Annotated in this window: 102 protein-coding genes and 1 riboswitch (1 of these 103 running past the window's edge); of the genes, 45 read left to right on the forward strand and 57 right to left on the reverse strand. The window is 47.9% G+C overall.

All coding sequences use genetic code 11. The annotated features are described in order from the left end of the window. Window positions 1-307 precede the first annotated feature (307 nt). The 3 genes from NO559_RS13260 (at window position 308) to NO559_RS13270 (ending at window position 5,566) form a co-directional block, all read left to right on the forward strand. Complete coding sequence (locus tag NO559_RS13260) at window positions 308-1,792, forward strand: capsule assembly Wzi family protein (protein ID WP_258332343.1); 1,485 nt, start codon at window positions 308-310, stop codon at window positions 1,790-1,792. A gap of 114 nt (window positions 1,793-1,906) precedes the next feature. After that, window positions 1,907-4,387 carry an SLBB domain-containing protein gene (locus NO559_RS13265; RefSeq protein WP_258332344.1) on the forward strand — a complete coding sequence of 827 codons (2,481 nt, stop codon included), beginning with the start codon at window positions 1,907-1,909 and terminating at the stop codon, window positions 4,385-4,387. A 192-nt stretch (window positions 4,388-4,579) separates the two neighbouring features. Then, window positions 4,580-5,566 (forward strand): Wzz/FepE/Etk N-terminal domain-containing protein, encoded by a 987-nt coding sequence (locus NO559_RS13270; protein ID WP_258332345.1) that lies wholly within the window; start codon window positions 4,580-4,582, stop codon window positions 5,564-5,566. 177 nt (window positions 5,567-5,743) lie between these two features. On the opposite strand, the gene NO559_RS13275 is transcribed toward NO559_RS13270, so the two are convergent. The 10 genes from NO559_RS13275 to NO559_RS13320 form a co-directional block, all read right to left on the reverse strand. Next, the gene (locus tag NO559_RS13275) at window positions 5,744-7,150 is read right to left on the reverse strand and encodes a mannose-1-phosphate guanylyltransferase/mannose-6-phosphate isomerase (protein ID WP_258332346.1); all 1,407 of its coding nucleotides are present in this window, start codon (window positions 7,148-7,150) and stop codon (window positions 5,744-5,746) included. 120 nt (window positions 7,151-7,270) lie between these two features. Next, window positions 7,271-8,998: an SLC13 family permease gene (locus NO559_RS13280; protein WP_258332347.1), complete on the reverse strand. Its 1,728-nt coding sequence runs from the start codon at window positions 8,996-8,998 to the stop codon at window positions 7,271-7,273. A gap of 50 nt (window positions 8,999-9,048) precedes the next feature. Continuing rightward, on the reverse strand, window positions 9,049-10,473 hold the full coding sequence (cysN, locus tag NO559_RS13285; protein WP_258332348.1) for a sulfate adenylyltransferase subunit CysN: 1,425 nt from the start codon (window positions 10,471-10,473) through the stop codon (window positions 9,049-9,051). A gap of 23 nt (window positions 10,474-10,496) precedes the next feature. Then, a complete protein-coding gene (locus NO559_RS13290) occupies window positions 10,497-10,847 on the reverse strand; it encodes a four helix bundle protein (protein WP_258332349.1) in 351 nt (116 codons plus the stop codon). An 81-nt stretch (window positions 10,848-10,928) separates the two neighbouring features. Further along, window positions 10,929-11,840 carry a sulfate adenylyltransferase subunit CysD gene (gene cysD, locus NO559_RS13295; RefSeq protein ID WP_258332350.1) on the reverse strand — a complete coding sequence of 304 codons (912 nt, stop codon included), beginning with the start codon at window positions 11,838-11,840 and terminating at the stop codon, window positions 10,929-10,931. 249 nt (window positions 11,841-12,089) lie between these two features. Further along, the gene (locus tag NO559_RS13300; RefSeq protein ID WP_258332351.1) at window positions 12,090-13,394 is read right to left on the reverse strand and encodes a UDP-glucose/GDP-mannose dehydrogenase family protein; all 1,305 of its coding nucleotides are present in this window, start codon (window positions 13,392-13,394) and stop codon (window positions 12,090-12,092) included. Between the two features lie 130 nt (window positions 13,395-13,524). Then, window positions 13,525-15,312 carry a GGDEF domain-containing protein gene (locus tag NO559_RS13305; protein ID WP_258332352.1) on the reverse strand — a complete coding sequence of 596 codons (1,788 nt, stop codon included), beginning with the start codon at window positions 15,310-15,312 and terminating at the stop codon, window positions 13,525-13,527. Between the two features lie 100 nt (window positions 15,313-15,412). Next, complete coding sequence (locus NO559_RS13310; protein WP_258332353.1) at window positions 15,413-16,066, reverse strand: thiol:disulfide interchange protein DsbA/DsbL; 654 nt, start codon at window positions 16,064-16,066, stop codon at window positions 15,413-15,415. Window positions 16,067-16,274: 208 nt separating this feature from the next. After that, window positions 16,275-16,937, reverse strand: coding sequence for a cytochrome c (locus NO559_RS13315; protein ID WP_258332354.1), 663 nt, complete (start codon window positions 16,935-16,937; stop codon window positions 16,275-16,277). A gap of 62 nt (window positions 16,938-16,999) precedes the next feature. After that, window positions 17,000-17,299, reverse strand: coding sequence for a cytochrome c5 family protein (locus NO559_RS13320; protein ID WP_258332355.1), 300 nt, complete (start codon window positions 17,297-17,299; stop codon window positions 17,000-17,002). A gap of 199 nt (window positions 17,300-17,498) precedes the next feature. Between NO559_RS13320 and yihA the strand changes: the two genes are divergently transcribed. Beyond that, window positions 17,499-18,179 carry a ribosome biogenesis GTP-binding protein YihA/YsxC gene (gene yihA, locus NO559_RS13325; RefSeq protein ID WP_258332356.1) on the forward strand — a complete coding sequence of 227 codons (681 nt, stop codon included), beginning with the start codon at window positions 17,499-17,501 and terminating at the stop codon, window positions 18,177-18,179. 536 nt (window positions 18,180-18,715) lie between these two features. Here the strand turns inward: yihA and rpmG are convergent. From rpmG to radC, 3 genes are all read right to left on the reverse strand, one after another. Further along, window positions 18,716-18,886 carry a 50S ribosomal protein L33 gene (gene rpmG, locus NO559_RS13330; protein ID WP_019528512.1) on the reverse strand — a complete coding sequence of 57 codons (171 nt, stop codon included), beginning with the start codon at window positions 18,884-18,886 and terminating at the stop codon, window positions 18,716-18,718. 11 nt (window positions 18,887-18,897) lie between these two features. Next, the gene (gene rpmB, locus NO559_RS13335) at window positions 18,898-19,134 is read right to left on the reverse strand and encodes a 50S ribosomal protein L28 (RefSeq protein ID WP_258332357.1); all 237 of its coding nucleotides are present in this window, start codon (window positions 19,132-19,134) and stop codon (window positions 18,898-18,900) included. Window positions 19,135-19,367: 233 nt separating this feature from the next. Then, a complete protein-coding gene (radC, locus tag NO559_RS13340; RefSeq protein WP_258332358.1) occupies window positions 19,368-20,042 on the reverse strand; it encodes a DNA repair protein RadC in 675 nt (224 codons plus the stop codon). 116 nt (window positions 20,043-20,158) lie between these two features. On the opposite strand from radC, the gene coaBC reads away from it, so the two are divergent. The 4 genes from coaBC (at window position 20,159) to slmA (ending at window position 25,702) form a co-directional block, all read left to right on the forward strand. After that, window positions 20,159-21,370 (forward strand): bifunctional phosphopantothenoylcysteine decarboxylase/phosphopantothenate--cysteine ligase CoaBC, encoded by a 1,212-nt coding sequence (gene coaBC / locus NO559_RS13345; protein ID WP_258332359.1) that lies wholly within the window; start codon window positions 20,159-20,161, stop codon window positions 21,368-21,370. Window positions 21,371-21,488: 118 nt separating this feature from the next. Further along, window positions 21,489-23,969 (forward strand): phosphomannomutase/phosphoglucomutase, encoded by a 2,481-nt coding sequence (locus tag NO559_RS17010; protein WP_309149079.1) that lies wholly within the window; start codon window positions 21,489-21,491, stop codon window positions 23,967-23,969. A gap of 93 nt (window positions 23,970-24,062) precedes the next feature. Continuing rightward, complete coding sequence (gene argB / locus NO559_RS13355; RefSeq protein ID WP_258332360.1) at window positions 24,063-24,962, forward strand: acetylglutamate kinase; 900 nt, start codon at window positions 24,063-24,065, stop codon at window positions 24,960-24,962. 137 nt (window positions 24,963-25,099) lie between these two features. Next, window positions 25,100-25,702: a nucleoid occlusion factor SlmA gene (gene slmA / locus NO559_RS13360; RefSeq protein WP_258332361.1), complete on the forward strand. Its 603-nt coding sequence runs from the start codon at window positions 25,100-25,102 to the stop codon at window positions 25,700-25,702. 102 nt (window positions 25,703-25,804) lie between these two features. Here the strand turns inward: slmA and NO559_RS13365 are convergent, their stop codons facing one another. Further along, entirely contained in the window at window positions 25,805-26,479 is a 675-nt protein-coding gene (locus NO559_RS13365) for a hypothetical protein (protein ID WP_258332362.1), read from the reverse strand. A gap of 36 nt (window positions 26,480-26,515) precedes the next feature. Beyond that, window positions 26,516-27,154: an orotate phosphoribosyltransferase gene (pyrE, locus tag NO559_RS13370; RefSeq protein ID WP_258332484.1), complete on the reverse strand. Its 639-nt coding sequence runs from the start codon at window positions 27,152-27,154 to the stop codon at window positions 26,516-26,518. A gap of 302 nt (window positions 27,155-27,456) precedes the next feature. On the opposite strand from pyrE, the gene NO559_RS13375 reads away from it, so the two are divergent. Next, window positions 27,457-28,227, forward strand: coding sequence for an exodeoxyribonuclease III (locus tag NO559_RS13375; RefSeq protein WP_258332363.1), 771 nt, complete (start codon window positions 27,457-27,459; stop codon window positions 28,225-28,227). Window positions 28,228-28,355: 128 nt separating this feature from the next. Here NO559_RS13375 and rph read toward each other — a convergent pair whose 3' ends face one another. Then, window positions 28,356-29,072: a ribonuclease PH gene (rph, locus tag NO559_RS13380; RefSeq protein ID WP_258332364.1), complete on the reverse strand. Its 717-nt coding sequence runs from the start codon at window positions 29,070-29,072 to the stop codon at window positions 28,356-28,358. A gap of 142 nt (window positions 29,073-29,214) precedes the next feature. On the opposite strand from rph, the gene NO559_RS13385 reads away from it, so the two are divergent. Further along, complete coding sequence (locus NO559_RS13385) at window positions 29,215-30,084, forward strand: YicC/YloC family endoribonuclease (RefSeq protein WP_258332365.1); 870 nt, start codon at window positions 29,215-29,217, stop codon at window positions 30,082-30,084. 224 nt (window positions 30,085-30,308) lie between these two features. Here the strand turns inward: NO559_RS13385 and NO559_RS13390 are convergent, their stop codons facing one another. The 4 genes from NO559_RS13390 to NO559_RS13405 form a co-directional block, all read right to left on the reverse strand. Next, window positions 30,309-32,876: a restriction endonuclease-like protein gene (locus tag NO559_RS13390; protein WP_258332366.1), complete on the reverse strand. Its 2,568-nt coding sequence runs from the start codon at window positions 32,874-32,876 to the stop codon at window positions 30,309-30,311. A 75-nt stretch (window positions 32,877-32,951) separates the two neighbouring features. Beyond that, window positions 32,952-34,985 carry an McrB family protein gene (locus NO559_RS13395; RefSeq protein WP_258332367.1) on the reverse strand — a complete coding sequence of 678 codons (2,034 nt, stop codon included), beginning with the start codon at window positions 34,983-34,985 and terminating at the stop codon, window positions 32,952-32,954. Then, window positions 34,982-36,199, reverse strand: a complete 1,218-nt coding sequence (locus NO559_RS13400) for a DNA cytosine methyltransferase (RefSeq protein ID WP_258332368.1) — start codon at window positions 36,197-36,199, stop codon at window positions 34,982-34,984. Before NO559_RS13400 ends, NO559_RS13395 begins: the two co-directional genes overlap by 4 nt. Continuing rightward, window positions 36,189-36,521 (reverse strand): helix-turn-helix domain-containing protein, encoded by a 333-nt coding sequence (locus tag NO559_RS13405; protein ID WP_258332369.1) that lies wholly within the window; start codon window positions 36,519-36,521, stop codon window positions 36,189-36,191. The genes NO559_RS13400 and NO559_RS13405 overlap by 11 nt, the downstream gene beginning before the upstream one ends. A gap of 555 nt (window positions 36,522-37,076) precedes the next feature. On the opposite strand from NO559_RS13405, the gene fic reads away from it, so the two are divergent. From fic to spoT, 4 genes are all read left to right on the forward strand, one after another. Further along, window positions 37,077-38,189 carry a protein adenylyltransferase Fic gene (fic, locus tag NO559_RS13410; protein ID WP_258332370.1) on the forward strand — a complete coding sequence of 371 codons (1,113 nt, stop codon included), beginning with the start codon at window positions 37,077-37,079 and terminating at the stop codon, window positions 38,187-38,189. Between the two features lie 212 nt (window positions 38,190-38,401). Then, complete coding sequence (gmk, locus tag NO559_RS13415; RefSeq protein ID WP_258332371.1) at window positions 38,402-39,016, forward strand: guanylate kinase; 615 nt, start codon at window positions 38,402-38,404, stop codon at window positions 39,014-39,016. Window positions 39,017-39,183: 167 nt separating this feature from the next. Further along, window positions 39,184-39,453, forward strand: a complete 270-nt coding sequence (rpoZ, locus tag NO559_RS13420) for a DNA-directed RNA polymerase subunit omega (protein ID WP_258332372.1) — start codon at window positions 39,184-39,186, stop codon at window positions 39,451-39,453. A 63-nt stretch (window positions 39,454-39,516) separates the two neighbouring features. Then, window positions 39,517-41,631, forward strand: a complete 2,115-nt coding sequence (spoT, locus tag NO559_RS13425; protein WP_309149080.1) for a bifunctional GTP diphosphokinase/guanosine-3',5'-bis pyrophosphate 3'-pyrophosphohydrolase — start codon at window positions 39,517-39,519, stop codon at window positions 41,629-41,631. 64 nt (window positions 41,632-41,695) lie between these two features. On the opposite strand, the gene NO559_RS13430 is transcribed toward spoT, so the two are convergent. The 4 genes from NO559_RS13430 to NO559_RS13445 are packed head-to-tail and all read right to left on the reverse strand — an operon-like array spanning window position 41,696 to window position 44,107. Then, entirely contained in the window at window positions 41,696-42,058 is a 363-nt protein-coding gene (locus NO559_RS13430) for a VOC family protein (RefSeq protein ID WP_258332374.1), read from the reverse strand. A 20-nt stretch (window positions 42,059-42,078) separates the two neighbouring features. Further along, window positions 42,079-42,414 (reverse strand): hypothetical protein, encoded by a 336-nt coding sequence (locus tag NO559_RS13435; RefSeq protein ID WP_258332375.1) that lies wholly within the window; start codon window positions 42,412-42,414, stop codon window positions 42,079-42,081. Further along, entirely contained in the window at window positions 42,411-43,214 is an 804-nt protein-coding gene (locus NO559_RS13440; protein WP_258332376.1) for a transporter substrate-binding domain-containing protein, read from the reverse strand. Before NO559_RS13440 ends, NO559_RS13435 begins: the two co-directional genes overlap by 4 nt. Before the next feature lie 47 nt (window positions 43,215-43,261). Continuing rightward, on the reverse strand, window positions 43,262-44,107 hold the full coding sequence (locus NO559_RS13445; RefSeq protein ID WP_258332377.1) for an NAD-dependent epimerase/dehydratase family protein: 846 nt from the start codon (window positions 44,105-44,107) through the stop codon (window positions 43,262-43,264). Between the two features lie 134 nt (window positions 44,108-44,241). Between NO559_RS13445 and NO559_RS13450 the strand changes: the two genes are divergently transcribed. From NO559_RS13450 to NO559_RS13460, 3 genes are all read left to right on the forward strand, one after another. After that, window positions 44,242-45,150 (forward strand): hydrogen peroxide-inducible genes activator, encoded by a 909-nt coding sequence (locus tag NO559_RS13450; protein WP_258332378.1) that lies wholly within the window; start codon window positions 44,242-44,244, stop codon window positions 45,148-45,150. Between the two features lie 8 nt (window positions 45,151-45,158). Continuing rightward, a complete protein-coding gene (gene recG, locus NO559_RS13455) occupies window positions 45,159-47,237 on the forward strand; it encodes an ATP-dependent DNA helicase RecG (protein ID WP_258332485.1) in 2,079 nt (692 codons plus the stop codon). Between the two features lie 168 nt (window positions 47,238-47,405). Then, the gene (locus tag NO559_RS13460) at window positions 47,406-48,773 is read left to right on the forward strand and encodes an HDOD domain-containing protein (RefSeq protein WP_258332379.1); all 1,368 of its coding nucleotides are present in this window, start codon (window positions 47,406-47,408) and stop codon (window positions 48,771-48,773) included. A gap of 117 nt (window positions 48,774-48,890) precedes the next feature. Here NO559_RS13460 and NO559_RS13465 read toward each other — a convergent pair whose 3' ends face one another. After that, on the reverse strand, window positions 48,891-49,199 hold the full coding sequence (locus NO559_RS13465) for a YkgJ family cysteine cluster protein (protein ID WP_258332380.1): 309 nt from the start codon (window positions 49,197-49,199) through the stop codon (window positions 48,891-48,893). Between the two features lie 457 nt (window positions 49,200-49,656). On the opposite strand from NO559_RS13465, the gene NO559_RS13470 reads away from it, so the two are divergent. Next, window positions 49,657-51,024: an NAD(P)-binding domain-containing protein gene (locus NO559_RS13470; protein ID WP_258332381.1), complete on the forward strand. Its 1,368-nt coding sequence runs from the start codon at window positions 49,657-49,659 to the stop codon at window positions 51,022-51,024. A gap of 295 nt (window positions 51,025-51,319) precedes the next feature. Here the strand turns inward: NO559_RS13470 and NO559_RS13475 are convergent, their stop codons facing one another. From NO559_RS13475 to NO559_RS13485, 3 genes are all read right to left on the reverse strand, one after another. Continuing rightward, window positions 51,320-51,613 (reverse strand): DUF3817 domain-containing protein, encoded by a 294-nt coding sequence (locus tag NO559_RS13475; protein ID WP_258332382.1) that lies wholly within the window; start codon window positions 51,611-51,613, stop codon window positions 51,320-51,322. Window positions 51,614-51,918: 305 nt separating this feature from the next. Beyond that, entirely contained in the window at window positions 51,919-52,476 is a 558-nt protein-coding gene (locus NO559_RS13480) for a LysE family translocator (protein WP_258332383.1), read from the reverse strand. Between the two features lie 296 nt (window positions 52,477-52,772). Beyond that, window positions 52,773-53,255, reverse strand: coding sequence for a 6,7-dimethyl-8-ribityllumazine synthase (locus tag NO559_RS13485; protein WP_258332384.1), 483 nt, complete (start codon window positions 53,253-53,255; stop codon window positions 52,773-52,775). An 88-nt stretch (window positions 53,256-53,343) separates the two neighbouring features. Then, window positions 53,344-53,495: riboswitch (FMN riboswitch) on the reverse strand. A gap of 263 nt (window positions 53,496-53,758) precedes the next feature. Here NO559_RS13485 and NO559_RS13490 point away from each other — a divergent pair. Both NO559_RS13490 and NO559_RS13495 read left to right on the forward strand, forming a co-directional pair. Further along, entirely contained in the window at window positions 53,759-54,004 is a 246-nt protein-coding gene (locus NO559_RS13490) for a type II toxin-antitoxin system CcdA family antitoxin (protein WP_258332385.1), read from the forward strand. Continuing rightward, window positions 54,004-54,321, forward strand: a complete 318-nt coding sequence (locus tag NO559_RS13495) for a CcdB family protein (protein ID WP_258332386.1) — start codon at window positions 54,004-54,006, stop codon at window positions 54,319-54,321. The genes NO559_RS13490 and NO559_RS13495 overlap by 1 nt, the downstream gene beginning before the upstream one ends. A 198-nt stretch (window positions 54,322-54,519) precedes the next feature. Here NO559_RS13495 and NO559_RS13500 read toward each other — a convergent pair whose 3' ends face one another. The 7 genes from NO559_RS13500 to polA all read right to left on the reverse strand — a co-directional run bounded on the left by NO559_RS13500 (window position 54,520) and on the right by polA (window position 61,138). Next, the gene (locus NO559_RS13500; RefSeq protein WP_258332387.1) at window positions 54,520-54,846 is read right to left on the reverse strand and encodes a hypothetical protein; all 327 of its coding nucleotides are present in this window, start codon (window positions 54,844-54,846) and stop codon (window positions 54,520-54,522) included. A gap of 99 nt (window positions 54,847-54,945) precedes the next feature. Next, window positions 54,946-56,019 carry a PIN domain-containing protein gene (locus tag NO559_RS13505; protein WP_258332388.1) on the reverse strand — a complete coding sequence of 358 codons (1,074 nt, stop codon included), beginning with the start codon at window positions 56,017-56,019 and terminating at the stop codon, window positions 54,946-54,948. A gap of 97 nt (window positions 56,020-56,116) precedes the next feature. Beyond that, a complete protein-coding gene (locus NO559_RS13510) occupies window positions 56,117-56,428 on the reverse strand; it encodes a hypothetical protein (protein WP_258332389.1) in 312 nt (103 codons plus the stop codon). 73 nt (window positions 56,429-56,501) lie between these two features. Beyond that, the gene (locus tag NO559_RS13515; RefSeq protein WP_258332390.1) at window positions 56,502-56,837 is read right to left on the reverse strand and encodes a hypothetical protein; all 336 of its coding nucleotides are present in this window, start codon (window positions 56,835-56,837) and stop codon (window positions 56,502-56,504) included. Window positions 56,838-56,889: 52 nt separating this feature from the next. Further along, window positions 56,890-57,339, reverse strand: a complete 450-nt coding sequence (locus NO559_RS13520) for a hypothetical protein (RefSeq protein WP_258332391.1) — start codon at window positions 57,337-57,339, stop codon at window positions 56,890-56,892. After that, window positions 57,336-58,013 carry a hypothetical protein gene (locus NO559_RS13525; protein ID WP_258332392.1) on the reverse strand — a complete coding sequence of 226 codons (678 nt, stop codon included), beginning with the start codon at window positions 58,011-58,013 and terminating at the stop codon, window positions 57,336-57,338. Before NO559_RS13525 ends, NO559_RS13520 begins: the two co-directional genes overlap by 4 nt. A gap of 383 nt (window positions 58,014-58,396) precedes the next feature. Then, window positions 58,397-61,138: a DNA polymerase I gene (gene polA / locus NO559_RS13530; protein WP_258332393.1), complete on the reverse strand. Its 2,742-nt coding sequence runs from the start codon at window positions 61,136-61,138 to the stop codon at window positions 58,397-58,399. A gap of 150 nt (window positions 61,139-61,288) precedes the next feature. Here polA and NO559_RS13535 point away from each other — a divergent pair, with 150 nt between their 5' ends. Further along, window positions 61,289-62,275, forward strand: coding sequence for a homoserine kinase (locus NO559_RS13535; RefSeq protein WP_258332394.1), 987 nt, complete (start codon window positions 61,289-61,291; stop codon window positions 62,273-62,275). Window positions 62,276-62,696: 421 nt separating this feature from the next. Here NO559_RS13535 and NO559_RS13540 read toward each other — a convergent pair whose 3' ends face one another. Next, on the reverse strand, window positions 62,697-63,176 hold the full coding sequence (locus NO559_RS13540; RefSeq protein WP_258332395.1) for an Lrp/AsnC ligand binding domain-containing protein: 480 nt from the start codon (window positions 63,174-63,176) through the stop codon (window positions 62,697-62,699). 203 nt (window positions 63,177-63,379) lie between these two features. Here NO559_RS13540 and putA point away from each other — a divergent pair, with 203 nt between their 5' ends. Further along, window positions 63,380-67,204, forward strand: coding sequence for a bifunctional proline dehydrogenase/L-glutamate gamma-semialdehyde dehydrogenase PutA (gene putA, locus NO559_RS13545; RefSeq protein WP_258332396.1), 3,825 nt, complete (start codon window positions 63,380-63,382; stop codon window positions 67,202-67,204). Window positions 67,205-67,276: 72 nt separating this feature from the next. After that, the gene (locus NO559_RS13550) at window positions 67,277-67,465 is read left to right on the forward strand and encodes a hypothetical protein (RefSeq protein WP_258332397.1); all 189 of its coding nucleotides are present in this window, start codon (window positions 67,277-67,279) and stop codon (window positions 67,463-67,465) included. Here the strand turns inward: NO559_RS13550 and pepQ are convergent. The 3 genes from pepQ to NO559_RS13565 form a co-directional block, all read right to left on the reverse strand. Next, on the reverse strand, window positions 67,462-68,790 hold the full coding sequence (pepQ, locus tag NO559_RS13555; RefSeq protein WP_258332399.1) for a Xaa-Pro dipeptidase: 1,329 nt from the start codon (window positions 68,788-68,790) through the stop codon (window positions 67,462-67,464). The genes NO559_RS13550 and pepQ overlap by 4 nt on opposite strands. Window positions 68,791-69,092: 302 nt before the next feature. After that, entirely contained in the window at window positions 69,093-69,554 is a 462-nt protein-coding gene (locus NO559_RS13560) for a PEP-CTERM sorting domain-containing protein (protein WP_258332400.1), read from the reverse strand. A gap of 204 nt (window positions 69,555-69,758) precedes the next feature. Further along, window positions 69,759-70,703, reverse strand: a complete 945-nt coding sequence (locus NO559_RS13565; protein WP_258332401.1) for a zinc ABC transporter substrate-binding protein — start codon at window positions 70,701-70,703, stop codon at window positions 69,759-69,761. Window positions 70,704-70,842: 139 nt separating this feature from the next. On the opposite strand from NO559_RS13565, the gene NO559_RS13570 reads away from it, so the two are divergent. The 8 genes from NO559_RS13570 (at window position 70,843) to NO559_RS13605 (ending at window position 78,735) form a co-directional block, all read left to right on the forward strand. Further along, window positions 70,843-71,370, forward strand: a complete 528-nt coding sequence (locus NO559_RS13570; protein WP_258332402.1) for a Fur family transcriptional regulator — start codon at window positions 70,843-70,845, stop codon at window positions 71,368-71,370. Next, window positions 71,367-72,233: a zinc ABC transporter ATP-binding protein ZnuC gene (gene znuC, locus NO559_RS13575; protein WP_258332403.1), complete on the forward strand. Its 867-nt coding sequence runs from the start codon at window positions 71,367-71,369 to the stop codon at window positions 72,231-72,233. The genes NO559_RS13570 and znuC overlap by 4 nt, the downstream gene beginning before the upstream one ends. After that, window positions 72,226-73,026 (forward strand): metal ABC transporter permease, encoded by an 801-nt coding sequence (locus tag NO559_RS13580; RefSeq protein WP_258332404.1) that lies wholly within the window; start codon window positions 72,226-72,228, stop codon window positions 73,024-73,026. The genes znuC and NO559_RS13580 overlap by 8 nt, the downstream gene beginning before the upstream one ends. Before the next feature lie 759 nt (window positions 73,027-73,785). After that, window positions 73,786-74,685 carry a kinase gene (locus tag NO559_RS13585; RefSeq protein ID WP_258332405.1) on the forward strand — a complete coding sequence of 300 codons (900 nt, stop codon included), beginning with the start codon at window positions 73,786-73,788 and terminating at the stop codon, window positions 74,683-74,685. A 299-nt stretch (window positions 74,686-74,984) separates the two neighbouring features. Next, on the forward strand, window positions 74,985-75,800 hold the full coding sequence (locus tag NO559_RS13590; protein WP_258332406.1) for a hypothetical protein: 816 nt from the start codon (window positions 74,985-74,987) through the stop codon (window positions 75,798-75,800). 1,008 nt (window positions 75,801-76,808) lie between these two features. Next, a complete protein-coding gene (locus NO559_RS13595; protein ID WP_258332407.1) occupies window positions 76,809-77,507 on the forward strand; it encodes an OmpW family protein in 699 nt (232 codons plus the stop codon). A 145-nt stretch (window positions 77,508-77,652) separates the two neighbouring features. Then, the gene (locus NO559_RS13600) at window positions 77,653-78,123 is read left to right on the forward strand and encodes a cytochrome c (RefSeq protein ID WP_258332408.1); all 471 of its coding nucleotides are present in this window, start codon (window positions 77,653-77,655) and stop codon (window positions 78,121-78,123) included. Window positions 78,124-78,129: 6 nt separating this feature from the next. After that, the gene (locus tag NO559_RS13605) at window positions 78,130-78,735 is read left to right on the forward strand and encodes a cytochrome b/b6 domain-containing protein (protein WP_258332409.1); all 606 of its coding nucleotides are present in this window, start codon (window positions 78,130-78,132) and stop codon (window positions 78,733-78,735) included. A gap of 446 nt (window positions 78,736-79,181) precedes the next feature. On the opposite strand, the gene NO559_RS13610 is transcribed toward NO559_RS13605, so the two are convergent. From NO559_RS13610 to NO559_RS13630, 5 genes are read right to left on the reverse strand one after another with little or no spacing between them, the layout of a single operon-like run. Continuing rightward, on the reverse strand, window positions 79,182-80,513 hold the full coding sequence (locus tag NO559_RS13610) for a HAMP domain-containing sensor histidine kinase (protein WP_258332411.1): 1,332 nt from the start codon (window positions 80,511-80,513) through the stop codon (window positions 79,182-79,184). Continuing rightward, window positions 80,510-81,196, reverse strand: coding sequence for a response regulator transcription factor (locus tag NO559_RS13615; protein ID WP_258332412.1), 687 nt, complete (start codon window positions 81,194-81,196; stop codon window positions 80,510-80,512). Before NO559_RS13615 ends, NO559_RS13610 begins: the two co-directional genes overlap by 4 nt. A gap of 30 nt (window positions 81,197-81,226) precedes the next feature. Next, window positions 81,227-82,726 (reverse strand): efflux transporter outer membrane subunit, encoded by a 1,500-nt coding sequence (locus tag NO559_RS13620; RefSeq protein WP_258332413.1) that lies wholly within the window; start codon window positions 82,724-82,726, stop codon window positions 81,227-81,229. Further along, window positions 82,719-85,892 (reverse strand): efflux RND transporter permease subunit, encoded by a 3,174-nt coding sequence (locus NO559_RS13625; protein ID WP_258332414.1) that lies wholly within the window; start codon window positions 85,890-85,892, stop codon window positions 82,719-82,721. Before NO559_RS13625 ends, NO559_RS13620 begins: the two co-directional genes overlap by 8 nt. A gap of 2 nt (window positions 85,893-85,894) precedes the next feature. Beyond that, on the reverse strand, window positions 85,895-87,109 hold the full coding sequence (locus tag NO559_RS13630; RefSeq protein WP_258332415.1) for an efflux RND transporter periplasmic adaptor subunit: 1,215 nt from the start codon (window positions 87,107-87,109) through the stop codon (window positions 85,895-85,897). A 958-nt stretch (window positions 87,110-88,067) separates the two neighbouring features. Here NO559_RS13630 and NO559_RS13635 point away from each other — a divergent pair. The 6 genes from NO559_RS13635 (at window position 88,068) to NO559_RS13660 (ending at window position 93,859) form a co-directional block, all read left to right on the forward strand. Next, a complete protein-coding gene (locus tag NO559_RS13635; RefSeq protein WP_258332416.1) occupies window positions 88,068-88,496 on the forward strand; it encodes a hypothetical protein in 429 nt (142 codons plus the stop codon). Between the two features lie 47 nt (window positions 88,497-88,543). Further along, complete coding sequence (locus NO559_RS13640; protein ID WP_258332417.1) at window positions 88,544-89,536, forward strand: DUF3644 domain-containing protein; 993 nt, start codon at window positions 88,544-88,546, stop codon at window positions 89,534-89,536. A gap of 134 nt (window positions 89,537-89,670) precedes the next feature. Continuing rightward, a complete protein-coding gene (locus tag NO559_RS13645; RefSeq protein WP_258332418.1) occupies window positions 89,671-90,615 on the forward strand; it encodes a toll/interleukin-1 receptor domain-containing protein in 945 nt (314 codons plus the stop codon). 162 nt (window positions 90,616-90,777) lie between these two features. Then, window positions 90,778-91,386: a hypothetical protein gene (locus NO559_RS13650; protein WP_258332419.1), complete on the forward strand. Its 609-nt coding sequence runs from the start codon at window positions 90,778-90,780 to the stop codon at window positions 91,384-91,386. Window positions 91,387-91,655: 269 nt separating this feature from the next. Next, entirely contained in the window at window positions 91,656-92,924 is a 1,269-nt protein-coding gene (locus NO559_RS13655) for a serine protease (protein WP_258332420.1), read from the forward strand. Beyond that, window positions 92,912-93,859, forward strand: a complete 948-nt coding sequence (locus NO559_RS13660) for an FHA domain-containing protein (protein ID WP_258332421.1) — start codon at window positions 92,912-92,914, stop codon at window positions 93,857-93,859. The genes NO559_RS13655 and NO559_RS13660 overlap by 13 nt, the downstream gene beginning before the upstream one ends. A gap of 230 nt (window positions 93,860-94,089) precedes the next feature. Here the strand turns inward: NO559_RS13660 and NO559_RS13665 are convergent, their stop codons facing one another. The 6 genes from NO559_RS13665 to NO559_RS13690 all read right to left on the reverse strand — a co-directional run bounded on the left by NO559_RS13665 (window position 94,090) and on the right by NO559_RS13690 (window position 100,918). Then, window positions 94,090-95,343 (reverse strand): Y-family DNA polymerase, encoded by a 1,254-nt coding sequence (locus NO559_RS13665; protein ID WP_258332422.1) that lies wholly within the window; start codon window positions 95,341-95,343, stop codon window positions 94,090-94,092. Further along, window positions 95,327-95,725: a LexA family transcriptional regulator gene (locus tag NO559_RS13670; protein WP_258332423.1), complete on the reverse strand. Its 399-nt coding sequence runs from the start codon at window positions 95,723-95,725 to the stop codon at window positions 95,327-95,329. Before NO559_RS13670 ends, NO559_RS13665 begins: the two co-directional genes overlap by 17 nt. Window positions 95,726-96,249: 524 nt before the next feature. Continuing rightward, window positions 96,250-96,789, reverse strand: coding sequence for an NADPH-dependent FMN reductase (locus tag NO559_RS13675; protein WP_258332424.1), 540 nt, complete (start codon window positions 96,787-96,789; stop codon window positions 96,250-96,252). Window positions 96,790-96,877: 88 nt separating this feature from the next. Beyond that, a complete protein-coding gene (locus NO559_RS13680; RefSeq protein WP_258332425.1) occupies window positions 96,878-97,534 on the reverse strand; it encodes a carbonic anhydrase in 657 nt (218 codons plus the stop codon). A 96-nt stretch (window positions 97,535-97,630) separates the two neighbouring features. Further along, entirely contained in the window at window positions 97,631-99,436 is a 1,806-nt protein-coding gene (oadA, locus tag NO559_RS13685) for a sodium-extruding oxaloacetate decarboxylase subunit alpha (RefSeq protein ID WP_258332426.1), read from the reverse strand. 66 nt (window positions 99,437-99,502) lie between these two features. Next, on the reverse strand, window positions 99,503-100,918 hold the full coding sequence (locus NO559_RS13690) for an acetyl-CoA carboxylase biotin carboxylase subunit (RefSeq protein ID WP_258332427.1): 1,416 nt from the start codon (window positions 100,916-100,918) through the stop codon (window positions 99,503-99,505). 157 nt (window positions 100,919-101,075) lie between these two features. On the opposite strand from NO559_RS13690, the gene NO559_RS13695 reads away from it, so the two are divergent. Further along, complete coding sequence (locus tag NO559_RS13695; RefSeq protein ID WP_258332428.1) at window positions 101,076-102,014, forward strand: LysR family transcriptional regulator; 939 nt, start codon at window positions 101,076-101,078, stop codon at window positions 102,012-102,014. A gap of 77 nt (window positions 102,015-102,091) precedes the next feature. On the opposite strand, the gene NO559_RS13700 is transcribed toward NO559_RS13695, so the two are convergent. Further along, window positions 102,092-102,679: a PEP-CTERM sorting domain-containing protein gene (locus NO559_RS13700; protein ID WP_258332429.1), complete on the reverse strand. Its 588-nt coding sequence runs from the start codon at window positions 102,677-102,679 to the stop codon at window positions 102,092-102,094. A 304-nt stretch (window positions 102,680-102,983) separates the two neighbouring features. On the opposite strand from NO559_RS13700, the gene NO559_RS13705 reads away from it, so the two are divergent. The 3 genes from NO559_RS13705 (at window position 102,984) to NO559_RS13715 (ending at window position 105,480) form a co-directional block, all read left to right on the forward strand. Continuing rightward, on the forward strand, window positions 102,984-103,970 hold the full coding sequence (locus NO559_RS13705) for an amidoligase family protein (RefSeq protein WP_258332430.1): 987 nt from the start codon (window positions 102,984-102,986) through the stop codon (window positions 103,968-103,970). Beyond that, the gene (locus NO559_RS13710) at window positions 103,943-104,608 is read left to right on the forward strand and encodes a gamma-glutamyl-gamma-aminobutyrate hydrolase family protein (RefSeq protein ID WP_258332431.1); all 666 of its coding nucleotides are present in this window, start codon (window positions 103,943-103,945) and stop codon (window positions 104,606-104,608) included. The genes NO559_RS13705 and NO559_RS13710 overlap by 28 nt, the downstream gene beginning before the upstream one ends. Window positions 104,609-104,763: 155 nt before the next feature. Next, the gene (locus tag NO559_RS13715; protein WP_258332432.1) at window positions 104,764-105,480 is read left to right on the forward strand and encodes a pseudouridine synthase; all 717 of its coding nucleotides are present in this window, start codon (window positions 104,764-104,766) and stop codon (window positions 105,478-105,480) included. A gap of 134 nt (window positions 105,481-105,614) precedes the next feature. Here the strand turns inward: NO559_RS13715 and NO559_RS13720 are convergent, their stop codons facing one another. Further along, window positions 105,615-106,640 carry a zinc-binding alcohol dehydrogenase family protein gene (locus NO559_RS13720; RefSeq protein WP_258332433.1) on the reverse strand — a complete coding sequence of 342 codons (1,026 nt, stop codon included), beginning with the start codon at window positions 106,638-106,640 and terminating at the stop codon, window positions 105,615-105,617. Window positions 106,641-106,767: 127 nt separating this feature from the next. Between NO559_RS13720 and NO559_RS13725 the strand changes: the two genes are divergently transcribed. From NO559_RS13725 to NO559_RS13740, 4 genes are all read left to right on the forward strand, one after another. Beyond that, window positions 106,768-107,682 (forward strand): LysR family transcriptional regulator, encoded by a 915-nt coding sequence (locus NO559_RS13725; RefSeq protein ID WP_258332434.1) that lies wholly within the window; start codon window positions 106,768-106,770, stop codon window positions 107,680-107,682. Window positions 107,683-107,715: 33 nt separating this feature from the next. Further along, entirely contained in the window at window positions 107,716-107,970 is a 255-nt protein-coding gene (locus tag NO559_RS13730; protein ID WP_258332435.1) for a DUF2164 domain-containing protein, read from the forward strand. Window positions 107,971-108,062: 92 nt separating this feature from the next. Then, window positions 108,063-110,396 (forward strand): DUF748 domain-containing protein, encoded by a 2,334-nt coding sequence (locus tag NO559_RS13735; protein ID WP_258332436.1) that lies wholly within the window; start codon window positions 108,063-108,065, stop codon window positions 110,394-110,396. 149 nt (window positions 110,397-110,545) lie between these two features. Beyond that, the gene (locus tag NO559_RS13740; RefSeq protein WP_258332437.1) at window positions 110,546-111,598 is read left to right on the forward strand and encodes a ketoacyl-ACP synthase III; all 1,053 of its coding nucleotides are present in this window, start codon (window positions 110,546-110,548) and stop codon (window positions 111,596-111,598) included. Between the two features lie 68 nt (window positions 111,599-111,666). On the opposite strand, the gene NO559_RS13745 is transcribed toward NO559_RS13740, so the two are convergent. From NO559_RS13745 to NO559_RS13765, 5 genes are all read right to left on the reverse strand, one after another. Beyond that, a complete protein-coding gene (locus NO559_RS13745) occupies window positions 111,667-112,335 on the reverse strand; it encodes an SCO family protein (protein WP_258332438.1) in 669 nt (222 codons plus the stop codon). After that, window positions 112,335-113,282 (reverse strand): heme o synthase, encoded by a 948-nt coding sequence (gene cyoE, locus NO559_RS13750; RefSeq protein ID WP_375542742.1) that lies wholly within the window; start codon window positions 113,280-113,282, stop codon window positions 112,335-112,337. The genes NO559_RS13745 and cyoE overlap by 1 nt, the downstream gene beginning before the upstream one ends. A 9-nt stretch (window positions 113,283-113,291) precedes the next feature. Then, a complete protein-coding gene (locus tag NO559_RS13755) occupies window positions 113,292-114,320 on the reverse strand; it encodes a heme A synthase (protein WP_258332440.1) in 1,029 nt (342 codons plus the stop codon). Window positions 114,321-114,394: 74 nt separating this feature from the next. Continuing rightward, window positions 114,395-115,030, reverse strand: a complete 636-nt coding sequence (locus NO559_RS13760) for a hypothetical protein (RefSeq protein ID WP_258332441.1) — start codon at window positions 115,028-115,030, stop codon at window positions 114,395-114,397. A 31-nt stretch (window positions 115,031-115,061) separates the two neighbouring features. Next, window positions 115,062-115,343: the final stretch of an SURF1 family protein gene (locus NO559_RS13765; protein ID WP_258332442.1), read on the reverse strand. The gene runs 489 nt beyond the window's last position; the window shows 282 of its 771 coding nt (coding positions 490-771); its start codon lies off the right edge, out of view — the gene reads right to left on this strand; it ends in the stop codon at window positions 115,062-115,064.

Consider the following 115,343-nt stretch of genomic DNA (forward strand, 5'->3'; position numbering starts at 1 on the left):
AGGCAAGAGGCAAGAGGCAAGAGGCAAGAGGCAAGAGGCAAGAGGCAAGAGGCAAGAGGCAAGAGGCAAGAGGCAAGAGGCAAGAGGCAAGAGGCAAGAGGCAAGAGGCAAGAGGCAAGAGGCAAGAAATTTTTGAACTTGGGCTGCCCCCAAGTCAAGTCCTTTAATCCTTTTCTTAAAACTTACCGCTTGTAGCTTGCAGCTCAGCCCTACAGGCTGACAATCCCCAAGGAAATATGTAACAATCCGCGCCTAGGATGTTAGGGCCCGCCTGACAAACAATAATAAATAGGTAGTACGCGCTTACATGCTAAAACGCTTTGCAACTTTTTCGTGCTGGCTATTGGCTAGCAGCCTGATCACTGGGCAGGCTATTGCTGGCCCATGGATAGATGCAGGTGATGCCCGCCTGCGCCATCATATACAAGTGCTCGCCGACCAAGGCATTATCACCGCACCTATCACCACCTGGCCGCTGATGTGGGCCAGTATCAGTAGTGACATTAGCAAAGCCCGGGCTCAGCAATTAGACGAGCAAACCTTTTGGTCGCTGAAGTACGTGAAGTTTGCCTACCAGCAGCAAACCCGTAGCCTTAATATTAACGCCAGCGCCACCCTGCGCAGCGACGTCAACCCATTAACCACCTTTGCTAACAATCAGCGCGAAAGCGACAGCACTAACGCGCAAATTGATTGGCTGGGCGACCGCTTTGCCGCACGCATAAACGCTAGCTACAGTAGCGACCCGCTGGATGGCGATGAGTTAAGGGCCGACGGCTCTTATTTAGCAGTAACACTGGGCAACTGGGCACTATCGGCAGGCAGCATAGATCGCTGGTGGGGGCCGGGCTGGCAAAACAGTTTAATACTCTCGCACAATGCCCGCCCCGTACCGGGCCTAGCCCTGCAACGCAGCAGCGCCAGCGCTTTTGAAACCCCTTGGCTATCATGGCTGGGGCCTTGGCAGCTAGTCGCCTTTGGCGGCCAGTTAGAATCCGAGCGCCATGTGCCCGATGCCAAATTAGTGGGCGCCCGCTTTAGCTTTAAGCCCAGCGCGCACTGGGAGATAGGCTTAAGCCGTACGGCCCAATGGGGCGGTGAAGGTAGGCCGCAGGATTGGGATACTTTTAAAAATTTAGTGCTGGGTAAGGATAATGGTGGCAGCGATGGCATAGACGCCGATAAGTCTAATGAACCAGGCAATCAGCTAGGCGGCATAGATATACGCTACAACTTTAGCTGGAGCCAATATAACAACGCAGCTTACATACAATTTGTAGGCGAAGATGAGGCCGGCGGCATGCCTTCACGCGGCATGCTACAAGCAGGGTTGGAAACCAGCTTTCTAATGTGGGATACACAACATCGCCTGGTGCTGGAAGCCATGGAAACCACCCTGAATTCACACAGCGACCCTATTTACAACAGCGCTTACGAACATAGCATCTATCAAACGGGATACCGTTATAAGCAACGTCCGTTAGCTGCCGCTACTGATAACGATACACGTGCCCTAGCGCTCAGTGGCCAACACTACTTTAGCAATGGCCACCAATTACAGTGGACAGCCGCGTATATGGATATCAATCAAGATAATGTAACCAGAGGATTTCCCGGCGGCAGCGTATTCGGCACCGGCGCAGACACCACCTATCTCACCGCCAGCTACGCCCTGCCACTGAGCAAGCATTGGCTGGCTGAAGTAGGGGTAAACTTCAGCACAGAGACACTGGTATATAACAATGAAGTATTAGATGACGGTGGCTACCTGGCATTACGATTTAAATATTAGACCAGCTGCTACTCTCTAGTTAACAGCCGCTAGAGACTAGGAACTAGCGACTATCTTTATCTATTACTCTATGATTAAAAACATATTCCATCACCACACTAAAATAATGACACTATGAACCTACATTTTTCAGCGCTAATCAAAACCATCACCCTTGCGGCGGCGCTAGTTACTGCCACCTTGACTGCCACAGCCACCATGGCTGTTACCCCCAGTGCGGCCCAAATTCAACAATTTAAAAACTTGCCACCCGCACAGCAGCAGGCACTGGCCAAGCAATATGGCATCAACCTTAGTGACTTAGGCATTAGTAATACCCTGCCGCAACCTAGCTTTGAACAAAGCTACAACGCCAACTTACAAGCCAGCACTGGCCCAGAAATACCTGAGGCAAATAGCCCTGCTCACGCCAGCACCACCTTAGACCAAGCCTTGCTCAACGAACCAGCACTACAACCTTTCGGCTACGACCTGTTTGATAACAACCCCTTAGGCTTGGCACCCGCCGCAGATATCCCCATCCCCGACAACTATGTGATGGGCCCCGGCGATAATTTAGTGGTACAACTGTACGGCAAAGAAAACGGCAGCTATGCCCTCACGATCAACCGTGAAGGTGATATTCAATTTCCAGAAATAGGCCCCATCTCTATCGCGGGGTTAAGCTTTACCGAGGCTAAAAAATTATTACAGCAAACGGTAGAGCAGCAAATGATAGGGGTGCGCATCTCTACCACCATGGGTAGCTTGCGCTCTATACGCGTATTTATTTTAGGCGACGCCCGCAACCCCGGCTCTTATACGGTAAGCTCATTAGCCACCATGACTAACGCGCTACTGCTCAGTGGCGGCGTTGAAACCATAGGCAGCCTGCGCAATATACAACTTAAGCGCCAAGGCAAAATCGTTACCACCTTAGACCTTTACGACTTACTGTTGCACGGCGATACCTCTAAAGATGCCCGCCTACTACCTGGTGATGTTATTTTTATCCCGCCGGTGGGTAAAACCGTAGGCGTAGAAGGCGAGGTGCGCCGCCCCGCTCTTTATGAACTAAAAAACGAAACCACCGCGCAACAAGCCATACAACTAGCTGGTGGTTTTTTACCCACCGCCTACCCACAGGCCTCACGTATAGAGCGCATAAACCAATTGGGCAGCCGCACCATATTGGACGTTAACCTTGAGCAAAGCCAAGGCCTACAAACCCGCCTACGCGACGCCGATGTGCTACAGGTATTTTCAGTACTAGAAACGGTAGAAGATGTGGTGATGGTGGAAGGCCATATCAAACGCCCTGGCGGCTTCGCCTTTAAAACAGGCCAACGCTTTACCGATATTGTGCGCAGCGTTCACGACTTATTACCCAACCCCGATTTAAACGCTGCCCTAATTATTCGCGAACAGCAACCCACCCGCCAAATCACCACCTTGCTGTTCAGCCCAGCTAAAGCCTTTGCCCAGCCCACCAGTGATGCCAACCCCAAGTTACAAGCCCGCGACAAACTAGTATTTTTTAACTACCAGGATAACAGAACAGAATTATTAGCCGACACCGTTAAACAACTCAACCTACAAGCCAACAACCTGCAACGCCGCCAAGTCACTACCATTAACGGCAGTGTACGCTTCCCCGGTATCTACCCCCTCACTGTAGGCATGAACGCTCAAGACTTAATTACCTTAGCTGGCGGTTTAAGCGACAGGGCCTATAGCATAGAAGCGGAAATCACGCGCTACCAATTTAGCGACAGCCAACAACAAAGCATTATGCACCTCACGGTAGACCTGACCCAACCGGCCGCCACAGCTTTAATTGCCGAAGATTATTTACGCATTAAGCACATGCCTAATTGGGTGGGCACCGAAACCGTTACCATAGAGGGCGAAGTCGCCTTCCCCGGCACCTATACCATTCAACGGGGTGAAACCCTGTCACAGGTTATAAAACGAGCTGGTGGCTTAAATGAATACGCCTTTGTTAATGCCGCTGTCTTTACCCGCGAGCAATTACGCATTAATGAAGCCTCTCGCTTAAAAGAATTAGAAGCCAAGTTAGAGGCCGACATAGCCAACAGTAATATAGAAGCACAAAACTCTAATGAAAAAACAGCACTTGAAGATGCTGAACAATTGTTAGACAAATTGCAAAACAGCAAAGCCACCGGCCGCATGGTAATCGACCTGGCACAGATTATGGCCCAGCCCGACATTAGCGACGTAATTCTAAAAAACGGCGACAAACTCACCGTGCCCCGCTATAGGCAAGCCGTAACCGTAATAGGCGAAGTACAATTTGCCACCTCACACATATACGCTAAAGACCTAAACGTAGAAGACTATATAGCCAGTAGCGGCAACACCACACAAAAAGCTGATGAAGACAGAATCTACATCGTAAAAGCCAACGGCAGCGTGTTTTTGCCCAGTAGCTCCAGCTGGTTTAGCCATAACAAAAATAATGGGGTAGAGCCTGGTGATACCATAGTTGTACCTTACGATTCCGATAGAATGAAGCCGCTGCCTTTCTGGAGCACCGTGTCACAAATCTTCTATCAGATTGCCTTAGGTGCAGCAGCGGTTAATAGTTTTTAAGCTCACCTTGTGAGCAGCTGTAAGCTGTAAGCTGTAAGCTGTAAGCTGTAAGCTGTAAGCTGTAAAAACACTGTCATCCCGGACTTGATCCGGGATCCAGCAAAAACAACGCATGTACTAAATAGCTACAAGCCCAAGCATGACTAACTTAAAGCTTAATATCTAGAGCTGCGGCAAAGCCGCTTTAAAATTATGACAACAAAAGAAAACAACAGACCGCCATCTTCACCTCAAAACTTGCAACCTATCTATTTAATGCAGCCAGATAATCACAGCTATGATGATGAAATAGATCTGCGCGAATTGTGGGTGGCTGTCTGGCAGGGAAAAATGACCATTATTGCTATTACCTGCATATTCGCAGTTGCTTCTGTCATTTTTGCAATTATGCAACCGAATCTATATAAATCAGAAGCCTTGTTAGCTCCAGCGGCAGAATCACAAGGCCAAGGTCTATCTGCTTTAGCGGGGCAATTTGGAAGTTTGGCCAGCCTAGCCGGCATTAATTTAAAAAACGGAAGCAGCGATCAAACTGCAATTGCCTTGGAAATATTAAAATCACGCACCTTTATTAAAGAGTTTATTCAGAAACATGAGATATTACCCACGCTCATGGCGACTAAAGGCTGGAACCAGAAAAACGACCAACTAATTTTCGATAACAAGATTTACAACTCACAGACTAAAACATGGCTCAGAGAGGTAACGCCACCTAAACAAGCTAAACCCTCTGATTTCGAAGCCTATAACGCCTTTTCTAAAATACTCCACGTTTCGCAAGATAAAACTAGCGGCTTAGTAACCATAGGTATTTTGTTTTACTCACCCAGCACGGCCAAACAATGGGTAGACTGGCTAATTGAAGATTTAAATAGCTATATGCGCAGGCAAGACTATAACGAAGCCACACTCACCTTAGCCTACCTCAATGAACAGCTTAAAAGCACGGCTATTGCAGGCATGCAAAATATTTTTTACCAACTGATCGAAGAACAAACAAAAACCATTATGCTATCAAAGGTACGTCAAGACTACATATTGAAAACTATAGACCAAGCTATCAGCCCTGAAGAAAAAGCAAAGCCTAAGCGAGCTCTAATATGTGTATTAGGCACATTATTAGGTGGCATGCTCTCCATTACGATAGTTTTGACTCGTCACTTTTGCCGTAAGCATTAACGGCCCGGCTTTATCGAAATAACAATCCTAGCTTTTTACCCTTGAAAACCATATTGCATTAAAAGATCACGATAAAAGCAGCTAACTATTCAGTACTCTTATAAGGCTAAAACACATTAACTGAAACCAGTCCTTTCCTTAGAAGTAAAGATTGTAGCACTTAGAGTTTATTGTTTATTAACTCCTTCCATAATTATCTTCCAAACGCACAATATCGTCCTCACCCAAATAGGAACCTGATTGCACCTCAATTAACTCTAAAGGTACTTTGCCAGGATTTTCTAACGCATGCACTTCGCCAATGGCTATATAGGTAGACTCGTTTTCAGCCACTAAAAATGTTTTATCACCTTTGGTGACCTTTGCCGTGCCCGATACTACCACCCAGTGCTCTGCGCGGTGATGGTGCATTTGCACGCTAAGTTTGGCGCCTGGGTTGACGGTAATACGTTTGACTTGATGGCGGTGCCCTGCATCGACGGAGTCATACATACCCCAAGGCCTATACACCTGCCTGTGGATTGTTGCTTCGCTACGCTTTTGCGCTTTAAGCTTGCTTACTATGTTTTTTACATCTTGTACTTTATCTTTGGCTGCCACTAACAGGGCATCTTTAGTGTCAACAATTACGATATTATCTAAGCCTATAGTGGTAACTAAGCGCTCACCACCTTGTATTAGGCAATTGTGACTTTCTTCAAGAATGGCATCGCCTTTTACCACATTATCGTTACTGTCTTTTTCACCGACTTCCCATAGAGCCGACCAAGCGCCTATATCATTCCAGCCCGCATCTAAGGGCAGCACTACCGCTTCTGTGGTTTTTTCCATTACCGCATAGTCTATAGAATCTTCTGGGCAGGCTAAAAAAGCCTGACTATCTATGCGAATAAAATCTAAATCTTTGGCGGTGTTTTTTAATGAGGCAGTACAAGCTTGTGCGATATCAGGCCGATGTTGATTAAGCTCTTGTAAATAACGGCTGGCTTTAAACAAAAACATACCGCTATTCCAATAGTAGTTACCGCTATCGACATATTGTTCAGCTGTGGCTTGGTCGGGTTTTTCTACAAAGCTATCAACGCTAAAACAATTTTCAGTTTCGACACCGCGTTTAATATATCCGTAGCCGGTATGGGCACTGTTTGGAACTATGCCAAAGGTTACCATTTTGCCTTGCTCGGCTAGTGGTATGGCTTTTTGGATAGCACTAATAAATGCCGATTCATTCTCAATAATATGATCAGCGGCTAGCACCAATAATAAAGGATCGCTATCCACGTGTTGCTGCTGTGACACTTCTGCCGCCAAGGCAATTGCTGGTGCGGTGTTGCGCCCCTCGGGCTCTAATATGATAGGCCCCAACTCATTGATAGCCCGTAGCTGCTCTGCCACTATAAAACGATGCTCTTCATTACAGATCGTAACAGGCGCTGTTGTTTCTATAGCCGACAAACGCTTAATCGTTGCCTGCAACATGCTGTGCTCGCCATACAAGTTCAAAAACTGCTTAGGATGTAAGGCACGAGATAGAGGCCATAACCGTGTACCCGACCCCCCAGCCATCACTACTGGGATAAGCATGTGATTTTTCTCCTAAAAATTAAGCTACAAAGATTATTACCTTCTTCCTTATACAGGATCAGCAATTTTCTTGTCGCTTACAGCTTTAAGCTTGCAGCTGAAGCGCGTGTAATGGCCTTCTCAAAACGGATACACCAACGGCGTTACCCACAGCACCATAGCGCCGTACACTAATGACACTGGCAAGCCAAACTTCACAAACTCAGCCAATTTATAGTTACCCGCATTAAATACCATTAGGTTAGTTTGATAGCCGTAGGGGCTAACAAAGCTAGCGCTGGCGCCAAAGGCGACGATCATAATAAAGGGCACGGGGCTAACGCCCAAACCTATAGCCACACTATAGGCTATGGGGAAGCTTAATGCCGCGGCGGCATTATTGGTAATAAGTTCGGTTAATAAAACCGTAAACAAATAGATGGCAATAAACGCCCAATACACATGCACATCTAGCAGCAAGACGTGCACTGAGCTGGCCACCAAGGCTGAAACGCCGGTGTTATCCAAAGCTTTGGCTATGGTTAAGGCGCTTATCACTATTAACAGTAAATCTAATGGCAGGCGGCGCTGTATTTCATTAATGCTAAAGGAGTTACTGACCACTACCGCCGCCAAATAAAACAGCAAGGTTTTGATTAAGCTGACATCAGTAACAATAGATATTGCAAGTGCAGCAATAAAACCCCAAATTACTAAGCGCTCGCGCCAGCCGCTAATAAAGTTTTTAGGCGAGATACCACTGAGTATAAAAAAGTTTTTACTAATGTTGGGGCGTGATGCAAAGTCACGACCAGCAGCCATGACTAAAAAGTCGCCGGCTTGTATGCGTATATTGCCCAGCTTGCCCGATAGGCTTTGTCCTTCACGCCGTATCGCCACTACCGCCGCATCAAAGCGCGCCCTAAAGCCAGCTTCTTTTAAGGTTTGCCCTGTAATAGCGGATTCTTCTTTAACAATGGCTTCGGTGAGATTTTCACCCAGTAAACCATCTTCTTCGGCAAATAAACTCAAGCCATCAAATTGCTTTAGGCGCAGCACACTGCTGACATCACCTGAAAAAATTAGCTTATCGCCGCCCTGCAACACAAAATCTGGCGTCACCGCGCTGACGACTTTGTGGCCGCGTATTACTTCAACCAAAAATAAGCTGTCTAAATTTCTTAGGCCGTTGGCCTCTATGCTTTTACCAATTAATTGCGAGTTTGCTTCTATCTCTGCTTCTAAAAAATAGCTGTGTACTTTTTGTTGCTCCATTTTTGTATTAGGCAGAGTGCTTAGCGTAAGCATAATCACGGCCATACAAGGCAGCAGTACCGACAAACCGATTAAACTGAAATCAAAAAAGTTAAAGCCCACACCGGTTTGATCTATTAATAAACTATTAACAATAAGGTTTGTGGATGTACCGACTAACGTTAAGGTGCCGCCCATAATAGCGGCGTAAGATAGCGGTAACAGTATGCGCGAGGGGTTAATGAGTTTATTACTTCGTACCGGCCCCAATAATGCCGCAATTACAGCGGTGTTATTGACTAATGCGGAGGAAAAAATCGTAGCAAAAAACGTACGTATATAGGATTTAGTGACCGAGCCATTGATCAACTTGGCGGTTAACTTATGCATTGCGCTGGTGCGCTCTAAAGCAAAGGCACTGATAATCAGCAACAGCAAGGTAACTAAACCTGGATTTACAGCATTGGCGAGTAAATCACCCACACTGACAAAAGACAGCGCCAAGCATATCAGGCAGGCAGCACCAAACACACGCTGCGGCGCCTTTTGAAATTTAATAAGACCCGCGATGGTGCCCGCAAAAAGCAGCACCATCACCCATTGTTGCCATTCCATAGTATTTTTATTATCTGCGTTTAGTTAATGGCCATAAAATAGTGGCCACACTATTTTAATAATTGGCTAAGGTCTTTGGCATCCCAATGTGGAAAGTGCTTTCTGACTAAGGCGTTAAGCTCTAGCTCAAAGGCAGAGTAGTTCGTTTCGCCCTGTGCCTCACCGGCTTGCTCTAACACCTGCTCAACCATACCCGCACCTACCGTGATATTGCTTAAACGATCAATAACGATAAAAGCACCGGTTGCACGATTTTGAGCGTATTTATCCACTGCCACCGCTTGCGATAATTGCACATCAACCATGGCAATATCATTCAGCTCTAAGCTTTCTGCAGCATCATGTGCTTGGGTGTTTACATCAATTTTGTAATTAACATTATCAATGACACCTGTGGTCACCTTACTGGCAAATTTGAATAAATACTCTTTGCCCGGTGACATAGCCTTTTCTGACATCCACACCAAATGCGTTTTTAAGCAGTTACTAGTCTGTAGCTCGTCGTCGGCTTTAACGATGACATCACCGCGGCTAATATCAATTTCGTCTTCTAAAGTAAGAGTAACGGCCTGGCCTATAAAGGCCTCATCCAGTGAGCCATCATAAGTCACTATATCTTTAACTTTGCTGGTTTTACCTGAGGGCAGTGCTTTTATGGCTTCGCCCTTTTTAACTACGCCTGAAGCTATAGTGCCGCAAAAACCACGAAAATCTAGATGCGGGCGATTGACGTACTGCACAGGAAAACGGAAGTCGGTGAGGTTTAGATCTTCAGCGATGGCAACAGTATCTAAAATTTCCATCAAGGTTTGGCCGGTATACCAGGGCGAGCGCTCGCTGCGATCAACGACGTTGTCGCCATCCAGTGCTGACATGGGTACAAACTGTATGTCTTGCTCGTTTAAATCTTTAGCAAACTCTATATAGTCGGCTTTAATTTTCTCAAAGGTTTCTTCTGAGAAATCCAGCAAATCCATTTTGTTAACCGCAACGACTATGTGCTTAATGCCCAATAATGAGGCTATATAACTGTGGCGGCGTGTTTGTGTTTGTACGCCGTAGCGGGCATCAATCAAAATAATAGCCAAGTCACAGGTAGAGGCACCGGTTACCATGTTGCGGGTATACTGCTCATGCCCTGGGGTATCGGCAATAATAAATTTGCGCTTATCGGTAGAAAAATAACGGTAGGCTACATCTATAGTAATACCTTGCTCGCGCTCGGCTTGTAAGCCATCTACCAATAACGCTAAGTCGACTTTTTCGCCCGTGGTGCCATGCTTTTGAGTGTCGCTGGTAATGGCCGCCATTTGATCTTCATAGATCATTTTAGAATCGTGCAACAAGCGACCTATTAAAGTGCTTTTACCATCATCCACGCTGCCGCAGGTTAAAAAGCGCAGCATTTCTTTGTTTTCATGTTGCTTAAGGTAAGCGTTGATGTCTTGTTCTATTAAATCTGATTGGTGGGACATAGTCAGTCTCTAGTTTTCAGTTCCTAGTCGCTAGCCATAGCTAGCTTATTCATTAAGCCGCCTAACATTGCAGCTATCTCAATTATTTCTACACGCCATCTGTCGCTATTATCAGCATCGATTAGCCCTATATTTTTACCAATCAATACCTGTGTAGATAGCTCAGCCGCCGAGCCTTTAGCAATACCTAAAAAGTGTATGGTCTCTTTATCTGAGCGCCGCTCTACCCCTTCCGCAATATTGCTAGGGATGGATAAACCCGAGCGAGTAATTTGATCTTTAAATCCATAGTCTTTGCAGCTGGCAAAATATCTATAGATCTCAACACTCAGCCCAACACTCCTTTGCCATACCAGCAGCCTTTCATGCTTCACTAGCGCACTCCCTGCGTAGTTCATTTGTTTTTGCTAGTCTCTAGCGACTAAAAACTAGCGACTTATTTCCAAATCTTCGATTTAGAAATACCCCTCCTGCTTTTTCTTTTCCATAGAGCCCGAGCTGTCGCTGTCGATTACGCGACCTTGGCGCTCTGAGGTTTTGGTGAGCAGCATTTCTTGGATGATGTCGGTCATGGTGGTGGCCTCTGACTCTACTGCACCGGTTAGGGGGTAGCAGCCCAGGGTTCTAAAACGCACCATTTTTTCTTCTATGACTTCGCCCTCTTCTATGGGCATGCGCTCATCGTCCACCATAATTAACACGCCATCGCGCTCTACAACCGGGCGTTTGGCGGCAAAGTACAAGGGTACAATGGGGATGTTTTCTAGGTGTATATACTGCCATATATCTAATTCGGTCCAGTTAGACAGTGGGAATACACGTATGCTCTCGCCTTTGTCGACCTTGCCGTTGTAAATATCCCACAGCTCTGGACGCTGGCTTTTGGGGTCCCAGCGGTGGTTTTTGTCGCGGAAGGAGTAAACGCGCTCTTTGGCACGGGACTTTTCTTCATCGCGGCGCGCGCCACCAAAGGCGGCATCAAAGCCGTATTTGTCCAGCGCTTGCTTTAAGCCCTGGGTTTTCATGATGTCGGTATGCTTGGCACTACCGTGGGTAAAAGGGCCTACCCCCATATCCACACCTTCTTGGTTGATATGTACCAGCAAGTCCCAGCCTAGGTCTTTAATGCGCTGGTCGCGAAACTCAATCATTTCTTTGAATTTCCAGGTGGTATCAACGTGCATTAGGGGGAAGGGCGGCTTGCCGGGGTGGAAGGCTTTCATCGCCAGGTGCATCATAACGGCCGAATCTTTACCCACCGAGTAGAGCATGACAGGGTTATCGAATTCCGCAGCCACCTCACGAATAATGTGTATGCTCTCCGCTTCTAGTTGCTTCAAGTGGGTTAAATTATATTTACTGCTCATCACGAACCTTTCTGTTGAGCGCAAAAATGCGCATTCACTTCCGAAAAGGGCAGTATTATAAGGGGGTTAGCCACAGCTTACTAGTTGAAATAGAGCCAAGCTATGATCGCTTGTTTATAAGCTTATGCTCTATTAGCGCACAGCCTTTAGCAGCTTCGGCCAGTAGACCGGCAGCAACAATAGCTACTGGCCTACTACTAAGTAGGGCTTAGTTGTTGGACTGCCTAGTTCACTACCTCAGGGCGGCCGCTATCGGCCTACCCCGCAATACTCAAACCCGGCTGCACGCATAGCGGCAGGCTCATAGACATTACGTAAGTCCACAAACACCTTACCCGCCATTAGCTCTTTGATTTTATTGGCGCTAAGGCCTCGGTATTCATTCCACTCGGTCATCAAGACTACCGCATCCGCGCCCGCTATGGCCGCATACGCGCTGTCGAAATACTGCACACTGGCGGGCAGCATATGCTTGGCTTCCGCCATACCCTGCGGGTCGTGAGCCTGTATCTTGGCGCCCTTATCGCACAGTGGCGGCAAAATGGACAAGGCTGGCGCATCGCGCATATCGTCGGTTTCGGGCTTAAAGGTAAGCCCCAGCACGGCTATGGTTTTGCCCGATTCAGACCCACCCAGCGCACTGCGTATTTTTTTCACCATCTGCGCTTTTTGCGAGGCATTAACCTCTACCACCGACTCTACAATACGGCTGGCCACGCCATGCTCTTGGGCGATGCGCACCAAAGCCAAGGTATCTTTAGGGAAGCAGGAGCCACCGTAGCCCGGCCCCGCGTGTAAAAACTTCTTACCTATGCGGCCATCCAAGCCCATACCCTTGGCGATGGCATGCACATCGGCACCCACTGCTTCGCAGAGCTGGGACATTTCATTGATAAAGCTGATTTTGGTAGCCAAAAAAGCGTTGGAGGCGTATTTAATCAGCTCCGCGCTCTCCAGGTTAGTCACCAATATGGGGGCCTCAATTAGGTTTAAGGGGCGGTATAGATCTCGCAGCAGCGCTTCGGCGCGCTCGCTCTCCACCCCCAGCACTACGCGATCAGGGCGCATAAAGTCACTAATAGCCGCGCCTTCGCGTAAAAATTCAGGGTTTGAAGCCACATCAAAATCGGCCTGCGGGTTGGCCTCGCGTACTATGCGCTCTACCTGTCTGGCGGTCCCCACTGGCACCGTCGATTTATCAACGATAACGGTATAGCCCTGTAAGTTTTTGGCTATATCCTCGGCGGCAGCGTAAACATAGGCCAGGTCAGCATGGCCGTCACCGCGGCGGGTGGGGGTACCCACAGCAATAAATACCAGGTCAGCCTCGCTAACCGCACCAGCCAAATCAGTGGTAAACGCTAAGCGGCCTGCAGCCACATTGCGCGCCACCAAGTCTTCCAAGCCTGGCTCGTAAATGGGTATGCCACCGGCCTTTAGCCTATCGATCTTAGCTTGGTCTAAATCCACACAGGTAACATTGGCACCAAACTCAGCAAAGCAAGACCCAGAAACCAAACCGACATAGCCGGCGCCTATCATGACTACCTTCATTATTTATCCTTATTCAATGCGCAATGCTACTGCCCTAACCGGGCAAAAAAGTGGAGAAAGTTTACAGCAGGATTTCCATACTGAACAGCCTAACCCTTTAGCACAGCCAGGCCTTTGCGGGCATTATGATTTATGAGGCCACAATAACGCGGTTTCTGCCCTCGTGCTTAGCTTGGTACAGTGCTTTATCGGCACGGGCAAAGGCTGCATCGGGTTTATCCTCGCCACTAAACTCGGTAACACCAAAGGACAGGGTAATGGTTACTGGCTGCTCTTTAAAATGGAAGGGGCACTGCGCTATGGCCTCGCGCAAATGGTCTATCACCTGATATGCCGCCTGTTGATCCGTTTCGGGCATGAGCACCACAAACTCTTCGCCGCCAAAACGTGCGATAAAATCGCTTTTTCTTAAACGGCTGGCGATACTGCGGGCAACGATGCGCAGTACTTTATCGCCCGCCTGATGGCCATAGCTATCATTAATCGATTTAAAATGGTCTATGTCGCAAACCACTAAACTCAGCGGCCGCTGATAGCGCCGCCAGCGCTCATACTCCTGCTCTAGGTGCTGGTTATAAGCTTCGCGGTTGGGCAGCTGAGTAAGCACATCACGTAAAGCACGCTGGCGCTGCTCTTCAATTTGCTGCTCCGCCTGTTGTGACTGCTGCTCCATATTTTTAACCTGCTCAACTAAAGCGTTGAGCTGGGCAGATAGATTTTGCTCTCGCGTTTGCTCACTGCCTTGATGCTTGCTCATTACTGACAGCACTTGATCTAAACGGTCGCTAACCTCTAATTTTAATTGCTCCAGGTCATCGGCATTGGCCACACTATCTTGCATAGCTGCCACTTGCTCACGCATAGAGGCTTGCAATAATTGCTGCGCCTGCTGGCTATCACCCTGTGACTGCTGCGAGCTATTAATAATCTCATAGGCCGAGGCCAATCTGTCATTAAGTTGCTTTAAAAAGTTTTCAAAAGCCTGCTGATCGCGATCAAAGGCAGACACTATCACTATGCTAACTTGCTCCAGCACCGCGACTAGCTCATACCAATTTAAGCCCTGCTCGATTTGCTGCACAGCTTTTTCATAATTAGCCAGGGCCATGGCTGGCGGTTCAATTTGCTGCAATAGCTCGCTTAAAATCTCACAAACGGCCGCGTTAATTTTTGCAAAGCCTGGCTCTAACGATTGGCTTTTATCCACGCCAACGCGGGGTAAATCCGGCACTACTTCTTCGGCCGCCGAGTTTGACAAGGATAATGCTTGCGCTGCGTCTGGCTTTTGTTCTGGTTCTGGCTCTACAGCTAACCCTAGGGCCTGCTCGGTTTGCTCAGTTTGATTAAGCTCGGCCTGCACTGCGTTAGTGCTATTTGCTTTGTCACCACCCCCTGTTAGCCGCTGCCATAGTGACAGCCTAGGGGTTGTGCTCGCACTGGCCTGCAACACCTGTTGCTGTAGCTCGCCAAACTCTTTTAATAGTAGAGGGTAAAAGGGGATTTCTACACTGCGTTTTTTTGCCACTTTTTGAAAAGCTTTTAAGGCTTTTTTATTATCGCTATCGGGCCTTAGCTGCTGCAATTGTGCAATCAAATGATTAAAAGCCAGGGCAACTTGCTGGCCCCTGTCTGTCTTAATGGCATCCATGCGTTTAACTTGGCCACCTAAAGCTTCGACCACCGTTTTTAGTTCCTTGGCAGATATCGTTTTGCCTTTTAATAAGCCGCGCATACCGACTAGCTGCTTATCCAGATTTTTATCCATGCCTTCGGCAATCATGCTAATACGCAGCGCAGCCTGATTGAGCAAAGTCAGCAAGGTTTTAAATTGCTTATCTTGGCGCTCTTGCTGGTCCAGGCTATCTAGGTATTTGTCTTTCCAGCTTTTGCCGGCATTATTATTTTGTTGGCTAGACACGAATAGCGACTCTATTGCAAAAAATTACTGGCAAGTATAGCCCAGATAAAAAAAGCCGAGATAAATCTCGGCTTTAGTCAGTATTGTTAGCTATTAGCGCTTAGCTCGCTGCAGCCATGGCTGCCCGCTCTTTGGCAATTAAATAATTCATCACCGCTATCATTTGCTGCTGGCCACCTGCCATTTTGCCGCTCACCCGGTATTTGCCATTCACAACCACCTCAGGCGTGCCGCTAATTTTATAGCTACGGGCACGGGCGTCGGCTTGGCGTACTTGGCTAAGCACACCAAAGGAGCTTAGGGTTTTTAAAGCCTGCTCGCGATCTACACCATAGTCAGCAAATAAATCCGCTATTTGTGCCGGCGTGTTTAAGCGCTTGCGCTCTACATTCAAGGTAACAAAAATAGGGGTGTGTACGGTATCCAGCACTTTTAAAGCCTGCGCTGCATAATAAGCTTGCGCGTGTAACTTCATAGAGCCGCCCCACATAGCTGGCGAGCGATAAAAATCTACGTCTTCGGCCTTACTCTCTTTCCAGGCGTTAATAATGGGCTCAAAGTTGTAGCAGTGGCCACAGCCATACCAAAACACCTCTACCACTTCGATTTTGCTGGCATCTCTAGTGCGTACTGGGGTATCCAATACGGCGTAGTGCACCCCCGCCTCATATTGCTGCTGGGCAAAGGCCGCGGTGGCTGTCATCAACATTAGGGCGCTAATGACCATGGCCGCCATCCGTCTCATTGAGCTCATAGTATTCTCCAAACAAATCATATTATCGGTATCAATTATTCTAGGTCTGTATGACCCCAAGCTTAGCGTTAGAGTTCCTAACACCAAGCTAAAACCCTTATTGCTGCTATCTCATCTTGCAAACAATCTATAGATACAAAAAAGGCAGCCTCAGCTGCCTTTTTTACATGACCCCAGCGCAGATTGCCAGAGCCATTATTAGCGCTTATTAATACAGCCCTGAGATATAGCTGGCTACCGCTTCAATTTCATTATCGCTAAGCGGGTAGGCATTGGCACGCATCATTTGGGTATCGCCATCGTTGCTGCGGCCATTGTGATCGCCATCGGCGGCAGCGCGGAAAGCTTTTAACTGTGCGGCCACGTAATCAGCATGCTGGCCCGACAAACGCGGGAAACCTGCAGGAGCGTTACCCTTGCCCGTAGGCGAGTGACAACCGGCACAAGCGGCCACACCTTTAGAACGTATACCTGCGGCATAAATCTCAGCACCCTTGGCAACTAACTCGGCTTTAGCCTGGCCACCTGAGGCTGGCTGGGCGGCAAAGTAAGCGGCGATGTCGGCTAAGTCCTGGTCGTTGAAATTGTCCAGCTGACCAGCCATTTGCGCCACACTGCGGCCGCTACACTTGCTGGCCTTCTGTTCATCGGCAGATAAAAAGCCACACTGTATATCTTGCATCTGTTTAACTAAGTAGCGCTCGTTCTGGCCGGCCAGTTTAGGAAAGCTAGGCACGGTGCTATTTCCACCTTGGCCATGACAGGCTACACAGGCTGCAGCTTTACTTTGCCCCGCAGCAGCATCGCCATCAGCGCTGGCCCAGCCCGCTAAACCGAAAGAAACTAAAGCCCCTACTAATAGTTTTTTCATAATCAATCCAATCTTCAAATAGCAGCCGTTGTAAGTAACAGCTTGTTGTTATTAGGCCGAGGCTATTGAGCCGCCGACATATACTCGATTAATGCTTTAAAATCATCTGCACTGCAGTTCATGCACATACCCTTAGGCGGCATGGCATTTAAGCCGTTTTGTACACTTTGCACTAAAGTATCCATACCTTTTTGCAGGCGTGGCGCCCAGTCACTGGCTACCCCAGTTTTAGGTGCATTGGCAGCGCCGGTCGCATGGCAAAGTGCGCAGGTTTTAGCGTAGTGCTGGTCTACTGCTGGGTCAGACGCTTGCGCTAAGGCCGCCATAAACGGCAAAAGACCAACTAAAAGTAGTTTTTTCATTGCATCCCTCCTGCATAGACAACGATAATGCACCCGCAAGTGCGCACTTAATGTTAGAAAACGGCGGCATTATACACAAGAGTAGACTGATACCGCCATCCCCGCACGACAAGCTTTAACGAATAAGCCCGCAGCAACAGCTATACTGCTGACGACTTAATCTATACATCACCCGAAATACCCAGCTAAAGGCCACAGTGTGAGCAGCGACCCCAGCAGCAACCCCAATACCCCGTCTAACAACAAACCCGGCAACAAAGCGCTTAATTTTCGCGTGGCCGAGTTTTTTACCAGCGCCCCAAAACTGGCCGACTGCCCCCCCGACATAGGGGTAGAGGTAGCCTTTGCGGGCCGCTCTAATGCCGGCAAATCCAGCTCTATCAATACCCTTACCGAAAATAAAAAGATGGCCCGCATCAGTAAAACGCCCGGGCGCACGCAGTTAATCAACTTTTTTAAATTAAGCGAAACACAAAGGCTGGTAGACCTACCGGGCTATGGCTTTGCCAAAGTACCGCTGGCCGTTAAAGAGAAATGGCAGCGCCACCTGGAGCAATACCTGCGCGAGCGCCAGTCATTAAAAGGCCTAATCCTATTAATGGACAGCCGCCACCCGCTGCAAGACTTTGACCGCATGATGATCAGCTGGGCGCAAAGCTGCCAGATGCCTGTACATATATTGCTCACCAAAAGCGACAAACTTAAAAACGGCCCCGCCAAGGCCACACTGTTAAAAGTACGCAAAGAGTTTGCAGAAGATCAGCTAATCTCCGCCCAGCTGTTCTCCTCCCTCAAGCGCACCGGCCTGCCAGAGCTTAGAGCGAAGTTGGGGGAGTGGCTGGGCCCTGCCCAGCCACAGCCGATAGACGCCAGTCTCTAGCTCCTAGCCTTAGAGCCCGTAGTGTTTGCTCTAGCGACTAGCGACTTTCCAAAAAAAACCCAGCGACGAAAACCGTGCTGGGTATAAGTAGTGTCTAAACATAGGGGATCAAGACACTGTGGAGACTTGGATGGGGAATGCATTGCATCCGCATGGTTACTGTGACGCCACTATTCAATACTAGTTCCATCCGCTATCAAATTATTTACTCTTGCCGCTTACAGCTTATCGCTTGCCGCTGTTAAGCGCCCAGCGCTTAACTCCACCCCCATAAAAAAACCCGGTCACGATTAACGCGCCGGGTCTAAAATGCGCCCTTAGGGGATGGGCGCTGTTCAGGGAGATCAGATCAAAAACAATGAATATTTCCGTTCTGCATACTCTGACGCCCTACTTCTAACTTGGTTCCATCTCCCCCAAATTATTTACCCTTGCCTCTTGCGGCTTAGAGCTTGCCACTGTTAAGCGCCCAGCGCTTAACTTTGAAGCATAAAAAAACCCAGCACTAGGCTGGGTTTTAGAGGCGTTAATTAAGCTTACTTAATTTTCGCTTCTTTGTATTCTACGTGCTTACGAACAACAGGATCATACTTCTTGAACAACATCTTATCAGGAGTGTTGCGCTTGTTTTTGTCTGTTGTGTAAAAGTGACCGGTGCCGGCAGTTGAAACCAGACGGATGAGGTCGCGTGCGCCTTTTTTAGCCATGATCTAGCTCCTTAAACCTTTTCGCCACGAGCACGGATGTCAGCTAATACTGCATCTATACCCTTTTTATCGATGATACGCATACCTTTGCTGGTAACACGTAATGAAACAAAGCGTTTTTCAGCCTCAACCCAAAAACGGTGTTGGTGCAAGTTAGGTAAAAAACGACGCTTAGTGCGGTTTTTAGCGTGGGAAACGTTGTTTCCTGTTACTGGACGTTTGCCGGTAACTTGACATACTTTAGACATGAGCTGAGCGCCCCTTTCAAATAGCAAATTAAAACTGGTGAGCCGGGCAAGCTACAAGGTCTATCCATACTCAAAGAGCACTTTTTGGAGACTGTATGTGATCTCTATGTAGACCACCCCGAACAGAGCGCGACTTTATACCAGAACAGCTACCCCATATCAACCGAATGGAGAGAATTTAGCCAATTTAGCCCAATTTTCAGCCCAAAGCGGCTAATTAGCTCCATCCGGCCTCACAACAATCCGCGCTCGGCAAAAGACAGCGCCTCACCATCACCCACCACTATATGATCCAACACCCGTATTTCCACCGTCGCCAACGCCTCACATAAACGCTGGGTAATACGCTGGTCAGCTTGGCTGGGCTCGGCTACGCCACTGGGGTGATTATGGGCGAGGATAACAGCCGCAGCGTTATGTTTTAACGCCAACTTCACCACTTCGCGAGGGTAGACCGACGCCGCATCTATGGTGCCGTAAAACAGCGGCTCGTAGTGTATAACCCGATGCTGGCTATCCAACAGCAGGCAGGCAAAGACCTCGCGGTGCTCATCCCTAAGGCAGGCGCGTAAATACTCACGGGTTAATTGGGGGCTGGTCAGCGCGTTAGACCGCCGCAGCTGTTCGCCCAAGTGACGGCGCGACATCTCCAACACCGCCTGCAGCTGGGTGTACTTGGCGGCACCTAAGCCCTTGGCGGCACAGAACTGATTTAAGTCGGTATTGAGCAGCTGCCGCAAGCCGCCAAAGGACTCCAGTAAATAGCGCGCCAAATCCACTGCGCTCATACCTTTGGTGCCGGTGCGTAAAAATATGGCTAATAATTCTGCGTCCGATAAGGCCGCAGCGCCTCTAGCTAACAGTTTTTCTCGGGGCCGCTCAGCCGCGGGCCAGTCTGTAATTGCCATCACCACTCCTTGTTTAGGCTTTATTCGTGCAATCCCCTGCACAGTTACTTACAATTCGCTGTTATTATGCAGCGCTTAATTTACTCCTTTATTGATTACTGGTCGACCCACAACCCATGCAGCAATTAAACAACAAGCACATATTATTAGGCGTGACCGGCGGCATAGCGGCCTATAAAGCAGCCGAGCTAATACGCCGCCTCAAAGAGCACGGCGCCCATGTGCAAGTGGTTATGACTAAGGCCGCGCAGGAGTTTATTACCCCACTGACCCTGCAAGCCCTATCGGGCAACCCGGTACACACCAGCCTGCTAGACCCTGAAGCCGAAGCGGCCATGGGCCATATAGAACTGGCCCGCTGGGCCGACCTAGTGCTGGTAGCCCCGGCCTCTGCTGACTTTATGGCCAGGCTAACCAACGGCCAAGCCGACGACTTACTCACTACTTTATGCTTGGCCACCGATGCGCCTATAGCCATCGCCCCGGCCATGAACCAGGCCATGTGGCGAGACGCCGCCACCCAAAGCAATGCCGCTACCCTACAGGCCCAGCAGGTCACTCTGTTTGGTCCCGGCGAAGGCGAGCAAGCCTGCGGCGATATAGGCCCCGGCCGCATGCTAGAGCCCGACCACATAGCCCAACTGACTGCCCAGCAATTTGCCAGCGGCAGCTTAGACGGCGTTAAGCTAGTGATTACCGCAGGCCCCACCATAGAGGCCATAGACCCGGTGCGTTTTATTAGCAACCACAGCTCCGGCAAGATGGGCTTTGCGCTAGCGCAAGCCGCCATAGACGCCGGTGCCAGCGTCACCCTGGTAGCCGGCCCGGTACACCTAGCCACCCCCGAACGCTGCCAGCGCATCAATGTACAAAGCGCCGAGCAAATGCTACAGGCCGTTAACGAACAACTTGATAGCTGCGATATTTTTATAGGCTGCGCCGCGGTTGCCGATTACCGCCCCGCCACCGTCGCCGAGCAAAAAATTAAAAAGAACGACGACAGCATGAGCATCACCCTAGTGCGTAACCCCGATATTATTAGCGTAGTGGCTAAACATCAGCCCCGCCCCTTTTGCGTAGGTTTTGCCGCCGAAACTGAAAACCTCATCGCCCATGCGCAACAAAAGCGCATACGCAAAAACTTGGATATGATTATTGCCAACGATGTGGCTAACAGTGCAATAGGCTTTAACAGTGATAACAATGCCGCCACCTTGATCACCGCCCAAGGCGAGCACAGCCTGGCACTGGCCAGCAAAACACAGCTGGCGCGGGCAGCCATCGCCCACATAGCACAGCAGTTTAAAGCGGGTAATAAACCAGCCTAGGCGCGAGCGGTCACTAAACCCAAAGGCGAGATAGACTGGACAAGGGCGCTAACAGCTCCCATTATTTAACACCTAACCGATGAGCTCTTTTTACGGGCAGCTGCCCAGATGGATAGTTATGGCTAAGCAAAAAAATAATAACAAAACCCCCACCGCAAAACCGCAAGACGCCATTAAGACCAACTTTATACGTTGCGCCTTAATAAGCCTGTTGGCAGTATGCGGCAGCTTTATCTACCTGGGCCTTATAGAGCAGCCCAAGTCCCAGCATAGTCAGCTCAACAACCTAGCCAATCGCCTAGCCGACAACCAAGTATTATTGCTTAATCAAGCTATAGACGATATTCAACGGCGCGCCAACCACTATGCCAAAAACCCGCAGCTATTAGCCGCCCTAGAAAACGGCGACTCTGCACGCTTAGTGACGTTTCAAATTGAAATTCAGCGCAGCTTTCCCCAAGCCATCAGCGCCAAGCTCATCCCCTTAGGCTCGCTAGGTATCGCCGGGCTGGATAAACAGCAAGCCGCCCTGCGCAACAACATAGAGCTAGATATGCTCAGGCGAGTCAGCAACGATGAGAAAGTGGCCATAGAGTCCTACCGCAGCAATAAACTCTCACTATTTACTTTTGCCGAAGCCATACAAGGCAAGGGCAAAAAATACGCCGCTGGCGCCCTGCTTATTAGCTATAACAATACCCTCTTGCACGAGCTGCTAAGCCTAGTCGATAGCAACCTGGGGCAAACCACCTTGGTACAAACACTGAGCGGCAACAGCACCTTGGTTAAAATTGGTGATGCAGCGAGTAATGCCCCCACCATCAATCGCAGCACCGCGGTTAATCACTGGCAGCTTAGCTTCACGCCTTCAGCACAACTGGTCGCCAGCCTTAAACCAGCCATACCCCTGATTTGGATATTATTGGCCATTGCTATCATCGCCATATTAGCTGCCACAGCGCTGACCCTAAGCGGTATCAAAAAAGCGATTAGCGACAACCTCGCCCTGCTGGCGGCCTATAGCAAAGGGCCTTTTAGCCTGCCCGGCTTTGAGGAAACCGCCCAGCAGTTGCAAGACGACAGGCAAAAACTGGAAGCGCAAGCCAAAAGAAAAGCCGCGGCCGCCAAACCGGCAGAGCAGCCAGACGAAACCGCTGATGTTAATCCTGTAGCTGCCATCGCCGCCGAAATCGACAACGACGCAAGCCAGCCACCGGCACTACCACAGGATATACCCGCCACCATTTTTAGAGCCTACGATATACGCGGCATAGCCGACCAAGAGCTCACCGACGAACACTGCCACGCCATAGGCCTGGCCATAGGCAGTGAAGCCCGCGACCAAGGCCAAGAGGCGCTGCTGGTCGCCGCCGATGGCCGCCACAGCTCGCCGCGTATACGCGACGCCCTGGCCAAGGGTATACAAGCCAGTGGCTGCGATGTCATAGACATAGGCATGGTGCCCAGCCCGCTGCTGTACTTTGCCACTCACCAATTAGAAACCCAAAGCGGGGTTATGATTACCGGCAGCCACAACCCCGCCGAATACAATGGTTTAAAAGTAGTGATTGCTGGCCATACCCTCTCCGCCGAGGGCATTACTGCCCTGCGTGAGCGCATAGTCAACAATAAGCTACACAGCGGCAAAGGCGCCTACCGCACTGAGGCCATAGAAGAGGAATACATCGATTATATTATTAACGATGTCGCCATCGCCCAGCCGCTAAAAATTGTTATCGATGCCGGCAATGGCGTCACCGGCAATATAGCCCCGCGCCTGTTTGAAGAACTGGGTTGTGAAGTGATCCCACTTTACTGCGAGGTGGACGGTGACTTCCCCAACCACCACCCCGACCCTACAGTGGCGGCCAACCTGCAGGATTTAATCGCCAAAGTTAAAGAAGAGGGCGCCGACCTAGGCATAGCTTTTGATGGCGACGGTGATCGCCTGGGTGTAGTCACCGCCGAGGGCAATATCGTCCCCGCTGATCGTTTACTGATGTTACTGGCGCAGGATGTGGTCTCCCGCAATCCCGGCGCCGATGTTATTTTTGACGTCAAATGCACCCGCAGCCTCAATAGCTTAATCAGCAATTATGGCGGCCGCCCCATTATGTGGAAAACCGGCCACTCCTTTATGAAAGAAAAAATGCTAGAGACCGGCGCGCTATTAGGCGGCGAGTTTAGCGGCCATATTTTCTTTAAAGAGCGCTGGTTTGGCTTTGACGACGGCATGTATGCCGCCGCGCGTTTAATAGAGATTTTAAGCACCACCGACCCCGACCTGGATGCACAGCTCAGCGCATTCCCGTTAATGGTAAGCACAGCCGAATTAAAAGTAGCCAGCGATGAACAACGCAAGTTCAGTATTATTGAACAGCTCACCCAGCAGGGCCAATTTGAAAACGGCAAAATCACTACCTTAGATGGGGTGAGGGTAGACTTTAATGATGGCTGGGGTTTGGTTAGGGCCTCAAACACCACACCGATATTGGTGCTACGTTTTGAAGCCAAAGATCAGCAAACCCTGCAAAACATCCAGCAGATCTTTAAACAACAACTCAGCAATATAGACAACAGCTTACAGTTTGATTTTTAACCCTTGTTTTATTGCGGCGCTTTCTTCGCACTAGCTATCGCAGTGTTTTAGCGCCCGCGCTACAATAGCGCCTTTTTACCGTTAAGGACTACCATGTCGCTCTCCAGAGATGCCGCCACCAATATTGCCAACGTACTCACCGAGGCACTGCCCTACATACAGCAATTTATAGGCAAAACTATCGTGGTTAAATTTGGCGGCAACGCCATGGTAGATGACGACCTCAAACAACAATTTGCCCGTGATATCGTGCTAATGAAACTGGTAGGCATGAACCCAGTAGTGGTACACGGCGGCGGCCCGCAAATAGGCTCACTACTAGAGCGGCTCAATATTGAATCGCATTTTGTTGACGGCATGCGCGTTACCGACAGCCAAACCATGGACGTAGTAGAGATGGTGCTGGGTGGCGCGGTCAACAAAGAAATTGTTAACCTGCTGAACAATATAGGCGGCAAAGCGGTTGGCATTACCGGCAAAGACGGCCATTTAATTCAAGCTAAAAAAATGACTGTTAATCACCAAACCCCTGAAATGACCGCCCCTGAAATTATCGATATAGGCCATGTAGGCGAAGTCGAAAAAATTAACACCGGCATATTAGACACACTGATTAATAGTGATTTTATTCCCGTGATTGCCCCCATAGGCGTGGGCGCCGATGGCGGTTCTTACAATATTAATGCCGACTTAGTGGCTGGCAAAATGGCCGAAGTATTAAAGGCCGAAAAACTCATGCTGCTTACCAATATCGCCGGCTTAATGAACAAGCAAGGTGAGGTGTTAACCGGCCTGTCTACACCACAGGTTGATAGCTTAATTGCCGATGGCACTATATATGGCGGCATGCTACCCAAAATTGGCTGCGCCCTCAGCGCTGTAAAAGCTGGTGTTAACAGCGCCCATATAATCGATGGCCGGGTACCTCACGCGGTGCTGCTAGAAATATTTACCGATGTTGGGGTGGGTACTAAAATCACCAACCAAAACTAAGCACTACCCTAGCCTGCTACCTGTAGAGGTAGGCTAAGGGATAATGTTATTTATTTGTATTTCGCACACTTATTTTTATTGCAGCCCGAGCAACGAGTCGTTACGATGGCTGTTCAACCAATACAGACTCATTGGTCATGACTAAAAAAACATCGCGCCGCCAACAAATTTTAGAATCCCTTGCCCATATGCTGGAAATCAGCCCGGGCGAACGCATCACTACCGCTAGGTTAGCGAAAGAGGTGGGCGTTTCTGAAGCCGCACTTTACCGCCACTTCCCCAGCAAATCGAAAATGTTCGAAGGCTTAATCGAGTTTATAGAAGAAACCATTTTTAGCCGGGTTAGCCTAATTTTAAATGACGAGCCGCAAGCGGTAGCCCGCTGCGAACTCATACTCACCTTGTTATTAGGCTTTAGCGAGCGCAACCCTGGGCTATGCCGCATTTTAACGGGCGATGCCCTGGCTGGCGAAACCGAGCGCTTACGCAACCGCGTGGCGCAGTTTTATGACCGCCTAGAAACCCAGCTCAAACAGATTTTACGCGAAGCCGAAATGCGCGAAGGGGTACGCACCACCCTACCGGTTAATATTGCCGCCAACTTATTGCTGAGCACCGCCGAAGGCCGCATCAGCCAATTTGTACGCAGCGAGTTTCAGCGCAAGCCCACCGAAAACTGGCAATCACAATGGCCGGTACTGGTTAATGGTTTGATGAAGGAAGCCTTAGTTAGCAGCTAGGCCAGCTAAAGCAAGAATTGTACAGACGCCACCACTGTATTAAGCAGCTTTAGCAGCAAGCCCGGGAACTGCCAAGCACTCCCAGGCACCCCCCAACACTGACTAGTAATAACTTTTTCTAACCGCCTTGGGTCGCGCCTGGCTGCGCAGGTGTATGCGATCTTGCAGGGTTTTAAACCTATCTATATCCCTAACAAAACGCGCGCTAATAGCATCTACTTCGTTTTCGCGGGCAGTAATAGAATCTTCTATATCTTGTATTTCATCGAGCAGCACATTGATTTTTTCTACCAAAGCCTGAGGCACTTCGCGGTTGCGGCGCTCTATATCTGCTGCCCGGGCTTGCTCACGCTCTATCTCAGACTTCACCGAAGAGCGGTTAGACTTTAAGATACTAATACGCACTTTCACGCTTTGGATGGCCCGTTCACGGGCGGCCTCTATATCCTCAATACTGCTGTAGCGCAGCATCAGGGATTTATCCCACTCTTCTAAACGGCGCTGCTCTTCTTTGCGCAAACGCTCTTGGGTTTGCGCGTTGTTTTTGTCCAGCAGCTCCTGGCCGGTTAACTGGCGTGGCACTCGCTCTATTAACTGGCCGCTTACCGTAATAATGTCATAGCCCAAGGGGGCGGCTTCAGGTGGCAGGCTATCGACAATCACCTTAACGCCTTTTTCGTTCACATAGCGATAATAGGTTTTAGTACTGTCGTCAGCATAAGCCAACATACAACCAGCACAAACTATGCTGCTCAATAATAGCTTTGGTAATTTCACCACCTGTTTAATCCCATCCTGTCTGATTAATACTTGTTAAACACCATACTGCTGATAATAAGACTCTACTTTAGCCAACTCGTCGGCACTACCCTTATCACGCAAAAAGTTCATGATGTGCTGTAAATTAATAATGCTCACCACCGGTATATTATAGTCAGCCTCCACCTCTTGTATGGCCGACAATTCGCCCTTACCACGCTCTTGGCGATTAAGGCCTATTACCACTGCCGCAGCCTCAGCCCCAGCAGCTTCTATCATTGTCATGACCTCACGTATGGCGGTGCCAGCAGTAATAACATCGTCAATAATCAGCACCTTGCCCTTTAACGGGGCACCCACTAATACGCCACCCTCACCGTGATCCTTGGCTTCTTTGCGATTATACACATAGGGCACATCGCGGCCATGGTGGTCAGCTAATGCGCAGGCGGTAGCCGCAGCCAGCGGTATACCCTTGTAAGCAGGCCCTAGGATAATATCAAACTCCACCCCTGACTCAACAATGGCCTGGGCATAGCAACGGCCCAATAACGCCAACGCAGCACCACTGCAAAATAGCCCGGCATTAAAAAAATAAGGGCTCACCCGCCCCGATTTTAAGGTGAATTCACCAAAGCACAGGGCTTTTTGCCCAATGGCAAGCTCAATAAACTTTTGCTGGTAAGCGTGCATATACATCCTATAACAGTAAAAAAATAACGGGGTAGGCTGGCCATTGAGGCCAACAAGTTCTACACTCATTCTACATTAGCTGCCGGGCGCTGATAACTATAGCAACCTCGCCTTAGCGCAACTAATCTAATTTCCCAGTCGGCAATGGCTTCATCTGCTCAACGTTTAGTAGTATAGGGCCTTATGCGCTGGGTTTTATTGTTTAATTATTAAGCTTAACAATAAAATAATAGATAAATGACATAGCCGCTGTGCGCATCATACCCCTATAAACTGCACACGTGCATAGATTTGAGACGACTATGAGAATTATTAGTTTTTGCGCTGACGGCATACGCGAGGCCGCCAAGGCGGGCTTTTACGACTGGGTATTAGACCAAGACGCCGATTTTATTTGTGTGCAAAACTTGCAAGCGCAAGAATACGACCTACACGATGATATCTTTTTCCCCCAGGGCTATAACCCATATTTTTTTGATGCGGTAGAGCCTAACTCCAACGGCGTAGCCATCTATTGCCGCGATATGCCCAAGGCCATTATGACCGGCCTAGGCTTTATGGACTTCGATATGGAGGGTCGCTATATACAAGCCGACTTCCAAAATATCAGCATAGGCTGCCTATTGGCCCCCAGCGCCTATCAGCAAGATGCCAAAGCCCAGCACCACAAAAAGCATTTCTTTGAGCTGTTTCAAGCCCATCTAAGCAAGATACGCAACAAGCGCCGCGAGTTTGTGATTTGCGGTAATTGGAATATGGCCCACCGCGACAAAGACGTAGAAAACGCCGCCCAAAGCCTTAACCAGTCAGGCTTTTTGCCGGAAGAGCAGCAGTGGATGGACCAGCTATTTAGCAATATGGGCTATGTAGACGCTTTTCGCGAGGTCAATGACGATAACGACGAGTTCACCTGGTGGCCAGACGGCGACCGCAACAGCGGTGATGGCTGGCGTGTCGATTACCAAGTGGTTTCCAGCGGCCTACAGCCCGTCATTGAATACGGCGCCATTTACAAAAACCAAGTATTTTCCAGCCATGCGCCGGTAATTATGGATTTTGATTTTGAAATGTAAGCCAGCGTAGCTGGCTTACATAGCGGCAAGCTTCAAGCCGCAAGATAAAAAGCCCTCATCGAGGGCTTTTTTATTAAGACTACTTGTCGCTTACAGCTTACAACTTGCCACTGTAGAGCCGCAAGGCTCTACTTTAGAGCTTCTTTTTGCATGGCAATAAGCTCGCCTATACCTTTGCCCGCCAAATCCAGCATTTGATTAAGCTCTTCGCGGCTATAGGGTTCGCCCTCGGCAGTGCCCTGCACTTCTATAAAGCCGCCGTTTTCACCCATGATGACGTTCATATCGGTTTCGGCATTAGAGTCTTCGGGGTAATCCAAGTCCAACACCGCCTTGCCCTCATAAACCCCTACCGAAATAGCAGCGATCATTTGCTTAAGCGGATTGCCCTCTATCATGCCGCGCTCTTGCATTACCGCAATAGCATCAGCCATGGCTACGCAAGCGCCAGTGATGGACGCGGTACGGGTGCCGCCATCGGCCTGGATCACATCACAATCTATGGTGATGCTATTTTCACCCAGCGCCTCTAAATCTACCGCAGCACGTAATGAGCGGCCAATTAAACGCTGTATTTCTACGGTGCGGCCACCCTGCTTGCCGCGGGCGGCTTCACGGCCCATACGGCTGCCGGTAGAGCGGGGCAACATGCCGTATTCTGCCGTTACCCAGCCGCGGCCTTCACCGCGCATAAAGGGCGGCACACGGTTTTCTATAGAGGCGGTACAAATAACTTTGGTATTACCAAAGCACACCAATACCGAGCCTTCGGCATGGCAGGTAAAATTGCGGGTAATAGAAACTTCGCGTAATTGATCGACAGCGCGGCCACTGGGTCTAGTCATGATTACATCCAAACTTAAGGTAAATAACAGAAAAACCGCATTATACACACTAAGCCCAGCCTCAGCTCGATCACAGCTTTCCAGTAAGGGAGCGACAAGCTAGAATGCCTGTCCTTTGTAATTATCTTTCAAGGCCGACTCCATGATACGCAGCATGACCGCTTTCGCCCGCCACAGCAGCCAGCAAGACTGGGGCTCGCTAGTGTGGGAGCTCCGCTCCGTCAACCACCGCTACCTAGAGCCCAGCTTAAAACTGCCCGAAGCCATGCGCGCGTTAGAGCCCGCCATGCGCGACAAGCTGCGCAAACAGCTCAGCCGCGGCAAAGTGGAGTGTGGCCTGCGCTTACATATACAAAGCCAACACGCCAGCGAACAACTCAACATCAACCAAAGCCTATTGGCACAAGTGATCAGCGCCAGCGAGGCCATACAACAGCAGCTACAACAGCCGGCACCACTGGATGCCTTGCAACTAATGCAATGGCCCGGGGTACTGGAAGAGTCCACCCTAGACAATGACGCCCTGCAGCAACAAGCCCTAGAGGCTTTTCAAATTGCCCTAACCCAGCTCAACGAAAGCCGCGAACGCGAAGGGGCCGAGCTCAAGCAAATCATCGTGCAAAGGCTGGACGCCATAGACGCTATTACCGCCAGCGTGCGCGAGCAAATGCCCCAGATTTTGGCGGCACAAAAAACCAAAATCCAAGAGCGCATGGCCGAGCTGGCCGCCGAACTCAACCCCGAACGGGTAGAGCAAGAGATCGTACTACTGGCACAAAAAGCCGATGTCGATGAAGAGCTGGATCGCCTAGTCACCCACGTTAACGAAGTGCGCCGGGTACTCAAAAAAGGTGGCGCCTGCGGCCGCCGCCTAGACTTTTTAATGCAAGAGCTCAACCGCGAAGCCAACACCTTGTCATCGAAAGCCATAGTCAGCGATAGCACCCAGGCTGCGGTGGAACTAAAAGTATTAATTGAACAAATGCGTGAGCAGATACAGAATATTGAATAGGCTATCAAGCAGAAGCTTACCCGTACCAAAATATCCTAAAAGCCTTGTATTCACTGGTGAAAGACCTTGCAAATACAGGGCTTTTCACCACACAAACAGGTTTGCCGTTACCTTTAAGATATAGCCGTTAAATGCCCCCCCTCTAACCTTCCTTACCTCGCCAGAGCCTATGGCTCTCTTCTTCCCCTAAATTCTTTTGGACTGCCATTTATTATAGTTGTTAATCACACCATGGCCTCTTGGTACACCTTCTCCACTTCAGCGAACCTTATGGCACTCTCTAGTCGAGTCAAGGTGGTAAGTTTCATAGCGTTTTTCATTGGGCGATGTGGCACGTTACTTACTGGGGCTAGTAGGGATAGAGGCCTGCCCAGTTCAAATAAATAACACAAGTCAGCCGAGCCAGATAGCTTACCGGCTTGCTCTTCGGTAATCGCATAGCGTGGTAACACCGTTACGGATTTAACCGGCCAAAGTTTGTCAATTTGCTTGGTTGAACTTTGAGTATCGGAGGTAGACGCTAATGCCAAATAGCGGATTTCCTCGGCTACATGCTGCTTAAATTTTTGCAAAAAAGTACTTTGTGGCAAGTGATACCACTTTGCCGTACCTCGCTCAAAACGTGCAAAGTATTCATTTTCTCGGCCCCGTTGTCCGCCTAATGCCGTTGTCATCGTTAAATCTGGATACAGCACTTGGCGCATGCCGTAATACGGTATACGCGCCGCCTCTTGTACGTAGAGCCTTTCGGCCATGCCGTCCAAAGGATACACAGCCTCACCACCTTGCCCTGCTTGTGCGTTTGGGGCTGCCCCAATTTGGGTTTGTAAAAATTCTAACAACCACTGGTGACCGGAATAACCGTACTCAGCCTGACTAGGCAACAGGGCAAATGCGCCAATACCGACTTCTTCTATCGCGGCTGCGTATGGGTTTTGTTTTGTGGCTTGATCAAAAAAGCCTGGGTATAAAGCAAAAGCACCAAAGACAGGGCGGCTTTTTTTGGCGGGTTGGCCAGCCATTGAACTTGATGGCGACTCAGTCAAACTAGGCTCTGATAAACGTATCAGTGCGTCCCGATAGCGGTGCATTTGGTTAATGGCATCGTCTGGTACGTAATCAGTACTTTCAATATCTTCGCCGCTATCATCAAAGCGGCTTTTATCGGTTTTAATGCGGTACTTGGCATCAAACAGCCAAATAAACTGTTTCTCTTCTGAGGAACCAAAGTGTGAGCTTGCACTTTTAGGAAGCGTCACTTCCAAAACTATATCCGGCTCTTGGCTCACCAAGTACGAGCGTATTGATTGACCTTTTCTCGTAAACTTAGGCTCGTGTGCCAGCCTAGCCGTCACACCATCGCTACGTTTAAAGCGAAAGGCACCGGCAAAACCATCTTTTAGTTGGTACTCAAAAAAGTCATTTTGTACGAGCTTAGTTGCACTATTTTCTACCAAGTCAAAGCCAAGGTCCTGCTCTAAAATCTGCTTTAGGCAAAAAAAGCACCACACTTCATAAATCTCGGCCACCGACTTCATCGAAATGCTCGACTGGTTGCCAAACACATCTAAATAAAATTTTAACTCCTGCCAAACACGATACACCGCGCTGTAACCCGTTTTTTGCTGCAGCACTAACGACTCGCGGCTTAGCCCTGTGTAGGCACCAATCTCTTTTAAAAAACTTTGGTTTAATACTTTTTGCATCGGTTGCTGCCAGCTATGTAGTTCATTTAAAAATGAATCCGACAACCGTTGGCGTTCTGGCACTTGGTTACTTTGCCTGAGCCTTTGTTCAAACGCCGCTAATTTCCGCTTGCTTCTACTCACCGCCATTTTAATAAAGCGGTTTTCTGGGGTATCGACACTCAGTTGCTTTTTTTCGACAGCGTAACGTTTATCATACTGGCCATTAGCAAAATTTTGCTTTACCTGCTCGGCTAACTTATGTGGCAAGCGGCCTTTTAGCTTAGCGGCTTTAATATTGGCCACCGTTGGTTGTAAGCGGCTATGGGGCGCAGCACAAATTACTTTTAAACCTTGCTCAAAGCCCTCTCTTAATGCAGAAAAATTGGCCAACCACATCAGTGGAAAATGTCCGCGTTGCTGACTGGTCGCCGCATCTTGCTCGGTTTTTTCGACCAAACTAAAGCGCCAAAGTGGATAAACCTTGTCAATCGCTTGGTACATCGCGGGCAAGTCTTGGTGGAGTGCCATTTTGGTTGGTAGCACTTCAAAGGCAATATGTTGAGTCTGTGTTTTGCCATTAAGCTCAAAAGTGAGTGGCAAACGCAACCACCCAACATCATTCCCAGTATTGATGGTGCCGGATAAACGTGCGGGCACTACGCCCCTCGCGGTTTTTACTTCAGGAGCAAAACGGAACGTCTCATTTACACTTTGACTGCGATGGGTTAACCGCGCGTTAGTTACTTCACTAAAAAATACCCACTCAAACTGGTACTGAGTATTCTCAAAAAACAGCGGGGCATTCAATGTAAGCTCAGCGTGTTTCGCTAAGGCATTTGCAACAAGACCGTTTTCGGCTAAACCACTTTCTTCTAAACCCGTTGTAACTAACCCTTGTGGCTCAATGATGTTGCTAAGTTCAGCCGCAGGGGCAAACCGCATTTCATAACTGGGCTGCGCATGTTTAGCATCAACGTTCACATTGGCCGTTAAACTCGCCCTGTTCGCCATTGTGTTCTGGTAAACCTTCGTTCGCTGGCTAATATCATTAGCCCAGACCGAAAGCTCAAAGTCGGGCGTTTGTAATCGTATTAACTCCGGCATTCCCTACCACTCCTTCCGCCATCGCTGCTCTGGCCAAGCTTATGTTTTCAGAAAGTATCAAACAAAACCTACCGACTAAGGCCAGAAACTGGTGAAGGTGGCACTTGCCAACCGATCACTCATCCACTTTAACTTGGCTTTTGAACGGCACGGAATGAGGAGCACCTTTTCTTCATCATTTGCGCCGTCGGCCACGATTTTCTCGCGATATAAGTCAGGGCGTTGGTTTGCTTCATCCGTTGCAGGCGCTAGCCAAATAGGATCTAATTGGTTTGCCAATACGGAACTCAATTCTGGCAACAATGCCTTACCATCTGATGTCGTGAGTTTGTCGGCATCGCCTTCTATACGTGGCAGAACCTTACACATCATAAAGTCGTCCCACACGGCTTTTAGGGTCAAGTCATCTTGTGGTTGGCTGCTAGCAACAGCAAGCAGTAATTCATTTAGCGCGCGAAACGCCAATTCAAACGGAGTGCTTTTTAGTACTGTGTTTATGGCCGATAAAAATGCAACGGTCTTAGTGCCATCAACATCAAAAGTATTGGCTAAGTCCGCTTTGCTGGCGTTTGACCAAATGGGGTAGCTTAGGCGTTTATTGCAACTGGTTGGCGTGAAAAAGTCGTCGTAGTGGTTAGGGAAAAACACACCAAAATCAAAACTTAGCGCACGGTCAATCACCTTACGTGAGAAGCCATGGGTGGTTTCATCCATATTCACCGTACCCGCCACCATCAGGTTAAACGGAATACCTAAACCGTACTGGCAAATAAGACCCCAAAGCTCATTGTATTCTTCACTATTAAAGCCCAGCGCTTCGCGCAGCTTGCCAATGTCTGCCACTTCTTTAATGGTTGCAGGATTTAATAATGCATCACTGTTGTAAGTAAAACTGTCACCCGTCCAGCGCCACTCGCGGGTTTCAAGCACCGATAAATAATCGGCAAAATACTGCTCGACAGGTGCTAGATTCATTTCATCTAAGCACAGCCAATACGGTGATACCTGTTCAAGCGCATCACGTTCGCCAGTTATTACTAAACGCTCGCCTAGGTCTTCGATATTTTGAACTTCAACGTTTAAGCCACTATCAGCGCTCTTGGTATCTGCTATTGCGCGCCATGCTTTGGCGATAAATTGCAAAACATCGGTGGTGATATATTCAGCAGTGCCATTTAAGCGCGAAATATACCCAAGCAAATCACTCGGCTCATGCCAATCGGGGCGCACCGAGGTTAAACAATAGGTTTCTGCAAACTGCCCCGAGGTTTTTGCTTGCTCGCGAACAAAACGGGTTTTACCGGTGCCTGAGACACCAGCGAGTAGAAGGAAGGATTTGGATAAGCTTGTATACGAAATATAAGATTTTTCAGCTAAGAACTCAGCTAGTTTTTTGCAAGCAGCACTATACATTGAATTACCACTCTTATCCGCTTGCAACCATTCACCTACTTTCCCAAGCTCCTTTAATGCATTCAACACTTGTTCAGAGTTTAATTGGTAAAAACTGCTCACATTCGCGTTGATGTCATTTATATACTTGTCACAATAAGTGACACCTGCACCTGAATAAGATGATGCCGTTCTTGCAGACAAACCTTTATTTATCATCCATGATCTAAATTGTTCTTTTATATTAACAGCCGATAATTTTTCTTTATTCGAAGACTCCCTTCCTACAAAATCACTCCACTTATCAAGAGCCAACCGTAAATGCTTCTCTTCAAAAAAAGTATTTACTTCCGGCGACTGGTATGGGATTGAAGTTAGAAAACCAATTAATTTTGCAATTAATTTTGTCAGTGCCTTTGTTTGACTCCTTCCGGCGGAAGAGATTATTTTTATTCCATCATCAGTGGCTGACTTATATATTTCGCGATATGATTTTTCCTCATATTGATATATATACTCTTTTCTTGTTGGCACCTTCGCCCATACAGAATGAACTGCCTCATAGTTATCTAGCAAAAAACAAAGAAAAGACTTTATACTCTCAGGCGAGATGCTAAAAGCCTCACCCTTAGAGTTTGTATATGTTAATAATAAGGTTTTTTCTGCTTTTACTTTCTGATCATCACTAATCAAGTCACAGTATTTTTGAAAGTTCATAAGATATCCCTTCTAATTTTCTTAGCTATTTCCTGAATAATTGGAACAACAACTGAATTACCAAATTGCCTGTACGCTGGTGTTCGAGCAGCGGGTGTAATGAAGTCCTCAGGGAAACCTTGCAGTCTGGCACACTCTTTTGGTGTTAGAAGCCTAGGGTTTTTGTCTTCCTGAGGAATGAGGCATTCTTTTCCATCCTTACCATAACGAGCAACAATTGTATTTGAGGGTTTATCTAAATTTGCTGTATGAGCAGTAAAACCAGTTCCTCTTTCTAAATTTCTTTTTGTTCTATTTATGTGACCAAGCCATAATTTATCTGAAATGGTATATTTCTCATCAACAGAGTCCTCAAGTATTGATCCAAGAGGTTTTGGATCACCATTAAACCTTGGAAAACAAAAGTTTTTAGTTATATCAGCTCGAATAGCGACCATATAACAACGAACTCTTCGCTGAGGTACTACTGAGCTAGAATCAATTACTTTGTAATAAAAACTATAACCACTTTTTTCTATTGTCTCTTTTATAGTCTGAAAAGTACGTCCTTTATCATGTCTTTCTAGATTCCTAACATTCTCAAGAAAAACAACTTTAGGCCTTCGCTCGTCAACTATACGCATTACATCAAAGAAAAGTGTGCCTTGAGTATCACAAAGAAATCCATGCTTCTTACCAACTGCATTTCTTGCTGACACCCCAGCATTTGAAAAAGGTTGGCAAGGGAAGCCAGCCAACAATACATCATGTTCAGGTATCTCATTTTCAGCTATTTTAGTTATGTCACCGAAGGGAAATTCTCCGTGATTAAGCTTATATGTTTTTTGAGCTGCCCTATCATATTCGGAAGAAAACACACAAACTCCTCCATTTTGCTGAAAACCGAGCCTAACCCCACCAATCCCAGCAAATAAATCAATGAAACGAAATTGACTGTCGAAATTGGGCTTTAACTTTAGTCCCCTAAACACATTGCTAAAGAACGCTTTTCTCGTTGTATATAACCCATTCTTTTGTAACAGTTTTACTATGCTTTTTTTTATTTTTTCTGGCGTGACTAGGTCTGGATTACAGTAAAATTGACTATCGGTTGCTATGGCATGTATCCACTGATCAATCACCGCTGCAACGTCACTGTCTTGTGGCACATGCTTGAGTGCTAAGGGCTTAATAAGTTCTTCTGCTTGTTGAAGGACGTTGGTTTTATTGTTCATTATTGACTACTACTAAAAATTCTTGGTGGATGGCTTTAGGGCTAAGCATAGTTTTCGTGCTTTGCATTTCAACTAAGCTGTACTTGCCCAATGTTTTCAGTGTTCTCGACACATTACTTACCGCACGGCCTGTAAGCGCAGCCAATTCAGTAACCGATTGCGGCTGTTGCTCGGCTATCACTTTTAACAGCTGCTGATTTTCTTTCGATAGCACATTGGCCACCGATTTAAGCGAGTCGAACCAGATATCAACAGGATAATCTGGGTCGGGCGTTTGGCCTTTAATACCTATAACGCAGCGCGATTGTTTTACGTTTTCCATTGTTTACTCGAAAGTTTGCCAGCGAGTGCATAAAGGCAACGCTTGGCCAATCAAAAGACTGTACGCTTATACATAAGCCGCATATCTTATCAACTGCTGATAATAGCGCAATGCTATTTTTCCTGTTTAGCGCAAAATAAGCCCCACCGATCTGCCAAGCTCCCTAGACGTTTGCCAGCCTTGCTTGGGCGCAGTAGACAGCTTAATACCAAAGGTTTGCAGCTTTCTAAGGCTATCGCTAACCACCTACCCTAGCGTCTAAAGAACACCCCAAGGAATAATCGTATTACGGGCATGATTGAGGGATAGCTAAGTGCCGTGAATTAAGCCCTACCCCAAATGCCCAAGGGGGTGTGCTAGCTTGAAGTTTCTGACTTAAAACCCAGTTTTGCTGAGTTTCATGGATTGGAGCTTGATATGTTGATGGCATCGACACAAAAACATGTCATGTCGAAATAATAGAAAAAAATCGACACATACAATTGATATGTCGATCGTATCGCCATAAACTGACTCAATAGTTCATTTATGTCGATTTTGACGGGAAATTTAAACATGACCTGGCAAGCAGATCAGCCTTACAACCAATTACCCACATTGCCGCCAAACCTAGATGCCATAGAAACTAGGCCTGTGCTAAAAGCCTGTATTTCTGCGCGTGCCGCTGTAGCAGAGTTAAAAAAGGCTGGGGAACTCATTCCTAACCAAAGCATGCTAATTAACCTGCTGCCTTTGCTTGAAGCCAAAGATAGTTCAGAAATTGAAAATATTGTCACCACTACCGATAAGCTTTTTCAGTATGCACAAGAAGGTAGAGGTGCCGATCATGCTACAAAGGAAGCATTACGTTACAGAACGGCGCTATACCAAGGCTATATACAACTTGAAAAAAAGCCGCTATGCACAGCAACTGCCATTGAGGTATGCAGTACGTTAAAGCACGCTGAAATGGGTATTCGCAAAGTACCGGGTACTTTGATAGGGAGCCAAACGACAGGTGAAATTATCTATACTCCGCCTGCTGGAGAAAACGTTATCCGCGACTTGTTAAGTAACTGGGAGCGGTTTCTTCATGATGACGCTGACCTAGATCCATTGATAAAAATGGCGGTTAGTCATTATCAATTTGAAGCCATACACCCTTTTTATGACGGAAATGGCCGAACAGGTCGTATTTTAAACGTTTTGTACCTTATTGAATGCGGTCTTTTAACACTACCTATTTTGTATTTGAGTCGCTTCATCGTTCATAACAAGCAAGACTATTATCGTCTCTTAAACCAAGTCACCAAAGATCAGAATTGGGAAGCCTGGTTGTTATTTATGCTAAAAGGTGTCGAGCAAACTGCAATATGGACCTGTGAAAAAATTACAGCGATCAGAGCACTTATGGAAAGTACAAGTGATTACATAAGGGCACAGCTACCCAAAATATATAGCTACGAGCTTGTTCAGCTTATTTTTGAACAACCCTATTGCCGTATTAGTAACCTAGTTGAACGCGATATTGCAAAACGCCAAACTGCTTCAATCTATTTAAAGCAGTTGACTGATATTGGTGTGCTGCAAGAAATCAATTCAGGAAAGGAAAAATTATTTGTACATCCACGGTTGATGACACTAATGACTAAAGACAGTAATAGTATTAAGGCTTTTTCAGGTGAGTGATCCCCCCCCTCGTGACCTGCGGGCCGGAACAAATGACGAGAGGAACAGAGGATAAAAATGTAAAAGCATGACCTGAGCCTGACTGTTAGATATTCATCACTATCAGTCGTGGACAGCATAATGTCCATATTGAGCCTTTTTCTATAGAATTGGATACTATGATGCCTACTCCTACACCACCCCTAAAAAATTTAATAGCCAGGACTACTACCATGACTACCGGCAAGCTTTACACCATCTCCGCCCCTTCGGGTGCCGGCAAAACCAGTCTAGTGAAAGCCTTGATAGAGGCCGACAACAATATTTGTGTGTCGGTTTCACACACCACCCGTCGCATACGCCCCGGTGAGCAAGACGGTGTTAACTACCATTTTTGCGATCACGCCGCCTTTGAGGCCATGCTTGCGCAACACGCTTTTTTAGAACATGCCGAGGTGTTCGGCAACCACTACGGCACCTCTAAGCACTGGGTGCAAGAAACCTTGGCCCAAGGTAAAGACGTTATCTTAGAGATAGACTGGCAGGGCGCTCAGCAAATCAGCCAGCTTATGCCCGAGACCGTATCGGTTTTTATACTGCCCCCCTCCCAGCAAGCCCTGCGTGAGCGCCTAACCCAGCGCGGCCAAGATGATAGCAGCGTCATAGAGCGGCGCATGAGTGAGGCGGTAAGCGAAATGTCACACTATGCCGAGGCCGATTTTTTAGTGATTAATGACAATTTCCAAACCGCCCTAGACGACCTCAAGGCCATCTTCCGCTGCCACCGACTGAGCCGGGAGCAACAGCAGCGCCTGCACCCGCAGTTGCTACAACAGCTGTTAGGCTAAATCTAGTAGCCACAACTAGCAGCCAAAGCTATTATCAACTGAACATATTTGATACACTGCGCGGCTAGCTGGGCTAGGCGCAGATTCAAGCACTGAATCACCCGCCTGGCCTGCGCCACAATCACGTTAAACTGCCCTGCATAGGGGCTGAAAAGTAGGATACCTCGATGGCTCGTATTACCGTTGAAGATTGTTTAGACAAAGTCGACAATCGCTTTGAACTTGTTATGGTTGCCAGCAAGCGCGCCCGCGCCATTGCCACCGGTGGCAAAGAGCCGCTAGTTAGCGTGGACTCTGATAAGCCAACCGTATTAGCACTACGTGAAATCGCCGATGAAAAAATCACTCCTGCCGAGATCATGAACCCCGCTAAGCATGAGGCAGAAGCCGAGTTTGAAATCATTGCCGAGCCCGAGGAAGAGCAGCCACAGGCTTAGTATTACCCGGAGAGCGCAATGCAACAATACAGCTTCTTTCCTGTAGGCCACGAACATCAAGATGTGGCCTCTATTGAAGAGCTAAGCAGCACTCTCCAAACTTACCTCACCTCAGCACAAGTCAATCAAGTCAAACGCGCGTACTTTTACGCCGAACAGGCTCACGAGGGGCAGCGCCGCCGCAGTGGCGAACCCTACGTAACCCACCCCCTGGCCGTAGCCGGCATACTCGCCGACATGCACATGGATCATCAAAGCCTAATGGCTGCCATGCTGCACGATGTTATCGAAGACACCGCCATTTCTAAAAAAGCCTTAGAAGAGCAATTTGGCGCCACCGTTGCCAACTTGGTAGACGGCGTAAGCAAGCTTACCCAAATGGAGTTTCAATCCAAGGCCGAAGCGCAGGCGGAAAATTTTCAAAAAATGGCCCTGGCCATGGCCAAAGATATACGGGTTATTTTGGTCAAGCTGGCCGACCGCTTACACAATATGCGCACCTTAGGGGTATTAAAACCCGAAAAACGCCGCCGCATCGCCCGCGAAACTCTGGATATGTACGCCCCTATCGCTCAACGCCTGGGCATGCACAACATACGGGTAGAGTTTGAAGACCTGGGCTTTGCCACCCTGCACCCCATGCGCTCCACCCGCATACACGCCGCCGTGTTACAGGCCCGCGGCCACCGCAAAGAACTGATAGAGCAAATCAAAGAATCTATAGACCACTGCCTGGTTAGAGAAGGCCATAGCGCAGTCGTCAGCGGCAGGGAAAAACATCTTTATAGCATTTATAAAAAGATGGATAGCAAGAAAAAGTCCTTCTCCGAAATCATGGACATCTACGCCTTCCGCATTTTGGTAGACGACGTAGACACCTGCTACCGCGTGCTGGGCTGCATACACAGCTTATACAAGCCAGTACCCGGTCAGTTTAAAGATTACATCGCCATACCCAAGGCCAATGGCTATCAATCTTTACACACCGTGCTATTTGGCCTGCACGGCGTGCCTATAGAAATTCAAATTCGCACCCACGAAATGGAAGAGATGGCCAACTACGGCATCGCCGCCCACTGGCTGTATAAAACCAATGATGGCGAGCCACTAAACGGCAGCCACACGCGAGCGCGGCAATGGCTGCAAGGTTTGTTAGAGCTGCAACAAAGAGCTGGCGACTCCATGGAGTTTATCGAGAGCGTTAAGCTAGATTTATTCCCCGACGAAGTTTATGTGTTCACCCCCAAAGGTAAAATTATGGAATTGCCGCAGGGTGCCACCGCGGTAGATTTTGCCTACGCGGTACACACCGACGTGGGCAATAAGTGCATAGCTTGCCGCATTAACCGCCGTTTAGCGCCGCTGTCAGAGCCACTGCAAAGTGGCCAAACCGTAGAAATCATGACCGCCCATAGCCCGCAGGCTAACCCGGCGTGGTTAAATTTTGTGGTGACCAGTAAGGCGCGCTCCAATATACGCCACCTGCTAAAAAATCAGCGCGCAGTAGAGTCCATCAACCTAGGCCGCCGCCTGTTAGATGAAGCCTTGGCTGGGATGAACTCCAGCATTAACTCGCTAAGCGAATTACAAACCCTGCACCTATTAGAAAACACCGGCCACGACAGCATAGATGGTGTGCTGGCTGATATAGGCCTAGGTAAGCGCTCATCATTTTTAACCGCACACCAGTTAGTGCGTGACAGTGACGAAAGCAAAACCAAGCCCACTGCACAGCAATCCTTAACCATTAATGGCACCGAAGGCTTTAGATTAAACTTTGCCCGCTGCTGCTACCCCATACCCGGCGACGCCATCATAGGCTTTATCAGCGCCGAGCGCGGCATAGTGGTACACACCGATAATTGCCATAACAGCAATGAGTTCCGCAACAACCCCGAACGCTCAGTACCGTTACAATGGGCCGAAGAAGTAGAAGGGGAATTCTCCGCCGAATTAAAAATCGAGCTGGTAAAAAGCCGCGGCATCATTGCCGTGTTAGCTAACCGCATCAACAGCATCGATGCCAACATAGAAAAAATCAGCATAGAAGACGAAGACCCGCGCATGAGCATAGTCAACGTCGTTGTAGGCGTACACTCACGCATACACCTGGCAAGAATCATGAAACGCATACGCCAAATTGCCGATGTGATAAAAGTGTCGCGGTTAACGCATTGACAGTCTCTAGTCTCTAGTCTCTAGTCTCTAGTCTCTAGTCTCTAAAAGATTTTACTAGCGACTGTTAACTAGCGGCTTCTTCTTTCGACCAAACCCCAAACTCATTACCACTAGGCTCTATAAACTGAAACCGCCTGCCGCCGGGGAAGGGAAATATTTCTTTGCTGATTTTACCGCCTGCGGCTTTAACTTTTTGGTAGCTTTTTTCTAAATCGTAGCTGTACAGTACTATCAGTGCACCGCCATTTTCAGCGCTGGATTTTTTATCTGCTTGGTAAAATCCGCCATTTAAACCGGCATTTGTGAAAGCGGTATAAGATTCGCCAAAATCAGTAAACACCCAATTAAAGGCTTTGGTAAAAAATTGCTTGGTTGCCTTTATATCGTGGGCGGCATATTCCACGTAGTTAATTTTTTCATGCTCCATGCTTTTCTTAACCTTAATCTTTAAAACAGCCATTCAAAAATTTTAATTTCGGGTTTTTCCTCTTTACGATTTTTAAGCTCATGAGCGCTGTCGCGCTCCTCTTTACTGTACTGGGGAAACCACTCTATACGTGGCTGCAATTGCTGCTCTATTAATTTAAAGCGGTCGCGGTTCCACAACTCTTGCTCTAACTCGGCCTTGCGCCACTCGGGCAGCACGCCTTTTACTACCATCTCTTCCATTTCTATACGGTAATCTTGCTCGGGCAGTAACTCTATGTCTGGTCTATCTAATGCCTGTGCCAAAACAGTGCCACAACATAAACTACTGATCAGGCTAGCGATAATTATTTTCATGGCGCCACCAGCTCTTGCCAACGCAAGGTTTGAAACCAGTAGTAACGGCTACTATCTATCCAGGCATCAGCCTTGCGGGATAATATCCAAGCGTTTAAAAAATTAATAAAGTCGTGATCCCCTTTGCGCACCGCAAAAGCCTCATAGCTATTCAGTAAGGGCGTTGCTAAAGGTTGGTCAATAACATCGGGGTTACGCAGGCTTAAAAAACGCAGCTCCGTACTGGGGCCTATCAGTATATCTACCTCGCCTTGGGCCAGGGCTAAGCCCGCTTCTTTAATGGAATAAAATAGTTTTAATTTGGCATTTTTGAACAAGCGCTTGCTTAACACTTCACCACTGCTGCCAGCCACTGCCGCCATGGTTAACTTAGCGCGCTGCAAATCCGCCATGGTGCTAATGTTTTGCGTTTTAGCTATATGGCTGGCCAAGCCTATGCCCGACTCCGCATAGCTGTGGCTAAAATTAACCTGCATGGCCAAGCTGGGGCTAATGCTCAGGCCAGAAACAATAATATCGATACGGCCCTGCTTTAGTGCAGGCACTAGTTGCTCCCACGGCAATTCCACCAGCTTTAATTTCAAGCCCATGTCTTGGGCCAGGCGGCTAGCAATATCAGGCTCAGAACCAATTAAGCTGCCGTCCTTGCCCTTCATTACCCAAGGGGTGGCCAAACTCAGCCCTACCCGCAATTCACCCTGCGCTATAATCTGCTGCCAGCTGGCTGGCGCTGCCATGCTATAGCTGCTTAGCAACAAGCTGATGACGATAGCCATAAAACCTTGCAGTAATACCTTCATAGTTATGCCTTTATTCATAGCTTAACGAGCTGGTCGCTTGAGTATCGTTATTCAGTATAGTTGAGTTGCGATAGTATCGGCGCATAACCCTGTTGATAGTTGCTATAGATCAAATGATAGCCCGATTGCTTCATGCGCTGGTTGCTACAGCGTTTAGCACCGCCAGTAGCTGTTTGCGCTGCGGCCAATGGCTCACGCTGTAACTGTTTAGCCAACCAGGCTTTTACCTCCGTTAAACGCACCGGCATATCATCCACCCCCACATAGCAAGGCTGTAATTGCGCTAGCGGCAACTGCAATAAGTGAGATAAAAAGCCCGCGCAGTCATCGCGGTGTATGCGGTTGCTATACCGTGGAGGCGACGCTTTACCCGCCAGCACATCGCGTACTAAGCGCAGCCGGCCCGGCCCGTAAATACCCGCAAAGCGCACAATACTGCTAGCAATACCTTGTTGCTGGCCAAACGCCAAGCAAACCTGCTCCGCTTCTAATAAACGCCTGCCCGAATAGCGGCTGGGCTGGGTAGGGCTATGCTCATCTACCCAGCTATCATCACTTTGGCCATACACGCTAGTACTGGATACAAAAATGAGTCGCTGCAAACTTTTTGCGTTTAAAGCGCTTAGCAAGTTGGATGTGCCCTGCACATAGACCTGTTGATAACGCTCATCAGAGGACTCACCCGGGGTAAGGCTAATCACCACCGCATCAAAGGCTATATCCGCGAGTGCACTGAGGCTATCGGGCTGGGTCACATCTGCCTGCAAACCTATAATGCCCGCCGGTAAGGCCCCAATATCGCGGCGCAGCCCGTACACACTAACGGTTTCGGGCAGCGACTCAGCCAGCTTAATCCCTATATCACCACAGCCCACAATTAATAAATTTTGCATAAGGTACTCTCGTTGCTAACGCTTGTTTTAGGCGCTTGTTCTATTAGGGACTTGTTATCTGCCCTAAGCTTTTATTTAATGGCACAATCTATTTTCAATTTTTAATAGTATTTATCAATCATAAGGCTGTGGCCATGACTCTAACCGAACTACGTTACATTGTTGCCCTGCATCAAACCAAACATTTTGGCAAAGCCGCCGAAAAATGTTTTGTTAGCCAACCCACCTTAAGTGTGGCTATTAAAAAATTAGAAGAGGCCTTGGACGTCACCCTGTTTGAGCGCAGCCGCCAGCAGGTACGCGCCACCGCCATAGGTGAAAAAATTATTCAACAAGCCCAAGTGGTGCTAGAGCAGGCCGGGGTAATCGCCGATATAGCCAGCATAGGTAAAGACCCATTAGGCAGCACCTTTTCGGTGGGCGCTATTTTTACCATAGGCCCCTACCTGTTTCCCCAACTAGTGCCGCAGCTGCGCAAAATCGCCAGCCATATGCCGCTGTTTATAGAAGAGAACTACACCGCCGTATTGCGGGAAAAACTGCGCAATGGTGAACTAGACGCCATTATTATCGCCCTGCCTTTTGATGAGCCGGATGTGGTCACCAAAACCCTATACGACGAGCAATTTGTGGTAGCCCTGCCCCAGCAGCACCCGCTTAACCAATACCCCAGCCTTAGCAGCCAACAGCTCAATGACCAGCAAGTGCTATTACTGGGCAGCGGCCACTGTTTTCGCGATCAAGTGTTAGCGGCCTGCCCCAACCTCAACCAACAACAAAGTGGCGCGATAGAAGGCAGCTCGCTGGAAACCCTTAAATACATGGTAGCCTCAGGCTTGGGCATTAGCATACTGCCCGCCTCGGCGGCACAATTAGCCGAAGGCCTGCACGATAGCCCCTACACCATTAGGCCCTTCCAACAAAACAGCCCCACCCGCAAAGTGGCGGTAGCTTGGCGCGCCAGCTTCCCTAGGCCGCAGGCCATAGAGGCCTTGTGCGATGCGGTAAAACGCTGCAATTTAGCCCTAGACTACAACCACTAAACACCGCCATGCCTACCCTCACCCAGCCCACCCTGGATCAACTAGCCGTGAACACCTTAAGAGGTGTGGGCCCGGCCATGGCCGACAAACTGGCCAAATTAGCGATACATACCGTGCAAGACGTCTTGTTCCACCTGCCGCTGCGCTACCAAGACAGAACCAAAGTCACCCCCATAGGTGCGCTACAGGCAGGCAGCGATGCCTTAATAGAGGTGGAGGTAAAGCTGGCCGACGTAGTTTTTGGTAAACGCCGCAGCCTGGCCTGCCGGGTACAAGATGGCAGCGGCACCGTGACCCTGCGCTTTTATCATTTTTCGGCGGCGCAAAAAAACCAGCTTAGCCCCGGCACCCGGCTGCGCTGCTATGGCGAGGTTAGACGCGGCACCAGCGGCTTTGAGTTTTACCACCCCGAATATAAAATCATCAGCGATAAACAGCCGCCACCCCATGCCGCCACCCTCACCCCGGTATACCCCAGCAGCGAAGGGCTAAGCCAGTTGAGCTGGCGCAAACTCAGCGAGCAAGCGCTGGCCTTATTGCAACAGCATCAACCGCAGGAATTACTACCACGCCAACACAACCGAGGGGTAGATTTAGCCCAAGCCCTGCAATACCTGCACCGGCCGCCCAGCAATGCCGACCAAGCAGCCCTGCAAGCCGGGCTGCACCCTTTTCAGCAGCGCTTGGCCTTTGAAGAGCTAGTAGCCCACCACCTCAGCCTTAACAAACAGCGGCAACAAATCCGCCAGTTAGGCGCCCCAGCCTTGGCCCAGGCCCCCGCCCTTAGCCAGCAGTTTTTACAGCAGCTGCCCTTTGCACTCACCGCTGCCCAGCAGCGCGTGGCCGAGCAGATCAGCCTAGACCTGTGCCAACAACAGCCCATGCTGCGCCTAGTGCAGGGTGATGTGGGCTCGGGCAAAACCGTGGTGGCAGCCTTGGCAGCACTGCAGGCCATAGCCAGCGGCTACCAAGTGGCCATGATGGCCCCCACCGAAATTCTTGCCGAGCAACACCTCAGCAATTTTAGCGACTGGCTTAGCCCGCTAGGCATTAATATCGCCTGGCTTAGCGGCAAGCTCAAAGGCAAGCAGCGGCAGGCCCAGCTTAACGCCATTGCCGACGGCAGTGCGCAAATGGTGGTGGGCACCCATGCCCTGTTTCAAGAGCAAGTAGTATTCGCCCAATTAGGCCTGGCCATCATAGACGAGCAACACCGCTTTGGGGTGCACCAGCGCCTAGCCCTAAAAGAGAAGAGCCAGCTGGGCCACCCCCATCAATTAATTATGACCGCCACCCCCATACCCCGCACCTTAGCCATGAGCGCCTATGCCGACCTAGACACCTCGGTGATCGACGAGCTGCCGCCGGGCCGCACCCCGGTCAACACCGTGGTGATAGACAATAGCCGCCGCGACGAGCTAGTCGCCCGCGTTGCCCATGCCTGCCAAGAGGGCAGGCAAGTGTATTGGGTATGCACACTAATAGAAGAGTCCGAAGCGCTGGAAGCCCAAGCCGCCGAGCACACCGCCGAGCTACTCAAGGCAGCGCTGCCGCAGGTGCGGGTAGGCCTAGTACACGGCCGCATGAAAGCTGCCGAAAAAGCCGAGGCCATGCGCGCCTATAAAGCCCACCAAATAGACTTATTAGTCGCTACCACGGTGATAGAAGTAGGGGTGGATGTGCCCAATGCCAGCCTCATGATTATAGAAAACGCCGAGCGCCTAGGCTTGGCACAACTGCACCAATTGCGCGGCCGGGTGGGCCGGGGTAGCACCGCCAGCCACTGCTTATTAATGTACCAAGCACCGCTATCCAAACTGGGTAAAGAGCGCCTGCAAGCCATGCGCGACAGCAGCGATGGCTTTGTGATTGCCGAAAAAGATTTACAGCTGCGCGGCCCCGGCGAATTATTAGGCACCCGCCAAACCGGGCTGCTGCAAATGCGCATAGCCGACTTACAGCGCGATGGCCATTTACTCGCCGCAGTTAAGCAATGCGCCGAGCAGCTAATAAGCCAACAACCGGCCACACTAGAACCTTTAATCGCACGCTGGCTGGCCGGCGGCGAACAATATGCTCAAGTTTAAGCCAGCAAACACAAGCAAGTTCACAATATCTGCTAAAATTAACTCGTTATCTCAACATTGGCAGGTAGTTAAGCTACACTCCCCCCATAAGTAGAAACACTTACACAATTTTAAAACAGCATTATCCAACAACAAGATAAGCCCGTATTAGCAAAAGGATCTAAACTCATGGCTGTACCTGCCGCGACTGAAAAAGTGCTACAACAATACAATACCCACTACGCCTTGGTAGAAGCCGTGAACCCACACCCCGATGCACTCACCCTGACCACCACCGTATTGCAAGACGGCAACGGCAAGGTACAAGTGATTTGTGCGGCCAACAGCTTATTAGATATAGACCACCTCAATAACGAAATTAAACGCCAGCTTAGCCCCAGCACCAAAGCCGAAGTCAAAGACCTGTGTGAGAAACACGAGCTAGATACCTGCCCCAGTGTGCCTGGCGTTTTGCCGCTATACACCATCGTCGACCAGCAAGTGCTAGAAGCCAAAGAAGTGCAAATGAGTACCGGTCACAACGAGCAGACCATATACGTGAGCATCGATGATTTTAAAAACCTGTGCGCAAACGTTACCTATCTGACCGCCACCGTGGCTCTAGATAAACTGCAATCGGCCAACCTAGACCACGCCAAAGATGTAGACGATATTACCAGCGCCGTGGCCAACTTTACGCAGCTGCGCATTAAGCAACGACTAGAAGAAACCCTAGAATTCCCGCCCTTACCCAGCACCGCCCAGCGCATTATTAAATTAAGGGTAGACCCCAACGCCGATATTCAAGACTTAACCGACATCGTTGAAGCCGACCCCTCACTGGCGGCACAAGTCGTGAGCTGGGCTTCATCACCTTACTACGCCGCCCCCGGCAAAATTAAATCAGTACACGACGCCATAGTGCGGGTGTTAGGCTTTGATTTAGTGCTTAACCTATCGCTGGGTTTATCACTGGGCAAAACCCTCAGCATGCCCAAGGATGCCGCCAAAGGTTTTAGCCCCTACTGGGAGCAAGCCGTTTACACCGCTACCGCCGTTGAAGCTTTAGTGAGCGCTATTACCCCCAAAGAGCGCCCCGCCATGGGTGTCACCTATCTTTCTGGTTTACTGCACAACTTTGGTCACCTCATTTTGGCCGAGGTTTTTCCACCACAGTTTTCCAATATTTGCCGCCTACAAGAGGCCAACCCCTACAGTAACCACGGTTATATAGAGCGCCATGTATTGGGTGTGACTCGCGAACAATTAGGCAGCTGGTTATTGCGCCTGTGGAATATGCCCGAAGAAGTCTGTAACGCGGTACGCTTTCAAAACGAACCCGATTATGTAGACGAAGATTTTGTACACGCTAACCTGCTGTACATAGCCTCACGCCTACTGCGCAAACACCGCATAGGCGATGCACCACTGGAAGATATACCTGCCGAGGTATATCAACGTATCAACCTAGACCCAGAAAAAGCAGAAGAAGCGATAGAGAAACTGTTAGAGTCCACTACCGAACTGAATATGATGGTAACTAATATGGGCGGGTAACAGTCTCTAGTCTCTAGTCTCTAGTCTCTAGTCTCTAGTCTCTAAAAAATAATCCCGCTGTTATAAAAAATGCCTAGCACTTTGCTGGGCATTTTTGTTTTTACTAGAGCCTAGCGACTAATCACTAGCGACTTTTATTATCAAATGCACCGCTCTTTCCTCGCGGCATTCATAAGAGCCCATTTCAAATTCTCGACAAATCAAAGGCCGGTTTTCATAAATGGAACACATCATAGTGTTGCGATCTAAAGCCGAGCACCAACCATCGTCTAAACGCAGCATGGTTTCTGCGCCCCATTTATCGCGGGCAATATGCCTATCGGGTACGCCTGTGTCAGTGAAAATCATCACCTCTAAGCGGCAACAGCACGCTTGGCAATTGGAGCAAGTGATTTCAGCTTTGGCGGTGTGTTGGGTAGTGGCCATAATGATCATCTATTAAGGTAAGGGCGTACTTTACCCTAAGTCCCCGCCATACAACATTGGCTTTGCTAGTATTTGAATGCGGTGCGTATAAACGCCTACAATCCAAGCCGCTTGCCATAGCCCCCAAAACACCGCTAGCTTAAATGTGTTAAAGTACCGCCCCTGGCATACGAGTTAGTAAGTATTTCCGCTTGCTTAAGCCGTTCGAGCGCTTTCTTCCGGCGTTTTCTCGAGACCTCGCGTTGCCCCGGCGGCCCGCCCGCCCACGGCTCTCTGCTCCACCGGTAGATGCAGCCACCATCACATTGCGCCATCGCTACCCGCGACCTTAGTGCGCATGACTACAGAGCTTGCTGGCTACGCCCTTCTGCTATTAGCCGCGCTCTTTTCCGCGTTAAATCGTCGCAGCGCATAATCAGCTTAGCGCGGGACCTAACGCCCAAAATCAGGAGTCTTTATGACTGATAGAGTTGCCATTCTAGGCGCTGGCCCTAGCGGCCTAGCCCAATTACGTGCTTTTGAAGCAGCCCGCCGCGACGGCGCAGATATACCCGAGATTGTTTGCTACGAAAAACAAAACGACTGGGGCGGTATGTGGAACTACACCTGGCGTACTGGTTTAGATGCCTATGGCGAGCCAGTACACGGCAGCATGTACCGCTACCTATGGTCTAACGGCCCCAAAGAATGTTTAGAATTTGCCGATTACAGCTTCGAAGAGCACTTTGGCCGCCCTATCGCCTCCTACCCACCGCGCGCGGTATTGCGCGATTATATTATGGGTCGTGTAGCAAAAAGTAATGTGCGCCAGTACATCCAATTTAATACCGCCGTGCACTGGGTAGCCTATGATGAGGCCAGCGCTAAATTCACCGTTACCGTGCGCGACCTCAAACAAGACCAGCTAAGCAGCGAAGAGTTTGACCACGTTATCGTAGCAACTGGGCATTTTTCCACTCCCAACGCGCCCTACTTTGCAGGGCTGGAGCAGTTTCCCGGCCGCGTATTACACGCCCACGATTTTCGCGATGCCTGCGAGTTTGCAGGCAAAGACTTGCTGTTAATTGGCAGTAGCTACTCCGCCGAAGATATAGGCACCCAGTGCCACAAATATGGTGCTAAATCCGTTACCTTTAGCTATCGCTCAAAACCCATGGGCTTTGATTGGCCAGACTCTTTTGCCGAAGTGCCACTACTCACCGAAGTGGTAGACAAAACCGCACACTTTATAGACGGTAGCAGCAAAGACGTAGACGCCATCATCCTCTGTACCGGTTATCAGCATCACTTCCCCTTCCTGCCCGATGAGCTAACGCTAAACACCCACAACCGGCTATACCCCGAAGGCTTGTATAAAGGCATAGTGTCGCTAGCCAACCCCAAGCTCATCTTCCTGGGCATGCAGGATCAGTATTACACCTTTAACATGTTTGATGCTCAAGCCTGGTATGCCCGCGACCTTATGCTGGGCCGCATCAAACTGCCTAGCGATGAAGCCATGTTAGCCGACACCAAGCAATGGGTAGCCCGCGAGGAGCAAACAGCCAACCCTAGCGATGAGATAGACTTTCAAGCCGCCTACATAGTCGATCTGTTAGCGCCTACCGACTACCCACCCTTCGATGTTACTGCTGTTGCCGAAACGTTTAAGGCATGGGAGCACGACAAAGAAGCGGACATACTCGGCTACCGCAACAAAAGCTATCGCTCTACCATAACCGGTACCCAGGCCCCCAAACACCATACCCACTGGATGGAAGCGATGGACGATTCCTTAGCAGCCTTTTTGCACGGCGAGCCTCAGCCGGAAAAAAAGCTGGCGTAAAGCCACTGTGTTGCGTATTAACTTAGAAAAGTTTCAATCAATATCAAAGGTGACGGGTTTCAAAAGGTCAGAGTCGTTAAAGCTACACTTCGGCTCGCGCCTTTAACCCGGCACTTTAATCCGACCCCTTACCCCGTTTGATCACAGCTGAGGCGAGTTCGATTATTTCATTTAATATGAATTAATGGCAAAGGCTTACCTTGGCCATCAAGATCTGAACGCCCGACTCCAACAAACCTCATGCGTTTATTGTTATTACTGTGGCTGTAAGCCCAGGCATCCCTCGTGTAATATTTTATTTTTCTGCGTACTGCTTATTTTTAGCGAGTTCTTTTTTAATAAATATTTCCACTGGAATAAAGGCAAAAGGCACAACAGCTGCCAAAAGTACCATTAACCAAACAAACACAGACCAATTTTGTCTATGTGACGCTAAAGCCGAAAGTGCAACATACAGCAAAAACAATACACCATGGCCCATCCCCAAAAAGTAAACAAACTCTCGGCTGATAAAGCCCAGTGTGACGCACAGTATCAGTAGATAAGAAAAGCCCTCTACCAGGCTCGCGATTCTAAAAAGCTTTAACATTAAACATACTCTTATTTATTTATGATGCATCAATTTTATTGCAGCTTCTAACGATTGAAACTGATGTCACCCCCCAAGACACTCGCTACGCTCATGGCGCAGAGACTTATATTTCAGCGATTCTGGCCCTTTGATCGTTGATCGTTGATCGTTGATCGTTGATTTTATGGGCCCATAATTCCCCAACCTACGTTACTTCACCACCGGTTATTGTGTCGCACCGTATCGTTTAAATTTTCACTTTACTGGCTCCTGATCCTTTAAGAGAGATGTATAAAAAACAATCGTCACGACCGCTTTGATTATTAGCTTAACAAAAGCCAAATGCCAGTAAAACAAAGTAGTAATCCAAAAACAAAATCCAATACTCCGAGCTGCTTTTCCACGTTTACTTGGCGTCGCATAAACATACCAGCCGACGCATAAATCACCAGACCAGTCACACCGATAATACATAATATGGCTGCTGTAATTAGCGTATTTTTATTCTGACTATTAGCAAATACGCTAAGTACCACAGGTGGATATTTTGGATTGAGGAGTTGAAGGGTAATTCCATTCCATAGGCTTGGCGCCTTGGTTAAAGTATTTCGATTCCTTCGCCTAAGTAACTTTACCCCTAAATAAACAATAAAACAGCTGCCAAAGACCCTGATGTAATTAGTGACATCCGCATATTGCTCAGCAAGCCTACTAGTAATGGCACCCAATACAATGGCTATAACAATGTAAACCAGTGATATCCCAAGTAGAAAAGGTAAAATTTTCGCAAAGCCAAAACGCGCCGTCAGAGCAAAAGTAACAAGATTGGCCGGACCTGGGCTAAGCATCAGCGGCAATACTAAAAACAAAGTTTCAATCACGTTATTTTTGTCTCTCTAACATAATGCCTCAAACATTGAATGCTTAATGTGGGCCCACTCTTTATATGGCTTTCTAAATCAAGTAAAAGCATTTACCCGTACACGCGCTTTGACTTGTTATTGGCATAACTTAATACTCAAGGTGTAGCCCCATTATTCACCATAGGTAACATACAAGTAGCTCAGCTTATTCAATAAACGTATTGGTAAATTGCGATATGGGTCGCTATGTTCATTTGGTTGAGCAAAAGAGCTACTTTGTATCTGTACATGCTGAGGCAAGGACGCTAGCTCACCTACCCAACTAGCGCGACCGGCTCCCGCGAGTATTCTGCTAGCGTTGATGCGCAGGCCTGAGCGGACTCTATGCCTTTGCTGACAAAGTGCTCAGCAAAAAACTCAGGCTGGCCGTCGCTAATAAAATCATGGGGTGTTAACACGGCAGAGAAGATGGGCGTGTGAGTCGCCAGTTGTGTATTCATCAGCCCGTCTATCACCGCACTGGCAACAAACTCATGGCGATAAATACCCCCATCGACCACCAGGCCAGCAGCAACCACTGCCGCGTACTTGCCGCTATTAGCTAAAAACTGTGCTTTTAGTGGGATCTCAAACGCGCCGGGCACTTCAAATACATCAACCTGTCGGCCGTCGAGTTTGGCGAATTCATCAAGAAAAGAATCACGCAGCCTATCCACAATGTCGCGGTGCCAGCATGATTGTATAAACGCCACCCGGTCTCGGGTAGCAATGTCGAAATACATAGAATTGGATTTCATCTGTTGTTTGCCTCTGTATGCAGTTAAACAACAGGGCAAACAAGGCAACTCGCCCTCTCACGGCAGATACCGCAGGAAAACATAGCAACCTCATTCTCATAACCAGACTGTAACTGTCGGCCCCGGAATCACACCGAGTCTGCTTGTCCCCCCGCCAGATGATGACGAGAGCGCCCGCGGGCTACGCACTTACGTACGATTACCGCCGGTGGGGACTTTCACCCCGCCCTGAGAACTTCCCCTATTTGGGGAAGGCGCACAGATTAGCCTAATCGCGGGTTGAGCTCAACTAGGATAGAGGGTTGGAGGTTTGCGGGTGGGCTTTAAGGGGCGGGGACTTATAGCTCAACAATTCTGCTTCCTTGATTTATAAAAGAGAGCTGTATGAAAAACAATCGTTACGACCCCTTTAATTGGTAATCCGGCTGCTTGACTTGCTATGTACCTACAACTACGATAATGCGCATGATCAATGCGTATATCCTATAGTGCGAGTGAGTATAATGCAGCCCATAATTGATAGTAACAGCCCTAAAAAAGCTACCAATCTTAGTATAAACAAAGACTTACTAGCCGAAGCCCGTGCTTTAAAAATAAATCTTTCTGCGACATTGGAGCAAGCGCTTACCGAAAAAGTACGTAAGGCACGCCGTAAGCAATGGTTACAGGATAATAAGCAAGCCATAAAAGCTTGTAATGAGCTCGCTGAGCAGAACGGTCTCTTTGCTGATAAGCACAGGATCTTTTAATGAAACAGTTTGATGTTTATGCCAATACCGATAAGGATACCAACAAAGCTTACCCCTATTTTGTTGATATTCAGAACGGCCTACTAGAAAGTTTAAATAGCCGAGTGGTCATACCGCTAACACCCGCAAGCAAAGCCAATAAAAGCTACCCCTCCAACCTTTGCCCTATCATCAAAATAAAGAACAAAAATTTCTTTCTATTAACCCACCAGCTTACCAGCGTTTCCACAAACTTCCTCAAAAAGCATGAAGGATCGTTAGCTACCAGTAGAGAGGATATTGTTAGTGCCATAGACTTTTTGATTACAGGCATTTAACAAACAGACAGTCCTTTTTATTTGATTAAACAATTCCCTAGCCTGCGCAATTTCTCTAGCGGTTAGCTTATTGCGCCGTATCGTTTAGATTTCATTGTGATGGTTCCTGCCACTTCAAGAGAGCTGTATGAAAAATAATCGTTACGACCCCTTTTATTGCTTTTATTCTTGTATGAAAAATAATCGTTACGACCCCTTTTATTCTTTGTTAAGGAACTCTTGCCCAGTTGAGTATATTTGCTCGAAATTATCACTAGCAATATTCTCGAGAGCCTCAATTGTTGATTTAGTTACTACAACTGATTCTTGTATTACCCACTGAAACTGATCAATCATCAAGTCACGTAATGCTTCAGCTGATGAAACAGTTAAATCCATTGTCTTTTTTATAGTGTTTCCTGAGCGTAAGAGGCCATCAGCCGCATGCCTTCTTAGCATCATTTCATATTCTGAGTCGAGTTTACTCAGAATACGTTTGAGCCCATTCTGGATCTTTTTTTCTGCGATGTCTTCTAAGTTATCCATACTATGAATTTCTCGGGGCTAAGCACCTAACGCCACGCTCTGCGGCAATTTTGGAGCGCAGCGGAAAATTGACCGACAGCAGCGCCTTGTTAAATTTTTTTAGTACCACTCTTCTCCATCTTCTTCAACTGCAACCTCGATGCCACCAGACACTCCAGCCACATGTAGGTCAAGGTCTTCCGCGTTTTCTAGCTTACCATCCTTAAATTCGTAGCTAAGAAACATTTCTACTGTAAAAGTTTTTGAAATAGTGCTTGTTCGTGAGGTGCTATCGAATGTAAACATTCGACCTTCTTCTTTGTCGTAAATCCCATTAATGAAGTCAGGCCCTATAACCGTTACTTCAAACTCAATATCAATATCGAAAGTAATCTGACTTTCTTCATCGTCAATGTAGATTACTGAAGGAATAATTTCCCCAAGTTGCTTTACGGTGAGCCCATCATCAACTTCTGCATCTTCCCATGTTGAAGAGTTATAAACTTCACAATCTTCCAGGTATTCCTTAATTTTATCCTTTATAGACATCTCATTTACAGTAAAGTACTGTCTAACTTGATCAGATCGCGTATTCGTGTGTTGTGTATAAATATCTAGAAGCTTATCTAATGTTTCTACTGAAATTAATTGAGGCTCGGACTCACAAAACTCTTTTAAATCACCGTCATCAGAAATGACGTATATTTTTTCACCTTCGTCTAGATATGATTTGATTGATAGTAATGAAAAAGCATCTGGAAATTCAGACTTTTTCTTACCTTCGCCAAAGGGAGGTTTTGTTTCAAAATATAAAGATAAGATATCTTCTGGATCGACTTCACTAGCCTCAACAATCTCGGTTGAGCATCCGTTCATATAGTCTTCGAATACCTGACTAGATTTTTGATAGATATCTTTTTCGGGTACTTCTGCAAAAAGCCCTTGAATCTGATCATCTTCTAGAGAAGAGAGAAGTCTCGCCTTTCTTCTAAAAGTCTTTATTGCGCCGATAGCCTCTTTTACTGACACAGCAATTTTTGCTTCAACTTCACGTTTCACAACTGACGTGGAGACATGGAACAATTCATTGGATTCACAATATTTTCGAAAGGATTTTAGCGCAGGATTATCAAAGTGGAGACCTGCTTTTACAAAATATTGTGTATCAATAAATACTTTTCTAGTTTCTAGCACGACATTTCTTCCTGAAATTTAACGCCTTTGGCAGGGGCAAGCGGCGCAGCCGATTGTCCAGCCCGTAAGGGCGAACTTGCCCAAATTTGTTATGTGCTTACCCACCTGGAGAAACACCTGTTGGATTACTTGTGTCTACTTCAGCATTTATTGGTGATAAGCCCATATGTTCTCTTAGTGATTTGTACTTTGATTCACAACCTGAGTCTTTTGAATAATGCGAAAACTCTGTTGCTTTTAGATACCTAGCATATGCAAATTCTTCATTTGGGCCAGATAAACCAACATTGTTTATTATTACTTTAAGATCAGTGTATTTCTGCTTTTTTATGGGCTTAACCAAGGAGCCAATTTTTCGTTTGTGCATTGTAAATGCAATGGCTCGAACATAAAGCAGTAATTTAATCATGATTACACATAACGCCAAAAGCAGCGGGCGGCGAAGCCGTCCGACTGCCTTGCTTTGTTAACTGTTGGTGACTTCACGCTGCCACCACCACATAAACACAAGCACTAAACATAATTGCAAAAATAGTTGAAGATACTTTTGAGCTGATACTTGTGCAAAGATACTGAGTATAACCAACGCAAGACATTAGATAGAATACGGCCACCATTGGTATTGTTAATATACGTGAAATATCATGGCTCCAATCTTCTGGATGCTCATAAGTGAGCGGATAGAAGAATATGCGAGAAAACCAATCTTTCTTTGCTCGCAGTTTTTCGATACCGCCCTCACTCTCAAACATGCCCCCTGCGCTTATAAAAGACACAAAGGTCAAAGGGACTAGTATGAATAATAATACTTTGCTCATATGAGTACAGTTAACGCCTAAAGCAGCGGCGCGTTTTTGGCGTCCGCTGCCTTTATTTGTTAGATTTTTCTTTAGATTGAGGCTGAGTAACAAACTTATTAAAACTGTTTGTAGTTTCTTGGGCATCTTTGTTTAAAGTAACACTCTCAAGAACTTTATTGTGCAAGTTAAAATACATCTGCTTTGCCTGCCAATCTGAAATACTTTTATTCTTTTTCTGGTCCTCAATGTATTTAATGGCGTTTAGAATCGACTGATCCACCTCCTTTCTTCGAAGATAACTGGGGAGATGAATCGACACCACGCCCAAGCCGATCAAATGCCACATTTTGATGGCGCTAAAGTTTAGAAACTCTATAGATTTTACCAATGGATATGCTAGACCAAGCAGGCCATCTAAAATTACTCCGATCAGAACGCCAATGCTTGTACCTCTCGGACTAGACACAAAAAGTATATTAATGGACTTTCTAAAGAATTCGGTTATCCCTTCTTCATTCATACTGTAGCACCGTTAATTCCACTATTTTTAAGAGATTCAGCCTCGACTTCAGGCAAAGGAATAACTCTCTTCAGGCCGCCAGAATCATTGAAGTCATTTTTGTTTGCGTGGTTTAAAATAAAATTAATTATTTCTTTAGCTTCATACTCATTTTTTCCATACCAACCCTTTTTTACTCGATACATAATGAGCTGTTGGTCCGCGTGGATGCAAAAAAGCATCAATGAAACTATTGCCAACAGAAAGTAACTAAACTCAATTGCCGTCAGCAATGCCAATAAAAAATTAATAACTAAGCATAAAATCAATATAAACTGAATCTTTGTAGATTTTTTTAGCTTATCAATCAGCATCACGCCTACAATTGTATTAGATCGCTTATTCTGTTCTGAACCAACATTTAGCTCTTCGGAAAGAGCTGATACAGCAGCTATCAGGGCCGAATTCATCAGAAGTACTGATTTTTTGTTGTATTTCCCAAACGGAAATGTATCCACCAATATAGTTTCAACTACACGAGTATAAGCATTTGCTCGATCAGAGAGTTTCGCTGATGCATTTAACGAATGTTTAAACGCTGATTTAAAGTCTTCATTTCTTAGGAAATTGATAGCCATCGATAGAATTACGAAGGCCGTCGAAAGCCCAAAAATGATAAACGCGACAGTTTCCATAATTTTGAGATACTCCTCTTCTGAAATCTAACAGTTTTATTAAAACGAATGGCCACATATAAACATAATGTCTAGATCTAGGCAAAAAAGTCTAAACCTGTATTTTTATGTCCATATCTGACTACGCCTTTATGGTTACATCTGCCTATTAAACCTACTTTATTTTTAAGCAAGAAAACTGCTGATATTCAGCTGTGTATTACCACTACACTTTTAATTATCGATACAAAAGTACCCGTTGCTTTTTTATTTGCCACACTTAAATATGGCTTTTACATTTACCGTAATACCCCCCTCAAAAAAACCACCACCCTCCTAGCTTTTATCTTTTTCTTACCACTTGCCGCTTGCAACTTCCCGCTGCTGAGCGCCTAGCGCTCAGCCTAATGCGCCTCATCCCAATTAGCCCCAAAGCCCACATCAGCAATCAACGGCACATCTAACTTGGCCGCCGCAGCCATGCGCGCTACTACGCCATCACACAGTGCTTGCTTGTCTGCCTCGGCTACTTCAAACACCAATTCATCGTGTACCTGCATAATCATGCGGGCGTCTAAGCCCGATGCTGGTAGCCAGGCTTGCACTTGCACCATGGCTTTTTTGATGATGTCGGCGGCGGTGCCTTGCATGGGGGCGTTGATGGCGGTGCGCTCGGCGGCTTGGCGGCGCATGCCGTTGGAGGCGTTAATTTCGGGCAAGTACAGGCGGCGGCCAAACAGGGTTTCTACATAGCCTTTTTCGGCGGCCTGTTCGCGGGTGTTTTCCATGTACTGCATTACGCCAGGGTATTTGGCGAAGTAGGCATCCATATAGGCCTGCGCTTCGTTGCGGCCTATGTTGAGTTGTTTGCCTAGGCCAAAGGCCGACATGCCGTAAATTAAACCAAAGTTTATGGCCTTGGCGCTGCGGCGCTGTTCGCCCGACACTTGCTCTAGCGGCACACCAAATACTTCTGAGGCGGTGGCCTTGTGCACATCTAAACCTTTTGAAAATGAGTCTAGCAAACCTTTATCTTGCGAGAGGTGGGCCATAATGCGCAGTTCGATTTGCGAGTAGTCGGCGGCCACGATGATATTACCCGGCCCGGCGATAAAGGCCTGCCTAACCCGGCGGCCTTCGTCGGTGCGTATGGGTATGTTTTGCAGGTTGGGGTCTGAGGAAGATAAACGCCCGGTGGCGGTCACCGCCTGATGGTAGGAGGTGTGTATGCGGCCGGTGTGCGGGTTGATCATCTCCGGCAGTTTATCGGTGTAAGTGGACTTGAGTTTGCTCAGGCCACGGTGCTCCATTAATAACTTGGGCAGCGGGTAATCCAGGGCTAACTCGGCCAGCACTTCCTCGGCGGTAGAGGGTGCGCCTTTGGGGGTTTTTTTAATCACCGGTATGGCCAGCTTTTCAAACAGTATGCGGCCCAGCTGCTTGGGCGAGCCCAGGTTAAACTCCTCACCGGCTAGCTCGTAGGCTTCGCGCTCTAGTTCGGTAAGGCGGGCGCTGATCTCGGCGCTTTGCTGGCCTAATAGCTCGCGGCTAACCAGCGCGCCGTTCATTTCTATATCCGATAGCACTTCCACCAGAGGCAGCTCTATCTCTTCAAAGACTGACTTCAAACTGGGCTCGCGCGCTAGCCGCGGCCACAGGGTTTGATGCAGGCGCAGGGTAATGTCGGCATCTTCGGCGGCGTAGGGGCCAGCTTGCTCTAACTCGATTTGGTTAAAGGTGATTTGCTTGGCGCCCTTACCGGCTATGTCCTCGTAGTGTATGGTTTTGTGATCCAAATAAAACGAGGCCAGGTCGTCCATATTATGGCGGCTGGCGGTGGAGTTAAGCACGTAGGATTCCAGCATGGTATCAAAGGCTATGCCCTGTAGCTTAATGCCGTGCTTGGCCAATACCGACCTATCGTATTTTAGGTTTTGCCCCACTTTGGCTTTGTTGGCGTCTTCTAATATGGGTTTTAGCTTGGCTAGCACTAGCTCTTGGCTAAGCTGCTCGGGCACGCCTAAGTAGTCGTGGCCAAAAGGTACGTAGGCGGCTTGGCCCGCCTCTACCGCAAAGCTCACCCCCACCAATTTGGCCTCCATATAGTTGAGGCTGGTGGTTTCGGTATCAAAGGCAATCAGCTCGGCGGCTTGTAAGCGTTGCAGCCATTCATCCAGCTGCGCCTCGGTAAGTATGGTTTGGTAGTCCACCTCGGCCACTTTTTCGGCCGCGCTATCAACACCGCCGCCCTCTTTAAGAGGCTGGCTGTATTCATCCATCCAGCCTTTAAATTCTAATTCGGTAAACAGCTCTAGTAAGCGCGCCCGGTCTTCTGCGGCCATCACCAAGTCTTGCGGGCCTAACTCCAGCGCTACGTCCAGCTTGATTGTGGCCAGCTCATAGGAGAGAAACGCCAGCTCACGGTTGGCCTCTAGCTTTTCGTGCATTTTTTTAGCGCCGCGAAACTCTAAGCCGGCGACTTTATCGAGGTTGTTATAAATATTCTCTAAATTGCCTAGGCCTTGCAGCAGCGCCAGTGCGGTTTTTTCACCTACGCCGGGTACGCCGGGAATATTGTCTACCTTGTCGCCCATTAGCGCTAAGTAGTCGATGATTAGCTCGGGGGGCAGGCCAAACTTTTCTTTTACGCCCTCTACATCCATTACCGTTTCGGTCATGGTGTTGACCAAGGTAACGTGTTGGTTAACCAGCTGGGCCATATCTTTATCGCCGGTGGATAACACCACATCTATGCCCTGCTCGGTAGCCTGCTGGGCCAGGGTGCCCATGACATCGTCGGCCTCTACCCCTTCTATTACTAGCAGCGGCATACCCATGGCTTGCACTATATTGTGTATGGGCTCTATTTGCGGGCGCATATCGTCGGGCATGGGCGGGCGATGGGCCTTGTACTCGCTGTATATCTCATCCCTAAAGGTTTTGCCCTTGGCATCAAATACCACCGCTATGGTGCTGCCGGGGTAATCCTGCTTTAGCCTGCGCAACATACTGGTAACGCCCCGTATGGCCCCCACCGGCTCACCCTTAGAGGTGCGTAAGTCGGCTTTGTACATGGCGTGAAAGGCACGGTAGAGATAGGAAGAGCCATCAACGAGTACCAATGGCTGAGTAGAGCTTTGTGACATGATTTTGATTCGCAGCAAAAAGTTAGTTAACGCCCACCAAGCAAGTAAGGCTTAGCAGGGCTATAGTTATAGACAGGGGTGAGCTACAGTATCACCGCTACTTTTTAACAGCAATCGCCAAACATAAAGCAATGATAAAGGAGTAAGTGCATGGCTGTTTACACCGTGCTAGACCGTGAAGAGATAGAGGCCTACATCGCCCCCTTTGGCATAGGCCCGCTAGTAAGCTATGAAGGCATAGCCGAGGGTATTACCAATACCAATTATTTTATTACTACCGACCAATCGGAGTTTGGCAGTGAATTGCAAACCGAACCGCTGCAACATTTTGTGCTCACCCTGTTTGAAGTGCAAAATTTAAACGATTTAAAATTTTATACCGAGTTAACCACCCTGCTTAACTTGCGCGGCCTGCCCGTACCCTGCCCAGTGCGCGACAGCGATGGCGTTAGCCTAAAAACCCTGCAAGGCAAACCCGCCTTATTAATCCCCAAAGTGCCCGGCCAACATGCCATGCAGCCCAACCCCAAACAATGCCGCGAGCTGGGCGAGATTTTAGCCAACATACACCGCGCCTGTGTGGACGCCAATTTACAGCATCAAGGCCCGCGCTCAGTGGAGTGGCTGGTGGCCGCAGCAGCCGAGCTAAGCCCACAACTGGAAGAGGCCGACCAAAAATTACTCAACGATGAAATCAACCACTTTGTAAACCTGCACAATAGCAACCTCAACCTACCCCGCAGTGTGATACACGGCGACTTGTTTAGAGACAATGCTTTATTTGTAGGCGACAGGCTGGCGGGCATTATTAATTTTTTTAGCGCCAGTGATGGCTATTTATTACACGACCTGGCGGTAGTGGCCAACGACTGGTGCTCGGAACACGACGGCAGCCTAAACCACGACTGCTGTGACGCACTACTGGCTGGCTACGAAAAAAACCGGCCGCTCACCGACGATGAAAAAAACGTGTGGGATGATTTTTTACGCATCGCCGCGGTACGCTTTTGGGTTACGCGTTTATTAATTAAATTAAACCCCAGCGGCCATCATCGCCCCGGCGGCTTAATGGAAATTAAAGATCCACAGGAGTATAAAAATATTTTGATACAGCGTATTTATCCTAGTGAGGATTAAGTAAAAACCGTTTTAAGTCATTCCGGGCCACGACCCGGAATCCAAACCAAACCCCGCAACCCCATGGATCCCAAATCAAGTTTGGGATGACAAGCGGCCTCGCTCAAATCTAAACCCAACGTCATTCCGGGCCACGACCCGGAATCCAAACCAGACCCTGCAAAGCCATGGATCCCAAATCAAGTTTGGGATGACGAGCGGCTTCGCTAAAATCCAAACCCAAGGTCATTCCGGGCCACGACCCGGAATCCAAACCAGACCCCGCAAAGCCATGGATCCCAAATCAAGTTTGGGATGACGAGCGGCATCGCTAAAATCCAAACCCAAGGTCATTCCGGGCCACGACCCGGAATCCAAACCAAACCCCGCAAACCCATGGATCCCAAATCAAGTTTGGGATCACGAGATAGCCTGATCAAACTTATTTTATTACCGGAATAATATGAGTGGACTTCACCTCTTCCATTACCGCATAGGTGTGGGTTTGGGCCACGCCCTCTATAGCCGCTAGTTTTTCGCCTAAAAACGTCCTATAGGTTTGCATGTTTTCGGTGCGTATTTTAATCAGGTAATCAAAGCCGCCTGCCACCATCACACACTCTACCACTTCGTCTAAGTCGCGCATGTGGCGGTTAAACTTATCCAGGTCTTCAGTGGCGGTGCGTTTAAGTGACACCTCTATATAGGCCACTAAGGCGGCATCTAATAACTCGGGGTTGAGGTGGGCTACGGTCTCTTTAATGTAACCACTTTTTTCCAAGCGCCGCACCCGCTCTAGGCAGGGCGAGGGGCTTAGGTGCACCAGCTCGGCCAGGTCGCAGTTAGCAATTTTGCCATTGCGTTGCAGGGTATCCAGTATTTTTTTGTCTATGCGATCCAGCTTTTTTTCGCTTTTAGTCATGGTATTACCTGGCTCCACGGGGGGTGATGAGTAATAAAAATGATTCACTACTATAGCGATTATTTAGGCAATTAATATGCGGCTTATCAAGCCTGAATCCCTATTTCATATCGAAAATATAGCCTATTTCCAAAGCACCTGCTGCGTCATATTACCTACTATTCCTGCATTCAATCTTTGCCATTTTTTATAGGATCGGTTTTATGCAACTGCCTCGTACGCTAGACACCACGTCCCCCCTACGCCAGACCATACGCCAGCATTACCGCGCTGACGAAGCCCAGGTATTAGAGGGCTTATTAGCCATGGCAGAAGTGGATAAGCCTACACAAGGTCGCATTGCCAACACCGCCCTAGCGCTGGCAGGTCAGGTGCGCCGCACCGCCCAAAAAGGTGGCCATATACAAAACCTGCTCAACCAGTATTCGCTATCAACCAACGAAGGCATAGTGCTTATGTGCCTGGCCGAAGCGCTGCTGCGGGTGCCCGATAGCACCACCGCCGACCGGCTAATACGCGACAAGCTGATCAGCGGTGACTGGCAGGCGCACTTGGGCAAAAGCGACTCCTTTTTTGTTAACGCCTCGGCTTGGGGCTTATTGCTATCGGGGCGCATCGTGCGCTTTAACCCGCAACAGCAGCAACAACACATCAACAGTTTAAAAAGCACTTTGGCCAAACTAGGCGAACCCGTTATTAGATCCGCCATGCGTCAGGCCATGGGCATTATGGGCAACCAGTTTGTACTGGGGCGCAGCATAGCCGAGGCCAGTAAGCGCGCCACCAAACTAGAGGCCAAAGGTTATCGCTACTCCTACGATATGCTGGGTGAAGCAGCCCGCACCATGGCCGATGCCGATAACTATTTTAAAGCCTACCAAACCGCCATAGCGCATATAGGGGCCAACACCAAGGGTAGCGACATTTATAAAAGCGCTGGCATCTCAGTAAAGCTCTCAGCCATACATCCCCGCTACGAGTTATTAAAAAGCGAACGGGTTATGGATGAGTTAGTTAGCCGCCTTAAAAGCCTGGCCATTATGGCCAAAGACTGCGACATAGGTTTTACCATAGATGCCGAAGAGGCCGACCGTTTAGACCTATCGCTGGATGTAATAGAGGCCGTGTTCACCGCACCCGAATTAGCAGGCTGGGAAGGCTTTGGCTTGGTGGTGCAAGCCTATCAAAAACGCGCCCTGCCTGTATTGCAGTGGGTAATAGATCTCAGCAAAAGAACCGGCAAAAAAATGATGCTGCGTTTGGTTAAAGGCGCGTATTGGGACAGCGAAATAAAAATCGCGCAAGTGGAAGGCCTGGATGGCTACCCGGTGTTTACTCGCAAGGCCGCTACCGATGTTAGCTACCAAGCCTGCGCCGGTTTATTGCTGGATAACCGCGATGTCATCTACCCGCAGTTTGCCACCCACAACGCCTACTCGGTGGCCTATATTTTAGAGCGCGCACTACAAGGCAACAACGGCGGCTTAAGCGGGTTTGAATTTCAACGCCTGCACGGCATGGGCGATGGCTTATACGACGATATTATTAGCCAACAGGGCATACCTGTGCGCATTTACGCCCCAGTAGGCGAACACAAAAGTCTGTTGGCCTACTTGGTGCGCCGCCTGTTAGAGAACGGCGCCAACTCCTCGTTTGTAAACAGCATCGTCGACGACGAGCTGCCCTTAAGCTCACTGGTACAAGACCCCATAGCCAAAGTGCGCAGCTGGTCGCAAATCCCCAACCCCAATATTCCACTACCCATAAACTTATATGGCGACGAGCGCAGCAACTCCCACGGCATCGATTTAAGCGACATACCACGCCTGCAACGCTTGGCCAGCAACAGCCAAACGTGGGCGCAGCAGCATATTAAAACCGCCGCTGACTTCAACCTGGCTGATAAGACTCTAGCAGTATCAAGCAGCCCCACCGACACACGCCATTTTTTAGGTGCCGTGCCGCGCAGCTCCGCCCAGCAGCTAAGCCAAAAGTTAGACCAAGCCGCCGCCGTGTATCAACAATGGTCCAAGCTTGCCGTAGACCAGCGCGCCGCCTGCCTGGAGCGCTTAGCCGATAAACTAGAGCAACACATGGATGAGCTTATCGCCCTGTGTACTCATGAGGCCGGCAAAATAGTCGCCGATGGCGTAGCCGAAGTGCGCGAGGCCGTAGACTTTTGCCGCTACTACGCCGTGCAGGCGCGCAAGGTTTGCGGCCCGCACCCGCAATGGGGCGAGCACGGCCAGCTGCAGTCGCGTGGTGTGGTGTTGTGCATTAGCCCGTGGAACTTTCCGCTGGCTATCTTTTTAGGCCAGGTTACCGCCGCCCTAGCTGCGGGTAATACCGTGCTGGCCAAACCCGCCGACACTACCTGCTTAATCGCCAGCCGCGCCTTAGCGCTAATGTCAGAGTGTGGTTTCCCCGATGATGTAGTGCAGCTCATCGTCACCCCCGGCCCACAGGTAGGCGAGCTATTACTGCCCGACCCGCGCATAGCTGCTGTGATGTTTACCGGCTCTACCGGCGTGGGCGAGTGGATAGCCCACAAGCTGGCCGAACGCAGCGGCCCGCGTATTCCGCTAATTGCCGAAACCGGCGGCCAAAACTGCATGATAGTCGACTCCACCGCCCTACCCGAGCAAGTGGTAGACGATGTGATCGCCTCCGGTTTTCAAAGCGCAGGCCAGCGCTGCTCGGCCTTGCGGGTATTATTTTTACAAGAAGACATCGCCGACGAAATTATCGAAATGATTATCGGTGCCATGCAAGAGCTACACATAGGCGACCCGAATTATTTGCACACCGACATAGGCCCGGTAATCGATAACAAAGCCTTATCGGCGCTGCAACAACACGCTCAATATTTAGATAGCGATGCCGTCAAAGGCCAAGCCAAATTATTGTACCAATGTAAACTTAGCGACGAATGCCAACACGGTACTTTTTTTGCGCCACGACTTTATGAAATAGATAGTATTAATGTGTTACAGCAAGAAGTGTTTGGCCCCATCGTGCATATAGTGCGCTACCCAGCTAATCAATTTGAACAAGCCCTGGCCGACATTAACAGTACAGGCTTTGGCCTCACCGCCGGTGTACACAGCCGCATACAACACACCGCCGAAAAAGTGGTTAATACCATTAACGCGGGCAATATTTATATTAACCGCAACACCATCGGTGCAGTAGTCGGGGTACAACCCTTTGGCGGCCACGGCTTATCCGGCACTGGCCCCAAAGCGGGCGGACCATCTTATGTGTATAGGCTCACACAAAACACTACCGCAAGCAGCTCTGACACTGCTATTGATACCAACACGGTGTTTAGCAAACTAGCCCACCCTACAGGTATAAACGTTGCTAGTAATCCTACTGCGCATTATTTACATATTGCTGGCAAGCACATTGTTGATATTGCGCAAAGAGCTGAGCAGGTTAAAAACTTTAGCCAACTATTAATTAACGATAGCGGTTTAAAGCTAACTTCGGATTTCGCAAATCATATTAATATTATGGTAGATCAAGCTTTAAGCTCCCAGCTAAAAGCGGCTACTCTAACTGGGCCTACTGGCGAGCTCAATCAGCTTATGCTCACACCACGAGGTAACTTGCTATGCCTACAGATGGGCGATCATTATGTTGAACACGGCCTACGCCAACTTTGTGCGGCACTACTATGTGGCAATCGTGTAGTACAGCTTAGTGACAATGCACTTGATTATAGCAAGCTAATAGCGCAAGCCGGTTTGCAATCGGCTTATCAACGCCTAAGCATCAATAGTGAGCGCCAATTGCAAAACTTATTATTGGCAGAGCATTGCCACGGCCTGGTATTTAGCGGCCCCATAAGCTTGCAAAAAAATATCGACCAGCTGCTATCGCAACGTTCAGGCGCTTTGCTGCCTTTTATTACTGAAAGCCACGGCCCCGCTATGATGCATCGCTTTGTGCTGGAAAAATCCATATCTAACAACACCACCGCCTCAGGGGGCAATGCGGCCTTATTAGCTATGAGTGAACCCTAGGCAGGCCACAATATTTAAGCTTGTTGTGGCTTAAAAAACCTACTATTACTTAATACTACTTAAGTGAGAAAGATGATGAAAAATACCGAACTTAGTAAACCTACTTATAGTGATAAAGCCAACCAGCAGCAAGCTCATACGGCCATAACTAACACTACAGATAAGGGGCTGGAATGTATCAGCCTAGCTGCCACTCAGCAGTTGAGTGGCAGCCAGGCTAATGAGGATGAAGATGAGTCGTTTTTAAAGGGTTATAACTAAGCCAAACTCGCCTGCTGGGTCAGGTTAGTTACTCCTTGCGCAGTCATTAAAATATTATCCTCTATACGTATGCCGCCCCAGGGTTGCATAGCGCTAACTGCAGGCCAGTTAATCAACTCTTTGCGCGCGTCCTGTTTGGCCTGTTGTAATAGCGGCTCTATAAAATATAAACCCGGTTCTACCGTAAAAATTTGATTGGCCTCTAGTTTACGGGTTAAACGTAAATAGGGATGATCCTTAGGTGGCTCTAACACATCGCCTAATGGGCTGCTTAGCCAACCGCCTCTGTCGTGTACCTGTATACCTAAATAATGCCCTACCCCGTGGGGGAAAAACACCTGCGTTACTTTTTGCTCTAACAGGCTCTCTACGCTGCCCTTGGCCAGTTTAAACTCCAGTAAGATTTTAGCTATGCCTAGATGGGCAGCCAAGTGTAAATCGAGGTAGCTCTGCCCCAGGCTTAGGCTATCGACTAATTTTTCGTGCAGTTTGTTCATAGCAATAATTAAGTCAGCAAAATCTGACGAGCTAAAAGCATAGCTGCGGCTGATGTCAGAGGCGTAACCACCCACGCAGGTGCCGGCATCAATTAAAAATGAACGGTGCGCCTCGGGCTTAGTGCGCTGCTTTTGCGGGTAGTGCAACACGGCAGCATGTTCATTAAGGGCAATAATACTGTTATAGGGTTGCTCGTTTTCTAATTGCTGGGTGGCCTGTAAATAGGCCATATGGATTTGGTATTCAGAGCCACCGTTATAAAACGCTTCAGCTGCGGCTTTGTGGCCTATTGCTGCCGAGTGATTGGCCAGCTGTATGCAGCCCTGCTCATATTCGCTTTTATAGGCGCGATGATAATCAATAAGGTTTAACAACTGCTCGCAATTGCTTACACAATGCGGCAGCTCTGCGATTAAGGCGTTGGGCTCGCCTATATACACCGAGGGCTGCTGCTTGCTGTTTAATAACGGTTTTAAATCTTTAGCGTCCGCATAGGGAATCACTTCAAAGGCCTGCTGCACTACCTCATCGCGTAAGGGCGCGGGTTGGTGCCAAATATCCTCAGGGCAGTAGTGTAGTAAGCTAGGCTGAGGTTTTTGGCTATCAATAATTAACCAAGAGCCCGCGCCTTCGCTTAGGTTTAGCCAGCTGGCAAAGTACGGGTTGAGCTTAAAGGGGTAATCTGTGTCGTCTCTAAAGTGGTAATGGCTATCGCCTGCAGCAATCAATAAACGGCTATAACCTAACTGGTTTAACCATTCACAAGTTTCAGTAAATCGCTTTTTTACATGTTTTAGATACAACTCTGTTAAAGCACTGGGTAGCACATATCACCTCATAGTCATTACTCAACAACGCAGTTTTGCGCTTACACCTACGCCTACACTTACATCTACACTTAAAGAAGCTAATCACAAATTCAGTTATAGCGCTTTGGGATTGTACGCGCTAGCGCGTTATATCTGCCACTACAGGTTATTTTTGATCGTAGTTAAGCTTAGCTAGCCCCTCCCTACTCTACCTATCCTCCCCTACCCTATGGCCAGCACTAAATACTTAGCTAGTTTTACAGGCAAAAAAAAACGGCCCCTAAACAGGAGCCGTTTTTAGCAAAAGTATAAACTAAGGTTTATTTCTGGCTGTGGCGAGCAACACCTAAGCCTATTAAACCCAAAGCCAATAAAACCAATGAGCCGGGCTCGGGCACATTGGTAATGGTGATATCTGCTCCACAGTTGTTATATGTGGTACATGAATGGCTGCGACCAAGCCAAGTCATAAAAGCTGTGTCAGCTGTGCCTTGCCAAGATACGGCATTGGGCTCCCAGATTTGATTAAGCAAATCTATATCGCCTATATCAAACAAATTACCCATATTGATGTTGTAAGTGCCAACCACGCTAAAAGTGCTTAGCTCATCAAAACGTAAATAACCATCGCCATCAACATCGTTACCGCTGAGAGTACCGTGATGATTACGATTGCCGCTCCAGCCAAAGCTAAACTCTGCCTCTACCAGGCCGGCAAAAGCGCTGGGGGCAGCCGTGCTAATAAGCAATACAGTCGCGATAATTTTTAATAAATTGTTCACAGTTAACCTCAAAGTAATAACTAAACTAACTGTAAAATAGCATTAATCAAGCCAACTATTAAAAATACTTATAAATCAATATGTTAAATGTGATTTATCTTTTAGACTGAATGCTATTTGTAAATATTACCGACATGGAAAATCGTTGTTTTAGAAGCGCTGGTTATAGCTAACAGAAAAACTTAGCGGAAAGCGTCTAAGCCACTACTGCACACAGCTGATAAAGCGCCGGCCAAAATCCGCCATAAAACGACTGTAGCCATGGGCGCCTAAAGTAATATGCCCAGCCATAGGGTCTAGCAATTGCTGCTTAAGCGCCAGGCCTTGGGTTAGGTTGCGTAATAGCGCCGGCTGGTATTGCGGCTCTTTAAAGATGCAGGCAATGCTGCCTTGTTTAAGCTGCTCGCTTAAGGCCCACAAGTGCTTGGCGCCAGGCTTTTTGTCGGGGCTAAGGCTTAACACCGCTGCATGACGCAGGCCGTAATGCTGCTCAAAGTGGCCGTAACCATCGTGCAGCACCATATAAGGTTTAGCCTTTAAGGCTTTAAACTGCTGCTGTAGCTGTGCATCCAAAGCGGCCAACCTGGCAGTAAAGCTTTGCAGATTTTGCTCAAAAGTAGGGCGCTGCGCGGGCAGTAGGGTGCTTAGACGCTGCGCTATTTGCTGGGCTATGTGCTGCGCTTGCGCGGGGCTTAGCCAGATATGCGGGTCTTGGCCGTGATGATTATGCTCGCTGTGGCTACTGTTGCGCTCATGGCCGTGCTCATCTTCATCTTGCTCTGCATCCAGTTCTGACTCATTAAGCAGCGTTAACACTCGCGCCGAGGGCAACAGCGACAAAGGCTTGGCTAAAAAGCGCTCCATACTGGGGCCTACCCAAATCACCAATTCGGCATGGGCCAAACGTTGCCTATCCGAGGGCTTAAGCTGGTAGAGGTGAGGGGACACGTTGGGCGCTAGCAATAGCTCCACCTCGGCGGCATCACCGGCTATATCTAAGGCAATCAACTGTAGGGGCTTAATCGAAGCCAGCAGCTTAGGCTTAATGGCGGGCTGAGCAGCAGGGCTGGCCAGGGCAGTTGTTGCTAACAACAAAGCTAGTACAAACAACAAGGCAAGTGGCAGGGCGCTAGGACGGGCAATTAACACAGGGGCAGGCTCAATAAGGTCACAATAAGCAGCAATAACAAAGCAGGGCGATTTTAATACGCACAGCGCTATCACACAAAAAAGAAACGTTATATTATAACATTTCTTTTAGCGAGCATAGGGCACAGCCTAGCCAGCCATGAAAACCGCAACCGATACCAGCGGCTTTGAGCAACACAACCACAGCCACTGCATTAACAAAGCCTTGCAAGAGGCCGACCTTATCTGCCAGCAAAAAAGCCTGCGGCTAACCCCGCTGCGCAGGCAAGTGCTGGGCTATATTTGGCAAAGCCACAAACCGCTTGGTGCCTACACCTTATTAGAGATGCTGGCAGTCAGCCGCGCGCCCGGTAACAACAGCCGGGTAGCACCGCCCACGGTGTATAGAGCGCTGGAGTTTTTACTAGAGCACGGCCTAATACACCGCATCGCATCACTCAATGCCTATATAGGCTGCTGCAGCCCCAGCGATAAGCACCAAAGCCACTTTTTTATCTGCCGCCACTGCAATAGCACCGTAGAGCTGGCCACCCCAGCCATTAGTGCCGCCATTGCCCAATCGGCAAAAAGTACCGGCTTTATGGTAGAGGATGAATGCGTAGAAATCGTGGGGCTATGCCCGCAGTGCCAAAAAATAAACCCAGATGCAGCAGGTGATATAGAGTGAGCGAGTACCTACTTCAAGCCAAGCAAATCTCCATGGTTTACGGCCAGCAAACCGTGCTGCAGGCGGTGGACTTAACGATTAGAGCAGGGGAGATCGTCACCCTAATAGGCCCCAATGGCGCGGGCAAAACCACCTTGGTGAAAGCCGTGCTAGGGCTGATTGAACCCAGCCTAGGCCAGATTATTCGCCAGCCCGGCCTGCGCATAGGCTATATGCCACAGCGCCTGCATGTAGACCCCAGCCTGCCCATAACCGTGGGCCGCTTTTTACGGCTGGCCCACCCCAGTAAAGCTGCCATTAAAGAAGCCTTGGCCGAGGTAGGCACCAGCCATTTGCTTAACAACCCCTTGCAGTCCATCTCGGGGGGCGAGCTACAGCGGGTGCTATTAGCTAGGGCGCTGCTGCGCGACCCGCAGCTATTAGTGCTGGATGAACCGGTACAAGGCGTAGACATAGCCGGCCAAACCGAGCTGTATCAACTCATCGAAACCCTGCGCGAGCGCCACCAGTGCGGGGTATTAATGGTATCCCATGACTTACACCTAGTAATGGCGCAAACCGACACGGTGATTTGCCTTAACCAGCATGTGTGCTGCCACGGCCACCCCGAGCATGTGAGTACCGACCCCGCCTACTTAGCCCTGTTTGGCGAAAAATACAGCCAGGCACTGGCGGTATACCACCACGATCACGACCACGAGCACGATATACACGGCGACGTTATCCCCGACGAAAGCGGCAACAGCCCTAACCATGACCATAGCCAGTGCGGCCACAATCATCACCACGGCAGCCATCAGCACAGCAATAAGCACAACGAACAGAAACAAGACGAACAAAAAGGAGGGCAGGGCCATGCCTGATTTTTTATGGTTAGGCCTTAGCGCCGGGTTAATCATCGCCGCCATCGCCGGGCCCTTGGGCTCGTTTGTGGTGTGGCAGCGGCTGGCCTACTTTGGCGACACCCTAGCGCACTCCGCCTTACTGGGCGTAGCCCTCAGCCTGTGGCTAAGCATTAATATACAACTGGGCATTATCATCTGCTGCCTAGGCTTAGCCGTGCTGCTAGTGGTGCTGCAACGCAAGCCGCAACTGGCCAGCGACAGCCTGCTGGGCATACTCTCACACGGCAGCCTGGCGCTGGGCCTAGTCACCATCGCCTTAATAGACGACGTGCGGCTAGACTTAAACGCCTACCTATTTGGCGACCTGTTAGCAGTAAGCCAGCAAGACCTCTACTGGATAGGCGGCGTAGCGCTGGCCCTAGCACTCACCCTATGGCGCAACTGGAACAGCCTGCTAGCCATCACCGTACACCCCGAACTGGCCCAAGTAGAGGGCCTGCCGGTAGAGCGCCTGCGTCTCACCCTAATGCTAATGATCGCCTTGCTGGTCGCCATCGCCATGAAAATCATCGGCGTGCTACTGATCACCGCACTACTCATCATCCCCGCCGCCGCCAGCCGCAAGTTTGTAACATCCCCCGAACAAATGGCCGCCACCGCCATAGCCATAGGCTGCGGCTCAGTAGCAGGGGGCTTGGGTTTATCACTCAGCCTAGACACACCCGCAGGGCCATCCATAGTGGTGTTTGCGATAGGCTTGTTTTTAGTTGCTGGGCTAGCTAACACAGCCTTAAGTTCAGTTAAAAAATAAAACACGGTCATGCCGGAGCTGATCCGGCAGCTATCCTTGTTAGATGGATGCTGAATCAAGTTCAGCATGACAAGCTACAGTACGTCGTACCGGCCTTGCGCCGGTACCCATGGGTTTAATTTATTAATTCTCTTTAACAATCCTTTTTCGCCCGTTGGCGAGTTACTTCTTTTACGTGCATAAAAGAAGTAACCAAGAAAAGTGCACCCTGAGTCCGCCGCCCTTCGCCTATTGGCTACGGGAAACCTGCGCTACTCATAAATTTGCGGCCGCTGCGCAACTCACATTTTTTGATAATCAATCAAAAAATGCTCGGACAGTGCTCGCTGTGGCCACCGCAAATTTATTCCGTTGCTCGGCGGCTCCCAAGGGATAATGGGTACTCCGTAGCGAGCTGTGTAGTATTATCAGGTTTTTATCTTTATATAACTGCTCTACAATCATCCATAATCAACAACTTTTAGAAAGCGAAATACCACTCGTCGTGCCGGCCTTGCGCCGGTACCCATAGTTTTTTACTGACTAAAATATATTCACAGGCATCACCTTCTATGAAGTACCCGTTGCCCCTTGGGAGTCGCCTAGCAACGGAGAAAAATAACAGCGCGAAGCAGCGAACACAGTCAGCTAGGTGGATGCTGAATCAAGTTCAGCATGACAAACGTACAGTACGTCGTACCGGCCTTGCGCCGGTACCCATTGGTTTACGCTAAACAATAAAAGAGCGTAGCTCTTAACAAAAACAACAATCAAATAACCATGAAAAACATCGAGCCATACCTAAAACAATTCCAAACCCAACATCAACTCCCCGATGACTACCTAACATCCGCACAAAACCACTACACGCCCCTAATCAACGCACTGCTACAACAACAAGCCCACAGCCAACAAACCCTCACCCTAGGCATAAACGGCAGCCAAGGCAGCGGCAAAACCACCATGGCCGCTTACCTGCACACCGTGTTAACTCACCAGCACAAGCTCAAAGTAGTCAGCCTAAGCCTTGATGATTTTTACTTATCCAAAAGCGCGCGCCTACAGTTAGCCCAAACCGTACACCCACTACTGGCCACCCGCGGCGTACCCGGCACCCACGACATTGCACTGGCACTCACCACCTTAGCCGACTTAAAAAAACCGGGCAGGGTAGCCATACCGCGTTTTAACAAAGCCAGCGACGACTGCGTAGCCCGCGAGCAATGGGCCAGCATCAACGCCCCCGTAGACATTATTATTTTAGAAGGCTGGTGCTTAGGCGCTATCCCGCAAAGCGAAGCTGAATTATTGCCAGCCATTAACAGCCTAGAGGCCCAGCACGATAGCGATGGCCGCTGGCGACACTACGTTAACCAGCAACTAGCACAGCATTACCAAAGCTTGCATGAACAAATCGACAGCTGGGCCATGCTTAAAGCGCCATCCTTTGATTGCATCTACCAATGGCGCTTACAGCAAGAGCACAAACTTGCCAGCCGCATAAAAGCCGAGCAGGGTAGTGAGCAGGGGGCTAGTGGGGTAATGAGTGACAAGGCCGTTAAAGAGTTTGTGATGTATTTTCAGCGGATTACTGAACATTTATTAACGACCTTACCTAAAAAGGTAGATTTTTTGTTTAGCTTGGATAACAATCGCAGCATCGCTAATAAAACGCGTTAGGACGAATGATCATTAAAGGGATTTTTAGTGCTTAGCACCATACTCAGTTTTACTCCCTTCTTTTGTTTCATTCCCCTTGGTTAGTTTTGGCATTTTGTGATTGCGCTGCGTATTAATATCAACGCTGATTGCTGTATTGATAATATACATGGCCAGATATTGACGTATAGGCGTGGTTAGATCTTGCAGCAAATGTTTAGATATAGACTTTTTTGTCTAGATTTATACTTTATGTTTTGATTTGACTATAGCCAAAAATTAACTGTTAGCATCTAAACATCCGTGCCATTAAGGAAGATATGAAGAAGATAAATTTTAAGATTTCGTACCATAACGGCGATGCAAGAGATGGTCGCCTGGACATGTACGACGCGACGGTTTCATTACAAGGGTTTGCAAAGGCATTATCAATAACTACGCATGCGTTGCTAAATGACGGTGAAATAAAAAAGCACGGAAACAAAATTTCTGGTGCCAAGCTATATATAAACCCGTCCCGTAAAGGTAGTTTCGAAGAACTCATAACATTAGCTATCGAAAACCAAGCGGCTTTGGCCGTAGGAACAAGCGTTGTTGGGGCTGTATTCTACGATCTCATTAAATGGACATGGTCAAAGACTTTAGACTTAAATTACAGCCCTGAAACAGCCCAAGTAAGAAAGCTAGAAGATAGAATTGAACCGTTTATTGGAGAAATGGAAGAGGCTTTAGAAATTCCTCTTGAGCAGGCACATCGACCGATTAAACAGTGCGATGACATGACCATTGTTATAAAAAGGCCTCGAAACCCAGATCATGTGATCAAGATGGATAAAGAGACACTAAAAAGTGTTTCTATTCAAACTGAACCCAATGTTATTACCAATATTACAGGAAATGTTACTCGCTATAATATTTTGTCTGGCATTGGCCGGTTTTACGATAATGAACTAGAACGTACTGTGTCATTCAAAATGCCTGAAAAGGCAGGCTCATCCCAGCGCCGTAGAATCACCTGGTCTTTGCATAATGCCCAGGATGAAGGCGAAGGAAAAATAAGGCTAGAAGTAAAACGTGTAGTATCTGCAAAAGGGGTAATACGTCGCTATCTTGTTCAAAAAGTATATCGTATATAAATGCTAACAAGGCCAGCCAGAGGGAACAAAAAACCGCCGCTTCGCTCTGGTTTTTCGTCCCCTGCTGGCGGCGTTATGAGTAGGTGCCGATGAGCAGCGCAAAGGAATGCCCAAGCTGTAACACCAATATTTCTTGGTGGCGAAGAAAGTATCGAGTTACGTGTAAGCACTGCGAATCAGAGCTTGTCATGGCAAACCATGGTGCGCATTTGCTTCTATTAATAGTAATGTCGTTTATCTTTCTATTGGCCTGGGTATTCAATCCTACACTTTTTGTTATTGCATTGCTTATTGAACTATCATTTCACAATTGGTTTATCAACAACATGCTATTTTATAAGGTCGTCAATGAACCTAGGCCACAAACCCAGTAACACTTATAACAAGTTTGGCCACAATCTCGCTTCGCGCTGGGCATACTGCTGCGCAGTTTGCCTATGCCAAAAGCGTTATTTTCAAGAGGTGCATAAATGGTAGGCGGCTCATTCAGCCCAGTTTGGTATAAATGCGTTAAGTGTAAAGGTGGATTTGATTTTTATAAAACCAAATGCCCTCACTGTGGACACGAGCACTCTAAAGAAGAAATTTATGCTCTTAAAAAGATGCATTTTAAAAAAAGCAGTCTAGGAATGATCATTGCTGCAATAATATTTATCCCACTGTTTTATATTGCATTTAAATATGGATAGTAGAAACATAACAAGCACATCAATAAGCGTACACACATACAAGTTAACGATTATCTACTCTGACCATAATACCTCACACCAGTACCCGCGCCTAAAAACATCAACAGCTATATTTTCTTAGCAGCCAAATACCAAGCTATCCCAATTTTTATAATTAACCTGCCCCAACAAATTGCCCACCGCTATTTAACACCCAGCAAATACTCACCCCACTAACTTTAATCTAGATCAAATCATCTTTACGGCCGCTGTGATTTAATTATTGTTATTAATTGATCACAACAATATCAACCTTAACAGCCGTTATAGAGTACCCAGTATGAAAGCAGTCACTACTTTAAGTCGTATCGTTGCCCTCAGCGCAGCCTTTGCAAGCCCCAGTTATGCTTATCAAGCGGGGGATATAATTGTGCGCGCCGGTGCCACCACTGTAGAGCCGCAAGAAAGCAGTGACGCTATTGCATTAAATGGCAGTACTTTATCGCTAGCTGGCGGCAATACCCATTTAACCGTCGACAGTAACACTCAGTTGGGATTAACGTTTAGTTATGTGCTTGATAAGCACTGGGCTATAGAGCTGTTAGCTGCCACGCCTTTTTCGCATACCGCAGCGGCCACTGGCGAATTAGCCGGTTTAGATATAGCCCGTGTAAAACAACTGCCGCCCACCTTGTCCGCCATTTATTACTTTAATAACAGCGGTAAATTTAAACCTTACCTAGGTGCGGGCATCAACTACACGATTTTTTTTGATGAAAAAATTAACAGCCAGGCCGATGCGGCTCTAGAGGGCTTAGGTTTAACCGGCGCTAAAGTGTCGCTAGATGACTCATGGGGTGCAGCTTTGCAAATTGGCGCAGACTATATGATTGACGATAATTGGCTATTAAACGCCTCTATACGCTGGATAGACATAGACAGCAAAGCCACCATAAAATTTGATGGCGGCCACCAGCTAAGCAGTGATGTAGCTATAGACCCTTATGTTTACACCCTAGCCATAGGTTATAAATTTTAATATAGCTGGTTAGAGCACATTAATGTGCTCTAACCTTACCTAACAGTGCTCAATTAATGCACTCTAGCCCTTTGATGCCTAAGAGGCCTTGAGTTAAAAAACTCACTGATTCATAATCAATTTTTCAAATATTTAAGAGGCATTTATGAGACATATTACTCGCACACTTTTAGGCTTTACCGCGCTTGTTGTTTCTTTACAAAGTTTTGCCGATAGTAAAGATCCAAACCTAGACCTAATTCATGCTCGCCAAGGCGAAATGGAATTGCGCTCTTACTTTTTGGGGCCATTAGTGGCCATGGCTAAAGGCGACACGCCATACAATGCAGAAACCGCCGCTAGCTTTAGCAAAAGCCTGCAGTTATTAAATGGCTTGGATATGGATAGGGCATGGTCACCGGGTACTGCTAACGACAAATACGAGGGCAAAACCAAGGCCTTGCCAAAAATTTGGAACACCTACCCTGAAATAGGTAAATACGGTGAGAAATATGAAGCCGCCGTCGATGCCCTTGCTGGCAGCGCTGGTAATGGCTTGAATGAGCTGCGCGCTAACCTGGGTGATGTAGGCAAAGCCTGCAAAGCTTGCCACGACGATTTTACTGCAAAAAAGTAAGCACAATTGCAAAACTACCTGCTTAAAAAAATATGGGACCCACTGACACGCTTGTGGCATTGGGTTCTAGCCGTGGTGGTATCGCTAGGTTGGTACTTTGGCGAATACATGTCATTCACCTTTATAGACTGGCACTTTTACTGTGGTTATGCGGTATTAGGTTTATTGGCAGTACGTTTAATTTGGGGGTTTATTGGCCCCAAACCTATACGTTTTAGCAGCTTATTTACTCGGCCATCGGTACTAATAGCCTATGCCCGCACCTTGGGTAAACGCAGCCCTAGTGGCACACCAGGGCATAACCCACTGGGTTCGCTTTCGGTACTTGCATTACTTTTGCTGCTAGCAGCACAGGCGCTGTCAGGATTGTTTATTGAGTCGGATGTTTTTTTTGAAGCAGGGCCACTTGCCCACCTAGTAACCGAATCCACTATGGGGCGCATGGCTTGGTGGCATGAGCTATTAGCCCAATGCATTCTTGTGATGGTAGTTTTACATGTTGCGGCTATTTTTTATTATTGGCTATGGAAAAAAGAAAACCTGATTACACCTATGATTACTGGCTGGAAATGGGTTAAACGCGTATACCTTAGCAAAGATGAAAACCCCTGACGGCCCTTAGTCGCCCCTTACCGTTCTATTACCTTAAAAATCATCCGCTACTTAATAATACCCTTGAGCCACAGTAATTTTATTTTAAGTGCTAGGTGTTGGTTGCTTGTTACTTCATCCACTTTTTCACGGTTTTGCCATAGTCAAGATACTCGCTACGCTCATTACTTTGTCATACCCAAGACACTCGTTACACTCATGGGGCAGGCCCTACCGGCGAAAGCCGGTATCCATATGTAACACTAGATTCCGGCTCGAAGGCCGGAATGACTTTCATATTCAACAGCTAGATTCCGGCTCCGAGGCCGGAATGACCTTCATATTCAACAGCTGGATTCCGGCTCGGTGGCCGCAATGACCTGCGCCGTGCAGCTTTGCGAATGCTGTGGTTTTTGCTTAAGTAATACCATTGTATTCAGGGTTGTTACGCTTAGTACTGTCCCTAATTAACTTTTAGCCTCACTTACACCCAACCACAAAGCTCTACCTCCTTCAAAATCAACCACCACATGATAACGCCCCTGCGTTTCAGTCACTTCATAAAACCAACCGTGGCGTTGAATCACTTTTTCGCTAAGCTTTAATCCCAAACCATAACCCGAGGCCATTTTTTTATCGCTTGCTTCTGGTTTAGGCTTATTTTCTTGATCGCTATTACTGCTGTTAATAATGGTGACGCGACTAGCTTGTTGCTTAATGACCACCTTACCCTGTTGGGTGTGCTGGTAGGCATTGCGTATAAGGTTGCTTAATACTATGTGGCAGGCTGTAGCCTCGATATTGACGGTGTAATCCTCACAATCTAGGGTGACCTCAACATTTTTTTCGTTAAGCAAATAATCTAGATCGCCACATAATTGCTTTATTTTTTCATTGAGCTGTATAGGCTGCGGCGGCATGCCTTGCTCGTCATTACGGCTTAACCACAATAAAGTTTCAGTTAAGTCACTCATGGTTAGCCCTGCACGCTCTATGCGCTGCAATGTGAGTTGTTGCTTGTCGCTAATGGGGTCTTTTTCAGTTAACCGTTTTAGTAAATCGACGTTGCTACGTATAACCGAAATAGGTGTGCGTAGTTCATGGCTGGCATAGCTTAAAAAACGTTGCTCACGGTCTAGGCTTTGCTGCGCCGACGCTAAACTGCTTTGCACTAATTCTGCTAACACATTGAGTTCGTTGTAGCTAAAATCTGGCGGTGGTTTTTGAATAGTGTCTTGGTTAAGGGATTTAGCCCAGTTTTTTAGCGACTCTATAGGTTTAGCAATTTTTTGCATAATCATGATTAACACAAAGGCAAAAAATACGATGGCGGCAACAGCCATACCTATAGTCCAATATAAACGTTTACTAGGCTTGCTTTTTCCTGTTTCTGCGACTTTACCTCTATCTAATATTACTCTACTTATAAAACGCACTTCACCTTCTGGGGTGTAATACCTTAATAAAAAATAAATATTTTCAGGCATGGTAAAAATACAATCCTGATCTTTTAATTTTTGTAATTGACCCACTTCATCTGGTGGCAACACAAAACGCTGTTGAATAATTTCTGGGGTATCTTGCCAGCGGCTAGCTACGCTAAAGCCCGCTATATGTTGCGGCAGGCCATCTTCTACGTTGGGAGTTTTTGCCAATTCACGCATTACGCCTTTCAAGCCTTTATCCAGGCCATCAAAAAAGTAATGCACGCTTAAAAACGAAAAGCCTATAGCCATCACTGAACCCAGCAAGACTACACTGATAAAAAAATACAACCTAAGGCTGGGCCTGATTTTCAAAGCTGTGCCCCCTTACTATTAGTCGTTATGGCGAAGCCTATACCTGAAACGGTATCTAAACTGATGTTGTTATGCGCGGCATCCAACTGTTTACGCAAGTGGTAAATATGCACTTTTAGGCTATTGCTGTCGGGCTGTTCGTCGCCCCATACCGCCTGCATAATATGCTGGCGGCTAACCGCTTGCGGGCTGGCGCGCACTAATACCTCTAATAATTTAAACGCAATGGGTGAAAGTTTTAGCGGCGTTTGTTTTAGCTGCGCGCTGCGCTGGTTTATGTCCAAGCTTAAGTCGCCTAACACTAAGCGCTTAGCTTCACCGCTGCGGCGCTTGGCCAGCACTTGCACGCGTGCCACCAGTTCCTTCATGGCAAAGGGTTTAACTAAATAATCATCGCTGCCAGCGGCAAAGCCCTCAAGCTTATGCTCTAGGCTATCGCGGGCGGTTAACATCAGTATAGGAATGTCCATACCTCTTTCGCGCAGGGTGTTGCACAAGGTTAAGCCATCCATTTTAGGCATATTGATGTCTAGCATAATCATTTGGTAATGATTGCTTTCTAACAAGTTCAAACCCATTAAGCCATTGCTGGCGTGGTCACAGTTGATGGACTCTAGGTCTAGGTAATCAACAATGGTGGTAGCCAGATCAATATCGTCTTCTACCAGCAGTACGTTTATCATTAATAGCTAATCCTAAATTGTCCGGGCATTTTAGCCCTCACCTTGCTCACTATTATGCGCTGCCAAGCCGCCACCCAATACGCGGTACAGGGTAATGCGATTATCCAAATCCGCCTGCCTAGTTAAAATCAGCGACTGCTGAGCGCTATACATAGTGCGCTGCGCCTCTAAGGCGGTTTGAAAACTATCTACCCCATTTTGGTAGCGCGCTAGCGACAAACTATAACTGCGGCTGGCCGCTGCCACTAAGGCCTGCTCGGCGTCCAGCTGCTCTTGTATGGTTGCCCGCCGCGCCAGCGCATCGGCCACTTCGGCAAATGCGCTTTGAATAGCATATTCATAAGCGGCCAACGCTTTGCGTTGTTGGGCTTTACTATACGCGAGGTTAGCGCTGTTGGCGCCGCCATCGAATATGGGCAGGGTAATGCTGGGGGAAATCGCCCAAATGGTGCTGGCACCACCACTAAAAATATCGGCTAGCACCGAGCTGGCCACGCCGCCGTTGGCAGTTAACGACAAGCTGGGTAAGTACGCCGCCCTGGCAACACCGATATTGGCATGGGCAGATTTTAAGCTGTGCTCGACGGCCAATACATCGGGGCGTTGCAATAGTACTTCTGATGACAAGCCCGCAGGCACATCACTCACCAGTGTTGCGCTGCTGGGTAGGGCCGTGGCTAACAAGCGCTCATTTAATTGCTCACCCACCAGCAAGCGCAGCGCATTAGTATCTTGCGCGACTTGGCTGGTATACAGGGCAATGTCAGCGCGGGCGCGGTGGTAAACCGTTTCGGCACTGGCCACATCTACCTGCGAGTCCACCCCCAGCTCTAAACGCTTGCGGGTAATCGCTAAGGTTTTTTCGGCATTGGCCATGGTCTCTTGGGCCAAGGTTAAGGCGCTGTTATCCGCCGCCAAGGTGAGCCAGGCATTGGCTACCTCACTAATGAGTGCAATGTGGGCCGCTTTGGCGGTTGCTGCCGTGGCTAAGTAGGCCTCCATTTGGGCGGCGCTAAGGCTGCGGTTTTTACCAAACAAATCAATTTCGTAGCCGCTTAAACCCAGCTCGGCCTGGTAGTTAGTTTCTTTAACGCCGGATGCTAATCGACTGCGATTGCCGTTTAGGCCCACATCCAGATTAGGGAATAAATCCGCGCGCTGTATGCGGTAAGTGGCGCGGGCCGCTTCCACATCGGCCAGGGTTTGTTGCAGGCTTCGGTTATTGCTTAGGGCTAACTCTATCAACTCGGCTAAGCGCGGATCTTTAATAAAGTTTTGCCAGGGCAACTGCGTGGCCAGCTCGCTGGATAAACCTTGGCTAGATTGACTAGAGGATTGCACGGAGGCTGGCGTAGCATTTTGAGCAGCCAGCTCTGCACGCCAGTCATCCGCCAAGGGCAGCGCTGTGCGCGTGTAATCCGGTGCCAAGGTACTGCAACCGGTTAGTAAGACTGCCCCGGCAATAGCCAATAGGCTAACCCGGCCCCGGCCCGGTGTTTGTGGCAGTGCGTGTGTAGGCACGTTAAGCATGGGCAAGCTCCCCTGGTTTTACTTCATCATCATAGACCGCGCGCCGTTTAGGGAAGCAGCCGCGTATTAACACAAAGAACAACGGCACAAAAAATATGCCTAAGACGGTTGCCGTAAAGGTGCCGCCCACAATGCCGGTACCTATAGAGATACGGCTATTGCCACCCGCGCCTGACGACAGGGCCAAGGGCAGGGTGCCCAGCATAAACGCCATAGAGGTCATAATAATTGGCCGCAAACGCAGCTTAGCCGCTTGCACGGCGGCATCTACCAGCGACATGCCGCGCTGGTAAGAGGCTTCGGCAAATTCCACTATAAGAATGGCATTTTTTGAGGCTAGGCCTATGGTGGTTAGCAGCGCCACTTGAAAATAAATGTCGTTGTCTAAGCCACGCATTGTTGAAGCTAAGGCCGCACCCACCACGCCCAGTGGAATAACCAAAATAACCGATAGCGGTACCGACCAGCTTTCGTACAAAGCCGCCAGCGCCAAAAACACCACCAAAATAGAAAGCGCATACAACAGCGGCGACTGGCCGCTGGACTGCTTTTCTTGATAGGACAAGCCACTCCAGGCATAGCTGAGTTTGCCCTGGCCTACCTGCTGGGTGAGGCGCTCCATTTCAGCCATGGCTTGGCCCGAGCTAACACCGTTGGCCGCAGCACCTTGTATGCTGTACGAGGCTATGCCGTTAAAGCGCGTCAAACTTTGCGGCGCGCTAGACCACGACGCGCTGCTAAATGCTGACAGCGGCGTCATGGTGGTGTCACCGTTCGCATTTTGGCCGCGCACATGCCATTCGTTTAAGTCAGTGGGTTTAGAGCGGTACTCGCTATCACTGGCCACATACACTTTTTTAATGCGGCCGCGATCTATAAAGTCATTCACATAGGTGCCCGCCCAAGCCGAGCTTAGGGTGTTGGCCACATCCGATAATGACAAACCTAACGCCGTTGCTTTGCCGCTATCTATATCAATTTTAAGTTGCGGGGTATTACTTAGCGCGCCCTCCCTAATGCCCACTAGCAATTCACTTTGCCGCGCTTGCGCCAGCAACTCATCTTTAAGCGCCATTAGCTCTTCACGGCTGGTGCCTGCTGCGGCCTGCAACTCAAAACTAAAACCATTGCTTTGCCCCAAGCCGCGAATTACCGGCTGCGATAAGGCAAAAATTTTGGCATCGCGTATAGCGGCTAGGTTTTTGTTCATGCGTTGTATTAGTGCATCGGCACTTTGCTCTTGCTGGCTGCGCTCGTCCCAGTGTTTTAAGGTGACAAAACCCAGCCCAGCATTTTGGCCGCTACCCGAAAAATTAAAACCCGCAATAGAAAAGGTGCCGGTAACGGTATCGGTTTCCTCTTGCGATAAGTATTGCTCTACTTGTTCGGCTACCGCACTGGTGCGTTTGATGGAGGCACCCTCGGGCAGGTTAATTTGAAACATCACACTGCCTTGGTCTTCCTGGGGTAAAAAGCCTGTGGGCATGCGCACAATTAACAAGCCCAGTATTAGCACTATCACCGCGTACACCAGCAGCCAGCGCGCTTTGCGGCTGATAATGCTTTGCACATGGCCAGTGTAAGAGGCGGTTAACTTATCGAAGTGGCTGTTAAAGCCGGCAAAAAAACCTTTTGCTTTACTACTATGCGCACTGCCGTGCTCACTTTTACGCAACAGGCTGGCGCACAGGGTTGGGCTTAGGGTTAGCGCTACAATGACCGATAAGGTCATAGACGACACTATGGCTATAGAAAACTGCTGATAAATAACCCCGGTAGAGCCGCCAAAAAAAGCCATAGGTAAAAACACCGCCGACAACACCACGCCTATGCCTACCAGCGCGCTGCTGATTTCGGCCATGGACTCTATGGTGGCATCACGCGGCGACAGGTTTTTTTCGTGCATTAAGCGCTCTACGTTTTCCACCACTACTATGGCGTCGTCCACCAGCAAGCCTATAGAGAGCACGATGCCAAACATGGTGAGGGTGTTAATCGAAAAACCAAAAGCCGATAGCACACCAAAAGTACCCAGTAAAACTATGGGCACCGCAATAGCGGGTATTAAGGTGGCGCGCCAGTTTTGTAAAAACAACCACATTACCAGCACCACTAACACCACCGCTTCCATTAGGGTGTAGACCACTTCGCTAATAGAGATTTTTATAAACTCGGTGCTGTCGCGGGGGAAGGTGATTTTGTAGCCATCGGGCAAGCTTGGCTCCAGCTCGGCGACTTTTGCTTTTACCCTAGTGGCGGTGGCCAAGGCATTTGCACCCGGCGATAACATTACAGCTATACCCGATGCTGGGTGGCCGTTTAAGCGCCGTATAGAGTCATAACTCTCACTGCCAATTTCTACCCTGGCCACATCGCTTAAACGCACGTTGGCACCAGAGGCATCGTATTTAACAATAATATTGCGAAACTCTTCCGGCGTAGCTAATAAAGACTGCGCCGTTACCGTGGCATTAAGCTCTTGCGTGGCTACGGCGGGCATGGCACCAATTTTACCGGCGGGCACTTGCACGTTTTGGGCTTTTAACGCGTTGGTAATATCAGAGGGCATTAGTGCATAGGCGGCCAGTTTGTTTGGGTCTAGCCAAATGCGCATGGCATATTGCGAGCCGAATACTCTTACATCACCCACGCCTTCAATACGGGCCAGGGCATCTTCCATATTGGTGGCCAGGTAATCGGCAATGGTGGCGGCAGTAGACTGATTGGTCGTGTCATACAGTGCGGTAATCAGTAAAAAATCGCTGTTGGATTTTTTTACCGTTACCCCTTGCGCCTGCACCGACTCGGGAAAGCGCGAGTTAACCTGCTGCACCTTATTTTGCACCTGCACCTGGGCATAATCGGGGTCGGTGCCTTGCTCAAAGGTAATGCTCACCGAGGCCGAACCATCGGAGGTACTAGAAGAGGAGAAGTACAACAGGCCATCAAGGCCAGTAAGCTGCTGCTCTAATATTTGGGTGACGCTGTTTTCAACGGTTTGCGCATCCGCCCCGGTATAGGTGGTGCTTACATTAATTACCGGTGGGGCTACGTTGGGGTATTGCGCCACCGGCAGCGACATAATAGAGGCTATACCGGTAAGCATAATAATGATGGAAATAACCCAGGCAAAAACGGGCCTATCTATAAAAAAGCGAGCAAACATATTTACACGCCCTCTTGCTGGGTTGAATTAGTAGATGAGTTATCAGGCGAGTTATTAACAGCAGGCTTTAACACGGTAACCATACTGCCGCTGCTATTCATTTCTACCTGCACCGGCTGTACCTCGGTGCCGGGGCGCACATTGCTAGAGCCCTCTACCAATAGCTTATCGTTTACCGCTAAGCCGCTGGCGATTAGCCATTGGTTATCCACGGCGTTAACGGTTTTTACTATGCGCTTTTCCACCAGGTTGTTATCGCCGATTACATAGGCGTAGGCGTCGCCATTGGCGCTGTGATAAATGCCTTGCTGGGGCACCAAGATGGCGTGCTCGTCTACCGCCTCACTGACTTGTGCGCGCACAAACATGCCCGGCAGTAAGAGGCCATCGGGGTTGGGGAACTGGGCACGCAAGGTAACGGTGCCGGTTGCGGCATCTACCGACACTTCTTGCATTTTAAGCTCACCTTGGTAGGGGTAGTCACTGCCATCTTCTAGGGTGAGCGTTACTGCGGTGCTGCCTTGCTTAAGGCTTTTATTGCGCATTAACTGGCGCAGCTTTAATAGCTCGGCACTGCCTTTGCGCATATCCACATAAATGGGGTCTAGGCTGCGTATAGTTGCCAAGGCCGTGGCTTGCTGTGCGGTGACCAACGCCCCTTGGGTAACGCTAGATATACCAATATGCCCCGCAATAGAGGCTTTGACCTTGGTGTACTCCAGGTTAATGGCCGCGCTTTCTAGCTCGGCTTGGTATTTTTCTAACTCGGCTTTGGCCTCTAGGTAGCTGGCTTGAGCATCGTCGGCATCCTGCTGCGAGATACCATCAAACTTACGCAGGTTAGCGTAACGCTGGGCTTTTAACTGCGCAGTTGCCAGCGAGGCCTTAGCGCTGTTGAGGTTGGCCTTGGCCTCGTTATAGGCCGCTTGAAAAGTAGCCGGGTCAATTTGATACAGCAACTGCCCTTGCTCAACCTTGCTGCCCTCTTCAAACAGGCGCTGCTGCACTATGCCGCTTACTTGCGGGCGCACCTCAGCCACCTGCGACGCCACCACCCGTGCCTGCATTTTAGTGGCAATAGTATGCGGGGCCTCGGTAACCGTAACATAAGAAACAGCAGGGGCCGCCGTGCTGCGGGCAGGCGCACTGCCTTGCTGGCAGGCACTAAGCAAAGCCGCAATTAACACTATGCCCCCAGTGCAGATTGGGTATTTCATGGTGGAACGCTCCATTAATCAATAAATAAGACGGGCCCTAAGACAACAACAACTACGCGCCATTCCCTAACCCGCCATCCATAGCTAAAAAAACTAAAAAGCCTACTATGGCGCATAGCCTAACAAGGGCTTGGTTAAGGCAGGGTTAATGGCGGGGCGATGGATGCTGAATCAAGTTCAGCATGACTAAGGGTAATACAGCTGTCATAACCGCCTAGCATTGATGCGCCATACTGGCCTTGAGCCGGTAATCACAACAACCAAATCCAACCCACCGTCATACCGGCCATGAGCCGGTATCCACAAACAACAAACCCCAACACACGTCATACCGGACTTGATCCGGTATCCACAAACAACCAACCCCAACACACGTCATACCGGACTTGATCCGGTATCCACAAACAACCAACCCCAACCCACCGTCATACCGGACTTGATCCGGTATCCACAACTATATGTGTGTACATAAAACCGTCATTAACCAAAACAGGGCAGCGCAATAAACAATAGAGCCACCAAGCAACTACCAATACGCTTTTAATGTTTTACCAATAATTTGCCTATACCCCATCAAAGCGCTGGATTTTTTGCGTAGCTTATATAACAATCGCCCAACGCTAATAAAACGCGTTAGGAAGAATAATCATTAAAGGGATTTTTAGTGCGGTATACCGCAGCCAGTTTTACTCCCTTCTTTTGTTTGGTTTCCCCTAGTTAGTTATGGCGTTTTGTTTAGGCGCTGTGTGTTTATATCAACGTTGGTTATTGTGCGGGTAATACAGTCGAGGCCTTTAAGCGCTGATGCTAATGGGTTGTGACGATATGTATGGTCAGATATAGACGTATCGGCGTGGTTATATCTGGTGGTGGATGTGTAGGTATAGGCTTCTTTGTTTAGATTTATTCTTTATGTTTGGATCTGGCCATAGCCAATAACAAACTGTTAAGTCATTCTATGGACAAACTTTACCCAGTACTTTTTAAAATATCAGCTGTTTGTATTGCAGCCATAGGCACAGGGATGGTTGCGCTTCTGCCGCATTTGCTCACATATGAAAAAGATGCCTACGAATCATTATATAAAGTGGAGGCTAAAATCGGAAAAATTCACAACTACGAAGATTACAATTGCGACATTGTTGGAAAGCATAGAGCCGATTGTCATATTGCCATCCATAAGGTTACCACCAGCGAGTCCATATTGAATATGCTAGATACGCTTAGATATTTTCTTCAAATTATGGCTGGAATCACCTTTTTTCTAGGCCTCTCTTGCATACTATGGATATATAAAATTCCATTTTTTGCATTCTTTGGCTGGGAAGAAAAGGACTTAACAAATCAATCAAGTTCGCCCGCTAAAGAGCGCGGGCAGGACGTGTAAAAGACACGCGCCTCTTATTGAGTCGTTAACTGTTACAAGGATGAGAAATGAAGTCACGATCAAAATTGATGCTAGAAAAATCTATAGCGTCAATGCTTTCTGCGATTGAGGTCTACAATAAGCCTGATTTTAAATATAGAGAAGAAACATTTTCCGTTCTTTGTATTAACTCATGGGAGCTACTGCTTAAGTCGAAGGTACTAAATCTATCGGGAAACCAAATGGGATCTCTGATAGCAATGGAGTACAAAACACTTAAAGGCGGAGCCAAATCAAAGAATAAGCACAGAAAGAAAAACCGATCGGGAAATCCAATGTCTATAAGCCTCTTCGAGGCGTATAGAGTAATTACTGAAGATTATGGTCTTAAAGTTAACAAAGCGGTGCTTGACAATCTGATAGCTATTACTGAAATACGTGATAACTCGATACATTTTGTAAACGATGATCTATTGCTTGCTATTAAAGTACAAGAGCTTGGTACAGCCTCGCTACAGAACTATTTCCACTTGGTTAGTGATTGGTTCGGTAACGTTCTTGGTGGTTACAATTTCTATTTAATGCCTTTGTCGTTTTTCAGGGGTTTTGATACGGCTAAGGGGATTAGCCTAAACACCAATGAAAAGAAGCTCTTGGAATTTATAAGCTCCAGAGAAAAAGAATACGACGAAGGTGAAGATTATGGAGACTACAACTTAACTCTAAAAATCGATGTCAAATTCCAAAAGGTCAAAAGTAACGCAGGCCTCCCTGTACAAGTAACAAATGATCCTTCTGCACCGATGGTTCAGTTATCAGAAGAAGATATATCAGACAGGTTTCCATGGGATTATGACGTATTAACAACACGATTGAGGAAGCGATACAACGATTTCAAGATAAATCCAAAGTATCACAAGCTTCGCAAAGATCTTGAAAAAAACAAAAAGCTGGCGCATGTTCGTTATCTTAATCCAAGCAACAAGAAAGGTGGGAAAAAGACCTTGTATAGCACAAACATACAAAAAGAATTTGATAAGCACTATGCTAAAAACAGTTAACAGGCAATTAAAAATCACCCACTAAAGGCGTGGGCTGGACTCGCTAACGATCGCCTTTTATTGGGGCGTTATAAGCCTAATTGTTCACATGTTTTAAGATGTCCAGTTTTAATAAAAAATTTAGGGTTAATCAGATGCAAGTACCTAAAGTATTTTTCTCTTACTCCCATGATAGTGAGGAACATAAAGCATGGGTTCTAGCACTGGCAACACGCTTGGAAGAAAATGGTGTTGCTGTGACTTTAGACCAATGGGATCTGAGAGTCGGTGATGATCTTCCCTTTTTTATGGAATCTGGTTTAACAGATGCAGATAGAGTTGTTTTAATATGTACGGAATCATATGTAAAAAAAGCTAATGACATGCGCAGTGGCGGTGTAGGTTATGAAAAAATGATAATTACAGCTCAAATAATGGCAGATTTGGGAAGCAACAGAGTTATTCCGATCGTTGTGAATAATGGCCTACCAAATAAGACACCTACTTTTGTTTCTAGCAAGTTATATTTAAGCTTTGAACCATCGGAATACGAAGATAGTTATTGCGAGCTTATTAGTAATCTATGGGGTAAGTCTGTAAAACCAAGGCCAAAGAGGGGCGCAAGCCCTTTTTTAAGAGAAGCTTTACCTATAAATCCTGTGGCTTTTGATGTGCCAGCATCTTTCAGCAATCCAGCTACAAAGTCCAAAGTTACTGTTAATCCAACAGCGAATAACGGCCGTTACTGGGTCGGTGAGGGAGAAATGGCGTTTGAATTATTTTGGTCAAAATCTGGCTCAGGAGAAATATGGATCTACAACGATTCTGAGACTATTCACTCCTTGTCTATAGTACCAGAAAGCTTCAAAGAAATTTCTGATATTGCAGATGCTACAGATCCGTCTTTTTATCTCGAAGAGCGATGTTCTAGTTTACAAGTTGGTGAAATTGCAGTTTTGCAAAACACCAATGGTTATTATTTGGCGGTAAAGGTGGAGCAGGTTCTCTATAGGTGTCGGAACGGAGATGATAAAGATGAGCTAACTATTAGTTATGTAATTGCGCCAGCTAAAAGCACCTCATTTGCAAAGTTTAGGTGAAGCTTTATATATTTCACAAGTAACTAAAGGAACTAAAGGGGTCGTAACGATTATTTATCGTACACCCCCTTAACAATTAACTTATCTACAATAAATACCCACAACCTAATATCCAGCACATAAAACATAATCAAATAGCAATAACACCCCGGAGAAAAATCAATGTTAAAAATCCTCACCGTAGTTCTTATGGCCACACTATCTGGCTGCGCAGTATTTGATGGTGGCAATGTACCAAAAACCACCTTATCGGCTTATGAGGGTGATGCTAGTGCAAAGCCTAGTGTTTCATATACCAGCATGGCGATGGGTGGCTTATCTGGGCCTAAGGAGCTACCCGAGGCTTCGCAAAGTATTATTGAAGGTGAGCTGTTAGCTGTGCTGGAGTCTTCGCAGTACTTCTCGCGTATTTCAAAAAAAGACGAGGCTGCTGATATTAGTATTTCCGTTACCTTAACCAATAGAGGCAACCCCGCAGCGCTAATACCTGCGTTTATTACTGGCCTTAGCCTTTACACCATACCCTCTTGGGCCACCGATCATTTTGATGTAGTAGCCAACGTTGAAAGGCGCGATGGGCTAAGCAAAAGCTATGTACTGGCTGACTCCAGCACCATAGTGCAATGGCTGCCGATGATTTTTGTGTTTCCAGCAAAAAACTTTTCTGTAGTGCCAGAGGTGAGAAAAAACATGTATAAAAAAGTACTATCTGATATGCAAAAAGATGGCTTCTTTACTTACGATCAAAATTCGGTAGCGCTGGTTAAGTAATTTAGCCATTGGGGCAGGGCTGCGCGGCCTTATTTAGCTTGTTTAAGCTCTGCCCTTACATTTACAACAAATAGCACACTAACACTACTTAGCTATAGTGCGCCTAGTTACTATCTATTTCGGGTTTAGCGTTATGGCAATACATTATTTCTAGCTATCAACCGCGTTCAACGTAACGTCATAACCGCCCCACAGACTATCTATTTGTCACAAGCCGCTTAATAAAATACACTTTCTAAAATAATAACAGCAACCAAGGACAGGCTCTTATGCTTAAACAAGCATTTTTATACCTCGCCAGCATTTTTATTTTTATCAGCCAAATCCCCCTTGCCAGCGCGCAGGATCAATCCACGCAATTATTTGAGCAATTAAAAAATAGAGTCTTTCAGGTTAAAGTTATTGATATTGCATCGGGTAACAAGTCCAGCATAGGCTCTGGGTTTTTAGTGGCTAATGATCATTTGATTGCCACTAACTACCATGTTGTATCTTCATACCTACTCAACCCCGAAAAATACAAGTTAGTGCTGCTGGATAATCAGCAACAAAGCCAAGAGCTGGCTATTGTTGATTTTGACATTATCCATGACCTTGCCTTGCTAAAAACCAAGGCACTGCCTTATAAGCCGCTAGTTATAGAAACAAGCCAGCCTGCCAAAGGCAACCGCATATATTCTATGGGTAACCCTCATGATTTAGGCATGACGATTATTGAAGGCACTTACAATGGTTTAGTGGAAGGCTCTAGGTATCAAAAATACTTATTCTCTGGCTCTTTAAACCCAGGCATGAGTGGTGGCCCGGCTTTTAATAGCCGCGGCGAAATTATAGGTATTAATGTTTCTAAGGGCGGCGAGCAAATAAGTTTTTTGGTGCCTGCATTTCACTTAGCCGATTTAATTAAGCGTTACCGCCAAAATGGTGAAATAGCCCAAGCAGACTATAACAGCCATATTTACGCTGCCCTATATGCCGACCAAGATGCTTATTACCAACATATTTTAAACTTAGACTGGTCAACCACCAGTTTTATGAACTACGACCTGCCCGACAAAATAGACAGCTCATTAAAATGCTGGGGGCATATTAAAAGTAAAGACAAGGATTTATATAAAAATGTACACAGGCATTGCCGCACAGAGGACAGAGTCTATTTAGATAATAATTTTTATACTGGCGGCTTTTCTTACGATTACTCACATTTTTCTACAGAGCAATTAAACACTATACGTTTTTATAATTTATTACAAAGCAGGCATAACATATCGGGCTTTTATAATGGCAATAAAGAAGATGCCTCTAATTTTGTATGCACATCGAATTACATCACCCTAAATGATAGTGAATGGAAGGCCACAACCTGCGCCAGGGAATACCTTAATTACAAGGGTTTATATGATGCCTCGCTGATTGCTACTAGAGTTGACCAATATAAGGAATCACTGCATCTTAGTATAAGAATGATAGGTATTAGCCAACATAACCTGCTAAACATAAGCGATAGATTTTTGGAGTTAGTTTCATGGAAAAAATAATTATAAAAAACGGAAACAACTTTCATCAATTTGTTACGGACAAAGCACTATCTATAGGCCGTGGGTTTGATAACGACATCATCAGTAACGACCCCCACATAGGCAACAAACAGCTGAGCATTAGTAGCAACCCCGAAAAGCCTGGCAGCTGGCTGATTACTGTTAATGATCAAACCAACCCTGTGCTGATTAATAAGCGGCCGGTCTCTTCGCCTAGTTTTGTGGCTTACTCTGGTGATGACATAGTGGTTGGCAGAAGCCATTTCACCCTATACTCACCGGATCACGCTGTTGCGCCGACTAGAGCCTTTACTTTTACCAACTGGTTGCACTCCCATAAGCTTAAGCCATTACTGTCTATAGGCTTGGTAGCCTTAGTTTTTGCGCTATCGGTTGTTTTTGACGCTTTAGCTTCATTTACAGAAATCAATTGGAAAGCTTTAATATCGAACAATATTTTTGCCATTATATTGATTACTGTTTGGGCGGCCTGTTGGTCACTGGTGGGTAAATTACAGCGCCAGCATCACCACTTTTTTTCGCATCTGTTTTTTGCTGCTGGCGTACTTGGGCTTAGTCTATTGTGGGAAAGCCTTAACGAATATGTTATCTACTTTTCGCCTAGCTATTTTATTAATGAGTTTTTACCCTGGTTAATGGCCATAGTTTGCTTAGGGCTAGCCATTGCTTTTAGCTTAAACCTGTCATCCAATACGTCCAGGTTTTTAATGAAGGGGATGCTCACCAGCTTTGCTATTATCGGTGTGTTTTTTATTATTGCTGTTTTTGACAAACAGGAGTTTAGTAATAACCCTGAATTTGTTGTGACCTTAAAGCCACCTTTTGCTCCTAAATCCAGCACGGTTGCTGCAAAAGAGCATGTTAGCTCTTACCAGCAATTATTTGAAAAGCTTGAGTCACTGGCCACGCAGTAATGTTGTTTGTATAGCTATTTTTAATAGCCACGTTGATTTGTTTAGTGGATGCTGAATCAAGTTCAGCATGACGTGTAGTGGTTTGTATAGTTTGCTTTATAGTACTGTCGACTTTTTTGGTGGACGCTGAATCATGTTCTGCATGACGTGTAGTGGCTAGCTTAAGGGCTAGGTTTATTGCCTTTTATTGCTTAGGCCATAGTAATTTTTAAACCCATACCCCTTGGCACTTAACACTTTATAAATGGTATATCTTCCCACCGTGTGGTGTAAGCGGGTGATAAAAATTGTTGCCGCATATGCCAGCGTTTGTTTGAGCCCTCTGCCCCCCAGTAAATTAAGCCTTGGCCATAGCGGCGATTTATTTTATCTACCGTTAACATTAGGGCATCGCATTGTGTCGTTTGTGCCCGCTGAAATAAATCTTGTTGCATATACTTGCGCTCGCTTAAATCTAACAGCCCTACACCGGCTTTTAAATAACGCTTACCTGTTTTATAAATTATTGCCAGGGCCTTGTTGGCGTGGGCGATAATAATTCGGCTATCGTCGGTGGGGTAGGGTAATTGCACAACTAATTGCTGGCTGTAGTAGTTAGCATCGTAGGGTGAGGTATTTATAAATACTTGCACGCTTTTGCAGTATTGCTTTTGCGCCCGCAGTTTTTCGCAGGCTCTGGCGGCATAGGCGCTAATAGCTTGTGCCAAGGGTTTTAGCTCTGTGGGTTTTTCACCAAATGAGCGGGTGCAAAATATTTGTTTTTTGGCGGCGGGTTGCAGCTCTAGCGATATAGCCGGGTTGCCATTTAACTCTGCTATGATGCGCTCTACATCAACACTAAACTGTTGCCGTAACTGCTTTGCATTGGCCGTGGCTAAATCATAAACAGTGCTTATATCCATGGCGTTTAGCCGCTTACCCAAGCGCTTGCCTATGCCCCACACTTTGGTAACAGGTAAGCGTTTTTGTAGCCACTGCCATTTTAGCGGGCTATCTAACAGGCATACGCCTTGGGTTTTGGGTATTTTTTTAGCGGCATGGTTGGCTAACTTGGCTAAGGTTTTAGTAGGGGCCATACCCACACTTACCGGCATGCGTATATCGCGCCAAACGGTTTGCTTTATGGTTTGGCCATAGGCTATGAGCGGCTCTTGCACACCTGCCAAGCATAAAAACATTTCGTCTATGGAATACACTTCTATATCGGGTGAATAGTTTTGCAGTGTGCTCATTACCTTATGGCTAATATCACCATATAGGCAGTAGTTACTGCTAAACACATGCACACCTTTTTGGCGCAGTAGCTGTGCGATTTTAAAAAAGGGCTGTAAGTCGGGTACGCCTAAGTTTTTTGCCTCTTTGCTGCGAGCAACAATACAACCATCGTTATTTGATAACACCACCACGGGCTGGCCACGCAGGTCGGGCCTAAATATTTGTTCGCAGCTAGCATAAAAGCTATTGCAATCAACTAAGGCGTACATGGTGACGTATAGAGTGTATTACTACGCCCTCTATAATTAGTTCGCTGTTTTCAGTGACGGCTATGGGTTTTATTTTGGGATTAGCGGCGACTAATTGCTGCTTGTGCTTATCTAAAATTTTACAGGTTAGCTCGCCGTCTAAGGCGGCAATAACAATATTGCCATGCTGGGGCTCTATGGCCCGGTCTACCACCAGGGTATCGCCATCAAAAATACCCCGGCCAGTCATGGAGTTACCCTGGGCTCTGGCTAGGTAGGTGGCGGCAGGGTGGCGTATAAGATGCTGATTAAGATCCAGACTATTTTCTAAAAAATCATCGGCGGCAGAGGGAAAGCCCGCCGCCACAGCGCTGCCATATTTGGGTAGAAGTAGTATTTTCATAGAACCACGTATACTGTATATAAATACAGTATACGTCAAGCTTAATATTTCACTCCCCCCAGCCCTTGCCCAGCTATAAGAAGCTGCTTAATAAATAGCCTTGTGCGATAAGGCGCATACGACACATAGCGATAGCTATATAGAGGCGTTAGTGTTTATATATTGCCTTGCTCATGGTTAGGCATTACACCGATAGGCGCCATGCCTAGCCATAAGCTGTTCTGATTTAAGACCGCCTACCTAGCTGGTGGGCTCCTACAATCTTACCAACACGTAAACTGAGAAACGTATGTCTAAAGGTCAAGATTCAAAAAAAGCGACGAAGAAGAAGCCCGAAAAAACCATGAAGGAAAAACGCAACGAGAAGAAGGAGAAAAAGGCCAATAAAAAATAAGGCCTTAAGACGCCAGTAACACATGCGGCACGCTATTTACTGCAAACTTCATGGCCAAGCTAACCATGAAGTTTGAGATAAACGGAGTGGGGAAATGCCCGCTATTAGCAATCGCTAGGACAGAGGCCTGTTAACGCACACGCTCAACCATATTGATAAAATCACTAACATGCCTATCTAGCCTTGCCATTATTTTGGGGTCGGAAATAGTCATGGCTTCATCAAATATTTGATCCACTTGGGTGATCATCATTTCATGGCAGGCTTGTATTTTTGATAGGGTTGAATCAAACACCAGCTTTAAATGCGCTTGGGCTCTAGCGCCACCCACAGGGCTAACCGCCTGGGTAATAATTGAGATGGGCATGTCTTTTAATGCGGAGTTAAATGCAGGCCTAGAGGCCCAGTCAATCGCATTTTTTAATACTGCCGGGATGCTGTGATTATATTCTGGGGTGCAACAAACTATGCCGTCGGCCTGGGCTATTTTGGCAAGAAAATCGCGGATGATTTCAGGCCTTTCTTTATTTAAATCCTCTGAATAAAAAGGCAGCTGATCTAATTTTACTATTTCGGTTTCGTGCTCACCAAAAAGGCCTGCTATATTTTTTAATATTGCCAGGCTTCTGCTATTGCTATGAAAGCTACCCGATAAAAAAATAAACTTCATTTTATGCTCGCTGTTCACTCACTGTAGTTTTCATAAATAGATTAAGCGCTGGCTGGCCAGCGCTTATGGCAACGTGATTAAACCTGCCTTACAAGGCTTCAATAATATCGGCATACACCTCGTCAAACTTTCTAAAGGTGCTGTCGTTGTGATTGCAGCAGCGTATGCCGCCTTTTTTGATGTTGTAGATCCAGCCGTGTATTTGCACTTTGCCGGTAGCCAGTTTGGCGGCTACCGCGGGGTGGGTGCGTATGTGCTGCACTTGCTGTAGTACATTTTCTTCTATGGCTTCGGTCATGTGTTCGGCATCTATGCACTGGTCATAGGGGATGCCGTGGCGCTCGCGCACTATTTCCATGGCCGAGCGGCAATGGCTTAGCCACTCTTTAACATGGGGCAGGCCGTTAAGTGCGTTTAGGTCCAGCGCACCTCTAATGGCACCGCAATCGGTGTGGCCACAAATAATAATATGCCTCACCCCCAGCACCGCCACAGCGTATTCTATAGAGGCGGTCATGCCGCCGGTTTCGTTGCTGTGCGGTGGGATAATATTACCCGCGTTGCGGCAGATAAATAAATCACCGGGGTCAGAGCCGGTGAGCATGTTGGGGTCTATGCGGGAGTCTGAGCAGGTAATAAACAATACATCGGGGTTTTGGCCATCTGCCAACGAGCCGAACAGGTCTTTGTTTTCGGGGTAAATATTTTTGCGAAAGTTGAGTACGCCTTTGATTATTTTTTCCACTGCGGTTCATCTCTGTTGCTAACTGTGAATTTCCCCGCTCGCGTGTAGGCCTACAGGCAAGCGGGCATTTTTTAGACAAGCTTGATCGGTTAGCTATCAGCCTATTTCTATTAACACTTCGCCGGGCGTTACTCTATCACCCTTGGCCACATGTATGGCTTTTACTGTGCCAGCGATATTAGCATGAATTTCGGTTTCCATTTTCATGGCTTCGGCCACTAGCACTGATTGCCCTGCCGCTACCTGCTGGCCTACTTGTACCATAACTTCTACCACATTACCCGGCATAGTGGTGCTAACGTGGCCGGGCTCGCTGGCGTGTTTGCGGCCGCTGTCGCCTTGGTGCTGGTATTCGTTTAGCGGCTCGAAGATGACCTCTTCGGGCATGCCATCCAAGGACAGGTATAGCTTGCGCTTACCGGCCTCGTGGCCACCTACGCCGGTGATGGCTACATCGTAAACCTCACCGTGTACGGCAATTTTAAATTCTGAGGCACCGGCTTGTTTCAGCTTGCTGTCTTTGGCGCTGGCTACTGGCAATAGCTCTTCGGGTTTAAGGCTGCCCTCGGCACGCTGCTGCAAAAACTCGCGCCCCAAGTCGGGGAACATGGCGTAGGTAAGCACATCCTCTTCCGACTGGGCTAGGCTGCCTATGTCGGCACGCAGCTTGTTAAGCTCGGGCTGCAGTAAATCGGCGGGGCGGCCCACATCCACATGCTCGCTGCCTATGGCTTGCTTAAGCAGCTCTTCATTTACCTTGGCGGGGGCCGCACCATAGCCGCCTTGCAGGTAGCGCTTTACTTCGTTGGTAATGGTTTTGTAGCGCTGGCCGGCCAGCACATTATAAACCGCCTGGGTGCCTACTATCTGTGAGGTAGGGGTCACTAGCGGTGGGTAGCCTAGGTCTTTGCGCACCTTGGGGATTTCGGCAAACACTTGTTGGATTTTATCCAGCGCGTTTTGCTCTTTTAATTGGTTGGCCAGGTTGGACATCATGCCACCGGGCACTTGGTTAATCTGCACGGATACATCTTCGCGGGTAAATTCGCTTTCAAACTGGTGATACTTTTTGCGCACCTCCCTAAAGTATTCGGCGATTTCGCTAAGCAGCGCTAAATCCAAGCCGGTATCGTAGGGGCTGTCTTTTAAGGCGGCCACTTGCGCCTCGGTGGCGGGGTGGCTGGTGCCGTTGGCAAAGGCGGAGATGGCGGTATCTATGTGGCTGGCACCGGCCTCTATGGCTTTAAGCTGGCATAGCGGTGCCAAACCGGCGGTGGAGTGGCTGTGTACCACTACCGGCACATCTAGCTCGGCGGTAAGGGCTTTGACCAAATCGTAGGTGGCGTAGGGGGTTAGCAAACCGGCCATGTCTTTAATGGCGATGGAGTCTGCGCCCATATCGCGCATGGCATGGGCCTGCTGCACAAAAAGTTCGGGGGTATGCACAGGGCTGGTGGTGTAGCAAATGGTGCCCTGAGCATGCTTGCCCGCTTTTTTGACCGCTTTCATGGCGGTTTCTAGGTTGCGTACGTCGTTAAGGGCATCAAACACGCGAAATACATCTATGCCGTTTTCTGCTGACTTGGCCACAAAGGCCTCTACCACATCATCGGCATAGTGGCGGTAGCCCAAGAGGTTTTGGCCGCGCAGTAGCATTTGCAGGCGGGTGTTGGGTAGGGCGGCACGCAGCTGGCGCAGGCGCTGCCAGGGGTCTTCTTTTAAAAAGCGCACACAGGCATCAAAGGTGGCGCCGCCCCATACCTCTAGCGACCAGTAGCCTACTTGGTCTAGTTTGTCGCATATGGGCAGCATGTCTTCGGTGCGCATGCGGGTGGCAATTAGCGATTGGTGGGCATCGCGCAATATCACATCGGTGACGGCTACGGCGGTTGGCTTGGTCATGGTTGGTTTCTCCTGCGCAAGCTGGGCTTGCGGCAATGGTTATTCTTGATGTTGTTAAGTTAGGGCTTACCAGCCTGCATAAGCAGCAATGGCGGAGGCTAAGGCGAGTGCCGTTTCGCTGGGGTGGCGCTTATCGGAATAGTTGAGCAGCTCGGGGTGGCTGGGCACAAAGCTGGTATCAAAGTTGGCCGCGGCAAAATCAGGGTGCTGCAAGATTTGCTGGTAATAGCTGGCGGTGGTTTTGATGCCGTGCAGGCGCATGTCATCCAGCGCACGCTTGCCACGGGCTACGGCCTCCTCCCAGGTTAGGGCCCACACCACTAGCTTGAGGCACATGGAGTCGTAATAGGGGGGGATTTCATAGCCGGTATAAATGGCGGTATCCACTCGCACACCGGGGCCGCCGGGAGCGTAGTAGTGGGAGATGCGGCCAAAGCTGGGTAAAAAGTCGTTTTTGGGGTCTTCGGCGTTGATACGAAATTGCAGGGCGTAGCCGCGATAGCTAATATCCTGCTGGCGGTAGCTCAGCTTTAGGCCTGCGGCTATGCGCAGCTGCTCGCGCACTATATCTACCCCGGTAATTTGCTCACTAATGGTGTGCTCTACCTGTACCCGGGTGTTCATCTCCATAAAGTACACTTCGTTACCCGCCAGCAAAAACTCTACGGTGCCGGCATTGGTATAGCCCACGGCCTCGGCTGCTTTAACGGCTAGGCCGCCTATGTACTGGCGCTGCTCTGGGGTGAGTTGGGGGCTGGGGGCAATTTCAATGAGCTTTTGGTTGCGGCGCTGTATAGAGCAGTCGCGCTCGTATAGGTGCACCACGTTGCCGTGGCTGTCGGCCAGTATTTGCACCTCTATGTGGCGCGGATTAACTATGCACTTTTCCATAAACACTTCGGCAGAGCCAAAGGCTTTGGTGGCCTCGGAGATAACGCGGGGGTATTGCTGTTTGAGCTCTTCGGCGCTGTCGCAGCGGCGTATGCCGCGGCCGCCACCGCCAGAGGTGGCTTTGACCATCACCGGGTAGCCTATCTCGGCAGCTAGGGCTAAGGCTTCATCAATATCAGCTAGGTTGCCCTCTGAGCCGGGGGTAATGGGCACACCGGCTGCACGCATGGCATCGCGGGCTTGGGTTTTGTCGCCCATTTGATGGATTAACTCGGAGCGTGGGCCTATAAACGTCACCCCGTTTTGCTCACACAGGCGGGCGAACTCAGCATTTTCTGATAAAAAACCGTAGCCGGGGTGTATGGCATCACAGCCGGTCTCTAAGGCTAGGTTGACTATGCGCAGTGGGTCTAAGTAGCCCGCTAATGGATCTTCACCCAGTGAGTAGGCCTCATCGGCGCGCTTGACATGCAGGGCGTAGCGGTCGGGCTCGGTATAAATGGCGGTGGAACGTATACCCATTTCGGCACAGGCCCGCACTATGCGCACGGCTATCTCGCCACGGTTGGCAATTAATACTTTTTTTAACATGCTGCTCTCTCGGCTCAGTTGCTACTGGCTGCGTTATTCGACCTTTAGGTTAAGGATTGCTGGCCATGCTACCTCTACGCCTTAATAAGTTAAAATTGATATTATTTGGTTTATCTATAAGGTATTACTTATAGATAAATAGAAAACGACCCAGATTATGCCCCTATCCATTAAAAACCTTATCGGCCGCCTCACTTTTAGGCAGCTGCAAATCTTTAAGGCGGTATACGAACTGCAAAGCTACAGCAAAGCCGGGGATCTATTAGGCTTAACCCAGCCCGCTGTTAGCAGCCAGATACGCCAGCTGGAGCAAGCCCTAGAGCAAACCCTGTTTGAATACGTGGGGCGGCGGCTGTTTTATACCGCTGCTGGCGAGCGGCTGGCGCTAAGCATTAATACGATTTTTACTGAATTGGGTGACCTGCAAACGGATATGGCGGCTCTCAAGGGGCAGGTAGCCGGTGAGCTGAAGTTAGTCGCGGTAAACACCGCACAGTATGTAGTGCCCTATATGCTGCGCGCCTTTCTTAACCTGCACCCGCAAATCAATGTGAGCGTAAAAGTAGTAAACCGCGCCACCGCCCTGCAGCGGCTCAGCGACAACAGCGATGACTTGGTGATTATGGCCATGGTGCCCAACGACAAACCCTTCACCTCGCTACCGTTTTTAGATAACGAGCTAGTGCCGGTTTTGCCCCAGGGCCACCCCTTGCTGCAACAAGCCAGTATCAGCCCACAAGAGTTTTTAGATAGCCAATTGCTAATGCGCGAGCCGGGCTCGGGTAATAGGCTGGCACTGGAGCTGCACTGCCAACAGCAACGCCTGCGCATTAAGCCCAGTATGGAGCTGGGCTCTAATGACGCCATTAAGCACGCGGTAATGGCAGGGTTAGGAGTAGCGGTATTGCCCAAGCTCAGCATATTGCCGGAGCTAGAACTGGGTAAATTGAACATTGCCAATATTGCTGGCTTTCCGCTGCGCCGCAGCTGGTGTGTGGTGTATCCGCAGGCCAAGCACCTCACCCCCAGCATGCAGGCGTTTTTGGATTATATTCAGCAGAACATTAAGCAGTTTGAGCAGATATTTATAAACTAGGGGCGGTAAATAATGAATACGCCATAAACAACAAGGCCGCCCTAAAGGCGGCCTGGTAAGATCAAAAACTTGAAGGTTTAGCTTTTTCTGACGCGGGCAACAGCTGTTACCACTAGCCCCATTAGTAGCAGACCTATAGTGCTGGGCTCAGAAACGCTAGCCGTGTTAACAATATTAAGAACATGGCCCGAACCGTTAGAGCGGAAGATATTATTAATGGCGCTGCCATCAGATAAAAAGCCTGTCACTTGCGCACCGGCGTAGCTATTAAAATTACCTAATACACTTAAACCATAACCTGTTACGGTTACTATGCTATCAAAGCCATTGGTAAAGAATTCACCGCCAAAGCTACCACCAGTAATGTTAATAATATGGTCTATACCGTTTAGTCTAATATCATTGGCTATTGACCCACCCATAATATTAGCTGTGTGATTAATGCCATTTAAAACACCTAGGTCACCCGTAATCAAGCCATCATAGATATTGGCGGTATAGCCAAAACCATTTAGCCCCAAGTTACCATTAACAACACCACCGGTTATCAAATCAACGTTATCACTATACACAGTACCTGCAGTTGGGCCGCTAATAACGATAGCATTAGCAGTTAGTGAAAATATTAACCCTAGGGCTGCGATAGATAGCTTTAGTGCTTTCATAGGTTTTCCTTAATTAATTAACAATAGAATCACTTAAGCAAAAATAACACCAAGAAAAAAACCAAATTAAATCAAACGCTTACAACAAGATCACTACAAGCCTGTAAATTTTACCGACAATTAGCTTAGCGCCCAGCAATAATTGAAATAGCCTTAGCTGTGCACCTACACACATAAATACGTCCAATAACCGCTTATTTTTTTATGTCGCTGTATAAACCGCCAAAGCGCTGCAGACCCCAACGTTAAGCGCTAAGCTATAGGCCTTAATTCACTTTGCCACTATTAATTTAGGATATTGGCTATGGCAAGTACCCTCGATTTTAAACTACCGCCGGTTATGCTTAATGCTAGCGGCCACCCCCGCCGGGTGGGATTTGAGCTGGAGTTTTCAGGGCTGAGCCTGGAGCAAGCGGCCAGTGCCATTTTGACCACACTGGGCGGCACCATAGTGCAGCAAACCGCTGCCGAACAGGTGATAAGGGTAGATGCGCTGGGTGACTTTACGGTTGAAATTGATTGGAGTTACCTAAAACGTATAGCCGCTGAAAAAGGGCAAAGCGGTGAAAACGAAGAGTGGCTTAGCTTACTCAGCAGTGCTGCCAGTGTATTAGTACCCATAGAGGTGGTGTGCCCGCCTATCGCCATAGAGGCATTAAATACCTTGCAGCCTATGGTTGCTGCCCTGCGCCAAGCTGGCGCGGTGGGCACGGAAGAGTCTTTATTGGCGGCCTACGGTGTACATATTAACCCCGAGTTGCCCAACCTAGATGCGACTACGATATTTTCTTACCTACGCGCGTTTGCATTGTTGCAGTGGTGGTTGGTGGACGCCCATGATGTAAATGCCAGCCGCAAAATAAGCCCCTATATCGATTTGTATTCCAACCAGTATATAGCGCTATTACTGTCACGCAGCCAACCCAGCATGGACACACTTTTTTCAGATTATTTGGCCTATAACGCCTCTCGTAATCGCGCCTTAGATTTGTTGCCGCTATTTGCAGAAATCTATCCTAAGAGGCTGCGGCTAGTCGTTGATGACCCCAGAATTAAAGCTAGGCCCACCTTTCATTATCGTTTACCCAACTGCAATATTGAGCATGAAGATTGGTCTTTGGCTCAATCATGGAATCTCTGGTGGGTGGTTGAGGCATTAGCACAGCGCCACGATGACCTTGATGCCTTAGGCCAAATATTTGTGCAGGAAAACCAAGCTATCACCGGGGTAAATCGCAAAAAATGGCTAGAGCGTATTGATCTATGGTTAACAAAACACGCATTGGTGTAACCGGTAACGCCAAGCGCTGGTCTCCCAGCTGGTATTGCACCGCACTGGCCTTGCAGCTAGCGGGCGCTAGCGCGCATCGCATTAGCACCCGTCACACACCCAAGCACGATAATTTTGATGCGCTTATTATTGGTGGCGGCGATGATATTAGCCCCGAGCATTACCAAGGCGATATGCAGCAACCCGTTACCCTGGATACTGAGCGCGACCAGTTAGAAATTGAGTGTATAGAAAAAGCATTAAACCAGCGCCTGCCGCTTTTAGGCATATGCCGTGGCGCACAACTCATTAATGTGGTGTTAGGCGGCAATCTACACCAGGATATCAGGCCCATACGCCAACTCACCTATAACCGCCCAGGGCTATTGGCCACTAAGCAGGTGCGTTTAGCCGCTGAATCTACTCTTGCCGCTATATGCGGTAAAACCCGTTTGCGCGTTAATAGCTTGCATCATCAAGCCGTAAAAAACCCCGGTGCCGAGCTCAAGATAGTCGGCTGGGACCTGGACAATATTAGCCAGGCGATTGAATCTGACAAATATCCCATTATCGGTGTGCAATGGCACCCGGAATATCTTTTTTATTTGCCTGCGCAGTTTGCTTTGTTTCGCTGGCTGGTCAAACAACAGCAGGCTTAAACGCTAGCGACGCTAGATTAACCCCAGTATTTGTTTGCCTTGCTTAAATCACTGTACACTCTGCAACTCTAGCCGTATAAAAATAGAGATCTGTAATATGTGCCGTCATTATTGTGTAAGCCTTAGCTCCCCAGCAAAAACTATCCAGCCATACTGTGAGATCTAAACGCGCCCGCCTAGACCGCTTTTTAAGTGGCCAGCTCAATATTAGCCGTAAAGATGTGCGCTTGTTACTGGCGCAGGGGCGCGTGCAGCTAGACCAGCAAGTCGCTACCAGTATTCAACAGCCGGTTGATGAATACACACACGTGCAATTTGATGATCAAGTTTTGCAAGCAAACAGCCCTAGCTATATTCAATTACATAAACCCCAAGGCGTGGTTAGCGCCACTAAGGATGAAAAACATAAAACGGTTATCGACTTACTGCCTAGCGGCTGCGCTGATAATTTACACATAGTCGGGCGTTTAGATTTTAATTCTACAGGCTTATTACTACTAACCAATGACGGCCGTTGGTCGCGTCGCTTAAACAGCCCAGAGCAGCCTATTAAAAAACGTTATAGGGTTACCCTCGATAAGCCTATTAGCCAAGCGCTGATAACTGCCTTTGCCCAAGGCATTTACTTTGCCTATGAAAATGTCATCACCAAGCCAGCCACATTGAATAGCTTAACCAGCCACAGCGCCGAAGTGATTTTGGTGGAAGGCCGCTACCATCAGATCAAACGCATGTTTGGCCATTTCAATATCACCGTTTTAAGCTTGCACCGGGACTCGGTGGGCAGCCTAATGCTAGACGAGGATTTATTGCCAGGGCAAAGCCGTGATTTATCTATGCAGGAGGTGCAGGGTATTTTTAATCCAACCTAGTTGTTGTATTAAACCTAAAGCTAGCAATTACCAGCTGGGTATTAATATTGACAGAATATTTTTTACTAAAAAATTGTTGAGCCTGCTATTACGCAAACTCAACAATAACGACTATTAAAACTAGGTTTACTACTTTAGAAACCCTCTAACACTATCTTGCCAATAGAGCGGCCACTCTCTAGCTCTTGGTGTGCCGCCTTAAGGTTACTGGCATTAATCGCGCCCAGGTTTTTGCCTAACGTGGTTTTGATATGATTTTGGTCTATAAGCTCCGACACCTGATTTAATAAACGGCTTTGCTCAATCATATCGTCAGCATTAAACATAGAGCGAGCAAACATAAACTCCCAGTGTAACGATAGGCTTTTCATTTTAAGTTTACTGATATCAATATTTTGCGGATCATCAATCATGGCGATTTTGCCAAAAGGCGCTAATAGCTCGGTATAACTTTCAAAATAATTGCCTGTGCCGTTTAAGCTAGCTACGTGGGTCACTGCACCTATATTCAACGCGGCAATTTGTGCTGGCAGTGGCTTGCTGTGGTCTACCACATAGTCAGCCCCTAATTGCTGCACCCATTCTTTAGAGCTGGGGCGTGAAGCGGTAGCGATAATGGTGGCACCGGTAATGGCTTTAGCAATTTGTATCAAAATAGAGCCTACACCACCGGCAGCACCTACCACTAAAATCACCTCTTTCGATTTTTCGTTAGTGCCAGCTGCTTGCTTCTTTATGGCTAAATGCTCAAATAAAATTTCCCAGGCGGTGATAGCAGTTAAGGGCAGAGCCGCTGCCTCTGCATCAGACAAGGTTTTAGGTTTGTGGCCCACGATGCGCTGGTCCACCAATTGGTATTCGGCATTGCTACCCGCACGGGTAAGGTCGCCCGCGTAATACACCACATCGCCCACCTTAAACTGGCTGACGTCCTCACCTGTAGCCACTACCTCACCCACGGCATCCCAGCCCAGCACTTTGTGCTCGCCCTCGGCAGGGGGCATATTAAGGCGCACTTTGTAATCAACGGGGTTGACGGCTATGGCCTTGACCTTAACCAGCAGGTCTTGGCCGCTAGCGACAGGCTGGGGCAGCTCTAGATCGAATAATGATTGGGCATCAGTAATCGGTAATGACTTGGTATATGCAATCGCTTTCATGGTATGTCCTCTTGTGTTTCCCCTAAGACCAGCCTAGGGCTTAATAACGGTATGGGGCTATTATTGAGCAAGCTTTACATGCTATAAACAGGTCTATAGACAAGACATAATCAAAATATTTTTGACAATGAACACTAATGACCTCGCGCTTTTTATTCAAATTGCCGATAACAACAGTATTTCCCGAGCTGCCGAGCAGCTGGATATCAGCACCGCTACCGCCAGTGCCGCATTGCAACGCCTAGAAAAACAACTGCAAGCACAGCTATTTATACGCTCCACCCGGCGCTTACGTATCACCGCGGCGGGAGAGCGTTTTTTAATCTACTGTCGCGAAGCGTTAAGCCAGTTGGATGCCGGCAAAGCCTCGCTACATGCCTTGCAGGGAAAGGTGGCAGGAGAGCTAAGAATTTCGGCCCCTTCTGATTTGGGGCGCAATCTGCTGCTAGACTGGATAGACGAGATTATGGCGCAGCACCAAGACCTATCCATTAGCTTAACCCTGGGAGACTCCATCGCTGACTTCTTCCTAGATAATATAGACTTGGCCATACGCTATGGTGCCTTAGAGGATTCCTCCATGGTGGCTTTTAAGCTGGCTGAAACCGAGGGCATACTGTGTGCCTCCCCCTCTTACTTGGCTAAGCACGGCAGCCCGCAGCAACCCAATGACTTAAGCCAGCACAATTGCCTGCTTTACCAACGCAATAATCGCCTGCACGATTTATGGGAGTTTAGCGCCAGCAGTGCTGCAGGGGTCGCCCCTGTAAAGGTTAGCGTATCGGGAGATCGCAGCAGCAATGACAGCGAGGTAGTGCGCCGCTGGGCAGTAGCAGGTAGGGGTATAGCCTATAAATCCCACTTTGATATGGCCGACGATTTACGCCATGGCCGAGTTGTGAGGGTGTTAGCTGATTATGCTTTGCGCCCAGCCCAACTGCATTTAATTTGCCCTAACCGCAAACAAATAACCCCGGCTATGTTACTGTTGCGCGACATTTTTAGAGATAAGTTTGCCCAGCTCAACAATCAGCAAACCTAAGCCCTTATTACAGTAATATTCCGATAAACTGTTATGACTGACATACAATTTTCAACTGACGAAAAAGAGCGCATAGTTCACAAAGTTAAAAGCTATTTTAACGACGAGCTAGAGCAAGACATAGGCAGCTTTGAGGCAGAGTTTTTACTTGATTTTTTCGCCAAAGAAATTGGCGCTTATTTTTATAATCGCGGTTTACAAGATGCACAAATGCTATTCACTGAAAAAGTCGAAGAGATAAGTTACTTAGTGCAAGAGTTAGAAAAGCCTACTGATTATAAAAAATAGTTGCCACGGTTAAAACTGGCTAATGGCCAGCGATTTTTATTAGCCTGTTTATTTGCAGCATTAACTAAACCATCACCGTACTGATTATCTTTATGACTATACCTGCCGCTTTACGCTCTAAACTCAGTAAACTTAGCCTTGCAGTTATTATTGTGCTGGCACTGCTACCTGAACTGCTGCGCTTTGCATTAATACAAGCCACACCTAAAATGGGCTGGGGTGAATTAAGCATAGACGACATTAACCTCAATCTATTTACCGCCAATATAGAAATAGAACAACTAGCACTTAAGCAACAAGGCCAGCCAGCCCTAACATTAAAAAAACTCAGCCTAGACTTAGATTGGTGGCAAACACTTAATGGCGTAGTCACTATAGAAGCCGTGGCCATAGATGGCCTGCAAGCACAGCTTAGCCAACTCAGTAATGGCCAGTGGCAACTGCTAATACCGCCAGCCGATACCACAGCAACAGCTAAACAAACAGAAAGCGCTTTGCTACTACCAGCGCTTACCTTACAGCAATTCAAACTCAGCAATAGCTCGCTAGATGTACACGGCCAAACCTTAACGGGTAAATTTAGTATAACGCAGCTACAGCTACAGCAGTTCAGCACCGTGCATGAGCAGCCTTTAGATTTACAAATAACTGCCGCTTGGAACAATGCCCCCATTACGCTAGCTGCCACCGGCAATATTCAATCCCAGCAACAGCAGCTAGTGGGTACATTAACACTGCAAAAACTACAGCTTAAAGATTTTGCGCAATTACTGGATTTAGATATCAGCGCACTGACACAGCTAAACATTACTTTTAATACTCAGCGCAACCAACAAGGCGATATCAGTGCTGAAATAGACGGCACAGTCGTTATAGAACAGGCCAAAGCCCGCTATAGAACACTAGTCCTGAATAACCAGCAACTGCAATGGCAGGGTAAAATCAACTTGGCTAAACAAGCTGATACTATTAACTATAACAGCAGCCACAATATAAGCATTAGTGAACTACAACTCATTAACAATAGTAATCAACAAGCACTGGCTCAGTTTAAGCAGCTAGCGCTTAAGGAACTAACTCTAGACCAAAATCTTGCTACGGCCGCCACTAGCTTACGCCTTGATAATTTACAATTGCTACCGCAAAAAGATGATAAAGACGCTAAATTTTATAATGGCTTGTTTCTGGCTGATAGTATTACTTATGCCCCGGATAGAGGCCTGGCAATTAAGCAAATCACAATTAATGACAGCCAGTACCACGCTTTAATTAATGACCAAGGTGAACTAGCTATCAACCCCATCAGCCAGTCATTGATTGCTGATTTTAATAACGCGGCTAGCACTGGCAGTACCAATAAACCCGTAGCCAAAACTAACGATGACAACAGCCGCAAACCCCTAGCCTTTGCTATTAATAACATTATGCTAGGCGGCGAAAGTTATTTATTTTTTGAAGATCAACGCTTTCAACCCAGCGTTAAACAAAAGCTACAGCTTAAAAATTTGTCGATAGCAAATATAACCAACCATGGCACCAACCAAACAGCTGCCATTAATTTAGACGCCGCCATGGGTGAGTTTTCTCAAATCCAGGCCAGCGGCGACATGGCCTTATTTTCTACGCCAGCCAGCGTTAATATTAAAGGCACTATGGAGGCCATAGAGCTAACTGATATTTCACCTTATGCCGAATCTTATTTAGGTTACCAATTTAGTAAAGGCCAGCTAGACCATAAATTTACTGTTGCGCTTGCCGACCAACAGCTAAACGCCAGCAATAAACTCACCATCAGGCAGTTAGAATTACAGGCAGCCAAAAAGAATAAAAACCCCAGCATACAGCGTAAGTTAAATATTCCACTGGATATGGCCTTAAATGTTTTGCGCGACCGCAATAATAATATTGAATTAGAAATACCCATCAAAGGCCCTGTAGATAAACTGGGAATAGGGCTTAGCGATATTGTTAATGAGGCGCTCAGTAATTCGCTAGTGAGCGGTGCGACCCATTACCTAAAATATACCCTGCAACCCTATAGCAGTATTTTATTGGCCGCCGAATATTTAGGAGAGAAAGCAACCAGCATTAAACTACAAGCGATGGAATTTGAACCGGGCAAAGCCGAGCTTGCTGACAATATCAATGACTACGCCAAAAAAGTGGTGCTGCTTATGCAACAACGGCCCCAGTTAAGTTTGAGCCTATGCGGTAGCGCCAATGCCAAAGATAAAACCGCACTGGCAAGCAGCCACAACAACGACGAAAGCCAGGTTGCCGACACGCAGCTTATACAACTGGCCGAGCAACGCAGCAAAGCGGTGAAAAGTATTTTTATTGCCCAAGGCATAAGCAGCAAGCGCTTATATGTTTGCCAGGCCGGCTATAAAGCCAAAGGCCAACATGGGGTATTGCTAAGCTTGTAGTGACACAAGCTTGTACGTACTAGTAAAGCGCCACAGCCCGCGGTGGCTAAGGCTTGCGTATAAGCCAATGATAAAGGCGCTTTATGCTATTTTTTAGGCTACTGTTAACTCATACAATGCCTTGTTACTAAGAACAGCTTGAGACCACTATGCGTTATGCCAATATCACTGGCTGGGGCAAATGCCTGCCCCCCGCCATACTCAGCAACGACGACCTTGCTACCCTGTTAGATACCAACGACGAATGGATCACCACCCGCACCGGCATGAAAGAGCGCCGCATATCCCATGTGCCGGTGAGCAGCCTAGCCACTGTAGCCGCCGCCCGCGCGCTAGCCTGTGCCGGTAAACAGGCCACGGATGTAGAGCTGATTATTTTTGGCAGCACCACCTTTGACGAAATGTGCCCTAACGCCGCCTCCAATGTACAAAAGCAATTAGGCGCAGCTAATGCGGCCTGTATGGATGTGAATACCGCCTGCACCAGTGGCATGTATGCCCTGACTGTAGCCACCGCCATGATTAAAAGCGGGGTGGTAAACAATGCCATAGTGATAGGGGCGGAGGTGATTTCTACCGTCATGGACTGGAGCAATCGCAATGTCGCTGTATTATTTGGCGATGGTGCAGGGGCTTTTTATTTACAAGCTGATGCCCAAGAGTGTGGTGTGATTGCCGAGTCTCTGGGCTGCTATGGCGAGTCCCGCGAAATATTGGCGGTTAATGGCTGGGGCTTAAAAGAAGCCAAAAATGCCGTTATTAACAATCAACTACACTGGGCCTTTGAGGGCCAAGAGATATTTAAAAAAGCCGTTAGCGGTATGGATCAGGCCTGCCAAAAAGTTTTAGCCAAGTCAGAGATTAACGCCGATCAAATTGATTTAGTGGTGCCGCATCAAGCTAACCTACGCATTATCGACACCTTAGCCAAACGGCTAAAGCTGCCCCGCGACAAAGTATTTATTAACATACAGCGCTACGGCAATATGTCGGCAGCTACCGCACCGGTAGCATTAGTGGAGGCCATAGAAGAGGGCAGAGTTAAACCCAACAGTTTAGTGCTAATGCCCGCCTTTGGCGGTGGCCTGACCTGGTCGGCGCACCTACTACGCTGGGGTGAACGCACCCACAGCCTGGGTGAAAGCGATGTAGAGCTAGCGCCCTGCAATAAAACCGCGCTAGAACTTATTCGCCCAAACTAAATTTTTCCCTTGTAGCTTGTAGCTTGTAGCTTGTAGCTTGTAGCTTGTAGCTTGTAGCTTAAACAGTATTATTCAAACCAATACCGTATAGAACCGTAGGCCTTAGCCATCATGGTGACGTTTATGGGCGAACGGAAAAACCCCACATAATGCCCCTGCGGATTAATAATCGCCACATTGCCGCTGTGGTCGACCATATAGTTTTCACCACCGCCCGGTACTTTGGCAAAGGGAATATTGAGCTGAGTAGCAAAGCGGTGTATATCTAAAAACTCACCAGTTACGCCGGTAAATTCTTCGTGGAAAAACTTCACATACTGCTGCATTTTTTCGGGTGTGTCGCGGCCAGGATCTACCGACACCAAAATAACCTGGGTGTCATCGGCAAACTCTGTACCGGTTTGCTTATCGTAAAACTGCTTTAACTGCGCCATGGTAGTGGGGCAAATATCCGGGCAAAAAGTAAAACCAAAAAACACCAACGACCATTTACCCTGTAAATCTGCGGGTGTAAAAGCGCTGTTATCGCCTTTAACTAATTTAAAATCTTGCAGTGCTCTGGGGTTTTCAAACAAATAGGCACCATTATTTTTTATTTCTTCTTTGCTGAGTATAGGTGTGCGCGATAAGCCCTGTATAAACACAAACAAGACGATGGCAATAAAGCCTATAACGGCTGCTATTGTTAATTTTATGCCGCGCATTTGCTTACGGTTTAAACCATTATTATCAGCCATTACAGCACTACCTCACCTGCTCGTCTTACCACGGGAAATAAATAATGATCCGCTAACATAATCATATACAGCATCATTAAATATAAAATTGAAAACTTAAAAGTTGCCATGGGGGCTTTGGGTTTTTCGCGCATAATTTGTATAGCCCAGTATAAAAATATTAAACCCAATACCGTGGCGCCTATTAAATACAAAGGCCCACACATGCCGGTAGCAAAGGGCAATAAGGTTGCTGCAATTAACACTAAGGTGTACAGCATAATGTGGTAGGCGGTGTATTTAATGCCGTGGGTAACCGGCAACATGGGTATGCCTGCTTTGGCGTAATCATCACGCCTATGTATGGCTAGCGCCCAAAAATGGGGCGGCGTCCAAGCAAATACGATTAGCATTAATAACAGGCCATGGCCATCTACACTATTGGTTACCGCCACCCAACCTAGTAACGGCGGTGCCGCACCGGGCAGGCCACCGATCACTATATTTTGTGGCGTGGCTCGCTTTAGCCATAAAGTGTATACACCGGCATAACCCACCAGCGAGAAAAAAGTTAACCAAGCGGTAAGCTGGTTGATTTGCGTTAATAATATACCCATGCCCGTAATGGCCAGCACTGTGGCAAAAATAGCGGCTCCACTGCGGCTAACCCGGCCCTGTGCTACTGGCCGGTTATGGGTGCGCGCCATAATAATATCTATACGCTGATCCACTAAGTGATTGATCACGGCACCCGCTGCCGCACACAGGCCTATGCCTATATTGCCATACAGCAGTATTTGCCAAGGCACACTGCCGGGGGTGGCCATAAACATGCCTATTACCGACGTTAACAACATTAAGTAAACCACATTGGGTTTTGTTAATTCGTAATAGTCGCGCCAGTGCGCGCGTTGGGTAACGCTTTGCTGCAGGGTATTTGACATAGTACTTCTTTTTATTATCTCTATGAGTTTAGTTTACTGGCTACGGCTGGTTTGTACTTGGTAATTTAGGGTAACCATAACCAGTAGTAACAATGCGCCGCCTAGGTTGTGAGCCACGGCTATAGCCAGTGGAAATTTAAAGATGATATTCCCCAAGCCTAATAGCACTTGCAGGCTTAGCATAATGATGACAATTTTTGCCATGCGCTGAGTTGGGCTACGGGGCCCCAGCCGCAACATCATCATAGCCAAAATAATTAAATACACGCTGGTGATAATTGCACCTATACGATGGCTAAAATGTATGGCGATGCGCGACTCATTATCCATAGTGCCGCCCAAATAATTTGGGCCTATGGCCTGAAAAATATCAAAGCCCTGGCTAAAGTTCATAGCTGGTAACCACTGGTTTTGGCAAGTCGGTAAATCAGGGCAGGCTACTGCTGCGTAATTAGAGGTAGTCCAGCCGCCTAACGCGACTTGGCAGGCGACGATAATTAAACCCAGTAAGGCCCATTTTTTTAATGCTGTTACTTTTTGATAAACATCTTTAGGCAACTGCCAAGGATTATTGCTTAAACGTAGCGTTAGCAACCAATACAAACTAAAGGTGGTAAAGCCCCCCAGCAAATGCGCCGTAACGATTTGCGGCCACAGTTTAAGGGTGACCGTCCACATGCCAAACATGCCCTGCAAAATAATAAAGCCCAGCATAAACAAGGGTAGTTTAAAGGGTTGCTCTGGGCTGCGGTATTTAAAGGCCAGCGCCACTAAAATAATACTGATTAAACCCAGTGCCGAGGCAAAGTAACGGTGCACCATCTCCGGCCAGGTTTTGTCGTGTTCTACCGGCGTGTCGGGGAACAATTGATTGGCTTTTTCTACTTCGGTCGCAGTGTCTGGCCAAAACATATGGCCATAGCAACCCGGCCAATCGGGGCAACCCAAACCCGCATCAGCCAAGCGGGTAAACGCCCCCAAGCCTAGAACAAATACCGCCAATACCGTGCCAAACAGGGCCAGCTTAAAACCGGGCTTTCTTTTTTCTGCTGAGTTAAACAATGTTGTGGCCTCAACTTATTTTTTAATTATTTTCTAGCGGCTAGGAACTAGGAACTAGGAACTATCAACTTTAACTACTTCAACAAACGTTTCATATCCTTAATCACTTTTTTGCCCAAGTCATTTAAGGTGCCTTGCTGCAGGTCTTCGGCTTGGTAGTACATCATTAGCCAGCCGTGATGGTCGACCACATAAAAGCGATTTTCCGCTAGCTCCGCCACCGCTGAACCCGCCAGCAGTTGCTGTAAATCTTTTTTAGCGACATAGAGCATGTCAGTCGTGTTGTATTGTTCAGCTAACAAACCCTGTAGTGATTGACCCACGCTATCGTCGTAGTTTAGGTATAAGCGTCGCACCTGTGGCACACGCCGCTCTAGGGCGTGATGGGCTTGGCGACTAAGGTATAACATGCGCTCGCAGCTGTGTTGGCATTCACTCCCACCTATCACAACAAAGCTCCATTTAGGTTCGGGCTGGCTGTAGTCATAGGGCTGGCCGTTGCGTGTTGTTAACGGCAGCTCGGCTAGCTGTAGCGGCGGGGTAATTAATACGCCATTATTCACTGTGCCTAAATCTAATACTTTATTATTGACCATGTAATACAGCAGTGTTGATAACAGTAATACCGCGACGGGTATACCGACTATGGCATATAACACTGTGCGGCCACTACCGGCTTTACTCTGTTGTTTTGCTGCTAATTCTGTCACCCTGTTAACCCTTTTATTATTTGGCTTTAGGTTATTGCTGCCGCGCCTTGCGCTGCTTGTATAGCGCCCAAAGGTTGGTATTGGCCAGCAACAGTATTATCACTGCCATCGCTGCCAGGCTAAACCACTGTACGGCGTAGCCGGTGTGCTTGGCGGGCTCTATATTAACCACCAGCCAATTGCGTTCTAACACTCCCGCTGCGCCTTGAGCTAAACGCAGCGAGTATGGAAACATAGCCTGCTGCATTTCTTGTTGCAAGTGCTTAATGTCTAAAACCTGTGTCACTCTAGGCCATTTTTTGTTGTTATCGGC

Origin of the sequence: Dasania sp. GY-MA-18, assembly GCF_024734385.1 — a bacterium.
GTDB classification, from domain to species: domain Bacteria; phylum Pseudomonadota; class Gammaproteobacteria; order Pseudomonadales; family Dasaniaceae; genus Dasania; species Dasania phycosphaerae.

Bases quoted from the DNA above. Each gene is read 5' to 3' on its own strand.
- NO559_RS13260 (WP_258332343.1), top strand. From the start codon at position 308: ATGCTAAAACGCTTTGCAACTTTTTCGTGCTGGCTATTGGCTAGCAGC.
- NO559_RS13265 (WP_258332344.1), top strand. From the start codon at position 1,907: ATGAACCTACATTTTTCAGCGCTAATCAAAACCATCACCCTTGCGGCG.
- NO559_RS13270 (WP_258332345.1), top strand. From the start codon at position 4,580: ATGACAACAAAAGAAAACAACAGACCGCCATCTTCACCTCAAAACTTG.
- NO559_RS13275 (WP_258332346.1), bottom strand. From the start codon at position 7,150: ATGCTTATCCCAGTAGTGATGGCTGGGGGGTCGGGTACACGGTTATGG.
- NO559_RS13280 (WP_258332347.1), bottom strand. From the start codon at position 8,998: ATGGAATGGCAACAATGGGTGATGGTGCTGCTTTTTGCGGGCACCATC.
- cysN (WP_258332348.1), bottom strand. From the start codon at position 10,473: ATGTCCCACCAATCAGATTTAATAGAACAAGACATCAACGCTTACCTT.
- cysD (WP_258332350.1), bottom strand. From the start codon at position 11,840: ATGAGCAGTAAATATAATTTAACCCACTTGAAGCAACTAGAAGCGGAG.
- NO559_RS13300 (WP_258332351.1), bottom strand. From the start codon at position 13,394: ATGAAGGTAGTCATGATAGGCGCCGGCTATGTCGGTTTGGTTTCTGGG.
- NO559_RS13310 (WP_258332353.1), bottom strand. From the start codon at position 16,066: ATGAGCTCAATGAGACGGATGGCGGCCATGGTCATTAGCGCCCTAATG.
- NO559_RS13315 (WP_258332354.1), bottom strand. From the start codon at position 16,937: ATGAAAAAACTATTAGTAGGGGCTTTAGTTTCTTTCGGTTTAGCGGGC.
- NO559_RS13320 (WP_258332355.1), bottom strand. From the start codon at position 17,299: ATGAAAAAACTACTTTTAGTTGGTCTTTTGCCGTTTATGGCGGCCTTA.
- rpmG (WP_019528512.1), bottom strand. From the start codon at position 18,886: ATGGCTAAAAAAGGCGCACGCGACCTCATCCGTCTGGTTTCAACTGCC.
- rpmB (WP_258332357.1), bottom strand. From the start codon at position 19,134: ATGTCTAAAGTATGTCAAGTTACCGGCAAACGTCCAGTAACAGGAAAC.
- radC (WP_258332358.1), bottom strand. From the start codon at position 20,042: ATGGCAATTACAGACTGGCCCGCGGCTGAGCGGCCCCGAGAAAAACTG.
- coaBC (WP_258332359.1), top strand. From the start codon at position 20,159: ATGCAGCAATTAAACAACAAGCACATATTATTAGGCGTGACCGGCGGC.
- NO559_RS17010 (WP_309149079.1), top strand. From the start codon at position 21,489: ATGGCTAAGCAAAAAAATAATAACAAAACCCCCACCGCAAAACCGCAA.
- argB (WP_258332360.1), top strand. From the start codon at position 24,063: ATGTCGCTCTCCAGAGATGCCGCCACCAATATTGCCAACGTACTCACC.
- slmA (WP_258332361.1), top strand. From the start codon at position 25,100: ATGACTAAAAAAACATCGCGCCGCCAACAAATTTTAGAATCCCTTGCC.
- pyrE (WP_258332484.1), bottom strand. From the start codon at position 27,154: ATGCACGCTTACCAGCAAAAGTTTATTGAGCTTGCCATTGGGCAAAAA.
- NO559_RS13375 (WP_258332363.1), top strand. From the start codon at position 27,457: ATGAGAATTATTAGTTTTTGCGCTGACGGCATACGCGAGGCCGCCAAG.
- rph (WP_258332364.1), bottom strand. From the start codon at position 29,072: ATGACTAGACCCAGTGGCCGCGCTGTCGATCAATTACGCGAAGTTTCT.
- NO559_RS13385 (WP_258332365.1), top strand. From the start codon at position 29,215: ATGATACGCAGCATGACCGCTTTCGCCCGCCACAGCAGCCAGCAAGAC.
- NO559_RS13390 (WP_258332366.1), bottom strand. From the start codon at position 32,876: ATGCCGGAGTTAATACGATTACAAACGCCCGACTTTGAGCTTTCGGTC.
- NO559_RS13395 (WP_258332367.1), bottom strand. From the start codon at position 34,985: ATGAACTTTCAAAAATACTGTGACTTGATTAGTGATGATCAGAAAGTA.
- NO559_RS13400 (WP_258332368.1), bottom strand. From the start codon at position 36,199: ATGAACAATAAAACCAACGTCCTTCAACAAGCAGAAGAACTTATTAAG.
- NO559_RS13405 (WP_258332369.1), bottom strand. From the start codon at position 36,521: ATGGAAAACGTAAAACAATCGCGCTGCGTTATAGGTATTAAAGGCCAA.
- fic (WP_258332370.1), top strand. From the start codon at position 37,077: ATGACCTGGCAAGCAGATCAGCCTTACAACCAATTACCCACATTGCCG.
- gmk (WP_258332371.1), top strand. From the start codon at position 38,402: ATGACTACCGGCAAGCTTTACACCATCTCCGCCCCTTCGGGTGCCGGC.
- rpoZ (WP_258332372.1), top strand. From the start codon at position 39,184: ATGGCTCGTATTACCGTTGAAGATTGTTTAGACAAAGTCGACAATCGC.
- NO559_RS13430 (WP_258332374.1), bottom strand. From the start codon at position 42,058: ATGGAGCATGAAAAAATTAACTACGTGGAATATGCCGCCCACGATATA.
- NO559_RS13435 (WP_258332375.1), bottom strand. From the start codon at position 42,414: ATGAAAATAATTATCGCTAGCCTGATCAGTAGTTTATGTTGTGGCACT.
- NO559_RS13440 (WP_258332376.1), bottom strand. From the start codon at position 43,214: ATGAAGGTATTACTGCAAGGTTTTATGGCTATCGTCATCAGCTTGTTG.
- NO559_RS13445 (WP_258332377.1), bottom strand. From the start codon at position 44,107: ATGCAAAATTTATTAATTGTGGGCTGTGGTGATATAGGGATTAAGCTG.
- NO559_RS13450 (WP_258332378.1), top strand. From the start codon at position 44,242: ATGACTCTAACCGAACTACGTTACATTGTTGCCCTGCATCAAACCAAA.
- recG (WP_258332485.1), top strand. From the start codon at position 45,159: ATGCCTACCCTCACCCAGCCCACCCTGGATCAACTAGCCGTGAACACC.
- NO559_RS13460 (WP_258332379.1), top strand. From the start codon at position 47,406: ATGGCTGTACCTGCCGCGACTGAAAAAGTGCTACAACAATACAATACC.
- NO559_RS13465 (WP_258332380.1), bottom strand. From the start codon at position 49,199: ATGGCCACTACCCAACACACCGCCAAAGCTGAAATCACTTGCTCCAAT.
- NO559_RS13470 (WP_258332381.1), top strand. From the start codon at position 49,657: ATGACTGATAGAGTTGCCATTCTAGGCGCTGGCCCTAGCGGCCTAGCC.
- NO559_RS13475 (WP_258332382.1), bottom strand. From the start codon at position 51,613: ATGTTAAAGCTTTTTAGAATCGCGAGCCTGGTAGAGGGCTTTTCTTAT.
- NO559_RS13485 (WP_258332384.1), bottom strand. From the start codon at position 53,255: ATGAAATCCAATTCTATGTATTTCGACATTGCTACCCGAGACCGGGTG.
- NO559_RS13490 (WP_258332385.1), top strand. From the start codon at position 53,759: ATGCAGCCCATAATTGATAGTAACAGCCCTAAAAAAGCTACCAATCTT.
- NO559_RS13495 (WP_258332386.1), top strand. From the start codon at position 54,004: ATGAAACAGTTTGATGTTTATGCCAATACCGATAAGGATACCAACAAA.
- NO559_RS13500 (WP_258332387.1), bottom strand. From the start codon at position 54,846: ATGGATAACTTAGAAGACATCGCAGAAAAAAAGATCCAGAATGGGCTC.
- NO559_RS13510 (WP_258332389.1), bottom strand. From the start codon at position 56,428: ATGATTAAATTACTGCTTTATGTTCGAGCCATTGCATTTACAATGCAC.
- NO559_RS13515 (WP_258332390.1), bottom strand. From the start codon at position 56,837: ATGAGCAAAGTATTATTATTCATACTAGTCCCTTTGACCTTTGTGTCT.
- NO559_RS13520 (WP_258332391.1), bottom strand. From the start codon at position 57,339: ATGAATGAAGAAGGGATAACCGAATTCTTTAGAAAGTCCATTAATATA.
- NO559_RS13525 (WP_258332392.1), bottom strand. From the start codon at position 58,013: ATGGAAACTGTCGCGTTTATCATTTTTGGGCTTTCGACGGCCTTCGTA.
- polA (WP_258332393.1), bottom strand. From the start codon at position 61,138: ATGTCACAAAGCTCTACTCAGCCATTGGTACTCGTTGATGGCTCTTCC.
- NO559_RS13535 (WP_258332394.1), top strand. From the start codon at position 61,289: ATGGCTGTTTACACCGTGCTAGACCGTGAAGAGATAGAGGCCTACATC.
- NO559_RS13540 (WP_258332395.1), bottom strand. From the start codon at position 63,176: ATGACTAAAAGCGAAAAAAAGCTGGATCGCATAGACAAAAAAATACTG.
- putA (WP_258332396.1), top strand. From the start codon at position 63,380: ATGCAACTGCCTCGTACGCTAGACACCACGTCCCCCCTACGCCAGACC.
- NO559_RS13550 (WP_258332397.1), top strand. From the start codon at position 67,277: ATGATGAAAAATACCGAACTTAGTAAACCTACTTATAGTGATAAAGCC.
- NO559_RS13570 (WP_258332402.1), top strand. From the start codon at position 70,843: ATGAAAACCGCAACCGATACCAGCGGCTTTGAGCAACACAACCACAGC.
- NO559_RS13580 (WP_258332404.1), top strand. From the start codon at position 72,226: ATGCCTGATTTTTTATGGTTAGGCCTTAGCGCCGGGTTAATCATCGCC.
- NO559_RS13585 (WP_258332405.1), top strand. From the start codon at position 73,786: ATGAAAAACATCGAGCCATACCTAAAACAATTCCAAACCCAACATCAA.
- NO559_RS13590 (WP_258332406.1), top strand. From the start codon at position 74,985: ATGAAGAAGATAAATTTTAAGATTTCGTACCATAACGGCGATGCAAGA.
- NO559_RS13595 (WP_258332407.1), top strand. From the start codon at position 76,809: ATGAAAGCAGTCACTACTTTAAGTCGTATCGTTGCCCTCAGCGCAGCC.
- NO559_RS13600 (WP_258332408.1), top strand. From the start codon at position 77,653: ATGAGACATATTACTCGCACACTTTTAGGCTTTACCGCGCTTGTTGTT.
- NO559_RS13615 (WP_258332412.1), bottom strand. From the start codon at position 81,196: ATGATAAACGTACTGCTGGTAGAAGACGATATTGATCTGGCTACCACC.
- NO559_RS13620 (WP_258332413.1), bottom strand. From the start codon at position 82,726: ATGCTTAACGTGCCTACACACGCACTGCCACAAACACCGGGCCGGGGC.
- NO559_RS13625 (WP_258332414.1), bottom strand. From the start codon at position 85,892: ATGTTTGCTCGCTTTTTTATAGATAGGCCCGTTTTTGCCTGGGTTATT.
- NO559_RS13630 (WP_258332415.1), bottom strand. From the start codon at position 87,109: ATGAAATACCCAATCTGCACTGGGGGCATAGTGTTAATTGCGGCTTTG.
- NO559_RS13635 (WP_258332416.1), top strand. From the start codon at position 88,068: ATGGACAAACTTTACCCAGTACTTTTTAAAATATCAGCTGTTTGTATT.
- NO559_RS13640 (WP_258332417.1), top strand. From the start codon at position 88,544: ATGAAGTCACGATCAAAATTGATGCTAGAAAAATCTATAGCGTCAATG.
- NO559_RS13645 (WP_258332418.1), top strand. From the start codon at position 89,671: ATGCAAGTACCTAAAGTATTTTTCTCTTACTCCCATGATAGTGAGGAA.
- NO559_RS13650 (WP_258332419.1), top strand. From the start codon at position 90,778: ATGTTAAAAATCCTCACCGTAGTTCTTATGGCCACACTATCTGGCTGC.
- NO559_RS13655 (WP_258332420.1), top strand. From the start codon at position 91,656: ATGCTTAAACAAGCATTTTTATACCTCGCCAGCATTTTTATTTTTATC.
- NO559_RS13660 (WP_258332421.1), top strand. From the start codon at position 92,912: ATGGAAAAAATAATTATAAAAAACGGAAACAACTTTCATCAATTTGTT.
- NO559_RS13665 (WP_258332422.1), bottom strand. From the start codon at position 95,343: ATGTACGCCTTAGTTGATTGCAATAGCTTTTATGCTAGCTGCGAACAA.
- NO559_RS13670 (WP_258332423.1), bottom strand. From the start codon at position 95,725: ATGAAAATACTACTTCTACCCAAATATGGCAGCGCTGTGGCGGCGGGC.
- NO559_RS13675 (WP_258332424.1), bottom strand. From the start codon at position 96,789: ATGAAGTTTATTTTTTTATCGGGTAGCTTTCATAGCAATAGCAGAAGC.
- oadA (WP_258332426.1), bottom strand. From the start codon at position 99,436: ATGACCAAGCCAACCGCCGTAGCCGTCACCGATGTGATATTGCGCGAT.
- NO559_RS13690 (WP_258332427.1), bottom strand. From the start codon at position 100,918: ATGTTAAAAAAAGTATTAATTGCCAACCGTGGCGAGATAGCCGTGCGC.
- NO559_RS13695 (WP_258332428.1), top strand. From the start codon at position 101,076: ATGCCCCTATCCATTAAAAACCTTATCGGCCGCCTCACTTTTAGGCAG.
- NO559_RS13700 (WP_258332429.1), bottom strand. From the start codon at position 102,679: ATGAAAGCACTAAAGCTATCTATCGCAGCCCTAGGGTTAATATTTTCA.
- NO559_RS13705 (WP_258332430.1), top strand. From the start codon at position 102,984: ATGGCAAGTACCCTCGATTTTAAACTACCGCCGGTTATGCTTAATGCT.
- NO559_RS13710 (WP_258332431.1), top strand. From the start codon at position 103,943: ATGGTTAACAAAACACGCATTGGTGTAACCGGTAACGCCAAGCGCTGG.
- NO559_RS13720 (WP_258332433.1), bottom strand. From the start codon at position 106,640: ATGAAAGCGATTGCATATACCAAGTCATTACCGATTACTGATGCCCAA.
- NO559_RS13725 (WP_258332434.1), top strand. From the start codon at position 106,768: ATGAACACTAATGACCTCGCGCTTTTTATTCAAATTGCCGATAACAAC.
- NO559_RS13730 (WP_258332435.1), top strand. From the start codon at position 107,716: ATGACTGACATACAATTTTCAACTGACGAAAAAGAGCGCATAGTTCAC.
- NO559_RS13735 (WP_258332436.1), top strand. From the start codon at position 108,063: ATGACTATACCTGCCGCTTTACGCTCTAAACTCAGTAAACTTAGCCTT.
- NO559_RS13740 (WP_258332437.1), top strand. From the start codon at position 110,546: ATGCGTTATGCCAATATCACTGGCTGGGGCAAATGCCTGCCCCCCGCC.
- NO559_RS13745 (WP_258332438.1), bottom strand. From the start codon at position 112,335: ATGGCTGATAATAATGGTTTAAACCGTAAGCAAATGCGCGGCATAAAA.